A 115343-nucleotide genomic window follows, 5' to 3' on the forward strand; every position below is an offset into this window, starting at 1 on the left:
CCACAACACCAACCTGGACTTGACCAACAAGATCACCAATATCTCGGGTGGCAACTACGAGAAGACCGTGGCGGTTGGCGAGCCAGTGACCACCGTCACCGACAACCCGGCGACTCCGGACGTCACAACGCTTACGCTGACCGCGACGGACACCGTCGCCGAAGGCGGCAAGATCACCTACACCGCGACCTTGACCAACAAGGCCGGTACCGACCTGGTGATCAAGCTGAGCAACGGTGAAACCATCACCATCGCGGCCGGTTCGAAGGAAGCGTCGATCACCGTCGATGCCCCAGGCGACGACGTGTACCTCGATGCCGAAAACCTGAGCGTGACCGTTACCGGCACCACCGGTGGTGACTTCGAGAAGCTGGACGTCAGCAGTACTGCGGCCGTGACCAAGGTTACCGACACCATCGACACCACCACCGTCACTCTGACCGCGACCTCGACCGTTGCTGAAGGTGGCGTGGTGACCTACACCGCGTCGGTCAACCACAAGGTCACCGGCTCGGATCTGGTGGTGAAACTGGCCAACGGTCAGACCATCACCATCCCGGTGGGCGAGTCGTCTGCTTCGGTGCCGTTCACCGCCCCGAACAACGTCCACAACACCAACCTGGACTTGACCAACAAGATCACCAATATCTCGGGTGGCAACTACGAGAAGACCGTGGCGGTTGGCGAGCCAGTGACCACCGTCACCGACAACCCGGCGACTCCGGACGTCACAACGCTTACGCTGACCGCGACGGACACCGTCGCCGAAGGCGGCAAGATCACCTACACCGCGACCTTGACCAACAAGGCCGGTACCGACCTGGTGATCAAGCTGAGCAACGGTGAAACCATCACCATCGCCGCCGGTTCGAAGGAAGCGTCGATCACCGTCGATGCCCCAGGCGACGACGTGTACCTCGATGCCGAAAACCTGAGCGTGACCGTTACCGGCACCACCGGTGGTGACTTTGAGAAATTGGACGTCAGCAGCACTGCAGCTGTGACCAAGGTGACCGATACCATCGACACCACGACTGTCACTCTGACCGCGACCTCGACCGTTGCTGAAGGTGGCGTGGTGACCTACACCGCGTCGGTCAACCACAAGGTCACCGGCTCGGATCTGGTGGTGAAACTGGCCAACGGCCAGACCATCACCATTCCGGTAGGCGAGTCGTCTGCTTCGGTACCGTTCACCGCCCCGAACAACGTCCACAACACCAACCTGGACTTGACCAACAAGATCACCAATATCTCGGGTGGCAACTACGAGAAGACCGTGGCGGTTGGCGAGCCAGTGACCACCGTCACCGACAACCCGGCGACTCCGGACGTCACCACGCTCACCCTGACCGCGACGGACACCGTGGCAGAAGGCGGCAAGATCACCTACACCGCGACCTTGACCAACAAGGCCGGTACCGACCTGGTGATCAAGCTGAGCAACGGTGAAACCATCACCATCGCGGCCGGTTCGAAGGAAGCGTCGATCACCGTCGATGCCCCAGGCGACGACGTGTACCTCGATGCCGAAAACCTGAGCGTGACCGTTACCGGCACCACCGGTGGTGACTTCGAGAAGCTGGACGTCAGCAGTACTGCGGCCGTGACCAAGGTGACCGATACCATCGACACCACCACCGTCACTCTGACCGCGACCTCGACCGTTGCTGAAGGTGGCGTGGTGACCTACACCGCGTCGGTCAACCACAAGGTCACCGGCTCGGATCTGGTGGTGAAACTGGCCAACGGCCAGACCATCACCATTCCGGTAGGCGAGTCGTCTGCTTCGGTACCGTTCACCGCCCCGAACAACGTCCACAACACCAACCTGGACTTGACCAACAAGATCACCAATATCTCGGGTGGCAACTACGAGAAGACCGTGGCGGTTGGCGAGCCAGTGACCACCGTCACCGACAACCCGGCGACTCCGGACGTCACCACGCTCACCCTGACCGCGACGGACACCGTGGCAGAAGGCGGCAAGATCACCTACACCGCGACCTTGACCAACAAGGCCGGTACCGACCTGGTGATCAAGCTGAGCAACGGTGAAACCATCACCATCGCGGCCGGTTCGAAGGAAGCGTCGATCACCGTCGATGCCCCAGGCGACGACGTGTACCTCGATGCCGAAAACCTGAGCGTGACCGTTACCGGCACCACCGGTGGTGACTTCGAGAAGCTGGACGTCAGCAGTACTGCGGCCGTGACCAAGGTGACCGATACCATCGACACCACCACCGTCACTCTGACCGCGACCTCGACCGTTGCTGAAGGTGGCGTGGTGACCTACACCGCGTCGGTCAACCACAAGGTCACCGGCTCGGATCTGGTGGTGAAACTGGCCAACGGCCAGACCATCACCATTCCGGTAGGCGAGTCGTCTGCTTCGGTACCGTTCACCGCCCCGAACAACGTCCACAACACCAACCTGGACTTGACCAACAAGATCACCAATATCTCGGGTGGCAACTACGAGAAGACCGTGGCGGTTGGCGAGCCAGTGACCACCGTCACCGACAACCCGGCGACTCCGGACGTCACCACGCTCACCCTGACCGCGACGGACACCGTGGCAGAAGGCGGCAAGATCACCTACACCGCGACCTTGACCAACAAGGCCGGTACCGACCTGGTGATCAAGCTGAGCAACGGTGAAACCATCACCATCGCGGCCGGTTCGAAGGAAGCGTCGATCACCGTCGATGCCCCAGGCGACGACGTGTACCTCGATGCCGAAAACCTGAGCGTGACCGTTACCGGCACCACCGGTGGTGACTTCGAGAAGCTGAACGTCAGCAGCACTGCAGCTGTGACCAAAGTTACCGACACCCTCGATAGCACCGGTCTGACCCTGACTGCCACTCCTACCGTCCAGGAAGGTGGCCAGATAACCTACACCGCCGCCTTGACCAACAAGGCCGGCACCGACATGACCATCAAGCTCAGCAATGGTGCCGTCATCAGCATCGAAGCGGGCAAGCTCTCCGGTAGCGTTACCGTTCCGGCGCCGACCGATGACGTCTATATCGATGCAGGCAACGTTTCGGCGAAGATCACCGAAACCAGCGGTGGCAACTTCGAGAAACTGAACGTCAGCGATACGGCGGCGGTCACTGCGGTGACGGATACCATCCAGACCACCACCCTGAGCATCAGCGGCACCGCCGCGGTTGCTGAAGGTGGCGATGCCACGTACGTGCTGAACCTGACCAACAAGGCCGAGACCGACGTCACCGTCAAACTGACCTACACCGGCACCGCGGCCGATGGCACTGACTACACCGGCGTGGCCACCGTGGTAATCAAGGCCAACAGCACGCAGGCAACGTTCACCATCCCGACCTTCAAGGACAGCGCCACCGAGGGCACCGAGCACTTCACGGTCAAGATCGATTCGGCCACCGGTGGCAACTTCGAGAAGCTCGACATCAGCTCCAGCGCCGGCAGCGTGACCACCCAGATCTTCGAGCCGGCCCCGGTTCTGGACCTGGATGGCAACGACTCCAGCGGCAAGACCGGTGCCGACTACCAGACCACCTTCACCGAGAACCAGCCGGGCAGTGGTGTGTCGATCGGTGATGTGGACGTCACCATCACCGACTTCGACAGCTCGAAGCTGACTGGCGCGACGGTCACCCTGACCAACCGCCAGCCGGGTGACGCGCTGAACCTGGGTAACAGTGTCAACGGCATCACGATCAACGCCAACAGTACCGACGGCAAGGTAGTCCTGACTCTGAGCGGCGCTGCATCGCTGGCCGACTATATCCAGGCGATCAAGAACATCACCTTCATAAACAGCAGCGAGAACCCGAGCACCACGCCTCGCATCATCACCGTGACGGTGACCGACGGCGTGAATACCTCGAACACCGCCACGACCACGGTGAATGTGATCGCAGTCAACGACGCACCGGTTGCCGCCGGCGGCGTCGTCACTGGCGTCGAAGACACGCCGCTGGTGCTGACCTGGAAGGACTTCAACATTTCCGACGTCGACAGTGCCCTGTCGAGCCTGGGTGTGACCTTCACCCAGCTGCCAGCAGGTTCCCTGCAGCTGTTCAACGGCACCGCCTGGGTCAACGTCGCCCAGAACCAGACCGTCAGCCAGGCCGACATCGCTGCCGGCAACCTGCGGTTCGTGCCGAAACCCAACGAGTCGGGTATCGACGGATATGGCGGAACGGGCGTCGGCAACAAGCAGGCCGACTATGCCCAGATCAAGTACAAGCCTACCGACGGTACCGCTGCTGGTAACGAGGCCACGCTGAAGGTCGATATTACGCCTGTAGCCGACAAGCCTGGCCTGAACATCGGCAGCAATACCCCAGATTCGCTTGGCCTGACCAAGGAAACCTGGAACAGCCTCACGGGCCTGGGCACCAACGGCAACGGCATTAGCGGTACTGCGCTGAAGAACGTGTTCGCCAACTCTGGCAGTGCCAGCAAGACCGAGCAGGTTGCCAGCGCCGACTCGGGCGGCAGCGTTGCCGCCGGCACTGGCTCCAAGACCTCCGGCCTTATCTACCTGGAAGCCGGCCAGACCTACACCTTCAGCGGCACAGCCGATGACAGCCTGCAGGTCTACATCGGCAAAACCAGCGTGGTCGGCGCCACTTGGGGGGCGGGCGGTACGATCTCCGGCAGCTTCTCGCCGCCTGTCAGCGGCTACTACACCCTCGAGATCTACCATGCCAACCAGTCCGGCCCGGGCAGCCTGGATATCAACGTCAAGGTCGGCAACGGCCCGGTGACCGACCTGAGCAGCTCGGCCATCCCGATGTACCCGAACGTTGCGGCGATGGGTAACGCCGGGCTTTCCGTATCCGATTTCCATGGCAGTGACGGCCAAGGTTACTACGACGGCTACAAGCTCAACGAAGGGCCGGAGAACGGCACCGTCAAGCTGGTTGGCATTTCCACCAACCTGACCGACACCGATGGCTCCGAGAGCCTGAGCGTCAAGCTGGACGGCATTCCGGCAGGTTCGGTGATCAGCGATGGCGCCGGCCATACCGTAACCGTCGGCGCCACTTCGGTTGACGTCACCGGCTGGAACCTCAACGGCCTGAGCATCAAGCCACCGGCGTACTACCAGGGCAGTTTCGATGTGAAGGTCACCTCGACCGCTACCGAAAGCGTGGGTGGCAGCAAAGCCTCCACCGAAGGTACGATCAAGGTAACCGTTTATCCGGACACCTACACCGCCAGCAACCTGACCACCGACAGCGACAGTTTCACCGGCACCGCCACCAGTGACATCATCGTTGCAGACATCAGTGGCTTGCACGTGACGCCGGGCCAGGACTACAACATTGCGTTCATCGTCGATACCTCAGGCAGCATGGGCAGCGCTGTCGATGCCGCGCGCAACTCGCTGAAGTCGGTGTTCGATACCTTGGCCAACAGCGTCAAGGGCGCGCAGTCCGGCACAGTGAACATCCTGCTGGTGGACTTCTCCACCCAAGTGAACAGTACGGTTTCGGTCAACCTGGGCGACAAGAACGCGCTGAGCTCGCTCTACACTGCGCTCAATACGCTTTATTCCAGCGGCTCGACCAACTACGAGGATGCCTTCAAGACCACCGCCAACTGGTTCAAGCAATTGATGGACGCGGGTAACACCGGCAGCCGTCAGACGTTCTTCATCACCGACGGTCAGCCGAACGTGTACCAGGCTGGCGAACGTGAGGGCACCTTCAGGAACATCGGCACCACGGTGGATTCCGTGCTCAAGTCGATCGGCTACAAGTTGGGCGACGTGGTCACCAACAAGATGGTGGGCAGCGACAACCGCTTCAGCATCGATGCCAAAGGCAACATGACCGCTGAGTACTACAACAAAGGATGGCGTAACGACAGTGGTGCATCCGGGCAGCTGCACGCCCAAGGTGATGGCACCTTCGAGTTCTCTTACGCCGAAAGCGGTTACTACTCTGTGGACTACAACTCGCAACAGAGCTTCTTGTTGCTGTCCAACCTGTCTGGCGTGGAAGCCATCGGCCTGAACAGTGCAGTCAATGTCAACGACCTGAAGCCTTACGACACCGATAGCAAGCCGCAGACCAATATCGACCCGAGCAAACTGGCGGAAGCGATCCTGGGCCACACCGAAGCCACCGTGCCAGGCAATGACACCGTCAACGGTGGTGACGGCAACGACATCATCTTCGGTGACCTGGTGAGCTTCGGTTCGGTCGCCGGCAACGGTGTCGAAGCCATACAGGGATATGTCGCAGGCCAGCTGGGTGTGGCCCTGGGTGATGTCGACGGTCGCGTGCTGCACAAGTACATCGTCGAGCACGTAAGCGAATTCGATGTCTCGCGCAGTAACGATGGCAACGACATTCTCAACGGTGGCGCGGGCAATGATCTTCTGTTCGGCCAAGGCGGCGACGACACTCTCGACGGTGGCAAGGGCAATGACATCCTGATCGGTGGCTTGGGCAAGGACACTCTGCTCGGCGGTGAAGGCAATGACATCCTGCTTGGCGGCAAGGGCGATGACACCATGACCGGTGGCAGCGGTGCCGACACCTTCGTATGGAAGGCTGGCGATACCGGCAAAGACGTGATCAAAGACTTCAAGGTGGCCGAAGGCGACCGTATCGACCTGAAGGACCTGCTCCAGGGAGAGAAGGGCAGCACCATCGACAACTACCTGAAGCTCACCACGGTGGAAGGCACGACGACGCTGCAGGTCAGCAGCGAAGGCAAGCTCAACGCCGCCGGTGGTATCGCCAACGCCGACGTGACCATCAAGCTGGAAGGGGTGAACTGGTCCAACACCACAATCAACTCGTTGATCAGCGGTGCTGACCCGACCATCATCATCCACAACAAGGACAGCTGATTGCTGATGCGCTAGCGGGCTGCTCTGCAGCCCGATCGCCGGCAAGCCAGCGATTGGCCGCTCAGCGGCCATGGCACTTTCCTGACATCCTGCGACAGCGCATACTCTGGCGCCGGGCCTGCGTGCCCGGTGATCTTTGCCTATGCTGCTGTCTACCACCAAGGAACCAATGTGACGAGGGACACTGCCATGTTCTACGTGCAACGCGACGACGCTGGCCAGTTGCTGCGGGTAGAAGCAGCCGCTTTTGACGAGTTCACCGAAATACTCCCCGCCGACCATGCCGATATCCAGGAATGGTTTGCCAATGACGATGTGGAAAACAGCCTCAACCAGCTCAAGCAAAGCGACCTCGACATGATCCGCGTGCTCGAGGACCTGATCGATGTGCTGACCGCCAAGGGTGTGTTCAAGATCACCGACCTGCCCGCTGGTGCGCAGGCCAAGCTGCTCAACCGTTCTAAAGCGCGCAAGGCGCTCAGCAGCCTGAACAACCTCATCGATGAAGAAGAGCAGAGCGGGTTGATCTGATTCGTACTGCCCGTGACAGCAGTGCTATGGTTATTCTTTATCGGTATTTAAAATAATTTTCTTATGACTATATAGTCGCCTCCACTGCGTACCCGTCGACCAATCGATGCGCCGCACGACTTGAACCCACACGGGAAATCCCCGTGCGTTTCTGATCGTTGCGCGCCGTTGAAGTCGCGCACTGCGTGGGAGTGAATAATGTCAGCCGCCTCGAACGCCTTGTCGATCACCGACAGCGCCCAGCCGCAACACTTCGAAATCCGCCCCTTCTCCGGTGCCGTAGGCGCCGAGATCATCGGCCTGGACTTGGCCAGACCGGTCAACGCCGAGGATTTCGCCCGTATCCATCGCGCCCACCTCGATCACCATGTGCTGGTGTTCCGCGACCAGCGCATCAGCCCCGACCAGCAAATCGCCTTCAGCCGCCGTTTTGGCCCATTGCAGATCCATGTGCTCAAGCAGTTCCTGCTCGCCGGCCACCCCGAGATCCTGATCGTTTCCAACATCATTGAAAACGGCCAGAACATCGGCCTGGGTGATGCCGGCAAGTTCTGGCATTCGGACCTGTCATACAAGGAACTGCCCAGCCTCGGCTCCATGCTGCATGCCCAGGAACTGCCCGACCAGGGCGGCGATACTCTGTTTGCCGACATGCACAAGGCCTGGGACGCCGTACCCGCAGCCCTGCGCAAGGTGATCGAGGGCCGTGATGCTGCGCACTCCTACACCGCCCGCTATGCCGAGACCAAATTCGAAGGCAACTGGCGCCCGACTCTGACCGCCGAGCAGCTGGCGCAGGTACAGGAAGTCATCCACCCGGTGGTGCGTACCCACCCGGAGAACGGCCGCAAGGCGCTGTTCGTCAGCGAAGGCTTCACCACTCGTATCGTCGGCCTGCCAAGCGACGAAAGCCGCGATGTGCTGCAACAGCTGTATGCCCTGAGCGTGCTGGAGCAGAACATCTACCGCCACCAGTGGCAGCCCCACGACCTGGTGTTCTGGGACAACCGCTCGCTGATCCACCTGGCAACCGGCTGCCCCGCACATCTGCGACGCAAGCTGTATCGCACCACCATCCAGGGCGATGCCCCGTTCTGACGACTGAGGAAACCCACCATGCGTAAATCCATCAGCCGCCTGGCGGCAAGCATCGGCTTGGGCGCAAGCCTGGTCGTAGGCAGCCTGGCGGCCCCCGCCGCGGCGCAAGCAGAAGGCAAGATTCGCATCGCCGAACAGTTCGGCATCGTGTATCTGCTGCTGAACGTAGTGCGTGACCAGCATCTGATCGAAAAACATGGCAAGGAGCAGGGCATCGACATCGAAGTCGATTGGGCTCAGCTGTCGGGTGGCTCGGCCATCAACGATGCACTGCTGTCCGGTTCGGTGGACATTGCCGGTGCCGGTGTTGGCCCATTGTTGACCGTGTGGGACCGCACCAAGGGCCGACAGAACGTCAAGGCCGTGGCCTCGCTGGGCAACTTCCCGTACTACCTGGTCAGCAGCAACCCCAACGTGAAGACCATTGCCGACCTCTCCGACAAGGACCGCATCGCCGTGCCGGCGGTAGGCGTTTCGGTGCAGTCGCGCTTCCTGCAGTATGCCGCTGCCCAGCAATGGGGCGACAAGGAATACAACCGCCTCGACAAGTACACCTTGGCCGTGCCGCACCCGGATGCCACTGCCGCGCTGCTGGCCGGCGGCACCGAACTTAACGGGCACTTCTCCAACCCGCCGTTCCAGGACCAGGTATTGGCCAACAAGAACGTGCACGTGGTGCTCAACAGCTACGACCTGCTCGGCCCCAACTCGCCGACCTTGCTGTTTGCCACCGAGAAATTCCGCAAGGACAACCCCAAGACCTACAAGGCCTTCGTCGATGCGCTGTCCGAAGCCGCGGACTTCGCCCAGAAGGACAAGGCAGCCGCCGCCGACACCTACATCCGCGTGACCAAGGCGAAGATCGATCGCGACACGCTGATCAAGCTGATCGACAACCCGCAGTACGAATTCACGGTCACGCCAAAAAACACCTACAAGCTGGCCGACTTCCTCTATCGGGTAGGCGCCATCAAGCACAAGCCGGAGTCGTGGAAGGACTACTTCTTCCAGGATGAACGGCCGCTGCAGGGGAGCTGACCGATCATGACCGCCCCATTGCCAGGCCACACGGCCAGCAACCTGAGCCGTGTCGCAACGCCACCTTTGCTCAAGGTGGATAACCTCAGCCTCGAATACCGCACCGCGCAACGCGTGGTGCGGGCCACCCACCAGGTCAGCTTCGAAGTCGACCGTGCCGACCGCTTCGTGCTGCTCGGCCCTTCCGGCTGCGGCAAGTCCACCTTGCTCAAGGCCGTGGCCGGGTTCATCTCGCCCCAGGAGGGGCAGATACTGCTGCAAGGTCAGCCAGTCAGCGGCCCTGGCCCCGACCGCATCGTGGTGTTCCAGGAGTTCGACCAGCTGCCGCCATGGAAGACGGTGAAACAGAACGTCATGTTCCCTCTGCTGGTGTCGGGCCAGCTGAAACGCGCCGAGGCCGAGGAGCGGGCACTGCACTACCTGGACAAAGTCGGCCTGGCCGCCTTCGCCGATGCTTACCCGCACACCCTGTCGGGGGGTATGAAGGCGCGCGTGGCGATCGCCCGTGCCCTGGCCACGCAGCCGAAGATCCTGCTGATGGACGAACCGTTCGCAGCACTTGATGCGCTGACCCGGCGCAAGATGCAGGAAGAACTGCTGCTGCTGTGGGAGGAGGTGCGTTTTACCCTGCTGTTCGTTACCCACTCCATCGAAGAGGCTCTGGTGGTCGGCAACCGCATCTTGCTGTTGTCCCCCCACCCGGGGCGGGTGCGTGCCGAAGTGCACAGCCACCAGTACGACCTGGGCAGCCTGGGTGGTAGCGAATTCCAGGCCAGTGCCCGACGCATCCATCGTTTGCTGTTCGATGAGGTGGGTGCCCCCGAACAGCCCGACGATCTTGGTTTCAACGATATCCGTATCGCCTACTGACAGGAGCTTCAGCCATGACCACTACACCTGTACGCCAGGAATACGAGGTGCAGCTGGAGCCTTTGCTCAGTGTGCCTGTGGAGCGCAACCTGCCGCTGGCACAGCGCCTGTGGCAGCACGGCTGGTTGCGCAAGGCGGTCATCCTGCTGGTGATCGCCGTGCTGTGGGAGGCCATTGCCCGCTACCAGGGCAACGATCTGTTGCTACCGACCTTCCTGCAGACGGCCACGGCGCTGTGGGACGGCATGGTCAGCGGTGAGTTGCCGGCCAAGGTTGGCGTGTCGCTGGTGATTCTGCTCAAGGGTTACCTGCTGGGGATCATTCTGGCCTTTGGCCTCACCAGCCTGGCGGTGTCGACCCAGCTTGGGCGCGATCTGTTGGGCACCCTGACCTCGATGTTCAACCCGTTGCCGGCGATTGCCTTGTTGCCGCTAGCCCTGCTGTGGTTCGGGCTGGGCGACAACAGCCTGATCTTCGTGCTGGTGCACTCGGTGCTATGGGCGCTGGCGCTGAATACCTATGCGGGCTTTCTTGGGGTGTCGGAAACCTTGCGCATGGCCGGGCGCAATTACGGCCTGAAGGGGCTGCGGCTGGTGCTGCATATCCTTGTCCCTGCGGCGCTGCCGTCGATCCTGTCGGGGCTGAAGATCGGCTGGGCATTTGCCTGGCGAACCCTCATCGCTGCCGAGTTGGTGTTCGGGGCCAGCAGTGGCAAAGGCGGGTTGGGCTGGTACATCTTCCAGAACCGCAACGAGCTGTACACCGACAAGGTGTTTGCCGGGTTGGCGGTGGTGATCCTGATCGGCTTGCTGGTGGAAGGGCTGGTGTTCAATACCCTGGAGCGGCTGACGGTACGGCGCTGGGGAATGCAGCGTTGACCTGCACTGGCCTCATCGCCGGCAAGCCAGCTCCCGCAGGAAAGCCACAGCTTTCAAGGCTTGTGCATTACCTGTGGGAGATGGCTTGCCGGCGATAGGGCCGGTACAGGCTAAAAATTCTGGTACTGCGCCGCCGCATTGCTCAGGATCTTGCCGATCTCCTCCCGCAAGCCGCCCGGCTGCTCCACCACCACCCCATCGCCATGGCTCAACAGCCACCAGCGCAGTGGCCAGCCGTCACTTACCGTGGCCTGCAACCGATGCCCGTGCTCCAACGCCGTCAGCTGCATGTCGCTACTCAACGGCGCAACCCGCAACTGCCGCGCCAGCGTATCGCTGATCCGCGCCACCAACTCCACCCCCTCACCCCGAGCCGATTGCAGCGCATCGCCGCGCAGGTGCGTCAACAAGTCGAAATTGCCGCGCAAGTCGCCCACTGCGCTCGCCGACCAGTGCCAGCCAAACGGGATGCTCTTGTCATTGCGCTCCAGCGGAAATATCAGCGACAGCTCGTTGAGATCACGCTCGACAGTGCGTTTGCTGACAGTGAAGCCCACGTCACGCAGGCGCCAGAGCAGTTCGGCGCTGGTAATGCCTGGGGAACGGCTGGGCAGCTGGCGCAGCAGCGCCCACTGCCGACTGAGGGTGGCGCGAGTGGTGGCGAACGGCAAAAGATAACGTCCTTGTCTAGGCTTGCCGCAATAGGATGGCGGCAGGCGTGGGTCATGGCAATTGGCCACAGCCTGCTCAGATCAAGGAAGTCGCATTTGGTTGCCTGGTGCCGAATCGTTCGCGACAGGTTTTGACGTTACGTCACGCAGAATCACGCCTCATCACAGCCGAAGGTTGGGGTTGTGTGTCGTTCAATGAGGATGAACATGTCTGCTGCCAGCAATATCCATTCGCTGCTTGCCCGCCTTCTGCCCGAGCGGGTCATTGCCCCGCCGGCCGCTGTCGGGAGGCGACAGCGACTGTTTGCCGGGATAGGGTTGCCCAGCCAACGCTCGCTGCTTGTCACCCGTCTGGACGAAGCCAGCGACTTGCAGGCGGTGTACGTCGACCTGCGCCGCCAGGCCTTGCAAGGCAACGTGGCGGCGCTCAACGACCTTGGCTGGATCTGGCTCAACGGCAAATACTGGCGTGCTGACACCGTGTTGGCCGGCCACCTGTTGCGCATGGCGGCCCTGCAAGGCAATGCCGCGGCGTGGTTCAACCTAGGGCAGCAACATTACTTCGGCAAAGGTATCGACCCCTCCTATGTACAGGCGGCGGAGTGCTACCGGCAGGCATTCGAGCGGGGCATGTTGCATGCTGCTGCCGCGCTGGGTGACCTGTACGAGGAAGAGGTGTGTGATGGCGGCCTGCAATGGCAAGTCGACCTGATACAGGCTTACCAGTGGTTCCTGCGCGGGGCTGAGCAGGGCGAAGCACGCTGCCGTTTCGAGGTGGGTTACCGGTTGATGCACGGGCTGTACGTGGAGGCTGATTTAAAGGCCGCGCTGTACTGGCTTGAGCTGGCGGCAGCTGCGGGGGTGGTGCAGGCGGCAGAAGAGCTGGCGGTGCACTTCAGCAGCCGTGACGAGGGCCGCTACCAGGAGTGGCGTGACCGGGCGGTGCAGATGGGCAGCACACTGGCCTTGACCATGAAGCTGGAAGACCAGATACAGCCCTGAATGCGCTGCTGCTTGTCCGGGCCCTTCGCGGGCTCGCCCGCTCCCACAGGTACCGCGCATGGCTTGAATCGTATGCATCACCTGTGGGAGCGGGTTTACCCGCGAAGAAGCCGGCACAGGCGGACCAAAAGCCCCAGCATGAAAAACAATTCATCCATCCCCACGGTTGACGACAGGGGGAGGCACAGGCGTATATTGATAGTTAGCAAACTATGAATATCCTTGGTTCCTTTCATGTCCCTTGATCTCCTGCGCCTGCAAGTGAGCAGTGGCGTGGTGGTTGCCGCTCGCCATTGGCGGCGCATCTGCCATACCGCGCTGACCGGTTACGGTATTTCCGAGGCCTGCGCCACGCCGTTGCTGATGATCGTGCGCCTGGGTGACGGTGTGCATCAGGTGGCCGTGGCCCAGGCCTCCGGCTTGGAAAGCCCGTCGCTGGTGCGCCTGCTCGACCAACTGTGCAAGGCTGGCCTGGTATGCCGCAGCGAAGACCCGCTGGATCGCCGCGCCAAGGCCCTGAGCCTGACCGCCGAAGGCCGCACCCTGGCCGAATCCATCGAAGCCGAACTGGTGCGCCTGCGCCGTGAGGTGCTGCATGGCATCGACCAGGCCGACCTGGAAGCCGCCTTGCGCGTGCTGCGTGCCTTCGAAGCCGCCGGCCTGGGCAACACAGGCGGGGCAGCATGAACGGTTTCTTCAGCTCGGTGCCCCCGGCCCGCGACTGGTTCTATGGCGTGCGTACCTTTGCCGCCTCCATGATCGCCCTGTACATCGCCCTGCTCATGCAGTTGCCGCGCCCGTATTGGGCCATGGCCACGGTGTACATCGTCTCCAGCCCGTTCCTTGGCCCCACCAGCTCCAAGGCCCTGTACCGTGCCTTAGGCACACTGCTCGGCGCTGGCGGGGCGATTTTCCTTGTACCACCGCTGGTGCAGTCGCCGTTGCTGTTGAGCATCGCCATCGCCCTGTGGACCGGCACCTTGCTGTTTCTTTCGCTGAACCTGCGCACCGCCAACAACTATGTGCTGATGCTGGCTGGCTACACCTTGCCGATGATTGCCCTGGCGGTGGTCGACAACCCGCTTGCTGTGTTCGACGTGGCGTCTTCCCGCGCCCAGGAAATCTGCCTGGGGATCGTCTGTGCGGCGGTGGTCGGAGCGACCTTCTGGCCACGCCGGCTGGCGCCAGTTGTAGTCGGTGCCACTGGTAGCTGGTTCACCGAGGCGATCCGCTACAGCGACACCTACCTGGCCCGCCAGGCCAGCGCAGACCAGGTTGGCGGCATGCGCGGGGGGATGGTCGCCACCTTCAACTCGCTGGAGCTGATGATCGGCCAGCTCGGCCATGAAGGTGCCGGTCCGCACACTCTGAAAAACGCACGCGAGTTGCGTGGGCGGATGATCCACCTGCTGCCCGTGATCGATGCCCTCGACGACGCCTTGGTCGCCCTCGAAGGCCGCGCCCCGGCACAGTTTGCCCAGTTGCAACCTTTGCTCGATGCCGCCCGCGAATGGCTCAAGGGCACCGTCGAAAGCGCCTCCGTCGCCCGCTGGGCCGCCCTGCACGAACAGATCGAGCGCCTGCAGCCCGGCGCCGCTGCCCTCGACCAGCGTGCCGAACTGCTGCTGTCCAACGCCCTGTATCGCCTGACCGAATGGGCCGACCTGTGGCAGGACTGCTGCAGCCTGCAACATGCCCTGCGCAGCGACGACTCCAAACCCTGGCGCGCGGTGTACCGCCACTGGCGCCTGGGTCGTCTGACGGCGTTCTTCGACCGTGGCCTGATGCTGTATTCCGTGGCCTCCACCGTGCTGGCGATCATTGTCGCCTGCGGCCTGTGGATTGGTCTGGGCTGGAACGACGGCGCCAGCGCCGTGATCCTCGCCGCCGTGTCGTGCAGCTTCTTTGCCGCCATGGACGACCCGGCACCGCAGATCTACAAGTTCTTCTTCTGGACGCTGATGTCGGTCATTTTCTCCAGCCTGTACCTGTTCCTGGTGCTGCCCAACCTGCACGATTTCCCGATGCTGGTGCTGGCCTTCGCCGTGCCGTTCATCTGCGTCGGCACCCTGACCGTGCAGCCGCGCTTCTACCTGGGTACCTTGCTGACCATCGTCAACACTTCGACCTTCATCAGCATCCAGGGCGCCTACGATGCTGACTTCTTCACCTTCCTCAATTCCAACCTCGCCGGCCCCGTGGGGCTGCTGTTCGCCTTCATCTGGACCTTGGTGATGCGCCCGTTCGGCGTGGAGCTGGCAGCCAAGCGCATGACCCGCTTCGCCTGGCGCGACATCGTCGAAATGACCGAGCCGGCCACCTTGGCCGAGCACCGCCAGGTCGGCGTGCAGATGCTCGACCGCCTGATGCAGCATCTGCCGCGTCTGTCGCAAACCGGCCAGGACAGCGGCGTGGCACTGCGCGACCTGCGCGTGGGGTTGAACCTGCTCGACCTGCTGGCCTATATGCCGCGTGCCGGGCAGCAGGCTCGCGAGCGCCTGAACACGGTAGTCGAGGAAGTCGGCGCGCACTATGCCGCCTGCCTGCGCGCCGGCGAGCGCCTGCACGCCCCGGCCGCACTGCTGCGCAACATGGAGCGCGCGCGCCTGGCGCTGAACCTGGATGAGCTGTACGAGCGCGGCGATGCTCGCACCCACCTGCTGCACGCACTTAGCGGTCTGCGCCTGGCGCTGCTGCCGGGCGTGGAAGTGATGCTCGAACCAGCCGAACAACCGCAACTGCCTCCCGGCCTCGACGGAGCACCCCTGTGATTGGTGAACTGGATATCAGCGGGGTATTCCTGCCCACGCTGCTGGTGATGATGTTTGGCACCTACCTGCTGTTTCTCGGGGTGCACGCGGTGCTGGTGCGCCTGCATTTCTACCGCCTGGTCTGGCACCGGGCGTTGTTCAACGTTGCCCTGTATGCCGTGCTGCTTGGCGCGGTAGACCACTTTTGCCGAAACCTGATGCTGCCATGAAAAAACCTTTGCTGACCTTGGGCCGTGTGGTCCTGACCTTGCTGGTAGTGACCTTCGCCGCCGTGCTCGTGTGGCAGATGGTGGTGTATTACATGTTCGCCCCCTGGACTCGCGACGGCCACATCCGCGCCGACGTGATCCAGATCGCCCCGGACGTCTCCGGGCTGATCCAGAAGGTCGAGGTGCGTGACAACCAGACCGTCAAGCGCGGCGATGTGCTGTTCACCATCGATCAGGACCGTTTCACCCTGGCCCTGCGCCAGGCCAAGGCGACCCTCGGCGAACGCCAGGAAACCCTGGCCCAGGCCACCCGCGAAGCGCAGCGCAACCGCAAGCTGGGCAACCTGGTGGCCGCCGAGCAGCTGGAAGAAAGTCAGTCTCGCGAGGCCCGTGCCCGTTCCGCCGTCAGCGAAGCGCAGGTGGCCGTCGATACCGCCCAGCTCAACCTCGACCGCTCGGTGGTACGCAGCCCGGTGGACGGTTACCTGAACGACCGAGCACCGCGTAATCACGAATTTGTCACCGCCGGCCGCCCGGTGCTGTCGGTGGTCGACAGCGCCTCGTACCACGTCGACGGCTACTTCGAGGAAACCAAGCTTGGCGGTATCCACATCGGCGATGCCGTCGACATTCGTGTCATGGGCGACAACACCCGCCTGCGTGGTCATGTGCAAAGCTTCGCCGCCGGCATCGAAGACCGCGACCGCAGCAGTGGTGCCAACCTGTTGCCCAACGTCAACCCGGCATTCAGCTGGGTGCGCCTGGCCCAGCGTATTCCGGTGCGCATCGCCTTTGATGAGGTGCCGCAAGACTTCCGCATGATTGCCGGGCGAACCGCCACGGTGTCGATCATCGAGGGCCAGCGCCCATGAAACAGCTGATCCTGGCGGGGCTGTGCCTGTCGTTGGGGGCCTGCATGATGGTCGGCCCCGACTATGAACTGCCGAAGGACGCGGCGGCGCAACGCAGCGACCTCAACGGCCCGCTGCGCCAGGATGCCGACAGCGTGGTGTCGGCACCGGTGCCCGAGGGCTGGTGGCAGCTGTACCAGGATCAACGGCTGAACGAGCTGGTGCGCCAGGCGCTGAGTGCCAACACCGAACTGCGCGTGGCTGCCGCAAATATTGCCAAGGCACGCGCCCAGGTCGAAGTGGCTGAGTCGCAAGGTGGCTTCAACGGTGGCGTCAAACTTGGCGCCCAACGCCTGCAGGAGTCGGGCGAGGCGTTCCTGCTGCCAGAGAAAGTGCCGGTGGCCAACATCGGCGAGGCTATCATCAGTGCCTCGTACCAGTTCGACCTGTGGGGTACCTTCAAGCGTGGCACCGAGGCGGCCAAGGCGAATGCCGACGCAGTGCAGGCCGCCGCCGATACTGCCCGCATCACCCTGGTGGCGGATGTGGTCAAGGCTTACACCCAGGTGTGCTCGGCCAACGAGGAATACCACATTGCCCGCGAGTCGCTCGATCTGCAGGAGCAAAGCGTGAAGCTCAACCAGCGCCTGCGTGATGCCGGGCGCGGCGATGAAACCCAGGTCACCCGCTCGCAGACCCAGTTCAAATCCTTGCGCGCAGAGCTGCCACGCTTCAAGGCCGAGCGCGAGACCGGCCTGTACACCCTGGCCGCTTTGTTGGCCAAACCGGTTGGCCAGCTACCTGCCGGCACTGCCGATTGTGCCGAGCTGCCGCACCTGAACCAGCTGGTCCCTGTTGGCGATGGCGCGGCGCTGCTCAAGCGCCGTCCCGACGTGCGCCAGGCCGAACGGCAGCTGGCCGCCGCCACCGCCTACATTGGCGTGGCCACCGGCGCTCTGTACCCTGACATCAGCATCGGCGCCCAGGTTGGTACGATTGGTATCCTCGAGAACCTTGGTGAGCCGTCGACCAACCGCTGGGGCTTCGGCCCGCAGATCAGCTGGACCATCCCCACCAACGGCACCCGCGCCCGCATTCGCATGGCCGAAGCCTCGACTCAGGCAGCCCTGGCGAATTTTGATGGAGTGGTGCTGAACGCAATTCGCGAGACCCAGACCCGCCTGGCGCAGTACAGCGCCCTGTTGGACCGACGTGACGCGCTGGCCGAGGCTGAGAAATCGGCCAAGGAAGCAGCGGACCAGACGCACCGCTATTACCAGGCTGGGCGTGAATCGTTCCTGGCCGACCTGCAGGCGACGCGCACCTACACCGACATGCGCGCGCAGCTGGCAGCGGCCAATAGCCAAGTGGCTCAGGGGCAGATTGGTGTGTTCCTGGCGTTGGGTGGGGGGTGGAAGGACACCGCCAAGCCTTGAGGCCCAATCGCCGGCAAGCCAGCTCCCACAGGTACTCCACCGCTTTTGAGACCTGTGGTCCACCTGTGATAGCCGGCTTGTGCATGCCTTGAAATTGGTACGGACCATGTGGAAGCTGGCTTGCCGGCGATCGGGGGCAAAGCCCTCGCCTAGGTTCTAGAGCTGTAAGACATTTCCGAACCAGAAAGCAAATGCTTCAGTTCGGACGCCCTGTCGAATTATCCTACAGCACCTGTCGGAAGGTGCTGTCTTGGCTGGAAAGTGTTCCCGGAATACTGTCGCGGGGTCGCCTCGCAAGGCGATCGGGCGTGAGACACCCGGATTTCATTCGGTAGCACCGCTTTATGGCGGTCGTGTGCGGACAGGCTTCGGCCTGGCCGGGGTTACCGTATGTCCCGTGTCTCACACCGTACACGACTGCCACCCAACTTCGTGAGACAAGGAGGAGAGCAGTTCAATCCCCCATACGGAGTTCCGCCATGAACAAGCTCGTCCCCGATCCACCAGTTACCGATCTGCTTCTGCTCGATCCTCCCGCACTCTCACTAATCGATCCACTCAGCCCCAAAGACTGCGAAGAGCTGATCAGCGCCATCACCCTGACCATCGACCACACCACCACAGTCCTGCTCGACAACCCTCCCGGCGACATGCGCAATGCCATGGGCATGAATATTCGATTGCTCTGCCGCCTGATCAATGCCGTGTGCGACCGCACCCATGCAACCCGCCACGATCAAGGAGCGACCCGATGAGCGATGATCCAAGAGACTCTGCAACCGCAGGTGTGGAAACCTTCGACTTGTTCCGCCTGCAGCCAAATGTGCCGTTCAGCCATGCTTTCTCGCAGCTATCTGTGCTGCTGGGCTGTATTCGCCACCTGACCACCGAAGCGGAAATGGAAAACGACCGCATTGCCGGTAGCGCTGCGCGGATACTAAGCGAGATGGCCAAGGCCTTGATCGATGATATGGAGCGGGGGATGAACAAGGTTCTTCAATAACCCTAAAAACCCCGGGGCCGCTGTGCGGCCCATCGCCGGCAAGCCAGCTCCCACACTTGTACGCCACTGCTATCGAATCCTGTGACTTACCTGTGTGGCTTGCCGGCGATGAGGCCCAGACAGGTCAGCGCCTGCCACAGGCCTGATGAGTACTCTGTGGGAGCTGGCTTGCCGGCGATAGGGCCCTGACAGGCAAAGCCCCATCAAAGCCAAATTGCATCCCAATGCGGATAATCCCCCACCCTCGCGACCAATCCTGCCCGCTTCGGATTCATGACAATGTACCGCGCCACCGCCAGCACATTCTCCTCCCGGCGCAATGCTCGGTCATGAAATCCCTTCTGCCAGAGCTGGCCGCTTCGCCCTTGATACCTGTTGATCATCATGGTGCTGCGAGATTTCACCCTGCGCATCAAGCGCTTCAGGTTGCCCGGTCCAAGCTCGACCAGCCAATGAAAGTGATCAGGCATCACCACCCAGGCCAGCGATCTTACGGCACCTTCCTCTTCAGCCTGGCGCAACTCGGCAACCAGCAAGCGGGCCGAGTGAAAGTCATTGAATATTGGGGCCCGGTCAAGGGTTGTGCTGGTAAGCAGATACAATCGACTGGTTTCCGAAAAACGGCCAAGCCGTAACTGATCTGAGTGGGGGCGATCCATGTTCCCTGTCTCCTGATGGTTTGCTCCTCAGGCTAGTGGCTATGGATCTGCGAATAACCAATCAATTGGTACCCGGTGTTTCCAGTGACATCGGCGCAGCCTTCATCGCCGGCAAGCCAGCTCCCACCACGAGCGCATCTCCCTCAAGCCATGTGCAATACCTGTGGGCAGGCAACACAAGACAGAATCTCCCACAGGTTCAGCGCATTCCCCCTCTTCATCTGATTTGTAGCAAGATTTTTCATGAAATCCGCCCGGCACCCTTGAGCGAAGCTAAGTGGAAGTGAACAATGTTCTCTTTCGCATTCCCTTCGAGACTGGCCATGAAAACCCGTTCCCGTCTGCTTGCCTGGCTGCCGGTTATATTGCTCGGCCCGGTGCTGGCGCTGTGCAGCACCTTGGCGCAGGCCGAAGCCTCCGCCGAGGCCACCAAGGCCCTGCACCTGCTGGACTACATTGGCGCCGACTACCCGCCGACCGTACAAGACGGCAAGGTCATCGACGATGGCGAATACCGCGAGCAGCAAGAGTTCAGCGCGGTATTGGCCGAGCTGGTCAAAAGCTTGCCTGCAAACGCCGAGCAAGCTGCTCTGGAGCAAGGCATCCAGGCGTTGCGCCACGCCATCGACCAGCGTCAGGACGGCCCGGCTGTCGCCAAACAGGCCCGCCAATTGGGCGCTCGTCTGGCGGTGGCCTATGAGGTCAGCCAGGCTCCGGTGATTACCCCGGACCCGGCCCGCGGCGCTTCGTTGTACGCGCAAAACTGTTCGATCTGCCACGGCGACACCGGCGCTGGCGATGGCCCGGCCGGCGTGGGCCTTGAGCCTGCACCCGCCAACCTGCGCGATGTCTCCCGCCTCGACCAGTTGAGCCTGTTCGACCTCTACAACACCCTGGCCCTGGGCATCGATGGCACCGAGATGCCGTCCTTTGCCGACCAGTTGGACGACCGCCAGCGCTGGGACGTAGCCGCTTACATCGCCAGCTTCACCGCCAAGCCAGAAGCCGGCAAAGGCGACAAGACCTGGAACATTGGCGACTTGGCCCGCCAGACCCCGGCCGAAGTCGCCGCCAACGAAGGCCCTGCGGTCGTAGAAGCGTTTCGCGCCCAGCGCTCTCAACCGCCACAGGTCAAACGTGGCCCGGCGCAATTGCTCGAGTACACCGCGAGCACCTTGGACAAGAGCCTGGCGGCCTACCGCGCAGGTGATCACGACCAGGCTTATGACCTGTCAGTAGCGGCCTACCTGGAAGGCTTCGAACTGGTGGAAAGCTCGCTGGACAATATCGACACCCAGGCGCGCAAGGACACCGAAAAATCGCTGATGGCCTATCGTCAGTCGCTGCAGGACGGCATGCCCGTGGCCCAGGCCGAGCAACGCCTGAGCGAAGCCAAGGCCAAGCTCGAGCAGGCTTCCAAACTGCTCGGCAGCGATGGCCTGAGCTGGTCGTTGAGCTTTGTATCCGGCTTGCTGATCCTGCTGCGCGAAGGCCTGGAGGCGATTCTGGTGCTGGCGGCGATCCTGGCCTTCCTGCGCAATACCGGCCAGCAGTCGGCGGTGCGCAGCGTCAACATCGGATGGGGGTTGGCACTGGTGGCCGGTTTTGCAACCTGGGCCCTGGCAGCCTATGTGATCGACGTTGGTGGCGCTCAGCGCGAACTGCTGGAAGGTTGCACGGCGCTTTTCGCTGCGGTGATGGTGCTGTGGCTTGGCGTGTGGATGCACGACCGCCGCCATGCGGCCGCGTGGCAGGACTACATCAAGAGCAGCCTGGTCAGTGGTGGCGGACGTTTCGGTTTTGCCGTGCTGGCGTTCTTCTCGGTTTACCGCGAACTGTTCGAAGTGATCCTGTTCTACGAAACCCTGTGGCTGCAGGCCGGCCCAGCCGGGCACCAGGCGGTGCTGGCGGGCGGTGCCACGGCGCTTGTGCTGCTGGTGGGGTTGGCCTGGGTAATTCTGCGTGGTTCGGCCAAGCTGCCGCTGTCGCTGTTCTTCAGCATCAACGCAGCGCTGCTATGTGCCTTGTCGGTGGTGTTTGCCGGGCATGGCGTGAAGGCACTGCAAGAGGCGGGGGTACTTGGCACACGGCCGGTGGCGTTCTTCGAGTTCGACTGGCTGGGGATTCATGCTGACGCCTACTCGCTTTCGGCGCAGGCGCTGGCCTTGCTGGCCATCGTGTTCCTGTACGGGCGCTCGCGCCTGGTGGAAAAGCGCAGGGCAGCGGCTAACTGATCGCCTGACAGGCTAGCGCGGCCCCCTGTGGCAGCGGGTTTACCCGCGAAGCAAGCGGCGCGGTGTATGGCACCGGCTTCGCCGGTATTCGCGGCTAAAGCCGCTCCCACAGGGACCGCGCGAGTTTCAAAGTTTGAGCAAGACCGCCATTCAAGCCGGCTGTGGCGCCTTCAGGATGTTTTGCAGCAACTGGACACTTTCGACAGCGTCATGACCCAGGCTGGTCAGGTAGCCGCCATCAGGTTGATCGGTCAGCCCCTTTTCATACAGGCGCTGCGCGGCGGCTACCAGTGCGGGGGAAGCGTTCTTGTGAATCTTGATGCCTTCCTGGCTGCTGTCGTGCTTGAACAGCGAAAGTACTTCCAGTTCAGCGATCAGATCGGGGGTAAAAGGCATGGCGACTCCTGACTTCCAGACAAGGATGACGGCACCGTTCTACGGTGCCTGATCTTCGAGTGTAGCCGGGTTATTCGTCCTCGCCTTGATCCATCTCAGGCGGCAGCTCCGGCAGCGCGCGCAGGGCATTCTCGTACCATTCGCCATTGAACGCGCGGTCCTCCACAAGCATGTTATCGATCTCAAAGGCCAGCACGTGGGCCATCAGGTTGAGAATGTCTTCACGCTCATAGCCAACCAGGGTCAGCTTGTTGAAGGTGGCCTTGGCCGCTGGCGGCTCGCCGCTTTCTATCTGGTTTTCGATGGCCTGGGTCAGCGTTGCCTCGGCGAAGGCTTCGTCGTCGTCATTGTCGATGTCGGTGGGCTCGCTCATGGCGGTACTCCTGTGATGTGGAGGCACAGTGTGCCACGCCCGTGGCGGCAATGCCCGGGCATTGACGGGGCGCATGACGCTGGTCAGGGGGGGGCGGACGGTCTATAAATGCCGGGCCAACCCCTTACGGCCTGGAGGCTGTTACCTCATGCTCAAGCTTCATGGATTCTCGGTCAGCAACTACTACAACATGGTCAAGCTGGCCCTGCTGGAAAAAGGCCTGCCCTTCGAGGAAGTCACCTTCTATGGCGGCCAGGCGCCACAGGCGCTGGAAGTGAGCCCGCGAGGCAAGGTCCCGGTGCTGCAGACCGAACACGGCTTCCTCAGCGAAACAAGCGTGATCCTCGACTATATCGAGCAGACTCAAGGCGGCAAGGCGCTGCTGCCGGCCGACCCGTTCGGGCAAGCCAAGGTGCGCGAGCTGCTCAAGGAAATCGAGCTGTACATCGAGCTGCCGGCGCGTACCTGCTATGCCGAGTCTTTCTTTGGTATGCAGGTCGAGCCACTGATAAAGGAGAAAGCCCGTGCCGACCTGCTGGCCGGTTTTGCCACGCTCAAGCGCAACGGCCGCTTCACGCCCTATGTGGCGGGTGAGCAACTGACCCTGGCAGACCTGATGTTCTGCTTCTCGGTCGACCTGGCCTGCGCGGTGGGCAAGAAGGTGCTGAACATCGACTTCCTGGCAGACTTCCCGCAGGCCAAGGCGTTGCTGCAGCTGATGGGCGACAACCCGCACATGGCGCGGATCGTGGCGGACAAGGAGGCGGCGATGCCGGCCTTCATGGAGATGATTCGCAGCGGTAAACGCTAAAAGCTAGGGCTGCTTCGCAGCCCATCGCCGGCAAGCCAGCTCCCACAGTTACAGTGCTTACCTTGAGGGTCACGCTATACCTGTGGGAACTGGCTTGCCGGCGATCGAGGGCAAAGCCCTCGCCTTGAGGCCTTAACGCGAAGCCAGCAGCGCCTTGCCGCGGGCGACGGCCGCACGCACCTGCGCCGGCGCGGTACCACCAATGTGGTTACGGGCATTCACCGAGCCTTCCAGGGTCAGCACGGCAAACACGTCCTGCTCGATCTGGTCGCTGAACTGGCGCAGTTCGTCCAGGCTCATTTCGGCCAGGTCCTTGCCGGTGTCCACGCCATATTTCACCGCATGACCCACGATCTCGTGGCAGTCACGGAACGGCAGGCCACGGCGTACCAGGTAGTCGGCCAGGTCGGTGGCGGTGGAGAAACCGCGCAGGGCCGCTTCACGCATGATGGCGTGCTTGGGCTTGATTGCCGGGATCATGTCGGCAAAGGCACGCAGCGAGTCGCGCAGGGTGTCGGCGGCGTCGAACAGCGGTTCCTTGTCTTCCTGGTTGTCCTTGTTGTAGGCCAGCGGCTGGCCTTTCATCAGGGTCAGCAGGCCGGTCAGGGCACCAAACACGCGGCCGCTCTTGCCACGTACCAGTTCCGGCACGTCCGGGTTCTTTTTCTGCGGCATGATCGAGCTGCCAGTGCAGAAGCGGTCTGGCAGGTCGATGAACTGGAACTGCGCGCTGGTCCACAGCACCAGCTCCTCGGAGAAGCGCGACAGGTGCATCATCGCCACGCTGGCGGCGGCGCAGAATTCAATGGCGAAGTCGCGGTCCGACACGCCGTCCAGCGAGTTGCCGGCCACGGCTTCGAAGCCCAGCAGCTTGCAGGTGAGTTCGCGGTCGATCGGGTAGGTGGTGCCTGCCAGCGCGGCGCTGCCCAGGGGCATGCGGTTGGCACGCTTGCGGCAGTCGACCAGGCGCTCATAGTCGCGGCTGAGCATCTCGAACCAGGCCAGCAGGTGATGGCCGAAGGTGACCGGCTGGGCCGTCTGCAGGTGGGTGAAACCGGGCATGATGGTTTCGGCTTCACGCTCGGCCTGCTCCAGCAGGCCCTGTTGCAGGCGGGTGATTTCGGCCAGGATCAGGTCGATTTCATCGCGCAGCCAAAGGCGAATGTCGGTGGCCACCTGGTCGTTGCGGCTACGGCCGGTGTGCAGCTTCTTGCCGGTGATGCCGATACGGTCGGTCAGGCGTGCCTCGATGTTCATGTGCACATCTTCGAGGTCGACGCGCCAGTCGAAGGTGCCGGCCTCGATCTCGCCCTGGATGGTTTTCAGGCCATCGATGATGGTGTCGCGCTCGGCATCGCTGAGCACGCCGACCTGCGCCAGCATGGTGGCATGGGCGATCGAACCCATGATGTCGTGGCGGTACAGGCGCTTGTCGAAATCGACCGAGGCGGTGAAACGGGCGACGAAGGCGTCGACGGGCTCACTGAAGCGGCCGCCCCAGGACTGATTGGTCTTGTCGGTGCTCATGGATTCACTCATTGCAGGCGTGAACGAAAAAGTGCCGCCGATGATAGCAGGGTTGGACTGGCCGCCGCAGGGCGCTGGTCGATAGAAATGCTCGGAAAACGACAGAGAAGGATTTGCAGGAATGAACGGCAGTGTTCCACGGACCGTCTACAGTTGGACAGAGGACTGGCAGTGAATCTGCCGGCCGAGTGAATCTTTGGCCATCGCACCGGTCTAGAGCGTGACCTCAGTGTCGCTCGAACCATACCTGTCTACGCTATACCTGTGCGAGACTCATTCAGGAATCCAGCGCAATTATGAATGTCCTGATCGTTGATGACGAACCCCAAGGCCGTGAGCGCCTCAGCCGGCTGCTCGGCGAACTGGAGGGCTACACCGTGCTGGAGCCTAGCGCCACCAACGGCGAAGAAGCCTTGGCGCTGATCGAAAGCCTCAAGCCCGATGTGGTCTTGCTGGACATCGGCATGCCTGGCCTGGACGGCCTGCAGGTTGCTGCTCGCCTGTGCGAGCGCGAGGCGCCGCCGGCGGTGGTGTTTTGCACCGGGGACGATGAATACGGTGCCGAGGCTTTCAAGGACAGTACCCTCAGCCATGTGACCAAACCTTTCCAGGCCCAAGCCTTGCGCGATGCCTTGCGCAAGGCTGAAAAGCCCAACCGGGCCCAGTTGGCGGCGCTCACCAGGCCAGCCAATGAAGGTGGCGGCCCGCGTAGCCACATCAGTGCCCGCACGCGCAAAGGCATCGAGCTGATCCCTTTGCCACAGGTGATCTATTTCATTGCCGACCACAAGTACGTGACCTTGCGCCATGAGGCCGGGGAGGTCCTGCTCGACGAGCCGCTCAAGGCACTGGAAGACGAGTTTGGCGAACGCTTCGTGCGTATCCATCGCAATGCGCTGGTCGCTCGTGAGCGTATCGAACGCCTGCAGCGCACGCCGCTGGGGCATTTCCAGCTATACCTGAAAGGCTTGGACGGAGACGCCCTGACCGTCAGCCGGCGCCACGTGGCCGGTGTGCGCAAGATGATGCAGACCCTCTGAGCCTGGACCGGCCCAATCGCTGACAAGCTCCACAGGTATAGCGTCAGCGTTGAGCCTTGCACGGCTGCTGTGGGAGCTGGCTTGCCGGCGATTGGACGGTACAGGTGAGCACAGGATCCTGATCCACATCTGCTAGCGATACCGGCGATGCTGTTATCATCGGCAGCATTTCTCTGGATCGGGGCGTTCCATGTCCACTCGCGAAATCCGCATTGCCACCCGTAAAAGTGCCTTGGCCTTGTGGCAGGCCGAATACGTCAAAGCCCGCCTCGAGCAGGCCCACCCCGGTCTGCTGGTGACCCTTGTGCCCATGGTCAGCCGTGGCGACAAGCTCCTCGACGCGCCGCTGGCGAAGATCGGTGGCAAGGGTCTGTTCGTCAAGGAACTGGAAACCGCCCTGCTGGACAATGAAGCCGACATCGCCGTGCATTCAATGAAGGACGTGCCCATGGACTTTCCTGAAGGCCTGGGCCTGTACTGCATCTGTGAGCGCGAAGACCCGCGCGATGCCTTCGTTTCCAATACCTTCGACAACCTCGAAGCGCTGCCTGCCGGCAGCATCGTCGGTACCTCCAGCCTGCGCCGCCAGGCTCAGCTGCTGGCGCGTCGCCCGGACCTGGAAATCCGCTTCCTGCGTGGCAACGTCAACACCCGCCTGGCCAAGCTGGATGCCGGTGAGTACGACGCTATCATCCTTGCCGCTGCCGGCTTGATTCGCCTGGGTTTCGAGGACCGCATCACTTCCGCCATCAGCGTCGATGACAGCCTGCCGGCAGGCGGCCAGGGTGCGGTGGGTATCGAATGTCGCAGTGCCGACCACGAAATCCATGCACTGCTGGCGCCGCTGCACCATGCCGATACTGCCGACCGGGTGGTCGCCGAGCGTGCCCTGAACAAGCGCCTGAATGGTGGCTGCCAGGTACCGATTGCCTGCTATGCGGTGCTTGAAGGTGACCAGCTGTGGCTGCGTGGCCTGGTAGGCCAACCCAGCGGCGGTACCCTGTTGGTGGCCGATGCCCGCGCACCACGTACTGCCGCCGAAACCCTGGGCGTGCAGGTGGCCGAGGACCTGCTGGGGCAGGGCGCCGAGGCCATCCTCAAGGAAGTCTACGGCGAGGCCGGCCACCCGTGAGTTCGTGGCGCCTGTTGCTGACCCGGCCTGCCGAGGACTGTGCGGCACTGGCGCAAAGCCTGGCAGCGGAGGGGATAGCCAGCAGCTGCCTGCCGCTGCTGGCTATCGAGCCCGTCGTTGTGAATAACCAGCAACGCCTGTTGCTGGAAGGCCTGCAGGGCTTCCAGGCGATCATCGTGGTCAGCAAGCCGGCAGCCCGGTTGATGCTTGAGCAACTGGCCGATGCCGGCCTGCAGCCCCCGGTGCAAGGCTGGTTCACCGTGGGTGAAGCGACCGCCGCCGTGCTGCAGGGTGCGGGCCTGGCGGTGAGCTTCCCCCCACGTGGCGATGACAGCGAAGCGTTGCTGGCGCTGCCGGCCCTGCGCCAGGCAGTTGCCGTGCCGGCACCACGGATCTTGATCGTTCGTGGTGTCGGAGGTCGCGAACTGCTGGCAGAGCGTCTTGCAGAGCAAGGTGCTAGTGTCGATTATCTGGAACTGTATCGTCGCTGCCTTCCGGCTTACCCGGTGGGCACCCTGATGCGCCGCATCGAAGCGGAACGCCTCAATGGCCTGGTGGTCAGCAGTGGGCAGGGTTTTGAACACTTGCAGCAGATGGCCGGCGCCGATTGGCCGCAGCTCGCGCGTCTGCCGCTGTTCGTGCCCAGCCCTCGGGTTGCCGATCAGGCAAGGGCCGCCGGAGCCCAACAGGTTGTGGATTGCCGTGGCGCCAGTGCCACGGCCTTGCTGGCAGCCGTGCAGCGCAGCGCTGCACCTGCCTCTTAAGGCGCTAAGCTGAACGCGATGCGCCCCCATGCAAAGGATGGATACGTGAGCGAGACTGTCTTGTCCAATAACGATCAGCCGTCGGCACAGGCGCCGGCGGAACCCGTCACCGCTCCACCTGCCAAGCGCTCCGGCAGTGGTCTGGCAACGCTGGCCCTGCTGTTGGGCGCGGCCGGGGTAGCGGTAGGTGGCTGGGGTGTCTGGCAGGTACGTCAACTGCAAGGCAGCGAATTCAACCAAGGCCAGCACATCGAGGCGCTCAACCAGCGCGCCGAGGCGCTGCAGCAGCGTGAACAGCAGATCAGCGCGCAACTGGCCAGCCTGCCGGCGGCCAGCGAGCTGGAGGACCGCCGCCGCCTGGTGGCACAACTGCAAGGCGATCAGCAACGCCTCAGCCAGCGGTTGGAAACCATACTGGGCGAAAGCCGCAAGGAATGGCGCCTGGCCGAGGCCGAGCACCTGCTGCGCCTCGCCACCCTGCGCCTGTCGGCGCTGCAGGACATCACCAGTGCCAAGGCCTTGGTAGAGGGTGCCGACGAGATCCTGCGCGAGCAGAGTGATCCGGGTGCTTTCGCCGCCCGTGAGCAACTGGCGCGCAGCCTGGCCACGCTCAACAGCACCCAGCAACCGGACCGTACCGGCCTGTTCCTGAAACTGGCGGCTCAGCGCGAGCTGGTGCAGCAACTCAGCGCCCAGTCGCCGGAGTTCGACACCAATGCCGATGCCCTGGGCGCGCTAACCGCCGATGGTGATGGCGCCAGTCGCCTGTCCCAGTGGTGGGCCGAGATCTCCAAGTACTTCCAGATCGACTTCAACGCCGATGACAACGTGCGCCCGCTGCTGGCCGGGCAGCAACTGAACCAGCTGCGCCTGGCCCTGAGCCTGACCATCGAGCAGGCCCAGTGGGCAGCGCTCAATGGCGATAGCAAGGTCTACACCCAGGCGCTGGACGACGCTCGCAGCGTGCTGCTGGCCAACTTCAACGCTGACAACCCGCAAAGCAAGGCCATGCTTGACAGCCTCAATGCTCTGGCTGAGCAGCCGGTGTCGGTAGTAACCCCTGACCTCAGTGAAAGCCTGGCCGCAGTGCAGGCCTATATACAGCGCCGCCACCTGCCGGCCGAGGCTGAAGGGGGCAAGCCATGAAGCGTGTCTACCTGCTGGCCGTGCTGGCGATCGTGGTCGCCGCGGCGCTGGGTATCGCGGTCGCCAAGCACAGCGGCTACGTGCTGATCTCGTATGGCAGCTTCCGCTACCAGTCGGGGCTGTGGGCGGCATTGGCCGGCTTGCTGGCTGTGGTGCTGCTGCTGTGGCTGGTGCGCTATCTGGTCGGCCTGGTGCTGACCTCCAGCGGCGTGGTCAACCCGTGGTCCCGGCGTAATCGCAGCCGGCGCGTTCGTCTGGCCATCGAGCAGGGCCAACTGGACCTCGCCGAGGGCCGTTGGGCCAGTGCCCAGCGGCATCTGCATCGTGCCGCCGAGGCCGAGCGCCAGCCGTTGCTGTACTACCTCGGTGCCGCGCGTGCTGCCAACGAGCAAGGCCGAACCGAGGACAGCGACAACCTGCTTGAACGTGCCCTGGAGCGCCAGCCGCAAGCGGAACTGGCTATCGCCCTTACTCATGCACAGTTGCAGATGGACCGTGGCGAAAGCGACGGCGCCCTGGAAACCCTGCTGGCCATGCAGGAGCGCCACCCGCACAACGGTCAGGTGCTGCGCCTGCTGCAGCGCCTGTACCTGGAGCGCGGCGACTGGTCGGCACTGATTCGCCTGCTGCCCGACCTGCGCAAGGGCAAGGTGCTGCCTGCCGCCGAGCTGGCTGCCCTGGAGCAACGTGCCTGGGGCCAGAACCTGAGCCTGGCCACCACCCGTGGCGAGGACGCGCAAGGTGCCCGTCAGGCCCTGGAGCGCGCCTGGCAGCAGCTGACCGCAGCCCAGCGCCAGGAGCCACAGCTGGTGCTGGCCTATGCCGAGCAATTGCGCCAGGTGGGCGCCCAGAGCGAAGCCGAACAAGTGCTACGCACTGCCCTGAAGCGTGAATACGAAAGCCACTTGGCCCGCCTGTATGGCCTGGTGCGCGGCGATGACCCTGCGCGCCAGCTGCAAACTGCCGAAGGTTGGCTCAAGGCCCACCCGCAAGACGCCAGCCTGCTGCTTACCCTGGGCCGTCTGAGCCTGCAGAACCGCCTGTGGGGCAAAGCGCGCGACTACCTGGAAAGCAGCCTGCGCATGGAGCGCAACCCCGAGGCCTGTGCCGAGCTGGCGCGCCTGCTCGCCGGCCTTGGCGAAACAGAGCGCAGCAACCAGCTGTTCCAGGAGGGCCTCGGCCTGTTGGACGAGCGCCTGCTAGCCCTGCCTTTGCCCGAAGGCGTACGCGCCTGACCTACCCTGGGGCCCGCGCAAAGGTGCGGGCCCCGGGGGCGGGTAACTTTTCTTTCGATGTAAGTTAGATCTGCAGTCCATTTCTTCAGATATTTCCTACTTCATGATTGGAAATTTCCTTCGCGATTCAGCGACTTGTCGTTGCTGTCGCGCCTTGAAACAAAGCGCGTCTTTCCTCTACCGTTTCAAGCCACTTCATTATCCCGGGACCTTCACCGCCCATGTTGCCGGCCCGTTTACGCACCTTTTTCCTACCTGCCTGCCTTGCTGCATTGGCGGTACTGGCCGCGTCCTTTCACCTGGAAAACGTTCTGGGCCTGGTGCCCTGCCCGTTGTGTTTCAGCCAGCGGCTGCTGCTGGGCGTATACGCGCTGCTGTGCCTGGCGGCGGTGCTGCACGCACCGGGTACGGCGGGCATTCGCTGTTACGCGCGGGCAACGCTGGGGTGTTCCCTGGCTGGGGCGTTGCTGGCAGCGCGACATGTCTGGTTACAAGGGGATGACGGGGCCATCTCTGTCTGCCCTGTGCCGCTCGGGCGGCTGTTCGAGCAATCCTGGGGCGAGGCGGCTCGACAATTGTTGTTTGGTGGGCCGGATTGCAACTCGCTGACCTGGAGCTTTCTCGACCTGACCCTGCCCGAGTGGAGCCTGCTGGCCTTCCTGCTGCTGGCGGTACTGCCCTTGAGTTGCCTGCTGGCGTATCGTTTCCGCACACTGGCGAGAACATGACCTGGCGCAAAGTTGCACCATTGGCACGACCAATGGCCGTGTAACAGGGTATTAAACACTTGTATGAACTTTGTCCTCTGCGTACCTTGAAGGGCAGCACGCGCGGGAATAATCTCCCAGCACGCATACCGAAAACACAACTGCTCGATGCCGCCTGCTGATGTCACCTTTGTGCTGCACGGTCGTGGTGCGAGGTGCAGCGGCATCTACCCAGAAGGGAAGAGATCGCCATGCTCGATAGTTGTCAGAACGCTCAGGAACGCTGGGGTGGGGTTCACAAACTGATCGACCGCTGGCTGGAGGAGCGCCAGGAACTGGTGCAGGCTTTCCGCGCACTGCGCGATGCCAGGCCGGCCTTCGCCGACAAGGACACGAACGGGGAGTTTTGCGCGCTCCTTGTCGACTACGTTTCGGCGTGGCATTTCGAAGTCTGCGAGCAGCTGGTCAGTGAGGCCAAGGCCTTCGGCGACCAGAAGGCGCTGAAGCTGGCCGAAGAGATCAACCCACGGATCAACGACAGTACGCAGATCGCACTGGCCTTCAATGACCATTGCGCCAAGGGTGAGTGCAAGGACACCGAACGCTTTGCCGAAAAGCTGGGCAAGCTGGGTGGCCTGCTGCACGAGCGCTTCGAACTGGAAGACTGTCTGATCGAAGTGTTGCACAACGCGCACAAGGAAGAAGGCGCGGTCCAGGCCTGAGGGTTGGCGTCAGTCGCCAACCGCCAGCAGTTCGATCTCGAACACCAAGGGTGTATAGGGTTCTATAAGGTCGCCCGCGCCCTCGGCGCCATAAGCTTGCGCTGAGGGAATCACCAGGCGCCATTTGGCGCCGGTGCGCATCTTTGGCAAGGCCACCTGCCACCCATCGATTACCGAGTCCAGGCTGAACCACTGGGGCGTCTGGTTCTGGTCGAACACCGAACCGTCTGGCAGCCTGCCCACGTAGCGCACCTGCACCTTGCCACCGGCTTTGGGCTGCGCGCCCATACCTGCTTGCAGTTCGCTGTAGAGCACGCCCTCCGGTAGTTCATGTACGCCATGGCGACCACGCTCGTTGGCCATGAAGCGTGTTTCGGCAGCTTGAAGTTTCTGGATGGCGGCATCGCCTTCCTGCGCTTCCTGTTGCTGGAGCAAGGCATGCATGCGTGCCTTTTCGAGTTTCAGCGGTTGCCCACGGTAGGACTGGCGCAGGCCTTCTACCAGCGCATCCAGCTGCAGGCCCGGCATATCCTGGCGCAGCCGCTCACCCAGGCTGGCGCCGATGCTGTAGGCGAGGTCATGTTCTTCGCTGTCAGCCAGGGCGAGGGGTGCCAGCAGGCATAAACCTAAAACAAGATATCGAGGCATGGTCAGTTCCTGCGCCAATGAGCGGGGAAGTATGCCAGTGTTCGTTATTTGTATTTGCCTTTTACGCCCGCTGTAGGAGCGGCCTTGTGTCGCGAAAGGGCTGCGGAGCAGCCCCGGCGATATTTGCCCTGGCGCTGAAACCGGGGGCCGCTCCGCGCCCCATCGCGACACAAGGCCGCTCCTACAGGGGGGCAATACAGATAATTGCCAAATATCAGCAATGATTTATTCAGCAACTACACTTGCTCGGAGCTGCAAGATAACAACTTTGCCCAGGCATGCAACGCGGCGTAAACAATACTGTCAACATGCCCTAGCGGCGGTAGCAGCAGAAGCATAGTATGAGCCGCAATCTCGTCAGCCAGGAGGTAAACCATGTCGGCTAAAAAGAAGCCAGTAAGCACGCCGTTACACCTGCTCCAGCAACTTTCGGGCAGCTTGCTCGAACACTTGGAAGATGCCTGCTCGCAAGCGCTGGCTGATGCGGAAAAACTGCTGGCCAAGTTGGAAAAGCAGCGTGGCAAGGCCCAGGAAAAACTGCACAACGGTCGCCTGAAACTGCAAGACGCGGCCAAGGCAGGTAAAGCCAAGGCGCAGACCAAGGCGCAAAAAGCCATTGGCGAACTTGAAGAACTGCTCGACTCCCTCAAGGAACGTCAAACCCAGACCCGTTCTTATATCCAGCAACTCAAGCGCGATGCCCAGGACAGCCTCAAGCTGGCCCAAGGTGTAGGCAAGGTTCGCGAAGCTGCAGCCAAGGCGCTTGACCAGCGTGCTGCCAAGACCTCCAAACCGGCAGCCGCCAAACCCGTCACCAAGGCTGCTGCGGCCAAACCTGCAGCCAAGCCGGCCGCCAAGGCCACTGCTGCTGCCAAACCCGCGGCCAAGCCGGCCGCCAAGGCCACTGCTGGTGCCAAACCCGCGGCCAAGCCAGCCGCCAAGGCCACTGCTGCTGCCAAACCTGCGGCCAAGCCAGCCGCAAGGGCCACTGCTGCTGCCAAACTTGCGGCCAAGCCGGCTGCCAAGGCCACTGCTGCTGCCAAACCTGCAGCCAAGCCAGCCGCCAAGGCCACTGCTGCTGCCAAACCTGCGGCCAAGCCAGCCGCCAAGGGCACTGCTGCTGCCAAACCTGCGGCCAAGCCGGCTGCCAAGGCCACTGCTGCTGCCAAACCTGCGGCCAAGCCGGCTGCCAAGGCCACTGCTGCTGCCAAACCTGCGGCCAAAGCCACCGCAGCCGCTAAACCTGCAGCCAAGCCAGCGGCAGCCAAAACGCCAGCCAAAGCCGCTACTGCCAAGCCGGCCGCGAAACCAGCTGCCGCCAAGGCCCCAGCACGTACGGCCGCCAAACCCGCCGCCAAGCCAGCAGCTGCCAAGCCTGTTGCCAGCAAGCCAGCCGAAGCCAAACCGGCTACGCCAGCCGCCAGCACTCCGGCCGCCGCGACCAACTCGGCCACCCCGGCAGCTTCGGTAGCGCCATCGGCACCTGCCAGCACCCCGGCTCAGGCACCGTCTTCGGCGTCCTGAAGCGCTGCCGCCGCGACGCGCAACCAAACCAGCGCGTCGTGGTGGCGGGCCTGGGCCGGCGCCAGCCGGTCCAGCCAGTTTTCCATGGGCTCATGGGCGCCCACCGGCCACTGTCGCGAACGCTCCTGCAAGCGTTCCAGCAAGGCTTTCTCGGCCTGTAACTCCAACCCTTTCACCTGCTCACGCAACGTCGCCAGCTGCGCATCACTTTGCGCCGCTGCTCGCCACTGTTGGCGCAAGCTACGTAACGGGTTGACCACTTCGCGCTGCCAGGGCTCGGTAACCTCGCGCAATGCCTGCACGCGTTCGTCCCGCACGGCCACGCCACGCGCCTGCAACCAGGTTGCGCACAGCAGCAGACAGACATCGCCACCCAGCGCCTGCAGTTCTAGGCAGGCGGCTTCTACGCCGGGCCTGGCGTACAGGGCCAGGGCGTGATTCCACAGGTCGGTGTGCATGGTTCCACTCGCGCTATGGGCCGAGGAAGCTGGTAGACTCCGCGACCATCATGATCAGACTATCCAACCTCACTTTACAGCGTGGTCCGCAGCGCTTGCTAGAAGGCGCCGAGATGACCCTGCACACCGGTCACAAGGCCGGCCTGATCGGCGCCAACGGCGCCGGGAAATCCAGCCTGTTCGCCTTGCTGCGCGGTGAGCTGTCGCCCGATGCCGGCGACTGCCAGCTGCCCGGTGACTGGCGCATCGCCCACATGCGCCAGGAGGTCGATACCCTCGACCGCCTGGCCGTGGACTATGTGCTCGACGGTGATGTGCGCCTGCGCAAGGTCCAGTCCGAGCTGGCCGCGGCCGAGCAGGCCCATGATGGTACCGCCCTGGCACGCCTGCACATTGAGCTGGATAGCGCCGACGGTTATACCGCCGACGCCCGCGCCCGCAAGTTGCTGGCCGGCCTTGGTTTCACCAACGAACAGATGGACCGCCGCGTCGGCGACTTCTCCGGTGGCTGGCGGATGCGCCTGAACCTGGCCCAGGCCCTGATGTGCCCGTCCGACCTGCTGCTGCTCGACGAGCCCACCAACCACCTGGACCTGGACGCTATCCTGTGGCTGGAGGACTGGCTCAAGGGCTACCCCGGCACGTTGTTGCTGATCTCCCACGACCGCGACTTCCTCGATGCCGTGGTCGACCATGTGCTCCATGTCGAGCAGCGCAAGCTCAACCTGTACAAAGGCGGCTACACCGCCTTCGAGCGCACCCGGGCCGAGCGCCTGGCGCAACAGCAGCAGGCCTACGAGAAGCAGCAGGCCCAGCGTGCGCACATGGAAAAGTACATTGCCCGCTTCAAGGCCCAGGCCACCAAGGCCCGCCAGGCACAGAGCCGGATCAAGGCCCTGGAGCGCATGGAAGAACTGTCGGCGGCGCATGTCGATTCGCCGTTCGACTTCGTTTTCCGCGAGTCGCAGAAAATCTCCAGCCCGCTGCTCAGCCTGTCCGAAGGCCGCCTGGGCTACGGTAACAAGGCGATCCTCGACAAGGTCAAGCTGCAGCTCACCCCCGGTGCGCGCATTGGCCTGCTCGGCCCCAACGGCGCTGGCAAGTCGACCCTGATCAAGAACCTCGCTGGCGAGCTCGAGCCATTGTCGGGCCGCCTGGTGCGGGGTGAGAACCTGGCCGTGGGCTACTTCGCCCAGCACCAGCTGGATTCGCTGGATGACAAGGCCAGCCCGCTGTTGCACCTGCAGCGCATTGCCCCCACCGAGCGTGAGCAGACCCTGCGCGACTTCCTGGGCGGTTTCGACTTTCATGGCGACCGCGTCGACGAGCCGGTGGTGAACTTCTCCGGTGGTGAGAAGGCTCGCCTGGCGCTGGCCTTGATCGCCTGGGAGCGCCCGAACCTGCTGCTGCTCGACGAACCGACCAACCACCTCGACCTGGAAATGCGCCTGGCGCTGACCATGGCCCTGCAGGAGTTTGCCGGTGCCGTGGTGGTGGTATCGCACGACCGTCACCTGCTCAAGAGCACTACCGACGACTTCCTGTTGGTGGCTGACGGCAAGGTCGACATCTTCGATGGTGACCTGGACGACTACAGCCGCTGGCTGGTCGAGTACCGCCAGCGCAGCGCGCCGGCCAGTACAGCCCCGGTCAACCCGGACAAGACCGACAAGAAAGCCCAGCGCCAGGCTGCCGCGGCCTTGCGCCAGCAACTGGCCCCGCACAAGAAGGCCGCCGACAAGCTTGAAGCCGAGCTTAACCAGGTGCATGCGCAACTGGCCGAGATCGAGACCGCATTGGGTGATGGTGGCCTCTACGACGCGTCGCGAAAGGATGAGTTGCGTGACCTGCTGGCGCGCCAGACCAAGCTGAAGCAGCGCGAAGGTGAACTGGAAGAGGCCTGGATGGAAGCGCTGGAAACCCTCGAAAGCATGCAGGCCGAGCTTGAGGCGCTGTCCTGATGGAGGAACTGCGTTCGCTGCTGCCAGGGCAATGGATGGACACTTTCTGGTTGGGCTTGCAGATCCTGTTGATCCTGGTAGCGGCCTTCGTCCTGCAGCGCATCGTTGCACGCGGTCTGAGTCGCCTGAGCCAGCGTTACCCGTTGCCGCCGGAGCTGCTGGTACCGGTGCGTGGCGGCCTGCGCTGGCTGATCATGGGCAGCGCGTTGCTGTTCGTGCTGGAGCGCCTGGGTGTGTCGGCGACTGTGCTGTGGACAGCACTGTCCGGCTTCGTCGCGGTGGCGGCGGTGGCCTTCTTCGCCATGTGGAGCGTGCTGTCCAACCTGCTGTGCGCCGTGCTGATCTTCACCGTAGGGCCGTTTCGTATCGGTGACGTGGTCGAACTGGTCGACACCCTGGACAAGCCGGGCGTCAAGGGCCGGGTGATTGCCATCAACCTGCTGTTCACGACCCTGATGGAAATGCCCGAGGCGGGCGGGGCGCTGGTGCAGGTGCCCAATAGCCAGTTCTTCCAGAAGTCGGTACGGCGCTGGCGCGGGGCTGAGGTGCAGTCCATGCACAAAGAGTCGCCTGTCGAGGTTGACTGAATTTGCAACGGCCTCTTCGCGGGTACAGGCAGAACAAAACCTGCAAAATTTACTGGTTATTTTTTCACCAACACCTTAGCTTAACGTTTTGCAACATATGTTCGAGCGAGGTGTGTGATGTCGATGGAAGTGTGGTTGGGCTTCTTTGCCGCCTGTTGGGTGATCAGCCTTTCACCCGGTGCCGGGGCGATTGCCTCGATGTCCAGCGGCCTGCAATACGGCTTCTGGCGTGGTTACTGGAACGCCCTGGGCCTGCAACTGGGCCTGATCGTGCAGATCGCCATCATTGCCGCCGGCGTCGGCGCCATCCTGGCCGCCTCGGCCACGGCCTTCCAGATCATCAAATGGTTCGGCGTCGCCTATCTTGTCTACCTGGCCTACAAGCAATGGCGAGCCTTGCCGATGGACATGAGTGATGAATCCGCCGTGCGCCCGATCGGTAAACCGCTGAGCCTGGTGTTCCGTGGCTTCCTGGTCAACGTCAGCAACCCCAAGGCACTGGTGTTCATGCTGGCGGTGCTGCCGCAGTTCATCAACCCGCATGAACCGCTGCTGCCGCAGTATGTGGCGATCACCGTGACCATGGTCACCGTGGATATGCTGGTGATGGCGGGATATACCGGGTTGGCTGCGCGGGTGTTGCGCTTGCTGCGTACGCCCAAGCAGCAGAAGCGTTTGAACCGGACGTTCGCCGGGTTGTTCATTGGTGCCGCCACCTTCCTGGCGACCCTGCGCCGCGCGCCTGTCTGATAGGCCCGAGGTCTGCTTTGCAGCCCATCGCGATACAAGGCCGCTCCTGCAGGGATTGCGTAGCGGCCTGCCCTATTTCTGCTTGTCCACCAACCCCTTGAGCAAATCCACCGGCAGCGGAAAGACGATAGTCGAGCTCTTGTCCCCGGCAATCGTCCCCAACGTCTGCATGTAACGCAACTGCATCGCTCCCGGCTCCTTGCTCAGCATCTGCGCTGCCTGCATAAGCTTCTCCGACGCCTGTAACTCACCCTCGGCATGGATCACCTTGGCTCGCCGTTCACGCTCAGCCTCGGCCTGGCGGGCGATGGCACGCACCATCGATTCGTTGAGGTCGACGTGCTTGATCTCGACGTTGGCCACCTTGATACCCCAGGCATCGGTCTGTGCATCCAGCACCTGGCGAATGTCCGAGTTCAGCTGCTCGCGTTCGGCCAACAGTTCATCCAGTTCGTGCTTGCCGAGCACCGCGCGCAGTGTGGTCTGGGCCAGCTGGCTGGTCGCCACGAGGAAATCCTCGACCTGGATGATCGCCTTCTGCGGGTCGAGCACGCGAAAGTACAGCACGGCGTTGACCTTGACCGAGACGTTGTCGCGGGTGATCACATCCTGCGGTGGTACATCCAGCACCACGGTGCGCAGGTCGACCCGCACCATTTGCTGGATCACCGGGATCAACAGGATCAGCCCCGGTCCCTTCACCTGCCAGAAGCGCCCCAGTTGGAACACCACGCCGCGCTCGTATTCACGCAGGATGCGGAACGCCGACAGCAACAGCATCATCAGCACGATCAGCACCGCGCCGAAGCCCAATTGCATGAACATGGTCATTCTCCTTGCGCCGCGGGCGCGGCGGCGCTCACTTCCAGCATGACGCCATGGCGCGCGGTCACCCGCACGTTCTGGCCCGCTTGCAGTGGCGTTGCACACTGCGCCTGCCATTGCTCGCCCTGGGCCAGTACAAAGCCACAGAACGGGTTACCCGCCATCACTTGGGTGACGGTGACCAGGCTCCCGACCAGGCCGGCGTCACCGCTGACCAGCGCCCGTCGGCGGGCCTTGAGAGCCATGCTCAGCACACCACCGATCAGCAGCGCCGATAGCACCGCCAGTGTGCCGATCAGGGCCAGCGGGATGCCGAAACCAGGCGCATCAGTGTCGATGAGGATCAGCGCACCGACCACAAAGGCGACGATGCCGCCAAAGCCGACCACGCCGAAACTGGGCAGGAAGGCTTCGGCGATCATGAAGGCGATACCGAGCAATATCAGCGCCACCCCGGCGAAGCTCACCGGCAGTAGTTGCAGGGCATACAGCGCCAGCAGCAGGCAGATGCCGCCGACCACGCCGCCCACCGTAGAGCCGGGGTTCATGAATTCGAACAGCAGGCCGTACACGCCGATCATGATCAGGATCAGCGCCACGCTGGGGTTGGTGATGACCGCCAGTACCCGTGTGCGCCAGTCCGGTAGATGTTCGACCAGGCTGGCGCCGGCCGTCTGCAGTTGCAAGGGCTGGCCAGCGACAGTGAGATTCTTGCCATCGAGTTTGCGTAGCAGGTCGGGCAGGTCATCGGCCACCAGGTCGATAACGTCGAGCCGCAATGCCTCGCTGGCGGAGAGGCTGACCGCCTCGCGCACGGCCTTCTCCGCCCAGTCGGCATTTCGTCCACGCAGCTGCGCGAGGCCACGAATGTAGGCCGCCGCATCGTTGACCTGCTTGCGCGCGAGGGTTTGGTCACCACTGCCTTTGGCCTTGTCGTCCTTGGGGGTGCCTGGTGGGGCGCCAATCTGCACGGGCGTGGCGGCACCTAGGTTGGTACCGGGCGCCATGGCCGCGACATGGCTGGCATAGAGAATATAAGTACCGGCGCTGGCGGCGCGGGCCCCACTGGGGGCGACGAAAGTTGCGACTGGCACGGGGCTGGCGAGAATCGCCTTGATCATCTGGCGCATGGCGCTGTCGAGGCCGCCTGGAGTGTCCATGCGGACTACCACCAGCTGCGCGCCCTGCGCTTTGGCCTGGTCGAGGCTGCGCACCAGGTAGTCAGCGCTCGCCGGGCCGATGGCGTCATCGATGCCCAGCACCCAGACTGAGCCGGGCGCTCCCTGACCACCTGGCGTGATACCAAGCAGCAACAGCAGCAACAGCCAGCGCCAGCAGCGGGTGATCACCTGTCGTCACCTCGTTTGCCTCTATTGCACAAGTTTAGCCCTGCCTGCTGGTACCCGGCCTAAAATTGGAAATTGGGGGGCGAAACCGGAGGTGCATCATGCGTATGGCAAAGACCCTGCAGGATCGCCTGGACAAGGCCAACTGCGATTACGACATCATTCCCCATCCCCATTCAGCCACCAGCCTGGAGTCGGCCCGTACGGCCGGCGTACCCGCCGAGCGGGTCGCCAAGTCGGTGATGCTCGATGACCGTCATGGCAACTACATCATGGCCGTGCTACCGGCCAACCGGCATCTGGACATGACCAAGGTGCGCATGTCCGGGGCCTGGCAACTGACCCGTGAAAGCGGCCTGCCGAGCCTGTTCGGTGACTGCGAGCGCGGTGCCGTGCCGGCGCTCGGCGATGCCTACCAGATAAAGATGCTGCTTGATTCGAGTCTTACCCGCCAAGGCGATGTCTATCTGGAGGCAGGTGATCATGATCATCTGATTCACATGAGCATGGAGCAATATCTGAAGCTGGTGCCGCGCGCCGAAGTGCGTGAGCTCAGCTGATGCTCTCAACCCATGCCGGGCCGGCATCGTCGACGACCGGTCTGGCGACGAGGAGGAACCATGGAAAAGCCGATTCATCCTTTGTCCGAGATTTTCAAACAGCTGGGGCTGTCTGACGATCCGGTCGAAATCGACCGTTTCATCAGCACCCATTCGCCGCTCGACGATGATGTAAAGCTGGTTGATGCACCTTTCTGGAACGATTCCCAGCGCGCTTTCCTGAAAGAGAAGTACATCGCTGATGACGACTGGATTCCGATGATCGACCAACTGAACGAGGCGCTGCACCTGCGTAAAAAATAAAGCGCCGAGTGGTGCCTGACGAGTGATTGGCCGTTGCTATGCTCAGGAAAACAACAAGGGGATAGCGCGATGAAAGATCCCTACGCACCAGGTTTCTGGTGCTCCGTGACGATCCTGGGCACCTTGACGGCCAGTTATTTCTACGGCATCAGGCAAACGCAACAGATGAACCAGGCAGTGCACTTCCTGTACGCCGCTGCCGCTGTCACTGTGGCGGTTGCACTGGTCGCGCTGGCCTGGATCGCCTGGCAGCAACTGCACCTGAACAAGCGCGAGGTGGTGCAGGGGCGAACATTGCTGACCATCTGGAACACCAAGGTCGCGCTGCGCCGCGTCGAGACGGTGTTCGACCGCTACTTCTGGGGCAGCTACTGGCATTCGGGGCGCACCTTCGAAGAGGTCATGGGCGAGCTCAAGGGCACCCCGCTGGAGCAGAGCCTGGATGCCCTGAAACGCCAGTGCCGCTTGCTCGACCGCGAAGTTCACGACCACCATCACCACTGGCTGGCCAATGCCCGTGACCTGTCCAGCGTGGCCCAGGCCATGGCCCGTGAACGCTACCAATTGGATTTGGGCGAGCCAACCCGCAGCGGCCATGGCAACACCGCCGTACTCAACCGGGACCTGGAAGTGCTGGTGTACACCTGGTCGGCGCGCCTGCGCAGCTTCGACCATCAGCTGGACGAACTGGAGCGCGCCTACCATTGAGGTGCTTCATTCACCGCGGATGTATTGCTCCAGTTTCAGAATCAGGTTTGCTTGTTCAGCGATGGTTTCCTTTACCAGGTCACCGATCGACAGCAGGCCCAGCAGCTCGCCATTGCTGACCACCGGCAGGTGGCGCAGGTGGCGGTTGGTCATCAGGTTCATGCAGTACTCGAGGTTCTGCTTCGGTTCCACGGTGACCACCGGAGCACTCATGATCTCGCGCACGGGGGTAGCGGCAGACGAGCGGCCTTTGAGCACCAGCTTTCGCGCATAGTCCCGTTCACTGACGATACCCACCACCTGGTTGGCCTCGACCACCGGTAGCGCACCGACGTTTTTCTCCGCCAGCAGCTTCAGGGCGTCGAGTACCGAGTCATCCGGGCCGATGGTGTATACGGTCTGGTGCTGGGACTTGGTCTTGAGGATTTGTTCGACGGTCTTCATACGGGCCTCTGCTGGGGAAAAAGCGATGTCTCGGAGTAAATAAAGCATCCGGTACGGCGCTCTGCACGGCAATGCAGGAAACGGCATCGAGTCGATTGAAAAACGTCATTGGTGATCGCCTGTACCGGCCTCTTCGCGGGCATGCCCGCTCCCACAGGTATCGCACCTACTTCGATCGTTGCGTAATTCCTGCGGGAGCGGGCGTGCCCGCGAAGAGGCCGGTAACAGTCAATCAGAGCTTCGGCATCTGCCCGATCCGCGCCACCATCTCGCTCACCACCTGCAAGTCCAGCATGAACTGTTCCACGGTCTTGAACTCGTTGTCGTTGTGCCCGGTGTACTTCACATCCGGCATGGCCAGGCCGAACTGCACGCCGTTAGGCAGGTCATGTACCGAGGTGGCGCCCGCCGAGGTACCAAACTCGTGCTTCATGCCCAGGTTCTCGGTAGCCACGTCAAGCAAGGCCTTGACCCATTCGCCCTCGGGGTTGCGGTACATCGGCTCGTCCAGGCTGTAGTCGAAGGCCACCGAGGTATGGCTCTGCCGGGTCCATTTGCCCAGTTTGTCAGCCAGCTCGTCCTTGATCGTGGCAATTGGCTTGCCTTTCGGAATGCGCAGGTTCACCGCCAGTTTCAGGCCTTTTTCATCCACCCCGACAAAGGTCAGCGAGGCGGTAAGCGGGCCCATGAACGAATCCTTGAAGGCCACGCCGAGCTTGTTGCCCAGGTAGTCCAGGCCCCAGTTGTCGTCGGCATAGCGGGCGGCATCGGTGAAGTGGTTGTGCTTGAGTGGTACATCCTTGCCCAGGCCGTTGATGAAACCAAGCATGCGCGCCACCGGGTTGACCCCGGACTCCGGCTCCGAAGAGTGGGCGGAAACGCCGGTCACGGTGAGCAATACCTGCTTGCCATCGGCCTTGGCAGCGATGCTGAAGTCGCCGCCATTGCGCTTCACGTAATCGGCGCCGGCTTTTTCCAGCTGGCTGGCCAGCTTCGCCGGGTTGTCGGTGACCAGGGTCGCGACCGAGGTGGTCGGGATCTGGTTGGTGGCCAGGCCGCCGGTCAGGTTGACGATCTCGGCACCCTTGCCACTGGCCTGGCGCTTGCTGAAGCTGGCCATGATCGTGCCGTAGCCTTTCTCGGCGATGACCACCGGGTAGCCGCCATCGAGGGCCAGGTTGTAGTCGGGCGTGGGGTTGCGCTCGAAGTAGTAGGGGATGGCATCACCGCTGGTTTCTTCAGTGGTGTCTATCAGCAGCTTGAACTGGCGGGCCAGCGGCAGGTTTTCGTCCTTGGCCACTTTCAGCGCGTACATCGCAACGACAATGCCGTTCTTGTCGTCTTCGGTGCCGCGGCCGTACATGCGGTCACCGACCAGGGTGACCTTGAACGGGTCCAGGCGCGTGCCATCGGCCAGCTTCCAGTTGTCCGGGTTGACCGGCACCACGTCGGCGTGGGCATGGATGCCGACCACTTCCTTGCCGCTGCCCAGCGAAATCTCGTATACCCGATTGTCGATGTTGCGGAATGCCAGGCCGAAGCTCTCGGCAAGGGCCTTGATCTTGTCAGCGATCCTGAGGAATTCGGGGTTTTCGTGCTGAGGTGTGCCTTCGACGTTGAAGGTGGGGATGGCCACCAGTTCACGCAGGGTTTCGCTGGCGGCCTTGCCGTACTTGATGCGGGTGTACAGGCCGAGCAGGCGGTTGATTTCGTTCTGCTGCTCGGCGGCCAGTGGCTTGCCGGCCAGGTAGGCATCGAGCGTTGCCTCGAGGTTGTCGGCCTTGGCCAGGTCGCTGCCTTTGAGCTTGCCGAGGAACTGCTTGAAGTCGCTTGGGTCGCTGCCGTCGAAGGCTTTGACGATGGCCGCGGACTGCTGCTGGGTAAGGTTGGCCTGTGCCGGTTGGGTGAACAGGCCGATGCTGGCCAGCAGCAGGGTGGTGGCGGTAAGTTTTTTCAGGTGCATGGTTGTGCGCATTCCTTCGCCAATCATTGTTGTGGGTTACCCGTTGGGAAACGGGAAGACGCCCACGCTAACACCAATGACCCATGGCACGGGAGTGCCAGAAACGCGACATGTCGCACAAACGAAAAAGCCCCGGGCGAGTTGCCGGGGCCTTTCTGTGCTTTTGTCCCGTCCTGAGCAGGGTTCTTACCTGCAGCCCGGGGCGTAGCGCAGCGCGCGGGATTCGCGTGTAACCTGTGCCTGCGCTTTTTCACCAGTGACCCCGTGAGTATGGAAGCAGACAACAACACCAAGTCCCACTACACCTACCAGGCCGTGTACCGGTACCTGCTCGATTGGATCGAGGCCTCACCGTCGGACGTTGAACAGCGCCTGCCGTCGTTGCGTCAGCTGGCCCAGCGCCTGAACGTGTCGGTGTCCTCCACCAAGTACGCCTATTCGCTGCTCGAAGACGAGGGCCGGGTGTACGCAAGGCCCAGGCACGGTTATTTCACCCGAGCCAGCAAGACGCCGCTGCACGGCGAATGTTCACCCAGCCTGCTCGATACGGTGTTCTCCAGCGCCCGCCAGCCCGGCATGCTGGCCCTGAGCAGCGACGCGCCGGCCATGCTGCTGTCGCTGGAGAAACCGCTGCTGATGATCGAGCGTGAACTGGCGCGCCAGTACCCCCGCTCCCATGCGCCGCTGTACCAGCCGTTCGGCGAGCCGGAGCTGCGCGGTGTGCTGGCCGACCGCTATACTCGCTCGCCCCAGCGCTACTGGCATGCCGAGCATGTGTTCATCGGCTCGGACCTGCGCAGCATCCTCGAGCTGTCGCTGCGCGCCCTGGGTCTGGAAGGCCAGGTGGCGCTGGTCGAGTCGCCTTGTTCCTGGGCGGTGCTGCGGCAGTTGCTGGCTGCGCGCATGACCATCGTCGAGGTGCCTTTGCGCGCCGACGGCCGTTTCGACCTGGAGCAGTTCCGTGAGTTGCTGCATGCCCAGCCCGTGCGCCTGGCGGTGCTGTCGTCGGCCACCAATGTGCCCCAGGGCGGGTTGATGCCAGCCACGGACAAGCGGCAGATCTCCCGCTGGCTGGCCGAGCGGGATGTGTGGCTGTTCGAGAACGATGGCTACGGTGAGTTCTGCTTTGAGGCCTCGCCGGCCCGCTATCGTGACTTCGCCGACCCCAACCGCTTGCTGGTGTTTTCCACGCTCGACAAAGTCATTGGATCCGAGGCGCCCTATGGATACCTGCTGTGTCGGCGCCAAACCGAGCAGTTGCAGCAGCTGTTTCTGGAACGTGCCTTTCGCCTGTCGCCGATACGCCAGAAGGCCATCGCCAAGATGTACACCTCGCGCCGGGTTGACCAGCACTTGCAGTTGCTGCGCGCCATGCTGCGCGAACGCATGCAGCACATGCAGGGCCTGCTGGAGCTCCACGGCCAGGGTTACCTGCGCTGGGCCGCGCCCCAGGGCGGGGCCAGCCTGTGGCTGGAAGCGACCCGGCCGGTGGAAATGCGCCGGGTATTCCAGCGCCTGCTGAGCCAGCGCATCGTCATCGCGCCCGGGGAAATCTTCAGTCAGCGAGGCCTGTGGCGTAGCCATCTGCGCTTGTGCTACACGCTAGACTGGAGCAAGGACATTCCCCAGGCGCTGCAGCGCCTGGTCAAGGCGATCCAGGACGAGGCTCAGACGCCGTAGCAGTGCTCAAGCGTCGGGAAGGTGCCGTCACGCACCTCGTCTGCGAAGTGTGTGCACGCCTTGCGAATCACACCGGCGACGTCGGCATACTGCTTGACGAAGCGTGGCACATGCTCACCCCCCAGGCCCAGCAGGTCCTCGGTAACCAGCACCTGGCCGTCGCAGGCCGGGGAGGCGCCGATACCGATGGTTGGCTTGTCGCTGGCCTCGGTTATGGCCCGGGCCACCGGCTCGGCGACGCCTTCGAGCAGCAGCGCGAAGGCGCCCGCCCGCAGGTTGGCGCGTGCATCGGCCATCAGTGCCGCGCCGCTTTCCGAGCTCATGCCCTGGGCCTTGTAGCCGCCCATGACGTTGACGAACTGCGGCATCAGGCCGATGTGCGCCATCACCGGCACACCGCGCTCGACCAGAAATTCAACGGTGCCGGCCAGCACCTGGTTGACTTCCAGTTTCACCCCGGCGCAGCCGGTACGGGCAAGCACCTCGGCGCAGTTGCGAAACGCCTGCTCGGGGCTCTCCTGGTAGCTGCCGAACGGCATGTCGGCGATCACGCAGGCCAGGCGCGTGCTGTCGACCACCGCGCGGGTATGGGCGATGGTCTCGTCCAGGCGCATGCCCAGAGTAGAACTGCGGCCGTAGCCGACCATTGCGGTGGAGTCACCGACCAGGATGAAGTCGACCAAGGGGTCGATTACCTGGGCAATCGCGCTGGAGTATGCCGTCAGCGAGACGATCTTCTGACGGCCTTTCATGGCCACCAGTTGCGGGACAGTCATTCGTCCGTTACGGATATGCGTGCTCATCAGTGTCTCCTCAGTGGTGAAACGGCCCCGGTAATCGGGGCTCCCGGTTACAGCAAGTCTTGCTCCCACGTCCGCCAGGCGAGTTGGTCCTGGCGGATGCGGTCAGGTTGCGGATGGACCATGAACACGGCCCCCGGCGAACTGTTGAGGTCGACGGTCGGCGCCAGGGCGCGGCCGTCGCTGAAACGCCAGCGGGCGCTGTGGTAAGAGGCCAGCTGGTCGAGGTGCGAGGTTACCCGGCCCAGGTCGAAGCTACCCTGGCCACGGGCGATCAGGTTGAGGGTGCAGGCCGCCTGCAGCTGACGATAGCGCCGTGAGCGCTGCAGCAAGCGCGTTGGGTTCAGGCAGGCCTCGACAGTCAGGCTGACCTGGTCGGCGCCAGTGGCTGCCTGCAGCGCGGGTGGGTTGGCCAGGCCGGACAGGCGCGCGCCGGTTTCCAGCAGGCGTGGCCCGTCGGCGGTGAGGATCACCTCGGTGTGCGCCGGACCTTCACCGATGGCCAGGGCATCGAGCACGCCCTCGACATAGCCGACCAGGGCCTCCAGGCACGGGTCGTCGGGGGCCAGCAGGTATTCGCTGTCGTAGATCTTTCGCCCATCCTCGCTCAGGGTCTTGGTGCAGCGCCAGGCATCGCTGAGCCAGTGCCGGCCTTGGTGGCTGACGGTGTTGATCACGTACTCGTCCCCTTCGAGGTACTCCTGCACCAGCACTTCATGGTTGTCGCACATCATCAGGTTGGTGCCGCCGAGGATGGCGTCGGCGGCATCGCGGAGCTGGCTGGCGTTGCGGCAGATGAACACCTGGTCGGAGCCGGCGCTGTCCAGGGGCTTGACCACCACCGGCCGCGCACCCTGGGCCTGAAACCAGGCGCAGGCCTGCTCGGCGCTGCCGGTGCGCAATTGCGCTGCCACCGGCAAACCTGCGGCGGCCACCTGTTCGGCCATCAGCGCCTTGTCGCGGCGCGCTGCCGACAGCGCCGGGTCGTTGCCCGGCAGGCCAAGGGTGGCGGCCAGGCGGTCGGCCAGCTCAACGCCGAACTCGCTGCCGGTCAGCACGGCTTCGGGGTGCTGGGCCGCCAGCACCTGACACAGTGGCTCGAAGCCGACCTCGTGCAGTTGGTAGCGCTGGGCGAACAGGGCCTGCGGGCAGCTGGCGGCGAAGGCGGCCGGCATGTCCCGTCGCGAGCTCACGTGCAGCAGCGGGCGGTGCTCGGCCAGGGCACGAGCGAGAAAGGCCCCGGTGGAGTAGGCGTCCACCAGTACCAGTGGGCGCTGGCCCGGTTCAATGCAAGGGTTGGTCATAACGGTTCACCATGTAGTGCAGCATCTGGAACAGTTGGTCGGCGCGCACGCCGCGTTCGGCGTTGCCTGCCGCGTGGCTACGCGCAAGCGGCAGGCCGCCCAGGGTGGCCCAGCGCAGCGCACCGTGGTCGTCGATCAGGGTGGTGGCGCGGCCGGCGTTGTCGGAGTGCAGGCAGTAGGGAATATCCAGCAAGCCTCGGGCGAAGGCCTGCAGCAGCGCAATGCCCAGGTCGGCGTGCAGGTCGAGCACGGCGTCGACCAGTTGCCTGGTTTCCATCAGGATTTCCTCGTAATAGCCCTGGTTGGCAGGATCGAGCGCCGCTGGCGCCTGCGCCGCGCTGCTGCTGGCCATGTCCAGCGCCTGAAGGTTGTCGCGCACCGAAGGAATCTGTCGGGCTTCGGCCACGGTCTTGACGATCAGCCGTTCGCAGCCGGTGGCCTGGGCCAGGCGGGCGCTGTCGACGATCAACCGGCGGGCACCATGTTCGGTGCAGGGGAACACGCCCATGTAGGTGTACACCACCACGTGCCAGTGGATATCGCCCAGGTAGTGCGCCGCCAACTGGCGCAAGGCGCGCAGCGCGCCTTGGTCCTGGGCCATGCAGGTGCCCTGGGCATAGCTCAGCGACACGCTGCGGATGCCGTACTGGCGAAAGAACATGGCTTCGAGCAGGCCGACCGCCAGCAGCATCGAGGGTGGGCACAACTGGCCCAGCAGGCAGCCGCCGAAGCTCTCGATATGGCCATGCGCGGTGCCCTCGGCCAGTGCACGGCAACTTTGTCCCCAGGCGTCCACCGCACGCAGAAGCGGCAAGCGGCTGTAGGGCATGCAGTAGGACACAGGGCCGCCTTCGGTGGCATCCAGGCCAACTGCGGCCATGCGCTTGAAGATGTTCTGCGGCTGGGCCGTCCCATGGCGTACCTGGATCGGAAAGTGCTCGCCGTAGAGGCCGTCGAGCATGCCGCGCAGGGCTTCCAGAGGGTGGCTGACGATGGGAAAGCCATTGAGCGGGCTGCCGTCGTTGAGGCAGCGCAGGGCGCTCTGGTAATCGCCGACACGGGTGTAGCTGTCGAGGGTGATGGTGCCCAGGGCGCCCGGCTGACGAGCCACGGCCTCCAGGCCAGCACGCATGCTGGAGATGTCGGCGAAACCCATGCGCGGCTGCACCACGAGCTGCCCGCGCTCCCGGGCGCGTTCGATGAAGCGCTGGAAGTGGCTGGTACTGGTGCTGGCCATGGTCAACGCCCCGACACCAGTTCGACCACCTGTTCACCGGTGATCGGATCGTGACGCACGATCCGGCCCTTGTGTGGGTCGCCGGCGCGCACTCGGGCGATCAGCGAGGCATCGCTGTCGAAATCGATGGGCGCGTGCCGGTAAAGGCTGCGCAAAGCCGCCAGCGGCAGGCCGCTGACCTCTCCGAGCCATTGACCGAGCATCTCGTCCTCGGCCTGGCCGTCAAGCAGCGCGTGCAGGTCTTCCAGGCGCCCGACCATCTGAGGATGACGCAGGCTCAGGTATAGCGCAAGGTCACGGCCATGGCTGACGAAGGGCGAGAACTGCATGCAGACAAGCTGCTCTTCGTCGAGGTCAAAAGCCGAGCGGGCGAAGCTGTCGGCCAGGGCGCGCCGGTTGGCCATGCCGGCGGCGCCGGCGTAGGGCGCCAGGGCCAGCTCGATAAGACGATCGGGCATTTCCTTCTTGCGCATCAAGGCCTGGGCCAGTTCCAGGTATTCGGCCAGGCCATCGTCGTAGCTGCGTCCCTGCACCTGCTCGGCCTTGAGCCCGCGCAGGTGCGCCATGAGCATCGGGTTGGCGCAGTCCGACTCGGTGAAGCTGAACGCCAGCTCTTCGAAACGGAAGCCGAGAAACTCGGTGATCAGCTCCCAGTGGTCGTCGACCCGGTAGCTCACCAGGTCGTAGATGCTGATGAACGCAGGTTCCCCGCCGGCATTGCCGGTACTGACCCGACGCTCGTCAAGTGCGGCGTCGAAGCCTTCGCCGAGCAGTTCGATGAAGTAGGCCTGGGCGATACCGTCCAGCGCCTGCAGCAGCCCGCGAAAGCCTTGGCGGCGGCAGGCCTCGACGTTCAGCCCCAGGCGTTCGGCCAGGCGCATGATCCAGGTAAAGTAGTGCTTCTGTTCCTTGCGCGAGTCGCCGGTGACCACCGCGTCGACGCCACCCTGCCACCAGGCGGCGCGGCCGAAGAAGTCGGCCACCGCAAGGTTGCAGCTGTTGCAAAAGGTCGGGCGACCGTCGCCGGCGGTGCGGTGGCCGTTCATCAGCACGTCGAAGCGGTTCATCGCCTTCACCTGGCTGGGGAAGGGCAGGTGGCGTTCGAACGGGCGGATCTGCCGGTGGTCGACCACCAGCATCTCGACCCGCGCGTCGCCGTACAGCGCCAGGGCATGGTAGACCCGGTCGATGTTGGCCATCACCGCGTCGGCCACCCCTGCATGACGCATGTTGGCGATGCGCAGGTGGAAGGTGCGACCATGGGTGATGGCCAGGTGCAGCTGGGTCGCGCGCAGCAGCGACACGGTATAGGAGCTGTCCTTGCCTCCGCCGTAGGCGACCATCAGGCGGTAGTCGGCCAGGCCTGCCAGACCTCCGGCGGCCTCGATCAGGCGTTCGCCGAACACGCGCACGGCGTTCTGGTCGTTGGCGCTCAGGTAAGGGGTCAGCCGGGCCAGCAGCGCGGCGTCGTCGTGTTTGGTACGTGCGGCGTGGTTCATGCTGGTTGCGTCTCCAGGCGGTAGTGTTCGATGACGTGTCGGATGTCTCGCTCGATGCCGGCCTGGTCGCTACCGGTGAAAATGAAACGTCCGCCCTGCAGCGCGTCGTAGCCGCCGCCGGCCTCCAGCACCTCGCCGGGCTGGGGCAGCAACTCGCGCCAAAGCGAAGCGACCTGGGTACGCTGCGACGGTGCCTCTAGCACTGTGCACGGCAGTTGCCGCGGCTTGGGGATGATCAGCCAGCCGCCGCTGGGGTCGCTGTCCTGGCCGGGCAGGGTGGCAGGCTCGCCGAGCAGGTTCTTCAGCCAGTGCTCATAGAGATTGACGCCGAACACCCGGTTGATCAGGTGTGGCACCTCGCTGCCGCCAACCCTCGCACCCACTTCCAGGAATACCAGGCGACCGTCCTCGCACACGAACAGCTCCAGGTGGAACGCGGTGTCGCGCAGCCCCAGCGCCTGCAGGCACTGGCGACTGAAGTCGGCGATGCGCGTACGCAACGGCGATGCCTGCAGCAACACCGAGCCCAACGGCTGGTGCCGGGCGAAGTCCAGGCAACTGTTGAGGTAGCGCGACACGGCCTGGAACGGCACCTGACCGGTTGCGTCGGTGTAGCCGTCGACGTGGTATACCTGGCCCTCGACGAAGGCCTCCACTTCGTGGCGCGCCAGGTCGACGCCGTCGAGCGCGGCCAACAGCTGGCGCTCGTCATCGACCCGCACCACGCCGATGCTGGCGGCGCCGTCCACCGGCTTGACGATCAGTGGGTAGCCGGTTGCGTTGGCGAAGTCCAGGGTGTGTTCCAGGTTATGGCAGCGGGTGAAGGCCGGCACGGCCAGGCCATGCTCTTGCAGTACGTGTTTCATCCGAGCCTTGTCGCGGTACACGCCCACTTCGTCCGGCCCATGGCCGGGAATGTTCAGTGCCTGGCGCACCTGGGCGGCGATTTCGAGGGTGAATTCGGACAAGGCGATCAGCAGGTCGACCGGGCCGACCCGTTCGATCACTTCAGTCACTGCGGCCAGCAACTGTGGGTACTGGTTCACGTCCTCGACCTGCACCATGTGGGCGATCTGCTCGCGCGGCGTCAGCACGCCGAGCGCGCCGGGGCCGTCGACCACATAACTGATGCGGTGGGCATGGTGATCGAAGAAGGCTTCGTAGCGGGTCAGTTCGTTGTCCCAGCGCTGGCCGTCGTGGAAGCGCGGCCAGCGGTTGACGATCACGATATGCATGGGTTCGTTCCTTGTTCGGGCAACAGAAGGGGGCTCAGGTCCAGTGCGTCACGTCGCCGGTGCCGAGCACCAGCGAGTGACGGGCCTGGGCCAGGTGATCGAGGTGGCGCTGAAAGGCGTCGAGGGCGTCGGCCTCGGTGAACACCGCGTCGTACCCGGCAGCCAGCAGCTCCTCGCGGACCGCACGGGTCTGCGCCTCGGAGGTGGTCAGCTTGCCGCCAATCACGACGTGCAGGTGCGGGTGGTGCTGGCGCAGTGCGCGGATCAGTGCCAGTCCTTGGGAGTAGCCGTGGCCGTTGACACTGCTGATCACCAGCAGATGCGCGTGTCGGTGCTGGTCGACGGCGTCGAGCACGGCCTGGACCGGGGTGCAGCTGCCCAGGTTCTTCACCTCCAGGCCGCGCTCGCCCAGCCACAGTTGCAGGTACACCAGGTTCCACATGTGCGAGTCGGATTCGACCGTGGCCAGCAGGCACAGGTGTTGGCTTTTCATCGGGATGCCTCCATGGCTGGGTTGTCAGTGCCCAGTGCGGCGTTCAGGCGCCGCGTGGTCAGGTGGAACAGCAGGGCGCCCGGCACGCTCAGCAGCAGGCCCAGGGCGAGGATCAGGCCCTGGATGCCGTAGAGTTGGCCGATGCTGGCGCTGAGCAGGCCGCCCAGGGGGTAGGACGCCAGGTTGAGCAGGTAGAAAGGGCCCATTACCTTGCCCAGGTGCTTGCGCGGGATCACCTTGATCCGCTGGGTGCGGTTGAACACGTTGAACAGGGTGCAGCCGGCCATGGCCAGGACGAAGCTGGCACCGTAGGCGAGTACGCCGTTGGCCATGCCCATGGCCAGGATCCCGCCGCACAGCACGGCGAAACCCAGCGCGCCCACCTGGTGGATCGACAGTCTTGTCAGCAACCATGGCACCAGCAGGAAGTTCAGCAGGCCCAAAGCCCCGGCGGCGCTGTTGATCAGGCCGAAGGCACCGTCAGTGGCCTGGAACACGTCGCTGACGACGAAGGCATTGGCGCTGAGCACGCAGGCGAAGGCCAGGTTGATGCTGAAGTTCAGCAGCGCCAGGCTGATGATCGGCGGGTTACCCAGCAGCAACTGCCAGCCCTGGCGCAGGGCGGCGAGCACAGGTTGCCGAGCACTGTCGGCGTGGGCGTTGGGCAGACCGCGCCAGCACAGTGCTGCCAGCAGCAGCGCGGCGGCGGCCAGGCCCAGCAGCGCCAGCTTGCCGCTGTACAGCACCAGCGCGGCGGCGCAGGCCGGGCCCAGCACCTGCGCCAGCAGCTCCATGTTCTGCACCAGCGACTGGGTGTGGGCCAGGCGCTCGGCCGGCGCCACCTGCGGCACGGTGCGCTCCACGGCCATGCGCACCGGAGCCATCAGCAGCGACAGCAGTACGCCGTTGGCCGCCAGCGCCCAGACCGTCAGGGCCGGCGCCAGGCTGCAGCACAGCACGGTCAGCCCCAGGCTGGCGGCGCGCAGCACGTTGGCCCACTGCAACAGATTGCGCCCGCCGACACGGTCCGCCAGCACCCCGGCGAACGGGTAGGCGAGCAGCGCCGGCAGCCATTCCAGGGCGAACACCAGCCCGGAATAACGCAAGCTGCCGGTGAACTGGTAGACCATCAGCGGGACGGCGAACAGCACTGTCTGTTCGGCCATCAGGCCCAGCAGCAGGCCGGCGCCGAAGCGGCGCAGGGGCGGGTGCTCAGCCATGCTGGCGGTCCAGGTCGGCTTCAAGTTCACGCAAGCGTGGCAGCACATGCTGGCAGAAGCGGCGCATCTCGTCGCGGGTTGGCCAACCGGAGAAGATGAACTCGCTCACCCCGACCTTCTTGTACTCCAGCAGGTAGGCGGCCACTTCCTCATAGCTGCCCACCACGCACAGCGCCGGGCCGCCTCGGTAGGCCACAGCCCCCGACCAAAGCATCGGCGACAGCCAGTCGTGATGGGCACCCTCGGCCAGACGAAACGATGTCTTGACCGCCTCGGAGTCGCAGCGGGCGACAAACTGGCGCACCCATTCACGGTGCTGCTGATCGGGGTTTTCCATCATCGCGTCGACCTCGGCCAGTGCCTCGTCGCGGGTTTCACGCGCCAGCACGTGCATGCGTATGCCTACCGAACGTCCGGCCGCGAGTACTTCGCGCGCGGCCTCGGCGATGCCTTCGGGCGTGTCGCCGTAGCGCAGCCAGCAGTCGCTGTGGGATACCGCGACCTGCTGGGCGATGCCTGAGGCGCCGCTCAAATACAGGCGTGGCCGCTCGAGGTCCTTGAACGGGAGGCCCAGCTGGGCCTTGTCCAGCTGGTAGAAGTCGCCATGGTGGCTGAGTGGCGTTTCCCCGGCCCAGAAGCGCCTGAGAATCTCGATGAACTCGCAGGTGCGCGCATAGCGGCCATCGTGGGCAACGTAGTCACCGTAGTACGCCTGCTCGTCCGGCGAGATGCCGGCCACCAGGTTCAGGGCGATGCGCTTGTCGGACATCCAAGACAGCGTGTTGACCACCTGGGTGAACAGGGTCGGGTGCAGCAGCCCAGGGCGGTAGGCGAGGATGAACTTGACGTTGCGAGTTTCGCGCACCAGCGCGCCGATCATCGGCAGCGGGTCGGGCATGTGGTAGCTGATGCCCATCAGCAGCGAGTCGATGCCCAGTTCGTCGGCCTCCTGGGCGAAATCGACGATACCGGCGAAGTCCAGGCGCCCGGTGTCGTACTTGTCGGAGGCTTTCTGCTGGCCGCTGTCGAGCGGCGAGCACCAGTGAATGCGCAAGGGGGTCATGCGGGTGTCTCCGGAAAAGGCCCGCCGTCAGAGCGGGCCGGTGCGAGGGCGTGAAGGGCTCAGAACAGGAAGTCGCTGCCGACACTGCGGTCGAACAGGGCGACATCGCGGATATGGCGCTTGCCGCAGATGAAGCGCAGCAGTCGTTCAATGCCCAGCCCGCCGCCGGCGCTGGGGTGCAGCAGCCCCTGGCGGGCTGCTTCGAGGAAGTTGCCGAACGGGGTCAGGTCCATGTCCAGCTCGTTCATGCGGTAGAGGATCTGGCCGTGCTCGTACTCCCGTTCGGCGCCCGACAATGCCTCGCCATAGCCCTCGGGCCAGACCAGGTCATAGTTGTTGTAGTGGCCGCGTTGGCCGGGGGTCTCGCGGTCGTAGAACTCGCGGCGGTGGTTGGTGATGAAGAACGGCGTATGGGCCTTTTCCGACATCAGGCGCTCGAAGTCATCGCCCAGTTCGGCCTGCAGTTCGTCGGTGCTGTACACCGGGAAGGCGGTTTCGTAACGCGGCAGTTCACGGCCCAGCTGGGCCAGTTGCGCGGCGCAGTGTTGGCGCACCTCGTCCAGGGTGTGTTTGACCATCTGCTCGATCAACTGCATGGCCTGTTGCATGGTGCCGCCGCGAATCTCGAAGTCGAACTGGGAGAACTCCAGCAGGTGGCGCTGGGAGTCCTTGATCTCCGGCTTTTCCAGGCGGATGTTCGGCGCGACGATAAAGATGCGCTCGTGGCCGCGAGCGGTCAGGGCCAGCTGCTTGTGGAAGATCATGCTGGCGGTGAGTTTCAGGCGCCGCTGCTGGTACTGGATCTCTGCCGGGTACACCGCGTGGTTCAGAGGGTCGGTGATCGGCGACATCAGTATCGGCAACAACTGGCGGAAGTCACGGTCAAGCAAGAAGGTCTGTAGGGCGTGCAGCACACGGCCACGGATAATGGCCACTGCTTCGACGTCCGGGTGGTCAAATGCGGCGATCTGGCGCTGAATTTCTTCCATGTTGGGGCCATCTTGTGGGTCAAAGGTGGCCCGATTATTGGCTTTCGCTGTCAAAACTCAATGTACAGATTCAGGCGAAAAAGCGACCCAGACGCGCTTTTTATTGTCCTGTCCGCCTGCGACGGTGACCATGAGCCCGACCGGTTCTGCCGCGCCTTCGTTACCCGATTACAGGACACCCATGCCAATGACGGCCCATCCTCGACCCGTTTCCACGCGCTTCGGCCGCGCAGACTACAAGACCCTGGGCCTTGCCGCGCTGGGCGGGGCGTTGGAGATCTACGACTTCATCATCTTCGTGTTCTTCGCGCTGATCCTCAGCGAGCTGTTCTTCCCGCCGCACATGCCCGAATGGCTGCGCTTGCTGCAGAGCTTCGGCATATTCGTCACCGGCTACCTGGCGCGGCCGCTGGGGGGCATTCTGCTGGCGCACTTCGCCGACCGCCTGGGGCGCAAGCGTGTGTTCAGCCTGAGTATCCTGTTGATGGCGTTGCCGTGCCTGCTGATCGGCCTGATGCCGACCTACGCGCAGATGGGCTACTGGGCGCCGCTGCTGTTGCTGGCCCTGCGCATCCTGCAGGGCGCCGCCGTAGGCGGCGAGGTGCCCAGCGCCTGGGCGTTCGTCGCCGAGCACGCACCGGCCGGACACCGCGGCTTCGCCCTGGGCATGCTGCAGGCCGGGCTGACCTTCGGCTACCTGCTGGGCGCGGTTACCGCGGCGGTGCTGGCGCGGGTCTACACCCCACAGGAGATGCTCGATCACGGCTGGCGTCTGCCGTTCATCCTGGGCGGTGTGTTTGGCCTGGTCGGTGTCTGGTTGCGTCGCTGGCTCAGCGAAACGCCGGTATTCGTCGCCCTGCAGGCGCGCCGCGCAGCCGACCCGGAGCTGCCGTTGCGCACCGTGCTGCGCGGACACCGGCGAGCCATCGCCCCGGCACTGCTGCTGACCTGCCTGCTGACCTCGGCAGTGGTGGTGCTGGTGGTGATTACCCCGACGGTGATGCAGAAGCGCTTCGGACTGCCGGCGGACCAGACCTTCGCCCTGAGCAGCCTGGGCATCGTCTTCCTCAATATCGGTTGCATTCTCGCCGGGCGCATGGCCGACCGCCTAGGCCCCTGGCGCGCCCTGGCGATCCATAGCGCCCTGCTGCCCGTCGGGGTGGCGGCGCTGTACGCCAGCCTGATTTTCGAATTGCCGCTGATCGGCGTGGCCTACGCGCTGGCCGGCCTGTGCTGCGGCGTGGTCGGAGTGGTGCCGTCGATCATGGTCGGGCTGTTCCCGGCGGCCATTCGTGTGTCGGGGATATCCGTCACCTACAACATCGCCTACGCGTTGTGGGCGAGCGTTACACCGTTGCTGCTGATCGCCCTGATGCCCTGGAACCAGTGGGTTGCGGTGGGCTTCAGCGTGCTCATGGGCGCAGTGGGGCTCTGCTGCGTGCGCCTGTTCGCCCAGCGCGAACCGGACGTCGAAAATGCCAGTGTGCCGGTAGGTGCCAAATGAGCTGCGGCCCTTTGCAGTGGCTGTCGGTGGCCGAACTGACGGCGCTGTATGGTCGCCGCGAGCTGTCGCCACTGGAGTATCACCAGTACCTGATCGACCATGTACAGCGCCGCGAGCCGGCCTTGAATGCACTGTGCCAGTTCACCCCTGAGCTGGTGCTGGAGCAGGCCGCTGCGTCCACCCAACGTTGGGCCAGGGGCGCGCCGCTCGGGCCGCTGGATGGCGTGCCGGTGACCTTGAAATCGTTGATTGCCACCCGTGGGCAGCTGCTCGAGCAGGGGTGCGCGGGCCTGGAGCCGCGCTTGGCAGTAGCCGATGCGCCACCGGCGGCGCGCCTGCGCGAGGCGGGCGCGGTACTGCTGGGCAAGACCTGCGTGCCGGATTTCGGCATGTTGTCCTCTGGCCTGTCGAGCCAGCACGGCATCACCCGCAACCCATGGAACACGGCTCTCAACCCCGGTGGCTCCAGCGCCGGGGCAGCGGCCGCGGCAGCGGCGGGCTACGGCCCGCTTCACCTGGGCACCGACATCGGTGGTTCGGTGCGCCTGCCGGCCGGCTGGTGCGCGCTGGTGGGCTTCAAACCGACCCTCGGGCGCATACCCATCGACCCGTATTATACCGGCCGCTGCGCCGGGCCCATGACCCGCACGGTAGACGACTGCGCGGCGATGATGGCGGTGCTGGCGCGCCCGGACCCGCGTGATGCCACCAGCCTGCCGGCGGCCGAGCTCGACTGGGGCCTCCCCCCGGTGAGCGTGCGCGGCCTGCGGGTGGGGCTGCTGCTTGAACCCGGTTGCGGCCTGCAGCCCGACGCGCAGACCTGCGCCGCGGTGCGCGCCGCCGCCGGGCTGTTCGAGGCGCAGGGCGCCAGGCTGGTGGAGGTGGCGCCATTGATGGAGCGTCGTCTGCTCGACGGCCTCGACCGCTTCTGGCGCGCGCGGCAGTGGAGCGAGCTCCGCCAGCTGGCGCCCGAGCGCCTGGCCCAGGTGCTGCCGTACATCCGCCAGTGGGCCGAGCCGGCCCGCCACATGACGGCAGTGGAGGCGGTGGAAGGCTTCAACCAGACCTTCGAGATGCGCCGGCGCGCTGCGCGGCTGTTCGAGCAGTGCGACTTGCTGCTGTCACCGACCAATCAGGTGCAGGCCTATCCCGCCGAGCTGGCTTCCCCCGGCAACGACCCGCAACTGCCGTTCGAACACATCGTGTTCACCGTGCCCTGGAATATGGGCGAGCAGCCGGCGCTGTCGATCAACTGCGGCTTCAGCGACCAGGGTATGCCCATCGGCTTGCAGATGGTCGCCCCGCGTTTCGCCGACACTTGGCTGCTGCGCCTGGCCAAAGCCTTCGAAACCTGGCGCGGGCCGATCCGGCACTGGCCCGATTGACCCCATGCCGTGCCAGGCAGGCGCGGCACCGACCTTCGTTCACGGACAGGACACCCCTTGCACATGCAAAGACGCACACTTCTGTGCTGCGCCCTCATCACGCCCTGCGTGGCTGCTGGCCAGCCCGGCTTCATCGACGGCAGCCGTCTGGACCTCAACCTGCGGCACTACTACTCCAACCAGCATACGCAGGGCGACACCTACCTGGCGATCCGCAAGGACGGCCGCCTGACCCCCACGCGCCTGCGCGAGACCTGGGTGCAGGCGGCGATGCTCGACTATGCGTCAGGCTACACTCGCGGCGTGCTCGGCATTGGCGTGGATGCCTCGCTGTACAGCGCGATCAACCTGAATCGCGGCCATGGCCGGGTGGCCAACGGTGGCGACCGGGTACTGGTGGACAGCGACGGCGACGCCATCCCCACCTGGAGCCGCCTGGCTGTCGGCGCGCTGCGCCTGCGCCTGGCCGGCAGTACCTTGCGGGTTGGCCGACAGCGCCTGGACAATCCGATCCTGCGCTACAAGGATAACCGGGCGCTGCCGTCGAGCTTTCAGGGTGTGGCGCTGAGCGACCAGAGCATCGCTGGCCTGCAACTGGACGCCGGGCGCTTCGACCGGGCAATCCCGCGCACCGGCACCGGCAGCGAGCGGCTGACCAGCACCTTCGGCGATCGGGCGGTGAAGGCCGATTCGATCAGCTATGTCGGTGCCCGTTACAGCGGTGCGCTGTCTGCCAGCCTGTACGGCTCGCACCTGGCAGACACCTGGCAGCAGTTGTACGTGGGGCTGGGCGGCACGCTGGGCGATCGGGCCAGGCTGGCTGTGCGCCCGGCCTTTCACTACTACCGCACCCGCGACAGCGGCAAGCAGCAGCTGGGCTATATCGACAACCAGGCCTGGAGCCTGGCCACCACGCTGACGCACCAGGCCCATGGTCTGACGCTGGCCTGGCAGCAGGTCGAGGGCAACGAGTATTTCGACTATGTGTGGGAGTCGACCGGCAACTACATGGCCAACTCGCTGTATTCGGACTACAACGGCCCGAACGAACGCTCCTGGCAGTTGCGCTACGACTTCGATGCCAGCGCCTACGGCGTGCCGGGCCTGAGCCTGGGGTTGTGGCACGCCAAGGGCTGGGGCATCGATGGCAGCCACTACCAGGGCGACCGCAATGGCCGCCACGCCGGATACAACGTGCGTGGTCTGCGCGGCGCGCGGCACGAGGAGAATGGCCTGGTACTTGGCTACGTGCTGCAGGGCGGCGCCTGGCGCGACACCAGCGTGCGTACCATCGTCTACAACCATCGCGCCCATGGCGGGCAGATCGATGGCAGCTACGACGAAGTGCGGCTGGTAGTCAACATGCCGCTGCGATTGTTCTGAACTTCCTCAACCCAGCGCCTTGTGCAGCCGGTACCAGAGCGTGCCCAAGGCCAGCAGCCATGCGGCCCAGTGGGTCACGTTCAGGCTGTGCCTGGCATAGCGCTGGGAATGGAATACGTTGGGGGGCGTGCCGGCCGACTTGAGCGAAACGGTTGGCGGTGGTGCTGATCTCCGGCCCATTGATAGTCCAGGGCATATCGGCCATTTGCGCTGTGGCAAAGCGACTTTCAGGACCAGGGCAGGTTCTGCGCGGAAGCGCCAGTCCCTTGTGACACAAGGGAAAGAAGATGGCGCACTCGGCGGGATTCGAACCCACGACCCCTGCCTTCGGAGGGCAGTACTCTATCCAGCTGAGCTACGAGTGCAACGCGCACGCATGATACCCATCTGTGGTGGTGGCGTCCATCACCTTGATCTGTAGCCACTTTTCCCTTTAGCCGTGAAGCGGACGGCAAAGGCACTCACAAATGCCTCTATCCATATGCAATAACGATATTTCCATAGTCGCTGTTATGCCCTCTATTCTCTGGTCACAACTTGTTATAACAAGTAATCGATCAGCGAAGAGACCCCATGGCCGAACTGCTCCCCCTGTCCCCGGTACCGCTCTATACCCAGCTCAAGGAATTGCTGCGCGAGCGCATCCTCGATGGCACTTATCCGCCACATAGCCGCATGCCCTCGGAAAGCGAGCTGGGCAAGGCTTTCGACGTCAGCCGCATCACCGTGCGCCAGGCGCTGGGCGACCTGCAGAAGGAAGGGCTGATTTTCAAGATTCATGGCAAGGGCACCTTCGTCGCCAAGCCCAAGGCATTCCAGAACGTCAGTACCCTGCAAGGCTTGGGTGAGTCGATGTCGCAAATGGGTTATGAGGTGATCAACCGTCTGCGCAGCTTCCGACATGTGCCGGCCAACGTCTTGGTGGCCACGCGGCTACAGGTCGAGGAAGGTAGCCTGGTCACCGAGATCCGCCGGGTGCGGCTGATCAACCGCGAGCCGGTCTCGCTGGAGCTGACCTGGCTACCCAAGGCCGTCGGCGAAAAACTGGAAAAGGCCGACCTTGTCACCCGCGACATTTTCCTGCTCCTGGAAAACGACTGCGGCATTGCCCTGGGCCATGCCGACCTGGCCATCGATGCCGTGCTGGCCGACAGCGACCTGACCCAGGCCCTGGATGTTGAAGAAGGCTCGCCGATCATGCGCATCGAGCGCCTGACCCATGCCGCCGACGGTACGCCACTGGATTTCGAACACCTTTACTACCGCGGCGATGCTTTCCAGTACCGCCTGCGCATCGACCGCCAGAAGGGGAGCAAGGCATGAGCATCCAGACCCAGGACTACGACATCATCGTCATCGGTGGCGGCACTGCCGGGCCGATGGCGGCGATCAAGGCCAAGGAGCAGGACAAGAACCTGCGTGTGCTGCTGCTGGACAAGGCCAATGTCAAGCGCAGTGGTGCCATCAGCATGGGCATGGATGGCCTGAACAACGCGATCATCCCCGGACATGCCACCCCCGAGCAGTACACCAAGGAAATCACCGTGGCCAACGACGGCATCGTCAACCAGGCCACGGTGCATGCTTACGCTACCCACAGCTTTGAAACCATCGAGCAACTCGACCGCTGGGGGGTGAAGTTCGAGAAGGACGAGACCGGCGACTACGCGGTGAAAAAGGTTCACCACATGGGCGCCTACGTGCTGCCCATGCCTGAAGGACACGACATCAAAAAGGTGCTGTACCGTCAGCTCAAGCGTGCCCGGGTCGAAATCAGCAACCGGATGGTCTGCACCCGTGTGCTGCTCGATGGCGAAGGCGCGGCCGCTGGCGTGCTGGGCTTCGATTGCCGCAGCGGCGAGTTTCGCGTGGTGCGGGCCAAGGCGGTGATCCTTGCCTGCGGCGCAGCGGGGCGCCTGGGCTTGCCGTCATCGGGTTATCTGATGGGCACCTACGAGAACCCGACCAACGCCGGTGATGGCTACGCCATGGCCTACCATGCAGGTGCCGAACTGGCCAACCTCGAGTGCTTCCAGATCAACCCGCTGATCAAGGACTACAACGGTCCGGCCTGTGCCTACGTCACCGGCCCACTGGGTGGGTATACCGCCAACAGCAAGGGTGAGCGCTTTATCGAGTGCGACTACTGGAGCGGGCAGATGATGTGGGAGTTCCACCAGGAACTCGAGGGCGGCAATGGTCCGGTGTTCCTCAAGCTCGATCACCTGGCCGAGGAAACCATCCAGCACATCGAAGAGATCTTGCACAGCAACGAGCGCCCTAGTCGTGGCCAGTTCCACGCCGGGCGTGGTACCGATTATCGCCAGCACATGGTCGAGATGCATATCTCGGAGATCGGTTTCTGCTCGGGGCATTCGGCGTCTGGGGTGTGGGTCAATGAAAAGGCCGAGACCAGCGTCAAAGGGCTGTATGCCGCGGGCGATATGGCAGCGGTGCCGCACAACTACATGCTCGGGGCCTTCACCTATGGCTGGTTTGCCGGTGTGAACGCTGCGCATTACGTGATCGGGCGTGAGTTCGCCGAGGTCGATGCCGAGCAGGTCGAGCGCGAGCGCGCGCGGGTGTTCGCCCCGCTGCAGCGTGAGCATGGCCTGCCGCCTGCCCAGGTCGAGTACAAGCTCAGGCGCATGGTCAACGATTACCTGCAGCCGCCGAAGGTGACCCGGAAGATGGAAATCGGCCTGGAGCGCTTTGCCGAAATCGAACGTGACCTGGACCAGATGAAGGCCAGCAACCCTCATGAACTGATGCGTGCGATGGAAGTTTCGGTGATTCGCGATTGCGCCGAGATGGCGGCGCGGGCCTCGCTGTTCCGCGAGGAAAGCCGCTGGGGGCTGTACCACCATCGAGTGGACTTCCCCGAGCGCAACGATGGCGAGTGGTTCTGCCATTGCCATTTGAAAAAAGGCGAGAACGGTGAAATGACCAGCTTCAAGAAAGCGGTCGAGCCTTACCTGATTGCTTTGGATGCAGAAGAGCAGACCGCCTACGACCAGCTGCGGGTAAAGGCCGACGCAGCCTAGGCGACCCTGTGTCCTGTGAACACTTTGTAGAACGTGGGCCGCAGGCCCCGAGGACTTCGTGAAATGGCCTACCAGCCGCAAGAAATCTTCTTTCGCAGCAGCGCCCCGGTCACCATCGACGAAGACAAGTGCATCGCCGATAAAGGCTGCACCGTCTGCGTGGAGGTTTGCCCCATGGACCTGCTGGCGATCAACCCGGCCACGCAGAAGGCCTACATGGCCTTCGACGAATGCTGGTACTGCATGCCCTGCGAAAAGGACTGCCCCACGGGGGCGGTGAAAGTCGACATCCCGTACCTGCTGCGCTGATTCATCCTGCCATCCGGCGCACCACCGGACGCCCTCCCGCTGTGCCCCTCGTTTCCCACCACCCAAGCCGGGCGGCGGAGACGATCCAACTCTTATAACGACTCGAGGGGAAACACCCATGCGCCTTGTTGCAACCGTGGCCGGCCTCGCGCTGGCGCTCACTGGCCTGAATGCCAGCGCCGAAACCATCCGCATCGCCATTGGCACACAGGACACCACCATCAACTGCGCCACTGGTGGCTTGCTGATACGCGAGCTTGGCCTGCTGGAGAAGTACCTGCCGCATGACGGCAAATACAAGGATGCCAAGTATCAGGTGGAGTGGAAGAACTTCACCAGCGGTGCGCCACTGACCAATGAAATGGTCGCTGGGAAACTCGACTTCGGGGCAATGGCCGACTTCCCTGGGTCGTTCAACGGCGTTGCTCACCTGGACGCCGGCAAGCGCAGCCTGTTCTTAAGCGTGCTGTCGGGCAGCGTGCACGGCAGCGGCAATGGCATCGTCGTACCCGCAGCATCCAGCGTGCAGTCGTTGACTGAACTCAAGGGCAAGACCATTTCCGTGCCATTCGCTTCCACCGCCCACGGAATGCTGCTGCGTGCCGTAGCAGCCCAAGGCTGGGACCCGCAGAAGGATGTGCGAATCATCGCCCAGGCGCCGGAAATCGCCGGTTCCGCCCTGCGTAGCAACCGCATCGAGGCCCATGCCGACTTTGTGCCGTTCGCCGAACTGTTCCCCAACCGCGGCTTCGCCCGCAAGATCTATGACGGCGCCCAGGCCAACGCACCGACCTTCCATGGCGCTTTGGTCGATGCCGATTATGCGAAGAAATACCCCGAAGTGGTCACCGCCTACCTGCGCGCCAGCCTGGAAGCCGATCGGCTGATCGCTGCGGAACCTGAGAAGTACAGCGAGTTGATCGAGAAAGTCACCGGCATCGAAGCCGAGGTCAATTACCTGTTCCACGGCCCGCTCGGCCTGCAGACCCGCGACCTGACCTGGAAGCCTGAATACCGTCAGGCAGTCGCAACCTCCATCGATACGCTCAAGCTGCTCAAAAAGACCGACCGTGGCCTCGACACCGACAAGTTCATCGACGACCAATACATCCGTGCGGCCTTCAAGGAGGCTGGCCTGGACTACGACAAGGCGCTGAAAGACTACGATCCGCAGCCACTCAAGGCCAATGACGCGCTGACAGGCAAACCGATCACCGACTTCAGCCGCCTGGCACAGATCTGGGTGCGCGGTGAAGGCAAGGTCCGCCACTACGCTTCGCCGGAGGCCGCGCTTGGCGCCTTGGCCCAACTGGAGCAGGAGGGCAGGGACATCCGCGCCATCTACGCCCAGGCCGCCGACAGCGGAATCAAGTTGCTGGCCAACCAGGCCTGGTTCGTGCGCAACGCAAAGGGTGAGCTGGCGGCGTTCCTGCTCAAGGACCAAGCCGAGCAGTATGCCAAGGCCCATGGCGGTGAAGCGCTGGACTTCGTCAGCGCCAACCAGAAGCTTGTCGCTCAGCGCTGACCGGGAGGCACCGACATGACCTGCAACCTCAAGCGCTGGCCGGTGCGCCTCGCTTCGCTGCTGGCCTGCCTGCTGTTCTGGCAGATCGCGGCGAGCATGAAGCTGGACCTCGGGCTGCTGACGTTCACCTATGTCCCCACACCGAAGGCGGTGCTGGAAGCTGCCTGGCAGCTGCTGACATCCAGCACCCTGCTGGCGCACCTGGGCAGCAGCTTGTCACGGGTGTTTGCCGGTTATGCCGCCGCAGCGCTGATTGGCGTTGCCCTGGGGTTGTTGATCGGCCGCTCGAAATGGGCGGAGGACACCTTGCTGCCGCCACTCGAAGTGCTGCGGCCGATTCCGGCAGTGGCCTGGATCCCGCTGGCGATCCTGATGTTCCCCTCGTCGGAACTGTCGATGGTGTTCATAACCTTCACTGGTGCGTTGTTCCCGATCCTGCTGAACACCGTCCACGGCGTCGAGGCCATCGACCCGCGCCTGGTAGCATCGGCGCGCAGCCTCGGTGCAGAGCGTTGGTCGATCCTTCGCGAAGTGGTGTTGCCTGGAGCGTTGCCGAGCATCGTCACTGGCCTGGCCATCGGCATGGGGACTTCATGGTTCTGCCTGGTCACCGCCGAGATGATTTCCGGACAGTTCGGTATCGGCTACTACACCTGGGAGTCGTACACCTTGCAAAACTACCCGGACATCATCGTCGGCATGCTGCTGATCGGCGTGCTGGGCATGGGCAGCAGCGCCCTGGTCAAGCGACTTGGGGAGTTGGCCACGCCTTGGTACCGCACGCGGAGGGCCAGCTGATGAATAGTTATCAACCAGCGCCAGGGCGTATCGACGGGCGTGGCCTGTCGATACGCCTGGGGCACGGCAGCGAAACATTCGAGGCTGTGCAGCGTCTGGATTTTGCCGTAGAGCCTGGCGAATTCGTCTGCATCCTTGGCCCCTCCGGTTGTGGCAAGTCGACGTTGCTTGGCGCCTTGGCCGGGCACCTGGTGCCCAGCAGCGGCCAGTTGAGCGTGGATGGCCAGACCGTTTCCGGGCCGTCACCGCAGCGCGGCATGGTGTTTCAGCACCACACCTTGCTGCCTTGGCGTAGCGTGCTCGACAACGTGGCCTTCGGCCTGAAGATGCAAGGCCAGGGCCGCGCCGAACGTCGCCAGCAGGCTCGTGAAATGCTGCAACTGGTGGGGCTGGCCGACTTTGCCGGGCGCTGGCCCAGTCAGTTGTCCGGCGGTATGCAGCAACGGGCCGAGATTGCCCGGGTGCTGGTCAACCGCCCGCGCCTTTTGCTAATGGACGAACCCTTCGGTGCCCTGGATGCGCAAACCCGTGCACGCATGCAGGAGCTGTTGCTGGATATCTGGGCAAGCATCCGCACCACCGTGGTGTTCGTCACCCACGATATCGACGAGGCGCTGTTCCTGGCCGACCGTATCCTGGTGATGAGCCCGCGACCTGGCCGCTTTATCGAAGACCTGCACCTGGAATTTCCGCGCCCACGCCGCGCCAGCCTGCTGACCAGCCCTGAATTCACTCACCTCAAGCGTCACTGTCTGGCCTTGCTCCGTCACGAGGAAGGCCGCGAACTTCCGCGCCTGACCCCGCTGGGCCTGCCGGACACTGAGCACCCACCGCTACGGATCGCACTATGACTGAACGAACGACTGACAACCCCGACATCCTTGCTCTTCTGCCTCGCCTTGGTGCCGCTGATGCAGGCGTGCGCCGCATCGCCCTGATCGAACTGGCCGACCTGGAAGACCCGGATGGCTTGCCATGGCTCACCGATGCACTGCTGGTGGATGCCGCCGACGAGGTGCGAGCCGAGGCCGCGCGCCTGCTCGAGGCCTGGGAAGAACCCGAAGTCGTGCAGGCCCTGTGCGCTGCGCTGGCCGATGCTGCCGAGCCGGTACGGCTGGCTGCCGCGCAGAGCCTCAGCGAACTCAAGAGCCTTGAAACCGGTCAGCTGATCCTGCCATGGGTCAAGCATGCCGATGCCTTCGTCCGTGCCAGCGCCCTGCGTGCCTTGCGCGAGTTGCGCCTGGAAGATGCTGCAGAGCCCGCACTTCTGGCCCTGGCCGATGGCGACGCCGCGGTCCGGCGTGAGGCCGTTGGTATTCTTGGCTGGCTCAAGCACCAGCCGGCGTTGCCAGCATTGGCAAAGCTTGCCGCAGACGAGCCGGACACCGAGGTGCGCCGCGCGGCCATCGGTGCGCTGGGCCTCGCACGAGACAGCGCGGTGGTGCCAGCATTGGTGGCTGCATTGGCTGACAAGGCCTGGCAAGTGCGCGAAGAAGCCGCCACCACGCTAGGCAAGGTGGGCCTGGCCCCAGCAGGCCCGGCTCTGGTAAATGCTCTTGCCGATGACTTCTGGCAAGTACGTCTGCGTGCGGCGCGGTCCCTGGGGCGGCTGCGTCATGCTGCGGCCCTGGACGCGCTTGGCGAGTTGCTTGGCCACGGCATTGCCAACCTGCGCAAGGAGGCGGCTCTGGCCCTGGGTGAGCTGGGCCAGGCGCGTGCCTTGCCGGTGCTGCAGGCCGCCGAGACCGATAGCGACCCCGAGGTGCGCAAGGCTGTGCGGATCGCCATGGCGCAACTGCGCGGGGCCTCCTGATGAACGCCCCGCAAGCTATTCGCAACATGCGCGGGCCAGGGCAACTGGTGCTGCAATGGCAAGACGGCGAACACAGCCTCAGCCATGCCCGCCTGCGCGGTGCCTGCCCCTGTTCGCAATGCCGAGCGGCACGGTTGCAGGGGGGCATCAGCCTGGTTCGCGATGATGTGCGCGTGGTGCAGATCGAGCCGCAAGGGTATGGCGTGCAGCTGGTGTTCAGCGATGGGCATGAGCGGGGTATCTACCCTTGGGCTTACCTGCGTGACCTCAGTGCCCGGTGAGACCTGAATTCGCAAGCGGTCCGCGTACCCTGTGGGAGCGGCTTTAGCCGCGAAGAATCCAACTCGGTGCATGGCACCGGCTGCGCCGGTGTTCGCGGCTAAAGCCGCTCCCACAGGGGCCCTGCTAATTCAGTGAGTCATGGGCAGTTCTATGAGTACGGGCATGCCCGCTGTCACAGGCTCAAAGCGCAATCAGCTCCGGCCTGAGCCCTTCGACCCTTCGCACCGGCGGCGCCAGGTAGCCGCCATCCCCGGTAATCTGGTGCAGCACCTTCTCCCGCAGCTGGTGAAGTGCAACGCCCGTACGCAAGCGTGGGTGGGGCAGGTCGATCTCCACCACCGACTTGATCCGCCCCGGGCGCGGCTCCAGAACCACCACCCGGTCGGCCAGGTAGGTGGCCTCTTCAGCGTCATGGGTGACCAGCAGCGTGGTGATGCCGGCACGTTCGCGAATGGCCAGCAGCTCGTCCTGCAGTTGCTGGCGGGTCAGTGCATCCAGCGCGCCGAACGGCTCGTCGAGCAGCAGGATCCGCGGGCTGGCTACCAGACCTCGGGCGATCGCCACGCGCTGAGCCATGCCGCCGGACAGCTGGTGTGGGTAGGCCGACTCGAAGCCGACCAGCCCCACCAGTTGCACGAATTCGTGTACCCGCCGCGCGCGCTCACCCTGGGTGAGCGGTTCGTTGACCAGGCCCAGGGCAATGTTCTGTTCCACGCTCAGCCAGGGGAACAGCCGGTGTTCCTGAAACACGATGCCGCGTTCGCTATCAATGCCGCTGACAGTGTGGCCGTCCACACGGATGTTGCCGCTGTAGTCGGTATCCAGCCCTACCAGCAGGCGCAGCAGGGTGGACTTGCCACAGCCGGAAGCGCCGACGATGGCGATGAATTCGCCTTGGTTGATCGACAGGTTGAAGTTGCGGATGGCTTCCAGCGGCTGGCCATCGACGCTGAACACTTTGCCGACCCCTTCGAAACTGACCAGAGGCGGAGTGGCATCGGGCTGGTTGGCCGCGTGCAGGTGCGAGGTGTTGAAGGCGTTCATGCGGTTCTCCAGCGCGTGGCGCGTAATTCGAGGCGTTGTCCAAGGGTGCCGAGCAGGGCGCCGACCAGGCCGATCAACAGCATGGCGGCCATTACCTGGTCCATGCGGAACAATTGCTGGGCGCCGATCATCAGGCTGGCGATGCCTCCGTCCGAGGGCATGAAGTATTCGGCACCGATGGTGCCCAGCCAGGCGTAGATCAGCGACAGGCGCAGGCCGGCAAAAATGGCCGGGGCTGCGCCGGGCAGCACCAGCAGGCGCAGGCGTTGCCACAGGTTCAGGCGCAGGGTGCGCGCGGCTTCACCCAGCTGGGGCGAGAGGCTGGCGATACCGCGCTGGGTGGCGATCAGCAACGGGAAGAACGCAGCCATGCCGACGAATACCTGCTTGGCCCCTTCACCCAGGCCGAACCAGGCTGTAAGCAGCGGCACCCAGGCAAACAGCGCCACCTGACGCAATGCCGACAGGCTGGGCCCGAAGATACGTTCGGCATTGGCCGAAAGCCCCAACAGCAAACCGACCAGCAGGCCAGCGCTACCGCCCAGCAGCAAGCCGGCCAAGGCGCGCTGCAGGCTCAGCAGCAAGGCTTGCGGCAGCGAACCATCGGCCAGGCCGGTCAGCAGAGTGCGCAACACTTCTAGTGGCGAGGTCAGGATGTTGCTGTCGACCCAGCCAAAGCTGCTGCTGGCCTGCCACAGGGCCAACAGTGCAAGTGGCAGCAGCAGGCTTTGCCAACCCCGCGGCACGGGGCCACGGTGCTGCTCCCCTGTGGCCGCTTGCGGCCAGTACAGCAAGCGCTTTTCCAGAGCCGAGAAGCCGTGCTCCAGCAGTGCGCCGACCAGGCCGATCACCAGGATGCACAGCAACACCAGGTCGAGCATGAACAACTGCCGTCCCCACACCATCAGGTAGCCAATCCCTTCGCTGGAGGCCAGCAGTTCGACTGCCAGCAGCGAGGTCCAGCCGGTGGCCAGGGCCAGGCGTACACCGGTGAGGAAGGCGGGCAGGGCAGCCGGCAGCAGCAGGCGCAGGAACAGTAGATGGCGAGGCAGGCGCAGCACCGCAGCGGCCTCTCGCAGCTTGGGCTGGGCATCCCGTACACCGACCAGCGTGTGCAAGGTAACGGGGACCACCACGGCTTTCACCAGCACCACCAGCTTGAGCAACTCGCCGATCCCGAAGAACAGCATGAACAACGGGATCCAGGCCAGGGTAGGAATCTGTGCCAGTGCCACGAAGGTCGGCAGCACCAACGTCTGCGCCCGCCGCGAAGCACCCAGCCAGACCCCCAGCAGCAACCCGCTGCCGATGCCGACCGCCAGCCCCCAGAACAACCGCTGCAAGCTTATCCACAGGTGCCCCCACAGCTCGCCGGAACCAAACTCCACCGCGCTCTGCCATACCAATGCTGGCGCCGGCAGAATCTGCTCGCTCATCCAGTGCTCCCGGCTGGCCACTACCCACAGCAGCGCAACCAGCACAGGCAAGACCCAGGGCAACAAGCGGGCGCGATTCTTTTGGGAGCGGCCTTGCGTCGCGAAAGGGTCGCGTAGCGACCCTCGGAGCCATCCACGACTTCTGCTCAGAATTCCATTCATCGGCCATCTCTCGAAGCGTTGTTAGATTATTCATTTATGGAATTAAAAATTCTTAAAAATGACTTTCAAGAGATAAGAACATGCGCTTCATGCATACGGAAGCCCCTCGCCGTTGCGTTTTCCTCATATTTTCCATGCATTTTCCGCAAGCCGGCCGCAGACCCGCATGCCGCCTGATTTATGCCTTTCAGTTACTGAAGAATGAAGTTTTGATCTTTGTAGGTTCTAACCAGACCTGCCTAGCTTCTGGCCAAAGCGCCGGCCATCGCCGGTGGCAGCCTGCCAAGGAGCCTTGCCATGAAAACCCCGCTGCGCCACCTGATCACCGCCCTCGGGCTGGCCTTCACCCTCAGCGCCCACGCAGTTGAGCCGGCCAAGCCAGCAAGCATCCGCATCGCCGTGCCCGACCTCAGCGCGGGCAGCAAGCCCAGCGCCGGTGGAGTGGTCGACGTGCTGCGTGACCAGCAACTGCTGGAGAAGGAGTTCGCCAAGGACGGCATTCGCATCGACTGGCATTTCTTCAAGGGCGCCGGGCCGGTGGTGAACGAAGCGTTGGCCAACGGCCAGGCCGATTTCGCCTACCTCGGCGACCTGGCCGCCATCGTCGGCAAGGCCAACGGCCTGGACACCCGCGTGCTGTCGGCGGGCGTACGTGGGGTGAAGAGCTACCTGGGCGTGGTGCCCGGCTCTGGCATCAAGACCCTGCACGACCTCAAGGGCAAGCGCGTGGCGGTGTTCCGTGGCACCGCCAACCAGCTGTCGTTCGCCAGCGCCCTGGCCAGCCAAGGGCTGAGCGAGCGCGAGTTGAAGGTGATCAACCTGGACTTCAACGCCGCCAATGCCGCGCTGGCCGCCAAGCAGATCGACGCCACCTGGGGCCTGTCCAACCTGCTGTCGCTGCGCGAGCGCGGGCTGGTCGAGCTACCCGTCAACTCGCGTGACCTGGCAGGTGCCGGCAGCACCCAGGCAGTGCTGCTGGGCACTGGCGATTTCATCCGCAAATATCCCGAACTGGTGCAGCGCCTGGTCAATACCCAGCAACAGGCCAGCGCCTGGCTGCGTGACGAACACAACCGCGAGGCCTACGTCGAGCTGGTGGCCAGCAATGCCAACTGGCCGCGCAGCATCCTCAGCGACGACCTGGCCACGGAAGACCTGGCCCATTACTTCGATCCACGGCTGGACGCCGAATTCGTCGGCCAGCTGCAACAGGGCGTGGACCTTGCCGCCAAGGAGCGCCTGATCCGCCGTGGCTTCCAGGTGGCCGACTGGATCGAACCACGATTCCTCGATGCCGCCCTGCAACAGAAACAGGCTGTGCAGGCCTCCCGCTGAATCTCGAAAACCCGACAATGACCGCAAGGACACGACCATGAGCAACGCCGCCCAGGCTACCGCGCCACAAACCATTGAACTTGACATCCACCCGGTTGCCGGCCGCATCGGTGCCGAGATTCGCGGGGTGCAATTGTCCGCCGACCTTGATGCCGCCACCCTCGACGCCATTCAGGCCGCGCTGGTGAAGCACAAGGTGATCTTCTTCCGTGGCCAGACCCACATGGATGACCAAAGCCAGGAAGCCTTCGCCAAGTTGCTCGGCGAGCCGGTCGCCCACCCCACCGTGCCGGTGGTGGATGGCACCAGCTACCTGTTGCAGCTCGATGGCGCCGAGGGCCAGCGGGCCAACTCCTGGCACACCGACGTGACCTTCGTCGACGCCTACCCCAAGGCCTCGATCCTGCGCAGCGTGGTGGCACCGGCATCCGGTGGCGACACCGTGTGGGCCAATACCGCCGCGGCCTACCAGGAACTGCCTGAGCCGCTGCGCGAGCTGGCGGACAAACTTTGGGCGGTGCACAGCAACGAATACGACTACGCCAGCGTGAAGCCCGATGTGGACCCGGCCAAGCTGGAGCGCTATCGCAAAGTGTTCACCTCAACGGTGTACGAAACCGAGCACCCGGTGGTGCGCGTGCACCCGATCAGCGGCGAGCGGGTACTGCAGCTGGGGCATTTCGTGAAGCGCATCAAAGGTTATTCGCTGGCTGATTCACAACACCTGTTCGCGGTGCTGCAAGGGCATGTGACGCGTCTGGAGAACACCGTTCGCTGGCGCTGGCAGGCGGGGGACGTGGCGATCTGGGATAACCGCGCGACGCAGCATTATGCGGTGGATGATTACGGGACCCAGCCGCGGGTGGTGCGGCGGGTGACCCTGGCGGGTGAAGTGCCGGTCGGGGTGGATGGCCAGTTGAGCCGCACCACGCGTAAAGGCTGATATCGCTGGGGCCGCTTTGCGGCCCTTTCGCGACACAAGGCCGCTCCTACAGGCGATCGCATACCCTTGTAGGAGCGGCCTTGTGTCGCGAAACGGGGGCAAAGCCCCCGCCAGCTACACCTCGGTATCGCAGGCAATCAACTGCCTGACCAACCCCTGAGCCAACGGCGAAAGCCCATACCCCACCCGGCTCACCACCCCATAACGGGTATAGAACGCTTCTTCCTGCTCCACCGTCAGGTCGGCCAGCTGCAATGCCACCAATCCCCCGTCACGCTGATACGGCCGCAAGTTGGCATTGCAGGCAATGCCGATGGTGTCCGAATGCATCACCACATTCAGCAATGCATAGCCATGCTCGCACTCCACCGTCGGCAGAAAATCCTGCCGCCCGCTGAGGTCGCTGAGGATCTTGCGGATGTTCGGCGGGCGGAAGGTAGTGGCCAGAGGGTAGTCGAACAGATCACGCGCCCGCACGCTCTCGCGCTCGGTCAACGGGTGCCCGACGCGGCAGCAGAAATGCCAGCGCTGCGGCGCCAGCTTGTGCACCTGGTAGTCCGGGTCGGACTCGAACTGACGGGTGTCTGCGACGAAGAACTCGATCTCCTCGGCAACCAGCTTGCGGTTCAGCGCCTGCCAGTTATCCACCTGGAAGCAAGTACGCGCCGCAGGGTATTCGGCGACGAAGCGTGCCACCGCCCGCGGTACCAGCCCCCCGGCCGGCGCCGGCCCGGAACCGAAGCGCACCACGCCGGTGGTGGCACCGTTGAACTGGTGTATCTCGTTGACCAGGTTGTGCGCCCCATGCACCAGCCGCCGCGAATGCTCCAGCACCAGCAGGCCCTGGCGAGTCGGCGCCAGCTCCTTGCTGGCGCGGTCCACCAGGCGGCAGCCAATGTTGTGCTCGAGGGTCTGGATGCTGCGGCTGAACGCTGATTGCGACAGGTTCACCGCAGCCGCCGCAGCAACGAAGCTGCGGTGCTCGACAAGGGCAATGTAGTGGCGCAGCTGACGGAGATCGATATGCATTTTTTACATTGAAACTTTCGGTCGAATGCAATTGCTGACAAGGGTTAGCCCCCTTATAAAGGGAGTCACTTATTCCACAAAATATGAATTACAAATATTTATATCGCCTAAAAGAATATAAGCCCGACTGACCGCGATTCGGTTCCGCCAACGGAAATGCTCGCCAGGGCCCATGCCTCAAGGAGCATTTGCATGTCCGGAGTTTCCCGTTGGCCTGCGCGCGCGTCGCGTTTCACCTTGCAACCCTTGGCTGCCGGCGTACTGCTGGCGGCGTCCTCTGCCAGCTTCGCCGAAGAGCCAGTCAGTGCTACCCCTGCGGTGGAGCAGGAAGCCAAGCTCGGCACCGTCACGGTCAATGCCCGCCGCCGCGAAGAAACCGCGCAAAGCGTGCCCACGCCGATCAGCGTGCTCGACAGCGAAACCTTGGAAAGCCAACGCATCTACCGCGTGCAGGACCTGCAGCAACTGGTGCCTAGCACCAACGTCGCCTACGTTCACGCCCGCCAGTCGAGCATTTCGATCCGTGGCCTGGGCAACAACCCCGCCAGTGATGGCCTGGAAGGCAGCGTCGGCATCTACCTGGACAACGTTTACCTTGGCCGCCCCGGCATGGCGGTGTTCGACCTGCTGGATGTGGAGCATCTGGAGGTGCTGCGCGGCCCGCAAGGCACGCTGTTCGGCAAGAACACCACCGCCGGTGTGCTCAACATCACCACGCGCAAGCCCACCTTCCACCGCGAGGGCAGCATCCAGCAGTCGATCGGTGAAGACGGCTACCTGCAAACCCAAGGCAGCTTCTCGGGGCCGATCAGCGACACACTGGCCGGTCGCATCAGCGCCTATCGCACCGAAGACGACGGCTATGTGAAGAACATCCACAACGGTGACGATCTGAACGGCGGCAAGCGCCAAGGCTTTCGTACCCAACTGCTGTTCAAACCGAGCGAAACCTTCAACCTGCGCTGGATCGGCGAATACAACGAAGAAGACTCCGACAACGGCATCCTCAGCCTGTACAGCACCGGCCCGACCATCAATGGCGTCAACCGCTACAAAAGCCTGGCCGCCCAGGCCGGCGCAACGTTGGTGTCGGGCAAGCACCGCAAGGTCAACTTCGACGCCGACCAGCAGGTGACGGTGTTCCAGGGCGGTACCTCGGTGGAGGCCAACTGGACCCTGCCCAACGACTTCACCCTGACCTCGATTACCGCCTACCGCTGGTGGGACTTCACCCCGCGCAACGACGACGGCCTCAACGTACCGGTGTTCTACAGCGCCGGGGTATCGGTGCGCGACAAGCAGTACTCGCAGGAAATCCGCCTGGCTTCGCCCACCGGTGGTGCTTTCGACTACGTGCTGGGCGCCTACTACTTCAAGCAGGACCTGGACAACAAATCCTTCACCTACTACGGGCCGCAGGCGGATATCTGGAACCTCACCCCGGCCGGCGCCCTGGCCAACGTCGACACCGTTGGCAACGGGCACATCGACACGGACAGCTATGCGCTGTTCGCCCAGGGCACCTGGCACATCACCGACCGCCTGGATTTCACCGCCGGTATTCGCGGCACCTATGAAGAAAAGAGCGCCTGGGTGACCCGCGATGCACCAACCGGAGGTGCGGCAGTAGCCGGGGCAGCCGCAGCAGCGCGTCAGGCCCGGGTAGGGGCGTACGACTCAGGCGATCTCAACCAGTACAGTTTTAGCCCCTCTGGCCTGCTGGGCCTGAGCTATCGCTTCAACGAGCAGTTGCTGGGCTACGCCACCCTGACCCACGGCGAGAAGTCGGGCGGCATCAACCTTACCGTTGGCGCTGCGCCACGGCTGGGTACCGACTCGCTGCTGGTTGGAACCGAGCGGGTCAACAACGCCGAAGTCGGCTTGAAAAGCTCGCTGTTCGACGACCGTCTGCAACTCAATACCAACCTGTTCTGGGCCGAAGTGCATGGCTACCAGGCCAACGTCTACGACCAGATCAACCGCGTGCAGTACCTGGCCAACGCCGGCAGGGTGCGCTCGCGTGGCCTGGAATTCGAAGCCACGGCGCTGCCGCTGCGCGGCCTCACGGTCAACTTCAACGGCTCGTGGAACGACGTGCGCTACACCGAGTACAAGGATGCCCCATGCCCGCCTGAGGTGAGCCTGGCCAACGCCACCGCCACTTGCGACTTGTCCGGCCACCAGGTGGTCGGCGCCTCCAAGTACATCGCCAACCTCAACACCCAGTACAAATGGCAGGCCAGCGAGCACATCGAACCCTACGTCACCGCCAGCTACGCCTTCCGCTCGAAGGCGGTGGGCACCATCGACGATTCCGATTTCGGCCAGATCCCCAGCTATGCGCTGGTCAACCTTTCCGCCGGTGTGCGCCTTGACCAGGGCGACGGCGTGGTCGACCTGTCGCTGTGGGTGAAGAACGCCGGTGACAAGACCTACTTCACCAGCCTGTGGAACTCCGCCAACGGTGGCTATGCCGGCGTGCTCGGCACCCCGCGCACTTTCGGTGCCACCGCCCGTTACGACTTCTGAGCACAAGGAGCTATGCCATGAATGCCAAGACCGAAACCCCTGCATTGCCTGAAGGCGCCTGCCTGACCGCCAAGGTTCCCGAACGTGACGAGGCGCTGCTCGGCGACGTGGTGGTCAACCCGTATCGCCTGGCGCCGCTGACTGCGATCATTCGCGATGGAGGGCGCAGCCTGAGTGCCGCGCACGTGCGCGTGCTGGGGCGGGGCGAGCGCGGTGTGGACATTGCCTACGAGGTGTCCGACCGTTCGTTGTGGACCTATGGCGGCATCCCGGTATTCGGCCTGTACCCGGACCACGTCAACCATGTGGAGGTGACCTACAAGCTCGACGGCGAGCGCATCCGCGAGCAGTACCAGATCTACGCCCCGGCCGTGTGTCTGCCGGTGGTGGCCAGGCAGACCGCCGCCTTGCCTGAAGTGCAGCCGGTCAAGGTAGCGCCAGGTTTTGAAAAGCGCCTGTACCTGTTCAACCACCTGCAGGGGGACATCCCGGGCGGGCGCGCCTTCAAGTGGAATGCCCTGGGCGGTGCGGCGGAATGGGACCAGGTGGGCAACAACTGGATCGCCGACAGCAATGGCGACGTGCGCTGGTACCTGGACATCGAGCAGATCCACGACTCCAACCGCCGCGATGGCCTGGGCGGCACCATGGGCTTCCAACAAACCCGCGATGGCAAGCTGATCTGGGGCCAGGGCCAGACCTACTCCAAGTACGACCTGCTGGGCCGGCGTATCTGGCAGCGCAGCCTGCCCGACAAGTTCGCCGACTTTTCCCATGAAATCCGCGAGACCGCCAATGGCACCTACTTGCTACGTGTGGGCACCAGTGACTATCGCCGGCCCGACGGCAAGCGCGTGCGCTCGATCCGGGACCACATCATCGAGGTCAACGAGGCCGGTGATGTGCTGGACTTCTGGGACCTCAACCAGATCCTCGACCCGTACCGTGGCGACCTGCTCGAAACCCTGGGAAAGGCAGCCATCCAGTTGCCGGCCGGGGTACAGAAACAGGACGAGCGGCTGGCCAACGAACTGGCCGAGGGTGACCTGCCCTTTGGTGACACCCCGGGGGTGGGCACCGGGCGTAACTGGGCCCACGTCAATGCCATCGACTACGACGCCGATGACGACAGCATCATCGTTTCAGCGCGGCACCAGGGCGTGGTGAAGATCGGTCGCGACAAACAGGTCAAGTGGATTCTCGCCTCGCCTCAAGGCTGGCCTGAGCGTCTGCGGGCGAAAGTGCTGACGCCGGTGGCGAGCGAAGACTTCGACTGGTCGTGGACCCAGCACACCGCCTGGCTGACCGGCAAAGGCACGCTGACCGTGTTCGATAACGGCTGGGGCCGCGACTTTGCCCCGACCAGGCTGACCGGCAACTACAGCCGGGCGGTGGAGTACCGCATCGACGAGGCCAAGGGCACGGTCGAGCAGGTGTGGGAATATGGCAAGGAGCGCGGCGACGAGTGGTACAGCCCGGTGACTTCGGTGGTGGCCTACCGTCCGGAGACCGACACCCAGTTCATCTACTCGGCGTCGGTGAACTTCCTGACCCCGGAGAAACTGACCACCACTGTGCTCAACGAGGTGCGGCGCGGGACCCAGGAGGTGCTGGTGGAGCTGAAGGTGCACAGCCGACAGCCGGGCAGTGTGGGTTACCGCGCCTTGGTGATCGACCTGGCCAAGGCCTTCTGATCCGTCCCTTCCGGGAGGGCCGTCGGTCCTCCCATCTCATTTCCTTCAGCTCGTTCGTCTAACCTGTACTGGCCTCTTCGCGGGTACTACACAGATTCTGGATTCTGTGGACATCCTGTGGGAGCGGGTTTACCCGCGAAGAGGCCGGTTGCCATTATGCAAATAATGAAATTTCCGCCAGGGTGTTCAACCATTCGTTCTTTTTTTCGAACAGCCTATTGTCCAACACCCCAGCAGCCGCTTAGCATTCGTTTGAGATTTCAAACGCTCGATGCCCTGCCTTGGGCGCTTTTCAACAATCAACAATTCGGGAAGCCGACATGCAGCTCAAAGACGCTCAGTTGTTCCGCCAGCAAGCCTACATCAATGGTGAGTGGCTGGATGCGGACAACGGCCAGACCATCAAGGTCACCAACCCGGCCACTGGTGAAGTCATCGGTACCGTGCCGAAGATGGGCACTGCGGAAACCCGCCGCGCCATCGAAGCCGCCGACAAGGCCCTGCCGGCCTGGCGTGCCCTGACCGCCAAAGAGCGTTCGGCCAAGCTGCGTCGCTGGTTCGAACTGATGATCGAGAACCAGGACGATCTGGCTCGCCTGATGACCACCGAGCAAGGCAAGCCGCTGGCCGAAGCCAAGGGCGAGATCGCCTACGCTGCGTCGTTCATCGAGTGGTTCGCCGAAGAGGCCAAGCGCGTCTACGGCGACACCATCCCGGGTCACCAGCCAGACAAGCGTCTGATCGTCATCAAGCAGCCAATCGGCGTTACTGCGGCCATCACCCCGTGGAACTTCCCGGCTGCCATGATCACCCGTAAAGCCGGCCCGGCCCTGGCCGCTGGTTGCACCATGGTGCTCAAGCCTGCCTCGCAGACCCCGTACTCCGCCCTGGCCCTGGTCGAACTGGCCCACCGTGCCGGCATCCCGGCTGGCGTGCTGAGCGTGGTTACCGGTAGCGCTGGCGAAGTTGGCGGCGAACTGACCGGCAACTCCCTGGTCCGCAAGCTGTCCTTCACCGGCTCGACCGAAATCGGTCGCCAGCTGATGGAAGAATGCGCCAAGGACATCAAGAAGGTTTCCCTGGAGCTGGGTGGCAACGCCCCGTTCATCGTGTTCGACGACGCCGACCTGGACAAGGCAGTCGAGGGCGCGATCATCTCCAAGTACCGCAACAACGGCCAGACCTGCGTCTGCGCCAACCGTATTTACGTGCAGGACGGTGTCTACGACGCGTTCGCCCAGAAGCTGGCCGCCGCTGTTGCCAAGCTGAAGATCGGTAACGGCCTGGAAGAAGGCACCACCACTGGCCCGCTGATCGACGGCAAGGCTGTCGCCAAGGTCCAGGAACACATCGAAGACGCCGTTGGCAAAGGCGCCAAGGTGCTGTCCGGTGGCAAGATCATCGAAGGCAACTTCTTCGAGCCGACCATTCTGGTCGACGTACCGAAGACCGCTGCCGTCGCCAAGGAAGAGACCTTCGGCCCGCTGGCGCCGCTGTTCCGCTTCAAGGACGAGGCCGAAGTGATCGCCATGTCCAACGACACCGAGTTCGGCCTGGCCTCGTACTTCTACGCCCGCGACATGAGCCGTGTGTTCCGTGTTGCCGAAGCCCTGGAATACGGCATGGTAGGTATCAACACCGGCTTGATCTCCAACGAAGTGGCACCGTTCGGTGGCATCAAGGCTTCGGGCCTGGGCCGCGAAGGTTCCAAGTACGGTATCGAGGACTACCTCGAAATCAAATACCTGTGCATCAGCGTCTGATCGCAAGGTAACGGCTTTACCTCTGCCAGCGGGGCGCGAGAGCGACGTCTCGCTGGCCTTTTTTACATCGCAGTACCTGGTGGCCAGGGCGTTCACGGCAGTCGATCAACGAATACTGTTCGCGAGCACTCCCAGCCACCCCCGAATAAAAGCGCCACTCCAGACCGGCGCAATGAGGGCATTATGAGCAAGACCAACGAATCCTTGATGCAACGTCGTGTCGCCGCCGTCCCACGTGGCGTTGGCCAGATCCACCCGATCTTCGTCGATACCGCGAAGAACTCGACCGTGATCGACGTTGAAGGCCGCGAACTGATCGACTTCGCCGGCGGCATCGCAGTACTGAACACCGGCCACCTGCACCCGAAAGTGGTTGCGGCCGTGCAAGAGCAGCTGACCAAGGTCAGCCACACCTGCTTCCAGGTGCTGGCCTACGAACCCTATGTAGAGCTGTGCGAAAAGATCAACAAGCTGGTCCCAGGTGACTTCGACAAGAAGACCCTGCTGGTCACCACCGGCTCCGAAGCCGTTGAAAACGCCGTCAAGATCGCCCGTGCCGCCACTGGCCGCGCTGGCGTCATCGCCTTCACCGGCGGCTACCACGGCCGTACCATGATGACCCTGGGCCTGACCGGCAAGGTCGTGCCGTACTCCGCTGGCATGGGCCTGATGCCAGGTGGCATCTTCCGCGCCCTGTTCCCGAGCGAACTGCACGGCATCAGCGTTGACGACGCCATCGCCTCGGTCGAGCGCATCTTCAAGAACGACGCCGAGCCACGCGACATCGCCGCGATCATCCTCGAGCCGGTACAAGGCGAAGGCGGCTTCCTGCCAGCGCCGAAAGAGCTGATGAAGCGCCTGCGCGCCCTGTGCGACCAGCACGGCATCCTGCTGATCGCCGACGAAGTGCAGACCGGCGCTGGCCGTACTGGCACCTTCTTCGCGATGGAACAGATGGGCGTTGCGCCTGACCTGACCACCTTCGCCAAATCCATCGCTGGCGGCTTCCCGCTGGCCGGTGTGTGCGGCAAGGCGGAGTACATGGACGCCATCGCTCCGGGCGGCCTGGGCGGTACCTACGCCGGTTCGCCGATCGCTTGCGCCGCGGCCCTGGCCGTGATCGAAGTGTTCGAAGAAGAGAAACTGCTGGACCGCAGCAAATCTGTGGGTGAGCGCCTGACCACTGGCCTGCGCGAAATCCAGAAGAAGTACCCGATCATCGGCGACGTCCGTGGTCTGGGCTCGATGATCGCTGTCGAAGTCTTCGAGAAGGGCACTCACACCCCGAACGCTGCTGCCGTTGGCCAGGTTGTCGCCAAGGCTCGCGAGAAGGGCCTGATCCTGCTGTCCTGCGGTACCTACGGCAACGTCCTGCGTATCCTGGTTCCGCTGACCGCCGAAGACGCTCTGCTGGACAAAGGCCTGGCTATCATCGAAGAGTGCTTCGCTGAAATCGCCTGATGTGACGTGCTTCAGAAAAAACCCGCTTCGGCGGGTTTTTTTTTGTGCCCAGGAAAGCCATGGGGCGCTATCGTTGTCGGAGGATTTGCTCAGGAAGCTGCGACGGACTGTGTGTCAGGGCTATTCAGGAGTTGGCGATGAACGATGCAGACCCCACCCCACCAAGCGTACTGATTGTCGAGGGCGACCCCTGGGTACGCGACATGCTCAGCGAAATGCTCCTGAGCGTGCGCTGTGATGCCCGCCTTCAGGTCTGCGCCGACGGCTCGCAGGCGTTGAGTGCGCTGTCCAGCAAACCCGACCTGATCATTGCCGCGCGCGAACTGGCTGGCGTCGATGGCCTCGACCTGTTGCGCAAGGTGCGCGCCAAAGGTCCGGGGTTGCCATTCATCCTCATGAGCAACCGCAGCGACAGTGCCAGTGTGCGCGAGGCACTGCCCCTGCACCCCACGGCCTACTTGAGCAAGCCGCTGAACCTGGACACCCTGCGCAAGCGCCTGGAAGAGCTGCTGCTGGCGGTTGGCGAAGAGATCGCCTGCCCTGTGCCCGCCTTGCAAGCTGGTGCCAGCCTGCCGGCCTACCTCGAACAGCGTCGCGCTACCGCCGATGGCGGGCCGCTGCTGGCCGATGTGCAGGTGGCGATCAAGCGCGCGCTCAACCCTCAGGGCCTGAACCTGAAAGTGCTCGAAGAGGAAGTGCAGGGCGACCCGCAGATCACCGCCGTGCTGATCGCTGCGGCCAACAGCGCAGCGCTGCACCGCGAAGCACCGGTGCAGACGTTGCTGCAAGCCTTGAACAAGCTTGGCAGCACCCAGAGCATGAACCTGATCCTGGGCATGACCCTCAAGCGCAGTGCGCGCCTCAGCGACCCGCTGCTGGCGCAGCATGCGGCCCGTTACTGGGAGTTGTCGCTGCACGCTGCCGAATATGGCCGCACCTTGGCACGCATGCTCGAGCTGGACGAAGGGCGTTGTTATTGCGCGGGGTTGCTGCATTGCCTGGGCGACCTGGCGGTGCTGCGCTGCCTGCAGGAATGGCGGCTGGCCGGGGGCGAGCTGGATGAGGACCAGGTGCAGCTGTCGCTCAATGAGTTCGGGGCCGCATTCGGCTCGGCGCTACGTACACGCTGGCGGTTGCCGCTGGGGTTGCGCGAGTTGATCGCGGCGATCTACCAGCTGGGCGGCGGGGTGTATTCGCGCGAGATCCTGGCCATGAACCTGGCCGGGCAGTTGGCGCGGCTGCCGGCCGAGCAGGGGCTGGAAAAGGTGGTCAGCAGCAAGACCGCTCGACTGCTCAAGCTTGGCCTGCCGGAACTGAGGCGGTTGCTTAAGGTGGAGAACCTGGAGGTGAAGCCGCAGGAAGAGCCGCCGTTGGCTGAGGCCGAGGTTTCCAGCTGAGATTTTGGGGCCGCTTTGCGGCCCATCGCCGGCAAGCCAGCTCCCACAGGTAATGCTCAAGGCTAGAGGATTGCGCCGTACCTGTGGGAGCTGGCCTGCCGGCGATTGGGGTGCAGAGCACCCCAGGGCTCAACCGCGGACGATCTGGTTCTTGCCCTGCCGCTTGGCCTGGTACATCGCCGCATCGGCCCGGGCATACAGGCTGTCCAGCGCCGCGTCATCGTCCGTCAGCCCGGTCACCCCCTGGCTAACCGTCACCCCGTAGGTCTGCTCCCCATGGCTGAAGCTCAGCCGCTGGATCTGCCGCTGCAAGCGCTCGGCAATCTGCTCCGCGACCTGGGCACTGCAGCCCGGGAACACTGCCGCAAACTCCTCGCCACCAATGCGCCCGAACAGGTCACCTCGGCGTAGCACAGCCTTGCCGCTATCAGCGATCTGCTGCAACACCTGGTCGCCTTCCTGGTGGCCGTAGCTGTCGTTGATGCGCTTGAAGTCGTCGATGTCCAGCAGCAGGAAGGCCAGTGGTGTTCCGTCTTCGCGGGCGTTGTCGAAGGCTTGCTGGGCGCATTCGAAAAAGTGCCGACGGTTGCTGCTCTGGGTCAGCACGTCGGTGGTGGCCAGGCGCTGAAGTTCACCTTCGAGCTGCTTTTTCTCGGTGATGTCTTCGGCGATGCCGACGATGATCACCCGGTCGCCATCGCGTTGCTGGTTGATGTAGCACTTGTCGCTCAGCCAGCGCAGTTGACCTTCGGCATTGAGGATTCGGTATTCGCGGTCTTCCACCGAACCCTTGAGCAGGACCTGGGCCAGGCTGCGCTCAGCGAACTCCAGGTCGTCGGGGTAGATGCTGTCGCGCCACTCGTTGTAGTCGGCCAGCACCAGGCTGGCCGGGCGACCGAAGATGCGCTCGTAGGCGGGGCTGACATACAGCACCTGACGGGTTTCCCAGTCGAAGGCCCATAGCACCGCGTTGACGCTGTCGAGCAGCGAGCTGAACAGTTGCTCGCGCTCGCTCAGGCGGGCAACCTCGCCTTGGGCGTGGAGCAGCGCAAGCAGGGTCTGGGCGGCTTCGGGAGGCGGGGTGCCGGGCAGTGTCGTTGGAATGTTCTTGGCCATGTGCACGGAGCAGATCTCGGCGTGAAAGCGTGCGGCCAGCATCTGGCCCGCCACGCGGGCGATGTGCCAGATATGAGTGTGAACGAGAGGGCGAAGTTCCAGGCGGCACGCCCCGTCAACCGGGCGTGCCGATCAACGGCGGTCAGGCGCCGGTCGGGCGCAGGGAGTAGGTCTTGAGCTGTGCCGCGAAGTCTCGCAGGGCGTGGATGCCGCTGGTTTCCGCCTCGTGTACCCAGTCTTTCATGGCGGCCAGCATATCGTGGCCGTTGGCGCTGGTACGCGCCCAGATCTGCTGCAGGGCCAGGCGTTTTTCGTAGATGGTCTTCAGCGCCTGGCTGTGGGCGAGCATCGACTCGATGCGCACATGATGGCGGTCTTCCAGCAGGCTGGTCTCGCGCGACAACAGGCGCTTGGCGCGGCGGAAGTGGTGGCGCAGCGAGGCATCGACGCGGGCCAGTTCCTGCTTGACCAGCGGGCCGATCACCAGCTTGCGGTACTGGGCCATGATCTGGAAACGGTTGTTGAGGATGGCCATGGCGGTGTCCATGTCCAGGCTGGCCTTGCCGGCCACCCGGTGGGCGATGGGCGCGACGCGCTGCACCTTTGCCAGGCGCAGCAGGCAGAACAGGCGGATCCACGCCCAGCCCATGTCGAACTCCCAGCGCTTGACCGACAGCTTGGCCGAGTTGGGGTAGGTGTGATGGTTGTTGTGCAGCTCTTCGCCACCGATCACGATGCCCCACGGCACCAGGTTGGTGGCGGCGTCGCGGCACTCGAAGTTGCGGTAGCCGAGGGCATGCCCCAGGCCGTTGACCACGCCGGCGGCCCAGAACGGAATCCACATCATCTGCACTGCCCAGATGGTGATGCCGATGGTGCCGAACAGCAGCAGGTCGATCACCGCCATCAGCGCGATGCCGCCCAGCTTGTAGCGCGAGTAGAGGTTGCGCTCGATCCAGTCGTCCGGGCAGTTCTTGCCGTAAATGCGCAGGGTCTCGGGGTTGCGTGCCTCTTCACGATAGAGCTCGGCCCCTTTGCGCAGCACCGTACTCAGGCCCTTGTGCACAGGGCTGTGCGGGTCGTCGGGGGTTTCGCACTTGGCGTGATGCTTGCGGTGGACGGCAGTCCATTCGCGGGTGTTCTGCGCCGTGGTCAGCCATAGCCAGAAACGGAAGAAGTGCTTGAGCGCGCCATTGAGCTCCAGGGCCCGATGCGCGGAGTAGCGGTGCAGGTAGACCGTGACGCTGACAATGGTCACATGGGTCATCAGCAAAGTGATGCCGACCAGTTGCCAGGCCGACAAGTCGAGCAGGCCGTTGTACCACATAGGTGCAGATACCCTCGAAATGCAGGGGGAAGGGCCGATTATCCCTTGGCTGGGAAATAAAACCAGTCAACCGTTCAGATAGGAGGTCACGGCATGTTTCAGCCTTTATAATGCCCCATCCTTTTCTATGGGCAATTGCACCCGACATGTCTGTTTCCGTTCGCGACGCCTTGCGCATGGCTGCGCTGTATGTGGTGCTCTCGGTCCTCTGGCTGACGCTGGCCGAGGTGTTGTTGCACGGCATGACCGACGATCCTCTGGCACGGACCGTGGGCCGACAGATCAACTTGGTGGTCTGGGTGCTGCTCAGCGCTTTGCTTATCTATGTTTCGCGGGTGCGGCTGCTCAACTTCATCGGCGTTGGCGCGCGTATGCGTGGCGAAGACCGTGAACGCCTGCGCATGGCCGCAGCGGTGTTCGACAGCACTCTCGAAGGCGTGTTGGTGACTGATCGCGATGGCCTGATCGTGCACGTCAACCGTGCCTTCATGCGCATCACCGGCTACCAGAAGGACGAGGTCATCGGCCAGCGCCCGAACAAGTTCAAGTCGGGCCGCCATGGCTCGGCGTTCTACCAGCAGATCTTCGCCACCCTGGCGGAAAAGGGCGAGTGGAGTGGGGAAATCTGGAACCGGCGCAAGAGCGGCGAAATCTACCCGCAGTGGCAGACCATTTGCGCCATCCGCGACGATGAGGGCGAGCTCAGCCACTACGTGGCTGTGTTCAGCGACATCAGTGCAATAAAGCATTCGGAGCAGGAGCTGGCCTACCTGGCCCACCACGACCCTCTGACCGGCCTGCCCAACCGCCTGCTGTTCAACGACCGGGCCGAGCAGGCCCTGGCCGCAGCCCAGGCCAACAAGCGTGGTTGTGCCCTGCTGTTGCTGGACCTGGACCACTTTCAGAGCATCAACGATGGCCTCGGCCACACCATTGGCGATCAGTTGCTGAAACTGGTGGGCGAGCGCCTGGGTGAGGTGCTGGGCAGCGGCGTGACCCTGGCGCGCCTTGGGGGCGACGAATTTGGCGTGCTGGCGGAAAACTGCCATGAGGCCGGCCAGGCGGGCAAGCTGGCGCAGGGTATCATCGAGCGCATGCGCCAGCCGTTCCTGTTCGACGGTCACCGCCTGTTCATCAGTGTCAGCGTGGGCATCAGCCTGTTCCCCAGCGATGCCTTGAGTGCCGAGCAGTTGCTGCGCAATGCCGACTCGGCGTTGTACAAGGCCAAGAGCAACGGGCGGGCCTGCTATGCGCTGTACACCGAAGAGCTGACCGCCCACGCTCAGCACCGGGTCGAAACCGCCGGCGAGCTGCGCCGGGCCCTGGAGCAGGACGAGCTGCGGGTGTTCTACCAGCCGGTGCACGACCTGACGACCGGCCGCCAGGTCGGCGTCGAGGCGTTGGTGCGTTGGCAACACCCCCAGCGCGGGCTGGTGCCACCGGGCGAGTTTATCCCGATTGCCGAGCGCACTGGGTTGATTGCCGAGATCGACGCCTGGGTACTGCGCCAGGCGTGTCGGCAGATGGTGAGATGGCAGGGTGAAGGGCGGCAGCTGGCGTTCGTGGCGGTGAACATCTCCAGCCGCCTGTTTGGCCAGCACGAGCTGTACCAACAGGTAGCCGAGGTACTGCGCGACACCGGCCTGGCCCCGGCCTTGCTGGAGCTGGAGGTGACCGAGAGCGCGGTGATGGAGGACCCGGAGGTGGCCCTGGAGCAGTTGCATCGCCTGCGCGAGCTGGGGGTGACTCTGGCTATCGACGACTTCGGCACCGGTTATTCATCGCTGCTGCGGCTGAAGCGCTTGCCGGTGCAGAAGCTGAAGATCGATCAGGGTTTCGTTGCCGGGTTACCGCTGGATGAAGACGACATCGCGATTGTCCGGGTGATCATCGCCCTGGCCCGCAGCATGGGCATGCAGGTGCACGCCGAGGGCATCGAGCAGGCAGAACAGGCCAGCTTCCTGCTGCATGAGCTGTGTCAGCTGGGGCAAGGGTACTGGTTCGGGCGGCCGGTGCCTGCCGGGGATTTGCGCTGGGGTTGAAGGCCCCTTCGCGGGCATGCCTGCTCCCACAGGGATATCGTTGTATTCAAGCCCTGTGCAGTACCTGTGGGAGCGGGCGTGCCCGCGAAGAATTCAGCGCTTGTTCAAGCCTTTCGCCAACCGGTCTCCACCCAGCTGGATCAACGCCACCAACGCCACCAGCATGGCAATCACGGTCAGCATGATCTGGCTGTCGAAGCGCTGGTAGCCATAGCGGTAGGCGATGTCCCCCAGGCCCCCTGCACCGATCGCTCCGGCCATGGCCGAGGAGTTGATCAGGGTCACCAGGGTAATGGTGAAGCCCCCGACAATCCCCGGCAGCGCCTCTGGCAGCAGCACATGCCAGACAATGTGCCAGCGTCGGCAGCCCATGGCCTGTGCTGCCTCCACCAGGCCGTGGTCGACTTCGCGCAGGCTGACCTCGGCAATCCGCGCGAAGAACGGCGTGGCGGCAATGGTCAGCGGCACCACCGCCGCCCACACGCCATAGGTGGTACCCACTACCAGGCGGGTGAAGGGGATCAGCGCGACCATCAGGATCAGGAACGGGATCGAGCGGAACAGGTTGACGAAGGCTCCCAGTACGCGGTTCAGCAGCGGCGCCTCGAAGATCCCGCCCTTGTCGCTGGTAACCAGCAGCACTGCCATCGGTATTCCCACCAGCAGAGCGATCAGCGACGACACGCCGACCATCAGCAGGGTATCGAGCAAGCCTTCCAGCAAGCGATCAAGCCACATGGCCCAGTACCTCCACGTCCGCGGCCCAGCGGCGGGCGCGCTCCAGCAATTGATGAGTGTCGTGCGGCGAGTGCTGCACCGACAGGATCAGCTGCCCCAGGGCATGCTCGCCGATGGTTTCCACCCCGCCCTGCAGCAGGCGCACACGGCCGCCAAGGTCGTTGAACAGGGCAGACAGTTCGGGCTCGCCGAACAGGGTCAGCCTCAGCACCACAGCACTGTCGCGGCTTGCCGGGCTGGCCCGCAGGCTGGCTTGCAGCGCGGCTGGCAACCTGGCCTGCAACGGTGCCAGCAGGGTACGGGTGACTTCGTGGTGCGGTGAGCCAAACACCCGCCAGACCTCACCCTGCTCGACCACTTCTCCACGTTCCAGCACCACCACCCGGTGGCAGATATCGCGGATTACCGCCATCTCGTGGGTGATCAGCACGATGGTCAGGCCCAGGCGCTGGTTGATGTCACCCAGCAGTTCGAGAATGGACGCGGTGGTTTCAGGGTCCAGCGCCGAGGTGGCCTCGTCGCACAGCAGGATCTCGGGGTCATGCACCAGCGCCCGGGCAATGCCCACGCGCTGCTTCTGCCCGCCGGACAGCTGCGCCGGGTACACGTGGTGCTTTTCCTGCAGACCGACCAGCTCCAGCAGTTCGCGCACCTTGCGCTGGCGTTCGGCCTTGGCCACGCCGGCCACCTTCAGGGGCAGTTCGACGTTCTGCCACACGGTCTTGGCCGACATCAGGTTGAAGTGCTGGAAGATCATGCCGATGCGCCGACGCAGGGCTACCAGGTGGTCCTCGTCGAAGGGCGCGATGTCCACCTGGTCGATCAGCACCCGACCCTGGCTGGGTTGCTCCAGGCGGTTGATGGTGCGCAGCAGCGATGACTTGCCGGCGCCGCTGCGGCCGATGATGCCGAAGATCTCGCCATGGCGGATGTTCAGATCGATGCCTTGCAAGGCCGGTTGCGCCTGGCCCGGGTAGGTCTTGCCCAGGCCGATGAAACGCACATGGGCTTCATTGACCTCCGGGCGCAAGGCCTGCTCCCTGGCCGTTGGCGGCAGTGGTTGTGCGGTGGGCGCCCGGAGCGCGCTGGCCTGGCTCATGTCAGCCCTCCCAACCGGCCTGGTAGAGCTTGCCATGGGCCTTGTCCAAGGCTGCCCGCACCACTGGCGAGTGCTGGTAGATGTCGACGAACCTGGCAAGGCGCGGGTCGTCCTTGCTTTGCGGTCGAATGACGAACTGGATCACGTATTCCTTGTTCTCCAGCCCGTCGAATAGCAGTGCGGAGCCGGCGTCGAAGCTGTTGGCCAGGCGGATGTAGGCCGGATAGCCCTGAACCAGGTCGGCGTCGTCATAGGCGCGTACCAGCTGTACGGCCTCGACCTGAAGGATCTTCAGTTTCTTCGGGTTGGCGACGATGTCGTCCTCGGTGGCCTTGTAGCCGACCCCCGGCTTGAGGGTGATCAGCCCGGCCTTGGCCAGCAGCTGCAGGCCACGGCCGCTGTTGATCGGGTCGTTGGCGATGGCCACGCTGGCACCTTCGGGCAGGTCGGCGAAGGTTTTGTACTTTTTCGAGTACAGGCCGACGTTGTTGATGATGCCCGGGGCGTAGGGCACCAGGTTGAAGCCCGCGGCTGCCTTGGCGTTTTCCAGGAATGGGATGTGCTGGAAGTAGTTCACGTCGATGTCGCCGCTGTTGAGGCTGACATTAGGTGCGATCCAGTCGCTGAACTCGACCAGCTTCACTTCCAGGCCTTGCTTGTGCGCTTCTTCCACTGCGGCTTCCAGCGGGATGGCGAAGGCCGAGGTGGTGCCGATCTTCAGCGGTTCGGCAGCCAGCGCGCTGGCAGTCAGGCCGAGGGTGAGGGCAATGGCCGCGACGGGCCGGAACAGGTTATCAAGCATGGTGCAGGGCTCCAGTCGGGGCAGGGGTAGAGGTAAAGCGGTAAGCCGAGCCAGGGTGGTCGGCGGGCAAATGCGGGTGGTCGGCCTGGAACAGTTTTTCGCGCAGGGTGCCTTCGGCGTAGGCGGTCTTGTAGCGGCCACGTTGTTGCAACTGCGGGACGACCAGGTCGATGAAGTCCTCGAAGCTTTCCGGGGTTACGGTGCGGGTCAGGTTGAAACCGTCCAGGCCGGTTTCATCGATCCAGGCGATCAGCTGCTCGGCTACCTGCTCGGGAGCGCCGACCAGGGTCACGTAACGGCCACCCAGGGCGTGCTGCTGCAGCAGGCGCCGGCGGGTCCAGGCGTTGTCCTGCAACTGGCGCGTGGCTGACTGGATGGCGTTGCCCTGGCTGAAGACAATCGGCTCGTCCAGGGCGTAGGCGGCGAAGTCGATGCCGGTGGACGCTGCGAAGTGCGCGACCCCGGCCTCGGCGCTGGCATGGCGCAGGTACTCGGCATGCTTGGCCTGGGCCTGCTGCTCGGTGGCGGCGACGATCACCGTGATGCCCATGAACACCTTGACTGCTTGCGGGTCGCGGCCAGCGGCCTGGGCGGCGGCGCGCACCTTGTCGACCTGGGCGCGGGTGGCGGGCTTGTCCTGGCCACTGATGAACACGCATTCGGCATGGTTGCCGGCGAAGGCCAGGCCACGCTGCGAGCTGCCGGCCTGGAACAGTACCGGTGTACGTTGCGGCGAGGGTTCGCACAGGTGGTAGCCGTCGACCTTGTAGAATTCGCCCTGGTGGTTGACCTTGCGCACCTTGTCAGGCCTGGCATAGACGCGCTGCTGGCGGTCGGCGACCACGGCATCGTTGGCCCAGCTGCCTTCCAGCAGCTTGTACAGCACCTGCAGGTACTCGTCCGCCTGGTCGTAGCGGCGGTCATGCTCGGGTTGCTGCGTCAGGCCCATGGCCCGGGCGGCGCTGTCGAGGTAGCCGGTGACGATGTTCCAGCCCACCCGGCCATTGCTCAGGTGGTCCAGGGTGGAAAGGCGGCGGGCGAACAGGTACGGCGCTTCGTAGGTGAGATTGGCGGTAAGGCCGAAGCCCAGGTGGCGGGTGACGGCGGCCATGGCCAAGACCAGCAGCAACGGGTCGTTGACCGGTAGTTGGATCGACTCCTTGAGGGTGACGTCCAGCGACTGGCCGTAGATGTCGTAGGTGCCGACGATGTCGGCGATGAACAACCCGTCGAACAAGCCGCGCTCCAGCAGGCGCGCCAGGCTGGTCCAGTAATCCAGGGTCTTGTACTGGGTCGAGGTATCCCGTGGGTGGGTCCACAGGCCGTGGTTGATGTGCCCGATGCAGTTCATGTTGAAGGCATTGAGCAGTATCTGTTTGGCCATCAGATGGTCCCCCGGCGTGGTGGGTTGGCATCGTTGAGGTAGTAGTTGCCGATGGCGTGGTACTTCCAGCGCACCGGGTCGTGCAGGGTGTGCACGCGGGCGTTGCGCCAGTGGCGGTCGAGGTTGTGTTCGGCCAGGGTGGCCTGGCTACCGCCAAGTTCGAACAGGGTGGTGCCGGCCGTGAGGGAAATCTCGGTGCTGATGGCACGGGCCTCGGCCACTGCGATGGAGGCGGCGGCCACGTTGTCGGCAGTGCTGTCGTCGCGGGCGCGGTCCAGGTATTCGCCGGCGCGCTCGAGCAAGGCTTCTGCGGCGTGCAGGCGGATCGCCAGGTGGCCGAAACTCTTCAGCGTCAGCGGGTCATCGCTGGCCTTGTCCAGGCCGGAGTCGACCCAGGGGCGGCTGCGCGTGCGTACGAAGTGCAGGGCATCCTCGTATGCGGCGCGGGCGATGCCGGTGTCGATGGCGGCATGAAGGATCTGCGCCAGCGGGCCGACCGGGGTGGGGCGTTCGAAGGCGCTCTGGAAGGGCACCACGTCGGCGGCGCTGACATATACGTTGTCGAACACCACCGAGCCGCTGCCGGTGGTGCGCTGGCCGAAGCCGCTCCAGTCGTCGATCACCTGCAGGCCCTGGCTATTGGCCGGGACGAAGACCAGGTGCTGTACGCCCTGCTCATCGACCACCGAGGTGGGAATGCGCTGGGCGTAGATGGCGCCGGTGGAGTAGAACTTGCGGCCGTTGATGCGAAAGCCATCACCGTCGCGGGTCAGGCGAGTGGTGCGCTCGTTGGCGGTCTTGGTGCCCAGTTCGGCCAGGGCGTTGCCGAAGCGGCTGCCGGCCAGTACTTCGGCGTACAGGCGCTGTTGCTGTTCGGGTGTGCCGTTTACCCGCAGCACTTCCAGGCCGTAGAAATGGTTTTGCGGGATTTGCCCGAGCGAGCCGTCGGCCTGGGCGATGCGGGCAATGACCTTGGCCAGGGTGACGTTGGACACGCCGGCACCGCCGAAGGCTTTGGGCACGCTGATGGCCCACAGGCCGGAGCGGGTGAACAGCTCCAGTTCGGCATGCGGCAGGCGGCGCTCGCGGTCGCGCAGGGCGCTGTCGCGGCGCAGGTGTCGGGCGACTTCTTCGGCGACGTTCAGGGCTTCGCTGTCGCTGGTGATGATGTTTGTAGTCATGGTGTTCTCCGGGGCCTTGGGGCCGCTTTGCGGCCCATCGCGACACAAGGCCGCTCCTACAGGAGGTACGCAATCCCTTGTAGGAGCGGCCTTGTGTCGCGATGGGCTGCAAAGCAGCCCCAAGGCCCACAAATCAGATCCAGGAATGCCGTGCAGGCAAGGTGCCGTTGAGGTGATAAGCGCCAACCGCGTGGTACTTCCAGCGCACCGGGTCATGCAGGGTGTGCACCCGGGCATTGCGCCAATGGCGGTCAAGGTTGAACTCGGCGAGGGTGGCGCGGCTGCCGGCCAGCTCGAACAGCTTTTCGCTGGCCTGCAGGGCAATCTCGGTAGTCAGCACCTTGGCCTCGGCCACCGCGATCGAAGCTCGCGCCGCGCTTGCAGCATCGATCGGCGCGGCGTTGACTTCGTCGAGGACTCGCGCGGCCTTGCGCAGCAGCGCTTCGGCGGCGTGCAGCTCGAGCTTCAGGCGGCCAATGTCGGCGATCACATAGGGGTCGTCGCTGGCGCGGTCGACCTTGGCCTCGATCCATGGCCGAGCCTTTTCGCGCACGAAGCTGATGGCGTCTTCGATCGCCGCTTCGGCGATGCCAGCATCGATCGCCGCCTGGATCAGCTGCGAGGCAGCGCCCTGGATGTTGGGAATGTCGCGCTGGCGCCAGTTGTCAATCACCAGGTCGGCATCCACCGGTACCTGGTCGAGCAGCACAGTGCCGCTGGCAGTGGTGCGCTGGCCGAACCCGGACCAGTCATCGACGATGCGCAGCCCTGGGCTGCCTCGGCGCACGAATGCCAGGCGCTGGCGGCCTTCGTCGTCCAGTGCCTTGACCGCCACCCAGTGGGCGAACAGGGCACCGGTGGAATAGAACTTCTCGCCGCTGATGCGATAGCTGTCGCCGACGCGGGTGATCCTGGCCTTGAGGGTCAGGGTGTCCTTGGTGCCGCGTTCGGGGCCGGCATTGCCGATGCGCCAGCCATCGAGCACGCTGCGGAAGATCACCGCCTGCTGCGCCTCGGTGGCAGTCAGGCGCAGCAGTTGCAACATGCCGAACTGGTTCTGCGGGATCTGCCCCAGGGCCGGGTCTGCGGCGCTGATCAGACGGAACACTTCGGCCACGGTCTCGAATGACACATCGGGGCCGCCATGGGCCGTGGGAACGCTGATGCTGCCCAGGCCGCTACGGGTGAACAGTTCGATCTCGGCCCATGGCAGTTTGCGTTGCTGGTCGCGGCGGGCGGCCTGCTCGCGGGCGACCTCGGCCAGTTCGCGGGCCGCTTGCAGGGCTTCAGCGTCGTTGCGCAGTACCTTGGCCGGCAGCAGCAGGGGCGAGCTGTCGAGATCGCTGTGGAATTGGGTATTTGGTTGGCTGGACATCAGTGCCGCTCCTTGGCTGCACTCAATGCCCTGGCGTTACGCACTGGGGTGATTGTGATCCTGACCATTCCTGACCTCACAAAAAAGTAGTGCCGCTACAGCTGATCGCGACAGATATGTGCTGGTCCGGTGGTCCGGTGTATATACCCTAGTGCTTTATAAAAAGTTTATGAACTAACTCTTTGGAATATGTATAGATGGAAGGAGGAGAGTGTCTATTCCAGGCAGGCGCGATCGGTGTAGGAGCGGCCTTGTGTCGCGAAAGGGCTGCAAGGCAGCCCCGGCAATCTCGGCAGTAATGCTGAAAGCCTGGTGCCGCTGCGCGCCCCATCGCGACACAAGGCCGCTCCTACAGGGATCTGTGTATGTGCGTGCCTATTCGGAAGCAGCAGTCCCCAGGAACTTGCGCAAGAACTGCCGGGTACGTTCTTCCTTCGGCGCCGCAAACAGCGCCTTGGCCTCGCCCTGCTCCACGATCACGCCTTTGTCGAAGAAGATCACCCGGTTCGCCACGTCGCGGGCAAAGCTCATTTCGTGGGTAACGATGATCATGGTGCGCTTCTCCTCGGCCAGGCCGCGGATGGTCGCCAGCACTTCACCCACCAGTTCGGGATCCAGCGCCGAGGTCGGCTCGTCAAACAGGATCACCTCCGGTTCCATGGCCAGGGCGCGGGCGATGGCAACCCGTTGCTGCTGGCCACCGGACAGGCGCCGTGGGTAGGCGTCTTCCTTGCCCGCCAGGCCGACCTTGGCCAGCAGGCGCCGGCCCAGTTCGATGGCCTGCTCACGCGGCGTCTTCTTGACGATCACCGGCCCCTCGATCACGTTTTCCAGGGCGGTGCGATGAGGGAACAGGTTGAAGTTCTGGAACACGAACCCGGCCTGCTGGCGCAAGCGGCGAATCGCACTTTGCTGCCCACCTAACGGGCGGTTGGCGTCGATGCTGATGTCGCCAATCTGGATCTGCCCGGCATCGGGTGTTTCCAGCAGGTTGAGGCAACGCAGGAAGGTGGTCTTGCCCGAGCCGCTGGGGCCGATGATGGCCACCACTTCGCCGGGCTGCACGGTCAGGTCGATACCGTTGAGCACGGTCTGGCCCTTGAACCGCTTGGTCAGGCCTTTGACTTCAATCATGCTCAATGCTCCTGGTCATGCTGGTTGACTCGCGCTTCCATGCGGTTCTGGAAGTGCGCGAGGATGCTGCACAGCACCCAGTAGATGACCGCTACTGCCACGTACATCGTGAACACTTCGAAGGTGCGTGCGGTAATCAGCTGGGCCTGGCGGAACAGCTCGGGCACCTGGATGGTCGCCGCCAGGGCGGTGTCCTTGACCAGCGAGATGAAGCTGTTGCCCAACGGCGGCAGTGCGGTACGCAAGGCCTGGGGCAGGATCGCCCGGCGCATGGCCTGGACGCGGGTCATGCCGATACTGGCGGCGGCTTCCCACTGGCCGCGGTCGATCGAGGAGATCGCCGCGCGCAGGATTTCGCAGATGTAGGCAGCCATGTTCAGCGACAGGCCGATCAGCGATGCCGGGATCGGGTCGAGCTCGATGCCGATCTGCGGCATGCCGAAGTAGATGACGAACAGCTGCACCAGCAACGGCGTGCCGCGGAAGAACGACACGTAGACCCGCGCCAGCCAGTTCAGCGGCAAGATCTTCGACAACCGCATCAGTGCCAGGGCAAAGCCCAGCAGCAGGCCGAAGAACATGCCGCCAACACTGAGCAGCACTGTATAACCCGCGCCCTTCAGCAGGAAGGGCGCAGAGTCGACAACGAGTTGCAGGCTTTCAGCAATCATTTGGTGACATCGGCACCGAAGTATTTCTCGGACAGCTTGGCCAGCGTGCCGTCAGCCTTGAGCTTGTCCAGCGCCTTGTTGATCGCTGCCAGCAGTTCCGGCTCGCCCTTGCGCAGGGCCACGCCGCTTTCCAGGCGCGAGAATGCATCGCCGGCCAGTTCGGTGTCCTTGGCTTTTTGCGCGTATTCCAGCGCGGCCAGGCGGTCGATCAGGATGGCGTCGATACGGCCGTTGCGCAGGTCGGCGAACTTGCTGGGGTCGTCTTCATAGGTGCGCACATCGGCTTGCGGCACATCCTTCTTGACCCATTGCTCGTAGTTGGTGCCCAGGCCCACGCCGACCTTCTTGCCAGCCAGGTCTGCGGCCTTGTGAATGTTCAGCTGCTCGGCCTTCTTCTTCAGGATCAGCGCCTGGATACCGGAGATAGTGTAAGGCTCGGAGAAGTCATACTTCTTCTTGCGCTCTTCGGAAATGGTCACCTGGTTGATCACCACGTCCAGGCGCTTGGATTCCAGGGCGGCGAGGATGCCGTCCCACTTGGTCGGCTGCACCTTGGCCTTTACCCCCAGCTCCTTGGCCAGCAGTTCGGACAGCTCCACTTCGAAGCCGGTCAGCTTGCCGTTTTCGTCCTGGAAGCTGAACGGTGGGTAGGTGCCTTCGAGGCCGACGTTGATCACCCCTTTTTCCTGGATGGTCTTCAGCTGCTCGCCGGCGAAGGCCTGGCCGAGCAGGCCGGCACCCAGCAGGAGTGCCAGGCTGGCGTTGAGTAGCGGTTTGGCGAATTTCGACATTTCAGAGCCCCGCGCTTGTTGTGTAAGTAGTGGGTGGCGACTATAGGGTCGGCTGCTTAGGCCAGGAAATACTAAAAAATTATTTTGTTATTTCCTTTTTAGTTTTTGCCAGGTGCTGGCTGCTTTGAGGGTAGGCGAGGTTGCCTGCTCCGTCATCGCGGCTTATGCCTGACTTAGCGCAGGATGGAATAAAGCGTTGTTTTTTCCAAGGGAAGGATTTGCCGTAGAGTGAATTGCATGTAGGCAGGTTCGCCCCTTTCGCGGGTAAACCCGCTCCCACACAGAGACCGCACAGACATCGAAACCTGTGCAGTCCCTGTGGGAGCGGGTTTACCCGCGAGGAGGCCTAGCCTGCCGATAAAAATAGTTGGCCTACTCAGGCAGGAGAAAACCGTGAGCGAACAACCTTCACCCGGGCACTGGCAGTTGCAGAGCATCGTCACCGGCCTGCGCGGTGCCCGTGAACAATGGCGTACCCGCAATGGCCGCAGCATCGGCGAACAGGGCGGGCGTGAGCTGCCTTCGCGCGAAGCGATGCGGCACATCCTGGAGCAACTGTGCGGCGCACTGTTCCCCATGCGCCTTGGCCCGGTCGACCTGCGCGAAGAAAGCGAAGACTTCTACGTCGGCCATACCCTGGATGCCGCGCTGACCGCCTTGCTGGCCCAGGCCCGCCTGGAGTTGCGCTACGCCGCGCGGCAAAGCAAGGGCGAGCTGGCCGGCGTCGATGCCCATGCGCTGAGCCTGGTGCAGGGTTTCGCAGCCGCCCTGCCGGGCCTGCGCGTGCTGCTCGACACCGATGTGTTGGCCGCCTATCACGGCGACCCGGCGGCGCGCAGTGTCGATGAAGTGCTGCTGTGCTACCCGGGCATCCTGGCAATCATCCACCACCGCCTGGCGCACCACCTGTACCAGGCCGGCCTGCCGCTGCTGGCGCGGATCAGCTCGGAGCTGGCGCATTCGGCCACGGGGATCGACATTCACCCCGGGGCACAGATCGGCCCGAGCTTCTTCATCGACCACGGTACCGGCGTGGTGATCGGCGAAACCGCGATCATCGGCGAGCGTGTGCGCATCTACCAGGCAGTGACCTTGGGTGCCAAGCGCTTCCCCAGCGATGAATCGGGCACCCTGCACAAGGGCCTGCCACGCCACCCGATCGTCGAGGACGATGTGGTGATCTATGCCGGGGCCACGGTGCTGGGGCGGATCACCATCGGCAAAGGCTCGACTATTGGCGGCAATGTGTGGCTGACCCGCAGTGTGCCGGCCGAGAGCAACATTACCCAGGCCAACCTGCAGCTGGACTGCCAGGACAAGAACTGATCTGATATTTCCTTGGCCTGTACCGGCCTCTTCGCGTGTAAACCCGCTCCCACAGGACCCCACAGATTTTGAATCTTGTGCAGTACCTGTGGGAGCGGGCTACCCGCGAAAGGGCCGGAGCAGGAGGGCACCAATCAGCGCCCCAATTCGCATTGAAATCCGATCCATGTTTAACTTGAACGCTTGTTCAATGAAAAACGCTGGTCCGCTGCCGGTGTTCAACAGGAGGATTCCTTTGCTGAACCCGTTCATTCCGAGCCTTACGTCATTCGACGAGGTGCACCCCCAATGAGTGCACCGACCCCTTCCCTTGCCAACGGCAAGATCCGCATGAACCCCCCGGTGTTCTATTTCGCGGCAAGTTTCATCCTCATCTTCGGCCTGGTGGTCATTTCCTATCCGCAAGCAGCAGGCGCCTGGTTGTTGGCGGCGCAGAACTGGGCGGCCAACACGGTCGGCTGGTACTACATGCTGGCGATGACGCTGTACCTGGTCTTCGTGGTGGTCACCGCCTTGTCCGGCTACGGCAAGATCAAGCTCGGTGCCGACCACGACGAGCCCGAGTTCAGTTACCTGTCGTGGGCCGGCATGCTGTTTGCCGCTGGCATCAGCATCACCTTGTTCTTCTTCTGCGTGTCCGAACCCCTGACCCACCTGCTGCAGCCACCCCAGGGCGAAGCGGGCACGGCCGAGGCCGGACGCCAGGCGATGCAGATCCTGTTCCTGCACTGGGGCCTGCATGGCTGGGGTGTGTTCGCCTTCGTCGGGATGGCGCTGGCCTACTTCGCCTACCGGCACAACCTGCCGCTGGCCTTGCGTTCGGCGCTGTACCCGCTGATCGGCAAGCGCATCAACGGGCCGATCGGTTATGCAGTGGACGGCTTCGGCATCATCGCCACGGTGTTCGGCCTGGGTGCCGACATGGGGTTTGGCGTGCTGCACCTGAATGCCGGCCTCGACTACCTGTTCGGCATCGACCACAGCCAGTGGGTGCAGGTGCTGCTAATCACCCTGATGATGGGTGCGGCGGTGGCCGTGGCCGTCGCCGGGGTGGAGAAGGGGGTGCGGGTGATGAGCGACATCAACCTGTTCCTGGCCTGCACGCTGTTGCTGTTCGTGTTGTTTGCAGGGCCTACCCAGCACCTGTTCAACACGCTGATCCAGAACCTCGGCGATTACCTGGGTGCCTTGCCGCGCAAGAGCTTCGACGTCTATGCCTACGGCGAGAACCGTGACTGGCTGGGCGGCTGGACGGTGTTCTACTGGGCCTGGTGGATTGCCTGGGCGCCGTTCGTGGGCCTGTTCATCGCCCGCATCTCCCGTGGCCGCACAATCCGCGAATTCGTCTTTGGTGTGCTGTTGATTCCACTGGGCTTCACCCTGGCCTGGATGTCGATCTTCGGCAACAGCGCCCTGGACCAGGTCATCAACCATGGCATGACAGCACTGGGCCAGTCGGCGCTGGATAACCCGTCGATGAGCCTGTACCTGCTGCTGGAGACCTACCCCTGGAGCAAGACGGTGATCGCCATGACGGTGTTCATCAGTTTCGTGTTCTTCGTCACGTCGGCCGACTCGGGCACCGTGGTGCTCTCGACCTTGTCGGCCAAGGGTGGTGATGCCGACGAGGATGGGCCGAACTGGCTGCGCATCTTCTGGGGCGCGATGACGGCACTGATCACCAGTGCGCTGTTGTTCGCCGGCAGCATCGATTCGCTTAAATCGGCGGTGGTGCTGACCTCGTTGCCGTTCTCGCTGATCCTGCTGTGCATGATGTGGGGGCTGCACAAGGCGTTCTACCTGGAGTCGCAACGGCAGATCGCGCAGATGCATTCGCTGGCCCCGTTCGCCCAGTCACGCCGCGGCCGTGGTGGCTGGCGTCAGCGCCTGAGCCAGGCGGTGCACTTCCCGTCGCGTGATGAGGTGTACCGCTTCATGGACGATGTGGTGCGCCCGGCAATTGCCGATGTGCGTGAAGTGTTCGAGCAGAAGGGCCTGGTGCTGATTACCCAGGACGATCCGAGCCACGACAACGTCAGCTTGAAGATTGGCCATGGCGAAGAACAGCCGTTCATTTACCAGGTGCAGATGCGTGGCTACTTCACGCCATCGTTCGCCCTGGGTGGGCTGGGTACGCAGGAGTTGAAGAACCGCCGTTACTACCGGGCGGAAGTGCACCTGAGCGAAGGCAGCCAGAACTATGACCTGGTGGGCTACAGCAAGGAGCAGATCATCAACGACATCCTCGACCAGTACGAGCGGCACATGCAGTTTCTGCATCTGGTCCGCTAGATCGCTGGGGCCGCCTTGCGGCCCATCGCGACACAAGGCCGCTCCTACAGGAAATCGCGTACCCTGTAGGAGCGGCCTTGTGTCGCGAAAGGAGGCCGAAGGCCTCCCCAGGTCCCTGTCAGAAGGGCGCATCCCCGAGGATGGTCGCCCGATGCATCACCCGCCGGTTCGGTCGGTAGTCATCCACGGCAAAATGCTGGGTCACGCGGTTGTCCCAGAACGCCACGTCATTCTCCCGCCACCGCCAGCGAATGCTGAACTCCGGCCGCGTCGCATGGGCGAACAGCAGCTTCAGCAGTGCCTCGCTTTCCAGTTCGCTCAGCTCATTGATGCGCGTGGTGAACCCCTCGTTGACGAACAACGCCTTGCGCCCGCTCACCGGATGCGTGCGCACCACCGGGTGCGACAGCGGCGGGTTGTTGCGCCGGGTTGCTTCCCAGCGCGCCAGGTCTTGCGGTGTGGTACCGAAGCGCTCCAGCGGGAACGATTTGGTGAAGTCATGGGTGGCGGTCAGGCCGTCGAGCATCTCGCGCAGCGGTGCCGACAATGCTTCGAAGGCAGCGATGCCGCTGGCCCACAGGGTATCGCCGCCGTAGGCCGGCAACTGCTTGGCGCTGAGCACCGCGCCCAGGGCCGGGGTCGGCAGGAAGGTCACGTCGGTGTGCCACACGGCGTTGTCGCGCACATCGGTAACCGCCGTGTCGAGGATCAGCACCTGCGGGGTTTCCGGCACGTTGGGGTAGATCGGGTGGATGTGCAGGTCGCCAAAGCGGGCGGCAAAACGCGCCTGCTGCTGTGGGTTGATCGGCTGGTCGCGGAAGAACAGCACCTGGTGTTGCAGCAGCGCCTGCTCGATGGCGTCGCGTTCTTCTAAGGTGATATCGCGGCTGATGTCCACGCCGCTGATCTGGGCGCCAAGCGCCGGGCTGAGGGGGGTAATGGTCAGGCTCATGTCGGTCTCTTCAAACAGGCGCCAGGCTGCTGGCGTGGTCAACAGGATTCAGTGGCTCTGCCCGTGCCAAGGCACCAGTTTGCGTTGCAGGGCACGCAGGCTCATTTCCAGGGCGAAGGCGATCAGCGCGATCAGCAGGATCCCCAGCACCACTACATCGGTAACCAGGAACTGCGCCGCCGACTGCACCATGAAGCCCAGGCCGCTGGTGGCGGCGATCAGCTCGGCGGCCACCAGGGTCGACCAGCCAACGCCCAGGCCAATGCGGATGCCGGTGAGGATGTCGGGCAGGGCGCTGGGCAGGATCACGTGGCGGATCAGCTGGGCCTTGGTCGCGCCCAGCGATTGCGCGGCACGCAGCTTGGCCGGGTCGACCGTGCGTACGCCGGTGGCGGTGGCAATGGCAATAGGGGCGAAGATTGCCAGATAGATCAGCAGCACCTTGGACAGCTCGCCGATGCCGCACCAGATGACGATCAGCGGCAGGTAGGCCAGCGGCGGGATCGGCCGGTAGAACTCGATCAGCGGGTCGAGAATGCCGCGGGCCACGCGGTTGTAGCCGATGGCGATACCCACCGGGATGGCGGTAAGCGTGGCGGCAAGCAGGGCCACGCCGATGCGCCCCAGGCTGGCACCCAGATGCTGCCACAGGCTGGCATCCATGTAGCCTTGGATCAGCAGGGTTCCGGCCTTGGTCAGGATGTCGGCGGGCGAGGGCAGGAACAGCGGTTCGATCCAGCCGGCCGCTGTCACCAGCCACCAGGCAAACAACAGGCTGGCCAGGGTCAGGGTGCTTATCCAGCGGGTGGGCAGGGGGCGGCGCAGCTTGGTGGCTGGCCGGGGTCGGGTGTTGCGTTTGCCGGCGACCGGCAGGTCCAGGCTGCTCATGCGCGCTCCTGCAGGCTTTGACGTTGGGAGAACACCCGTGCCAGTACGTGCTCGCGGGTCTCGATGAAGGCCGGGTCGGACTTGATCGCCCGCGCGGGCTCTCCTGCTGCGTAGCGCTGGCCGAAGTCGAGTTGCAGGCGCTCCACCACGCGCCCCGGATTGGGCGCCAGCAGCACCAGCTCGCTGGCGAGGAACACTGCTTCTTCGATGTCGTGAGTAATCAGAAACACCGGTTTGGCAGTGCGTTGCCATACCTGCAGCAACAATTCCTGCATCTGCTCGCGGGTGAAGGCATCAAGAGCGCCGAACGGCTCGTCCATCAGCAACACCCGTGGATTGGCTGCCAACGCCCGGGCCAGGCCCACGCGCTGCTTCTGGCCACCGGACAATTGCCAGATGCGCCGCTCGCCAAAGCCATCGAGGTCGACCAGGGCCAACATTTCGCGGGCCTTGGCCTCACGCTCAGCACGTGACACGCCGGCCAGTTCCAGGCCGAATGCGACGTTGCCCAGCACGTTCTGCCAGGGCAGCAGCGCATCGTCCTGGAACACTACGCCGCGCTCGGCACCGGGCCCCTGAACTGGCACGCCGTCCAGGGTGATACGCCCGCCGCTGGGGGCGACGAAGCCGGCGATCAGGTTGAGCAGCGAGGTCTTTCCGCTGCCGGAAGGCCCCAGGGCCACCAGCAGTTGGCGCGGCCCCAGGCTCAGGTTGATGTCGGCCAGTACCGGGGTTTCGGCACCGGGGTACTGTGCGCTGATGCGCTCCAGTTCGAGCAAGGCCATGGCAGGCTCCGGTCGGTTTTCTACAGGCTTAGTTGGGCAGGTACTGGGCGCTGACGTACGGCGAGTAGTCCGGCAGCACCGCGTCGACCTTGCCTTGCTGCTTGAGGAAGGTGGCCGTGTCGGTCAGCGCCTGGGTGGTCGGCGCGCCCAGTGCATTGGCCTGGTCGGCAGCCAGCGGGTAGACGTTGCCCTGCAGCAGCACCGGGATGTCAGCAGGTTTGGCACCAGACAGTTTGGCCAGCTTGCTCACGTTGTCGGGGTTGGCCAGCCAGGCTTGCGGGTTCTTGCGGTAGTCGGCGTAGGCGTCGAGGGTGACCTTGGCGAAGGCCTTGACCACGTCGGGATGCTTGGCGGCGAAGTCCTTGCGCACGATCCATGCGTCGAAGGTCGGTGCGCCTTTCTCGGCCAGCTCGCCGGAGGTAATCAGCACCTTGCCGTTTTCCTTGGCTACGCCCAGGGCCGGGTCCCAGACGTAGGTGGCATCGATGTCGCCGCGCTTCCAGGCGGCAATGATCGCCGGCGGCGCCAGGTTGAGGATCTGCACCTTGGACGGGTCGATGTTCCAGCTCTTCAGCGCGGCCAGCAGGCTGTAGTGGCCGGTGGAGACGAACGGCACGGCGACTTTCTTACCGACCAGATCTTGTGGCGTCTTGATGCTGTCGCGAGCGACCAGCGCTTCACCGGCGCCAATCTGTGTGGCGATCAGGAAGGTCTCGACCGGCAGCTTGCGGGTGGCTGCGGCGGCCAGCGGGCTGGAGCCCAGGTAGCCGATCTGTACGTCGCCGCTGGCTACGGCGGTGATCACGTCGGCGCCGTTGTCGAATTTGCGCCAGTCGATGCTGGCGTTGCTGGCTTTTTCGTAGTTGCCATCGACCTGCGCCACTTTGGCTGGGTCGACGGTGGTCTGGTAGGCCACGGTCAGGTCGGCAGCCTGGGCCAACCAACTGGCGCTGGCGAGGGTCAGGGCGGCGAACAGGCGCAGCGGAGCGTGCGGGATCATGGTGGACCTCTCGTCAGGCAATCGGTGTGATGGATGGCGAGAAGGCTAAATGATCTAAGAAAATTAAAATAAATAACTTTTTTGCATTAGCTTAGGAGCCAATTGTTTGAAATCACCGCCTACCTTTACGCGCTTCCTGTAGGAGCGGCCTTGTGTCGCGATGGGCCGCAAGGCGGCCCCGGCAATTTACGCGGCGTTAGCTGAAATTTTGGGGCTGCTTCGCACCCCATCGCGACACAAGGCCGCTCCTACAGAGGGGCGCGTTAGCAGGGAAAGACTGGTGATTTCGCTCAATGGCGAAATCCGAGAGTGCTGCTAGCCTTTTTCGTCCCGATAGAACGATACGGAATTAGGTTATGAGCAAACGTTTGCAAATAACCAATGGTTATGAAAAATACGCTGCTGCTAACGAATGGCAGTAACAGTTCCTAACATATTCCTTAAAAATCTTACCAATTCATAAAACAGTCATTTTGGATTTATAGGATTGTCATTATCCTGTAGCGCAGGTGGCGTCTTAGACCAAAGTCGCGAAACGTTTAGAAACGATTGACTAAACGGTCACACTTTGGGACTAAATCGCCAATCCACGGTGAGCGGGGCAGCAGATCCCACCGCCAGAGATACACAAGAATTAGAACGTAGAGGAGCAAAACATGTACAAGTCCAGCCTGGCCCTGGCCGTGGCACTGGGGGTTCTCGCCCAACAAGCAGGCGCTGCCGGTTTCGTTGAAGACAGCAAACTGTCGCTCAGCTCGCGCACCATGTACTTCAACGACGACAACCGCGAAAGCGGTATCGACCAGAAAGAAAGCGGTCAAGGCTTCAAGCTCGACTACCTGTCTGGCTTCACCGAAGGCACCGTAGGTTTTGGTGTCGACGTTCAGGCACTGTGGGGCATTCACCTGGATGGTGGCCGTGGTAGCCGTCCAGATGCCAACAACACCTTCTTCCCAAGCGACTCCGATGGTTCGGCAGTCCACGACTGGGCACGCATTGGTGGTAACGCCAAGGCTCGCTTCTCCAAGACCGAGGTTCACTACGGTAGCGCCCTGGCGCCTATGCTGCCGATCCTGGTCTCCAACGATGGCCGTCTGCTGCCGCAGACCTTCGAGGGTGGCACCCTGCAGTCGAAGGAAATCGACAATCTGACCATCAATGCTGGTCAACTGACCCACGCCATGGGTCGTGCTTCGAGCAACCGTACCGGTCTTTCCGTTTCTGGCGCCTTCCGCGACAGCAACAAGTTCCAGTTTGCCGGTGGTGACTACAAGCTCACTCCAGACCTGACCCTGCAGTACTACTACTCGAACCTGGAAGACTTCTACAAGCAGCACTTCCTGGGTGCTACCCACGTCTTCAAGATCGCCGACAACCAGTCGTTCAAGACCGACCTGCGCTACTTCGATAGCCGCAGCGACGGCAAGAATGGCGAGACCGGTTACGCCTTCGACAACAACGGTGGCTACGCGAAGAACGGGGGCGAGGTCGACAACAAGACCTGGAGCGCCATGTTCACCTACACCCTGGGTGGCCACGCGCTGATGCTCGGTCACCAGCAAGTGGGTGACGATGGTGGTTTCGTCTGGCTGAACCAAGGTAGCGTCCGCAAGGACGGCGCCACTTCCTCGCTGGAAGGCAATGGCGGCGCAAGCTTCTACCTGTTCACCGATAGCATGATCAACCAGTTCGCTCGTGCCGGTGAGAACACCACCTTCGGTCAGTACTCCTATGACTTCGCGTCCCTGGGCGTTCCAGGCCTGAAGGCTTCGGTGGCCTACCTGCGTGGTGACGACATCCGCAACAAGTCGGGCGACGGCAGCTACAACGAATGGGAACGTGACGCACGCGTCGACTACACCATTCAGCAAGGCTCCCTCAAAGGCCTGGGCTTCAGCCTGCGTCAGGGTGTTTACCGTGGTAGCGGCGAAAGCATCGGGGACAAAGACCAGACTCGCTTCATCGTGAACTACACTTACAACTTCCTGTAAGCCGTAGCTGAACAAGAAGCCTCGCCTAGCGCGAGGCTTTTTTGTATCTGCAATCTCGTATGCATAATGGTTATAAATAAATCAGTATTTATTCTTTTTGTTTTTAATCAAATGCAGGCACATTCAACCCACACGGTACAGAACCCAGCACAAAGGAGCCGCAGCCCATGAGCCTAAAACTCGGCGATATCGCCCCCGATTTCGAACAGGATTCCAGCGAAGGCAAGATCCGCTTCCACGAGTGGCTGGGCAACAGCTGGGGGGTGTTGTTCTCCCACCCGGCCGACTTCACCCCGGTGTGCACCACCGAACTGGGCCTTACCGCCAAGCTGAAGGACGATTTCGCCAAACGCGGGGTCAAGGCCATCGCCCTGTCGGTGGACCCGGTCGATTCGCACCACCGCTGGATCGATGACATCAACGAAACCCAGAACACCGTGGTCAACTTCCCGATCATTGCCGACGCCGACCGCAAGGTGTCTGACCTGTACGACCTGATCCACCCGAACGCCAGCGACACCCTGACTGTGCGCTCGCTGTTCGTCATCGACCCAAACAAGAAGGTGCGCCTGACCATCACCTACCCGGCCAGTACCGGGCGCAACTTCAACGAAATCTTGCGGGTGATCGACTCGCTGCAGCTGACCGACAACCACAAGGTCGCCACGCCAGGTAACTGGCAGGACGGTGACGACGTGGTAATCGTGCCCTCGCTGAAGGACGAGGAAGAGATCAAACAGCGCTTCCCCAAAGGTTACCGGGCGGTCAAACCCTATCTGCGGCTGACCCCGCAGCCCAATCGTTAAAGGATTCCTCGTTGCATTGCTCTTAGCCAAAGCAGGGATATTCGGGCCGTTTCGACGGCCCTTTTTTATACCTGCTGAAAACTGCGATGGCTTCTTCGCGGGTATACCCGCGAAAAGGTCAAAACAGGAGCTTGATAAAAAATGGAATAAACAAATGAAAAAATATGATTTCTAGATATATGCGCCGACTGTTAATGTCACCTCCAACAGAACACAAGGAAGCGCTGCAATGCTGGTCGTCTCAATCGGTGGTACCCCCAGTACCCGTTCACGCTCCGGCGTGCTGCTGGAGCGTTCTCGCCAGTGGCTGCAGGACCGTGGGGTCGAGGTAGTGACGTTCCAGGTGCGTGACTTTCCCGCCGAAGACCTGCTGCACGCCCGTTTCGACAGCCCGCAGGTGCAGCACTTCCAGCAGCTGGTGGCCCAGGCCGATGGCCTGATAGTCGCCACACCCGTATACAAGGCCTCGTTCGCCGGTGCCCTGAAAACCTTGCTCGACCTGCTGCCCGAACGCGCCCTGGTACACAAGATCGTGTTGCCAATCGCCACCGGCGGCAGCATCGCTCACATGCTGGCGGTGGATTACGCACTGAAACCTGTGCTGTCGGCACTCAAGGCGCAAGAGACCCTGCAAGGGATCTTCGCCGACGACAGTCAGGTCGCCTACGGAGAAGGCAGCAGGCCTGCGCAGCTCGCAGCTGCGCTGGAAGAACGCCTGCAGGACGCGCTGGAAACCTTCCACGTTGCACTGGCCCGTCGGCCGCGCCCCGTGGCCCCCGGCGTATTGAACGAACGCCTGATCAGCGCTCGCTGGAGCATCTGACCGGCCCAACCCGCTTTACCACCTTACTCGCCCGACAACGAGGCAAGCAGGTGCAACCCGAACCCACTCGCACAGGAGAGCGCCATGCGCACAGTCTTCTTGCGTCGCGGTCTGGTCGCCCTGTTTGCGGCGGCTGTGTCCTTCGGCGCCATCACCCAAGCCCAGGCCGAGAGCCTGCGTATCGGTTACCAGAAATACGGCACCCTGGTGCTGCTCAAGGCCAAGGGCACGCTGGAAAAGCGCCTGGCCGAGCAGGGCGTGCAGGTGCAATGGACCGAGTTCCCCGGCGGCCCGCAGCTGCTTGAGGGGCTGAACGTCGGCTCCATCGACTTTGGCGTCACCGGCGAAACCCCACCGGTGTTTGCCCAGGCCGCCGGTGCCGACCTGCTGTACGTCGCCTACGAGCCGCCAGCGCCGCACAGCGAGGCAATCCTGGTGCCGAAGGGCTCACCGATCCAGTCGGTCAAAGACCTCAAGGGCAAGAAAGTCGCCCTCAACAAAGGCTCCAACGTTCACTACCTGCTGGTTCGCGCCCTGGAAGACGCAGGCCTGAAATACACCGACATCCAGCCGGTGTACCTGCCCCCGGCCGACGCCCGCGCCGCCTTCGAGCGCGGCAGCGTGGACGCCTGGGTGATCTGGGACCCGTACCAGGCTGCCGCCGAGAAACAGCTGCAGGCTCATACCCTGCGTGACGGCAAGGGCCTGGTCGACAACCATCAGTTCTACCTGGCCACCCGCAACTACGCGACCCAGCACCCGGCGGTGATCAACACCCTGATCGAAGAAGTGCGTGCCGTGGGTGAATGGTCCAAGGCCAACCCACAGGAAGTGACAGAACAGGTCGCGCCGCTGCTCGGCCTGCCTGGCGACATCACCCTGACCTCGGTCAAGCGCCAAGGCTACGGTGCCGCGCCGCTCACCCCGGAAGTGGTGGCCGCACAACAGAAGATCGCCGACACGTTCCAGGCACTGAAGCTGATTCCCAAGCCGCTGAGCATCAAGGACGTGATCTGGACACCCCCGGCCAAGGTCGCCAGTGCGCCTTGATTGATTCGCCTGCGCCGGGGCGCCGCCCTGGCTGAGCCCCCTTGAGGAGACAACTCCAATGAGCCTTAACATCTTCTGGTTCCTTCCTACCCACGGTGACGGCAAGTACCTGGGCACCTCCGATGGTGCACGCGCCGTCGACCATGGCTACCTGCAGCAGATCGCCCAGGCGGCTGACCGGCTCGGCTTCGGTGGCGTGCTGATCCCTACCGGGCGTTCCTGCGAGGACTCCTGGCTGGTCGCGGCATCGCTGATCCCTGTGACCCAGCGGCTGAAGTTCCTGGTCGCCCTGCGCCCCGGGATCATTTCGCCGACCGTGGCGGCACGCCAGGCAGCAACCCTTGATCGCCTGTCCAACGGCCGCGCGCTGTTCAACCTGGTGACCGGTGGCGACCCGGACGAGTTGGCCGGTGACGGCCTGCACCTGAACCATCAGGAACGTTATGAAGCCTCTGTGGAGTTCACCCGTATCTGGCGCAAGGTGCTGGAAGGCGAGGTGGTCGACTATGACGGCAAGCACATCCAGGTGAAGGGCGCCAAGCTGCTCTACCCGCCGATCCAGCAACCACGCCCACCTCTGTATTTCGGCGGTTCCTCCGAAGCCGCACAGGACCTGGCCGCCGAGCAGGTCGAGCTGTACCTGACCTGGGGCGAGCCGCCGAGTGCGGTCGCCGAAAAAATCGCCCAGGTGCGTGAGAAAGCCGCTGCCCAGGGCCGTGAAGTGCGCTTCGGCATCCGCCTGCACGTGATCGTGCGGGAGACCAATGAAGAAGCATGGGCCGCCGCCGACAAGCTGATCTCGCACCTGGACGACGACACCATCGCTCGTGCCCAGGCCTCGCTTGCGCGCTTCGACTCGGTCGGCCAGCAACGCATGGCCGCCCTGCACAACGGCAACCGTGACAAGCTGGAAGTCAGCCCCAACCTGTGGGCCGGTGTCGGCCTGGTACGTGGTGGTGCCGGTACCGCGCTGGTGGGGGATGGCCCGACCGTCGCGGCGCGGGTCAAGGAATATGCCGAGCTGGGCATCGATACCTTCATCTTCTCCGGCTACCCGCACCTGGAAGAGTCGTACCGGGTGGCCGAGCTGCTGTTCCCGCACCTGGATGTGCAACGCCCGGAGCAAGCCAAGACCGGTGGCTATGTGAGCCCGTTTGGCGAAATGGTGGCCAACGACATACTGCCCAAGTCCGTAGCGCAGAGCTGAGGGCCAGGCCATGAGTCGTGCAACTTCCAACAACCTTGGCCAGCGCCTGGCGCCATGGGCGCTGCCGGTACTGCTGCTGGCTGCCTGGCAACTGGCGGTCAGCGCCGGCTGGCTGTCTACGCGCATCTTGCCTGCGCCCAGCGCCGTGGTCAGCGCCGGCGTCGAGCTGGTGCGCAGCGGCGAGATCTGGACCCACCTTGCCATCAGTGGCTGGCGTGCCGGGTTGGGCTTCGTCATCGGTGGCAGCATCGGCCTGGTGCTGGGCTTTATCACCGGCCTGTCGAACTGGGGCGAACGCCTGCTCGACAGCTCGGTGCAGATGATCCGCAACGTGCCGCACCTGGCGCTGATCCCGCTGGTGATCCTGTGGTTCGGTATCGACGAGTCGGCAAAGATCTTCCTGGTCGCGCTGGGTACGCTGTTCCCGATCTACCTGAACACCTACCACGGTATCCGCAACGTCGACCCGGCGCTGGTGGAGATGGCGCGCAGCTATGGCTTGTCCGGCTTCAGCCTGTTCCGCCAGGTGATCCTGCCCGGGGCATTGCCTTCGATCCTGGTAGGCGTGCGCTTTGCCCTGGGCTTCATGTGGCTGACCCTGATCGTTGCCGAAACCATTTCGGCCAATGCCGGCATCGGTTACCTGGCGATGAACGCCCGTGAGTTCCTGCAGACCGACGTGGTGGTGCTGGCCATCGTCATGTATGCCGTGCTCGGCAAGCTTGCCGACCTCGCCGCCCGCGGCCTGGAGCGTGTGTGGCTGCGCTGGCACCCGGCCTATCAAGTGGCGAAGAAGGAGGGCGCATGACCGTGCTCAAGGAACAGCCGCCACGCCTGCTGCGTGGTATCCCGCTGGCATCCAGCGGCCTGCGCAAGACCTTTGGCCAGCGCGAGGTACTGAAGGGTATCGAGCTGCATATTCCTGCCGGCCAGTTCGTCGCCATCGTCGGCCGTAGTGGCTGCGGCAAGAGCACCTTGCTGCGCCTGCTGGCCGGTCTCGATCAGCCTAATGCAGGCCAGTTGCTGGCCGGTGCCGCGCCGCTGGAGCAGGCCCGCGAAGAAACCCGCCTGATGTTCCAGGACGCGCGCCTGCTGCCATGGAAGAAGGTGATCGACAACGTTGGCCTGGGCCTGTCTGGCGACTGGCGCCCGCGTGCGCTGGAAGCGTTGGAGTCGGTTGGCCTGGCCGACCGGGCCAATGAATGGCCGGCGGCACTCTCGGGTGGCCAGAAGCAGCGCGTGGCCCTGGCCCGGGCGCTGATTCACCAGCCGCGCCTGCTGCTGCTGGACGAGCCGCTCGGTGCGCTGGATGCATTGACCCGTATCGAGATGCAGCAACTGATCGAACGCCTGTGGCGTCAGCACGGCTTCACCGTGTTGCTGGTTACCCACGATGTCTGCGAGGCAGTCGCCGTGGCTGACCGGGTGATCCTGATCGAGGACGGCGAGGTCGGGCTCGACCTCACTGTCGACCTGGCACGGCCTCGGGCGCGTGGTTCGCACCGCCTGGCCGCGCTGGAAAGCGAAGTGCTCAACCGTGTTCTGTCGGCCCCGGGCGCTGCGCCCGAGCCGGATCCTGTAGCCCCTTTGCCCACGCAACTGCGTTGGGCGCACTGACTGACTCACTTACCAGACTGAAGCCATAGAGAAGGAATCAAATCATGACCATCAAAGCCATCAACGTTCGCAACCAGTTCAAAGGCACCGTGAAAGAAATCCTCGAAGGCCCGGTACTGTCGGAAATCGACGTGCAGACCGCCTCGGGCATCGTCACTTCGGTCATCACCACCCGCTCTGTGCGTGAGCTGGAGCTGCAGGTGGGCAGTGAAGTGATTGCCTTCGTGAAGTCGACTGAAGTGTCCATCGCCAAGCTGTGATGGGTGTTGGCCATGGGGCTGCTTTGCAGCCCAATCGCCGGCAAGCCAGCTCCCACAGGTAGTGCACAGGTTTCAGGCCTTGTGCTTTACCTGTGGGAGCTGGCTTGCCGGCGATGAGGCCATTGAATTTAACGCTTGGCCAGAAATGGCGGCAGATACAACCCCAGATACGCCTCGAACACTCGCTTGCCTTCCTCGGCCATGCGCGGGGTGATCGTTTCATGCAGCTGCACCGACCGCGCATACACTCGGTCGCTCAATTCCATGGCCAAGGCAAACACGTCCACATCCGCCGGCATCACCGGAAGATGAAAGTGCTGGTCGAACAACTTGTGCATCAAGTCGCCCAGTTCCATGTCGTGCTGCCGATCGGCCTGCACCACTTCGCTCAGGCCATGCTGGGCCAGGATCAGCTGCCGCGCCGCCGCGTCCTCGTTGTAGATATCCAGCATGCGCTGCTCTACCAGCCGTGACAGTTCGTGCCAGGTGTTGAACGCACTGCTGTCGATCGGCGCGCTCAACGCTTCACGAAAGGCCCGGTGTACATCGGCCGTCAATGCCTCCAGCAGCGCCGGCACACTGGCAAAGAAGTGATACACCGAAGACGGTGGAATCTGCGCGCGCTCGGCCACGCTGTAGATCGACAGGCCCGCCACCCCCAGCTCGGCCAGCAACTCGCGTGCAGCCGCCAGAATCGCCTCGATCCTGGCCTGGCTGCTGGCGCGCGGCCTGCGCGGGGTAGCAGTGCGGGTCATCAGTTGCTGATCGCCAGGATGCTGGCCTGGTAGGCACCGACGAACAGGTCGAAGTCGCCGACCTCCTGTTGTTCCAGGCGCGATTGCTCGGCCAGCGAGTCGCGGGCGAGGGTTTCGAAGGCCTGCTGGCGTTCGACCGGCAGTGGCTGCTCGCGGAAAGTTTCGGCGTGGATACGGCTCTGGCGCAGGGCGAACTTGACGAAGCTTTCGTCATGCTCGGTCATGCGCGCCAACACCTGGGCCGACGGGGTCAGCGAGGCGTCGTCGACCTTGGCCTGCTGGGCATCCAGGGCCTTGCCGTGTTCTGCGCCGCCTTGCGCCTGGTCGAGCAGCTCGGCCAGTGGCCGGATACGCTCGATCAGCTCACTGGCCCAGACCTTCAGGCCGATCGGCTGGCCATTGCGGTGAAGTTCCAGGCCCGGGCGCCGGCCTTCCTTGACCACGGTCAGGAAGTTGTTGGTGCACTGGCCGCATTCGCCATTGTCCAGTTGCGGGCTGTCTTCCAGCGCGCAGAACAGCAGGAATGCGTCGAGGAAGCGCGCCTCGGTCAGGTCGATACCAACCGGCAGGAACGGGTTGATGTCCAGGCAACGTACTTCCACATACTGAACACCGCGCGAGGTCAGGGCCTGGATCGGCCGCTCGCCGGTGTAGGTGACGCGCTTGGGGCGAATGTTCGAGTAGTACTCGTTTTCGATCTGCAGGATGTTGGTGTTCAGCTGTACCCATTCGCCATCCACGTGCGTGCCGACTTCGACGTAAGGCGGGTAGGGCGTGCCCACCGCCTTGCGCAGGCTGTCGGTGTAGCTGGCCAGGTTGTTGTAGCACGGGGTGAGGCCGGCCTGGGCATTGCTCTGGTAGCCCAGGTCGCTCATGCGCAGGCTGGTGGCGTAGGGCAGGTAGAGGGTTTCGGCATCCAGCTCTTCGAGCTGGTGCGGGCGGCCACGCAGGAAGCCTTTGTCCAGTGCCGGCGAGGCGCCGAACAGGTACATCAGCAGCCAGCTGTAGCGGCGGAAATTGCGGATCAGTGCGATATAGGCCGACGACTGGTAGTCGCGGTCGCTCTCGCTGCCGCCCTCTGCTGCGCGCAGCATAGGCCACAGCGCTTCGGGCAGCGAGAAGTTGTAATGGATACCGGCAATGCACTGCATGGTGCGGCCGTAGCGCAGGGCCAGGCCCTTGCGGTAGACGTGCTTGAGCTTGCCGATGTTCGAGCTGCCGTACTCGGCGATCGGGATATCCTCCTCGGCCGGCAGCGTGCAGGGCATCGACGGACTCCACAGGTATTCGTCGCCCAGCTTGCTGTAGACGAAACGGTGGGTCTCTTCGAGGCTTTCCAGCACCTTGGCCGGGTCGGGCAGGGCCGGGGTGATGAACTCCAGCAGCGACTCGGAATAATCGGTGGTGATCTGCTCGTTGGTCAGCGCCGATCCCAAGGCTTGCGGATGCGGGGTCTGGGCCAGGCGACCTTCTTCGGTCACGCGCAGGCATTCGCGCTCAATACCGTGCAGGCACTGCTTGAGCAGGGGGAGATTGGCGCCGAGCAGGCTCAGGCGGCGGTTGAGGAGGTCGCTCAAGATGTATTCCTTCACGCGTCAGTCGCCCCAATATGGGGGTAGAAAAGACGGTCTACAAGGGTAGTGGGAAAAGGAACTGGCGTTGTCGCCTGGTTTACGCGGTTCCGGCATTGCGCAGCGCCGACTTCGGGGGCCGCTTCGCAGCCCATCGCCGGCAAGCCGGGCTCCCACAGGTAAACCACGATATTCAGGCTTGTGGATTACCTGTGGGAGCCCGGCTTGCCGGCGATGGGGCGCGAAGCGGCCCCGGCTGTTGCCGAAAATACCGCAGATACTGCTTGGTGAGCTAGAGAACCGCGAAGGTTCCTTGCGCTTTCGCGACCAGCTTGTCGCCCTGAACTACGTCGGCGTCGACCACCAGGGTGCGCCGCCCGGCGTGCAGCACACGGGCGGTGCACAGCACCTCGCCGTCACTGACGGCGCGCATGTAGTTGATCTTGCACTCGATGGTGACGCTTTGCTGGTCGAAGCCATGGCTGGCCGAGCAGGCCAGGCCCATGGCGATGTCCACCAGGCTGAAGATCGCCCCGCCGTGCAGCTTCTGGCCACGGTTGCGCAAGTGTGGCTCGAGCGCCAGGGCTACCTCGGCAACACCTGTTTCCAGGCGTTGCAGATGGCAACCGAGGAGCTGGCTGAAGGCGCTTTCGACGTATTCGCGTGGAACGTCCATCACTTCTTCTTGAGCTGCTTGGCGTTGGCGAACAGTGCGGCCATGGCGTTGTTGGCCGGTGCTGCGGTGGCGGTTTCGCGCTGGCGCGGCACCTGCTGCTGGCGGTTGCCGCCATTGCCACGGTTACCGCCGCGGTTGCCATCGACCTTCTCGCCAGGGGTGTCGCTCATGCGCATGGACAGGCCGACACGCTTGCGCGGGATGTCCACTTCCATGACCTTGACCTTGACCACGTCGCCGGCCTTGACCGCTTCACGCGGGTCCTTGATGAACTTCTCCGACAGCGCCGAAATGTGCACCAGGCCGTCCTGGTGCACGCCGATGTCGACGAAGGCACCGAAGTTGGTGACGTTGGTCACCACGCCTTCGAGGATCATGCCCGGTTCCAGGTCCTTGAGGTCTTCGACGCCGTCCTGGAAAGTGGCGGTCTTGAACTCGGGGCGTGGGTCGCGGCCAGGCTTGTCCAGTTCCTGCAGGATGTCGGTGACGGTCGGCAGGCCGAAGGTTTCATCGGTAAATTTCTTCGGGTCCAGGCGCTTGAGGAAGCTGCTGTCACCGATCAGCGAGCGGATGTCACGGCCGGTATCGGCGGCAATCCGTTGCACCAGCGGGTAGGCCTCGGGGTGCACCGCGGAGGCATCCAGCGGGTTGTCGCCGTTCATCACGCGCAGGAAGCCGGCGGCCTGTTCGAAGGTTTTCTCACCCAGGCGGCTGACCTTTTTCAGTGCCGCGCGAGTGGCGAACGGGCCGTTGGCATCGCGGTGCGCGACGATGTTCTGCGCCAGGGTAGCGTTAAGGCCGGAGATGCGCGTCAGCAGGGCCACCGAGGCGGTGTTGACGTCCACGCCCACTGCGTTCACGCAATCCTCGACCACGGCGTCCAGGCCGCGCGCCAGTTTCAGCTGAGACACGTCATGCTGGTACTGGCCGACACCGATGGATTTCGGGTCAATCTTCACCAGCTCGGCCAGCGGGTCCTGCAGGCGGCGGGCAATCGACACGGCGCCACGGATCGACACGTCCAGGTCCGGGAATTCGCGGGCGGCCAGTTCCGATGCGGAGTACACCGAAGCGCCGGCCTCGGAAACCATGATCTTGGTGATCTTCAGTGCCGGGTACTTCTTGACCAGCTCCGCCACCAGCTTGTCGCTTTCGCGGCTGGCGGTGCCGTTGCCGATGGCGATCAGCTCCACCGAGTGCTTGGCGCACAGCGCAGCCATGATCGAAATGGTGCGGTCCCAGTCGTTCTTCGGTGCGTGCGGGTAGACCGTGGTGTGGTCCAGCA

102 protein-coding genes, 1 tRNA gene and 1 pseudogene (2 of these 104 only partly in view) are annotated in these 115343 nt (G+C 63.5%); 60 read left to right on the forward strand and 44 right to left on the reverse strand.

Annotated features, from left to right (window positions below; genetic code table 11):
- The 6 genes from V3314_RS04365 to V3314_RS04390 form a co-directional block, all read left to right on the forward strand.
- A protein-coding gene (locus V3314_RS04365; RefSeq protein ID WP_338459949.1) for a retention module-containing protein crosses the window boundary here: on the forward strand, positions 1–6862 show its final stretch. It extends 8942 nt beyond the left edge of the window; the window shows 6862 of its 15804 coding nt (coding positions 8943–15804); its start codon lies beyond the left edge, outside the window; its stop codon occupies positions 6860–6862.
- Between the two features lie 189 nt (positions 6863–7051).
- Complete coding sequence (locus V3314_RS04370) at positions 7052–7393, forward strand: hypothetical protein (protein ID WP_046616445.1); 342 nt, start codon at positions 7052–7054, stop codon at positions 7391–7393.
- A gap of 198 nt (positions 7394–7591) precedes the next feature.
- A complete protein-coding gene (locus tag V3314_RS04375) occupies positions 7592–8491 on the forward strand; it encodes a TauD/TfdA family dioxygenase (protein WP_046616444.1) in 900 nt (299 codons plus the stop codon).
- An 18-nt stretch (positions 8492–8509) separates the two neighbouring features.
- Positions 8510–9529 carry an ABC transporter substrate-binding protein gene (locus V3314_RS04380; protein ID WP_338459950.1) on the forward strand — a complete coding sequence of 340 codons (1020 nt, stop codon included), beginning with the start codon at positions 8510–8512 and terminating at the stop codon, positions 9527–9529.
- Between the two features lie 6 nt (positions 9530–9535).
- Positions 9536–10399: an ABC transporter ATP-binding protein gene (locus tag V3314_RS04385; protein WP_135002988.1), complete on the forward strand. Its 864-nt coding sequence runs from the start codon at positions 9536–9538 to the stop codon at positions 10397–10399.
- A 14-nt stretch (positions 10400–10413) separates the two neighbouring features.
- Positions 10414–11277: an ABC transporter permease gene (locus V3314_RS04390; protein ID WP_015268522.1), complete on the forward strand. Its 864-nt coding sequence runs from the start codon at positions 10414–10416 to the stop codon at positions 11275–11277.
- 110 nt (positions 11278–11387) lie between these two features.
- Here the strand turns inward: V3314_RS04390 and V3314_RS04395 are convergent, their stop codons facing one another.
- Positions 11388–11948 (reverse strand): WYL domain-containing protein, encoded by a 561-nt coding sequence (locus V3314_RS04395; RefSeq protein ID WP_338459951.1) that lies wholly within the window; start codon positions 11946–11948, stop codon positions 11388–11390.
- A gap of 207 nt (positions 11949–12155) precedes the next feature.
- Between V3314_RS04395 and V3314_RS04400 the strand changes: the two genes are divergently transcribed.
- The 8 genes from V3314_RS04400 to V3314_RS04435 all read left to right on the forward strand — a co-directional run bounded on the left by V3314_RS04400 (position 12156) and on the right by V3314_RS04435 (position 19220).
- Complete coding sequence (locus V3314_RS04400) at positions 12156–12950, forward strand: tetratricopeptide repeat protein (RefSeq protein ID WP_046616440.1); 795 nt, start codon at positions 12156–12158, stop codon at positions 12948–12950.
- A gap of 234 nt (positions 12951–13184) precedes the next feature.
- Positions 13185–13637 carry a MarR family transcriptional regulator gene (locus V3314_RS04405; protein ID WP_135002990.1) on the forward strand — a complete coding sequence of 151 codons (453 nt, stop codon included), beginning with the start codon at positions 13185–13187 and terminating at the stop codon, positions 13635–13637.
- Entirely contained in the window at positions 13634–15721 is a 2088-nt protein-coding gene (locus V3314_RS04410) for an FUSC family protein (RefSeq protein WP_338459952.1), read from the forward strand. The genes V3314_RS04405 and V3314_RS04410 overlap by 4 nt, the downstream gene beginning before the upstream one ends.
- Positions 15718–15930: a DUF1656 domain-containing protein gene (locus tag V3314_RS04415; RefSeq protein WP_003255905.1), complete on the forward strand. Its 213-nt coding sequence runs from the start codon at positions 15718–15720 to the stop codon at positions 15928–15930. Before V3314_RS04410 ends, V3314_RS04415 begins: the two co-directional genes overlap by 4 nt.
- Positions 15927–16802 carry an HlyD family secretion protein gene (locus V3314_RS04420; protein ID WP_039614279.1) on the forward strand — a complete coding sequence of 292 codons (876 nt, stop codon included), beginning with the start codon at positions 15927–15929 and terminating at the stop codon, positions 16800–16802. The genes V3314_RS04415 and V3314_RS04420 overlap by 4 nt, the downstream gene beginning before the upstream one ends.
- Positions 16799–18217 carry a TolC family protein gene (locus tag V3314_RS04425; protein ID WP_338459953.1) on the forward strand — a complete coding sequence of 473 codons (1419 nt, stop codon included), beginning with the start codon at positions 16799–16801 and terminating at the stop codon, positions 18215–18217. The genes V3314_RS04420 and V3314_RS04425 overlap by 4 nt, the downstream gene beginning before the upstream one ends.
- Before the next feature lie 479 nt (positions 18218–18696).
- Positions 18697–18972: a hypothetical protein gene (locus tag V3314_RS04430; protein ID WP_003260202.1), complete on the forward strand. Its 276-nt coding sequence runs from the start codon at positions 18697–18699 to the stop codon at positions 18970–18972.
- Positions 18969–19220 (forward strand): DUF3077 domain-containing protein, encoded by a 252-nt coding sequence (locus V3314_RS04435; protein WP_023662451.1) that lies wholly within the window; start codon positions 18969–18971, stop codon positions 19218–19220. The genes V3314_RS04430 and V3314_RS04435 overlap by 4 nt, the downstream gene beginning before the upstream one ends.
- Positions 19221–19423: 203 nt before the next feature.
- On the opposite strand, the gene V3314_RS04440 is transcribed toward V3314_RS04435, so the two are convergent.
- On the reverse strand, positions 19424–19879 hold the full coding sequence (locus V3314_RS04440) for a transposase (protein ID WP_135002995.1): 456 nt from the start codon (positions 19877–19879) through the stop codon (positions 19424–19426).
- 290 nt (positions 19880–20169) lie between these two features.
- Here V3314_RS04440 and V3314_RS04445 point away from each other — a divergent pair, with 290 nt between their 5' ends.
- Positions 20170–22113: an FTR1 family protein gene (locus tag V3314_RS04445; protein WP_338459954.1), complete on the forward strand. Its 1944-nt coding sequence runs from the start codon at positions 20170–20172 to the stop codon at positions 22111–22113.
- 150 nt (positions 22114–22263) lie between these two features.
- Here V3314_RS04445 and V3314_RS04450 read toward each other — a convergent pair whose 3' ends face one another.
- On the reverse strand, positions 22264–22509 hold the full coding sequence (locus tag V3314_RS04450) for a TIGR02647 family protein (protein ID WP_046616434.1): 246 nt from the start codon (positions 22507–22509) through the stop codon (positions 22264–22266).
- Between the two features lie 70 nt (positions 22510–22579).
- Complete coding sequence (locus V3314_RS04455) at positions 22580–22882, reverse strand: hypothetical protein (RefSeq protein WP_046616433.1); 303 nt, start codon at positions 22880–22882, stop codon at positions 22580–22582.
- A gap of 148 nt (positions 22883–23030) precedes the next feature.
- On the opposite strand from V3314_RS04455, the gene V3314_RS04460 reads away from it, so the two are divergent.
- Positions 23031–23693 (forward strand): glutathione S-transferase, encoded by a 663-nt coding sequence (locus V3314_RS04460; protein ID WP_046616432.1) that lies wholly within the window; start codon positions 23031–23033, stop codon positions 23691–23693.
- Positions 23694–23825: 132 nt separating this feature from the next.
- Here V3314_RS04460 and argH read toward each other — a convergent pair whose 3' ends face one another.
- Positions 23826–25220: an argininosuccinate lyase gene (gene argH, locus V3314_RS04465; RefSeq protein WP_025337274.1), complete on the reverse strand. Its 1395-nt coding sequence runs from the start codon at positions 25218–25220 to the stop codon at positions 23826–23828.
- 296 nt (positions 25221–25516) lie between these two features.
- Between argH and V3314_RS04470 the strand changes: the two genes are divergently transcribed.
- From V3314_RS04470 to V3314_RS04500, 7 genes are all read left to right on the forward strand, one after another.
- Positions 25517–26260 (forward strand): LytTR family DNA-binding domain-containing protein, encoded by a 744-nt coding sequence (locus V3314_RS04470; RefSeq protein WP_015268539.1) that lies wholly within the window; start codon positions 25517–25519, stop codon positions 26258–26260.
- A gap of 190 nt (positions 26261–26450) precedes the next feature.
- Positions 26451–27392, forward strand: coding sequence for a hydroxymethylbilane synthase (gene hemC / locus V3314_RS04475; RefSeq protein WP_046616430.1), 942 nt, complete (start codon positions 26451–26453; stop codon positions 27390–27392).
- On the forward strand, positions 27389–28156 hold the full coding sequence (locus tag V3314_RS04480) for a uroporphyrinogen-III synthase (RefSeq protein ID WP_085599886.1): 768 nt from the start codon (positions 27389–27391) through the stop codon (positions 28154–28156). Before hemC ends, V3314_RS04480 begins: the two co-directional genes overlap by 4 nt.
- Positions 28157–28201: 45 nt before the next feature.
- On the forward strand, positions 28202–29302 hold the full coding sequence (locus tag V3314_RS04485) for a uroporphyrinogen-III C-methyltransferase (protein ID WP_046616428.1): 1101 nt from the start codon (positions 28202–28204) through the stop codon (positions 29300–29302).
- Positions 29299–30537 carry a heme biosynthesis protein HemY gene (locus tag V3314_RS04490; RefSeq protein ID WP_046616427.1) on the forward strand — a complete coding sequence of 413 codons (1239 nt, stop codon included), beginning with the start codon at positions 29299–29301 and terminating at the stop codon, positions 30535–30537. Before V3314_RS04485 ends, V3314_RS04490 begins: the two co-directional genes overlap by 4 nt.
- 221 nt (positions 30538–30758) lie before the next feature.
- Positions 30759–31265, forward strand: a complete 507-nt coding sequence (locus V3314_RS04495) for a disulfide bond formation protein B (protein ID WP_135003044.1) — start codon at positions 30759–30761, stop codon at positions 31263–31265.
- 230 nt (positions 31266–31495) lie between these two features.
- Positions 31496–31966, forward strand: a complete 471-nt coding sequence (locus V3314_RS04500; RefSeq protein ID WP_046616425.1) for an Rsd/AlgQ family anti-sigma factor — start codon at positions 31496–31498, stop codon at positions 31964–31966.
- 9 nt (positions 31967–31975) lie between these two features.
- On the opposite strand, the gene V3314_RS04505 is transcribed toward V3314_RS04500, so the two are convergent.
- On the reverse strand, positions 31976–32614 hold the full coding sequence (locus V3314_RS04505; RefSeq protein ID WP_338459956.1) for an FKBP-type peptidyl-prolyl cis-trans isomerase: 639 nt from the start codon (positions 32612–32614) through the stop codon (positions 31976–31978).
- 375 nt (positions 32615–32989) lie between these two features.
- Between V3314_RS04505 and V3314_RS04510 the strand changes: the two genes are divergently transcribed.
- Entirely contained in the window at positions 32990–34138 is a 1149-nt protein-coding gene (locus V3314_RS04510) for an AlgP family protein (protein ID WP_338459957.1), read from the forward strand.
- On the opposite strand, the gene V3314_RS04515 is transcribed toward V3314_RS04510, so the two are convergent.
- A complete protein-coding gene (locus V3314_RS04515; protein WP_338459958.1) occupies positions 34114–34596 on the reverse strand; it encodes a TIGR02444 family protein in 483 nt (160 codons plus the stop codon). The genes V3314_RS04510 and V3314_RS04515 overlap by 25 nt on opposite strands.
- 50 nt (positions 34597–34646) lie before the next feature.
- On the opposite strand from V3314_RS04515, the gene V3314_RS04520 reads away from it, so the two are divergent.
- The 3 genes from V3314_RS04520 (at position 34647) to V3314_RS04530 (ending at position 37894) form a co-directional block, all read left to right on the forward strand.
- Positions 34647–36557 (forward strand): ATP-binding cassette domain-containing protein, encoded by a 1911-nt coding sequence (locus V3314_RS04520; RefSeq protein WP_085599896.1) that lies wholly within the window; start codon positions 34647–34649, stop codon positions 36555–36557.
- On the forward strand, positions 36557–37144 hold the full coding sequence (locus V3314_RS04525; RefSeq protein WP_046616419.1) for a mechanosensitive ion channel family protein: 588 nt from the start codon (positions 36557–36559) through the stop codon (positions 37142–37144). Before V3314_RS04520 ends, V3314_RS04525 begins: the two co-directional genes overlap by 1 nt.
- A gap of 117 nt (positions 37145–37261) precedes the next feature.
- The gene (locus V3314_RS04530; protein WP_046616418.1) at positions 37262–37894 is read left to right on the forward strand and encodes a LysE family transporter; all 633 of its coding nucleotides are present in this window, start codon (positions 37262–37264) and stop codon (positions 37892–37894) included.
- 72 nt (positions 37895–37966) lie between these two features.
- On the opposite strand, the gene V3314_RS04535 is transcribed toward V3314_RS04530, so the two are convergent.
- Complete coding sequence (locus V3314_RS04535) at positions 37967–38719, reverse strand: slipin family protein (RefSeq protein WP_046616417.1); 753 nt, start codon at positions 38717–38719, stop codon at positions 37967–37969.
- A 2-nt stretch (positions 38720–38721) separates the two neighbouring features.
- Positions 38722–40068, reverse strand: coding sequence for a nodulation protein NfeD (locus V3314_RS04540; RefSeq protein WP_085599901.1), 1347 nt, complete (start codon positions 40066–40068; stop codon positions 38722–38724).
- Positions 40069–40166: 98 nt separating this feature from the next.
- On the opposite strand from V3314_RS04540, the gene V3314_RS04545 reads away from it, so the two are divergent.
- The 3 genes from V3314_RS04545 to V3314_RS04555 all read left to right on the forward strand — a co-directional run bounded on the left by V3314_RS04545 (position 40167) and on the right by V3314_RS04555 (position 41636).
- Positions 40167–40625: a YbaK/EbsC family protein gene (locus V3314_RS04545; RefSeq protein ID WP_003260230.1), complete on the forward strand. Its 459-nt coding sequence runs from the start codon at positions 40167–40169 to the stop codon at positions 40623–40625.
- A 60-nt stretch (positions 40626–40685) separates the two neighbouring features.
- Positions 40686–40928: a DUF2789 domain-containing protein gene (locus V3314_RS04550; RefSeq protein ID WP_085599905.1), complete on the forward strand. Its 243-nt coding sequence runs from the start codon at positions 40686–40688 to the stop codon at positions 40926–40928.
- Positions 40929–40997: 69 nt separating this feature from the next.
- Positions 40998–41636 carry a hypothetical protein gene (locus V3314_RS04555; protein WP_046616414.1) on the forward strand — a complete coding sequence of 213 codons (639 nt, stop codon included), beginning with the start codon at positions 40998–41000 and terminating at the stop codon, positions 41634–41636.
- A 6-nt stretch (positions 41637–41642) separates the two neighbouring features.
- Here the strand turns inward: V3314_RS04555 and V3314_RS04560 are convergent, their stop codons facing one another.
- Complete coding sequence (locus tag V3314_RS04560) at positions 41643–42080, reverse strand: CBS domain-containing protein (protein ID WP_025337291.1); 438 nt, start codon at positions 42078–42080, stop codon at positions 41643–41645.
- Positions 42081–42312: 232 nt separating this feature from the next.
- Positions 42313–44043 carry a dipeptidase gene (locus V3314_RS04565; protein WP_085599909.1) on the reverse strand — a complete coding sequence of 577 codons (1731 nt, stop codon included), beginning with the start codon at positions 44041–44043 and terminating at the stop codon, positions 42313–42315.
- 270 nt (positions 44044–44313) lie between these two features.
- Between V3314_RS04565 and V3314_RS04570 the strand changes: the two genes are divergently transcribed.
- Positions 44314–45723 (forward strand): PLP-dependent aminotransferase family protein, encoded by a 1410-nt coding sequence (locus V3314_RS04570; RefSeq protein WP_046616412.1) that lies wholly within the window; start codon positions 44314–44316, stop codon positions 45721–45723.
- Here the strand turns inward: V3314_RS04570 and panB are convergent.
- The 9 genes from panB to V3314_RS04615 are packed head-to-tail and all read right to left on the reverse strand — an operon-like array spanning position 45711 to position 55563.
- Positions 45711–46526 carry a 3-methyl-2-oxobutanoate hydroxymethyltransferase gene (gene panB, locus V3314_RS04575; RefSeq protein WP_046616411.1) on the reverse strand — a complete coding sequence of 272 codons (816 nt, stop codon included), beginning with the start codon at positions 46524–46526 and terminating at the stop codon, positions 45711–45713. The genes V3314_RS04570 and panB overlap by 13 nt on opposite strands.
- A 47-nt stretch (positions 46527–46573) precedes the next feature.
- A complete protein-coding gene (locus V3314_RS04580) occupies positions 46574–47827 on the reverse strand; it encodes an ATP-grasp domain-containing protein (RefSeq protein WP_046616410.1) in 1254 nt (417 codons plus the stop codon).
- Complete coding sequence (locus V3314_RS04585) at positions 47808–49064, reverse strand: methylaspartate mutase (protein ID WP_338459959.1); 1257 nt, start codon at positions 49062–49064, stop codon at positions 47808–47810. The genes V3314_RS04580 and V3314_RS04585 overlap by 20 nt, the downstream gene beginning before the upstream one ends.
- Before the next feature lie 2 nt (positions 49065–49066).
- A complete protein-coding gene (locus V3314_RS04590; RefSeq protein WP_338459960.1) occupies positions 49067–50563 on the reverse strand; it encodes a hypothetical protein in 1497 nt (498 codons plus the stop codon).
- Entirely contained in the window at positions 50560–51798 is a 1239-nt protein-coding gene (locus V3314_RS04595) for an ATP-grasp domain-containing protein (protein WP_046616407.1), read from the reverse strand. The genes V3314_RS04590 and V3314_RS04595 overlap by 4 nt, the downstream gene beginning before the upstream one ends.
- 34 nt (positions 51799–51832) lie before the next feature.
- Positions 51833–52291 carry a cobalamin-dependent protein gene (locus V3314_RS04600; RefSeq protein WP_046616406.1) on the reverse strand — a complete coding sequence of 153 codons (459 nt, stop codon included), beginning with the start codon at positions 52289–52291 and terminating at the stop codon, positions 51833–51835.
- On the reverse strand, positions 52288–53511 hold the full coding sequence (locus V3314_RS04605; protein WP_338459961.1) for an MFS transporter: 1224 nt from the start codon (positions 53509–53511) through the stop codon (positions 52288–52290). The genes V3314_RS04600 and V3314_RS04605 overlap by 4 nt, the downstream gene beginning before the upstream one ends.
- The gene (locus V3314_RS04610) at positions 53504–54574 is read right to left on the reverse strand and encodes an LLM class flavin-dependent oxidoreductase (RefSeq protein ID WP_046616404.1); all 1071 of its coding nucleotides are present in this window, start codon (positions 54572–54574) and stop codon (positions 53504–53506) included. Before V3314_RS04610 ends, V3314_RS04605 begins: the two co-directional genes overlap by 8 nt.
- Before the next feature lie 59 nt (positions 54575–54633).
- Positions 54634–55563, reverse strand: coding sequence for an asparagine synthetase A (locus V3314_RS04615; protein ID WP_046616403.1), 930 nt, complete (start codon positions 55561–55563; stop codon positions 54634–54636).
- 187 nt (positions 55564–55750) lie between these two features.
- Here V3314_RS04615 and V3314_RS04620 point away from each other — a divergent pair, with 187 nt between their 5' ends.
- The 3 genes from V3314_RS04620 to V3314_RS04630 all read left to right on the forward strand — a co-directional run bounded on the left by V3314_RS04620 (position 55751) and on the right by V3314_RS04630 (position 59835).
- Positions 55751–57067, forward strand: coding sequence for an MFS transporter (locus V3314_RS04620; RefSeq protein ID WP_046616402.1), 1317 nt, complete (start codon positions 55751–55753; stop codon positions 57065–57067).
- A complete protein-coding gene (locus tag V3314_RS04625; RefSeq protein ID WP_046616401.1) occupies positions 57064–58452 on the forward strand; it encodes an amidase in 1389 nt (462 codons plus the stop codon). Before V3314_RS04620 ends, V3314_RS04625 begins: the two co-directional genes overlap by 4 nt.
- A gap of 63 nt (positions 58453–58515) precedes the next feature.
- Positions 58516–59835 (forward strand): OprD family outer membrane porin, encoded by a 1320-nt coding sequence (locus tag V3314_RS04630; protein WP_046616400.1) that lies wholly within the window; start codon positions 58516–58518, stop codon positions 59833–59835.
- Between the two features lie 6 nt (positions 59836–59841).
- On the opposite strand, the pseudogene V3314_RS04635 reads toward V3314_RS04630, so the two are convergent.
- Together V3314_RS04635 and V3314_RS04640 are read right to left on the reverse strand one after the other, a co-directional pair.
- Positions 59842–59995, reverse strand: a pseudogene (locus V3314_RS04635) (FAD-dependent oxidoreductase); the annotation flags it as partial.
- A 128-nt stretch (positions 59996–60123) separates the two neighbouring features.
- Positions 60124–60200: transfer RNA gene (locus V3314_RS04640), tRNA-Arg, on the reverse strand.
- A 208-nt stretch (positions 60201–60408) separates the two neighbouring features.
- On the opposite strand from V3314_RS04640, the gene V3314_RS04645 reads away from it, so the two are divergent.
- From V3314_RS04645 to V3314_RS04680, 8 genes are all read left to right on the forward strand, one after another.
- Positions 60409–61158 carry a GntR family transcriptional regulator gene (locus V3314_RS04645; protein WP_046616399.1) on the forward strand — a complete coding sequence of 250 codons (750 nt, stop codon included), beginning with the start codon at positions 60409–60411 and terminating at the stop codon, positions 61156–61158.
- The gene (locus V3314_RS04650; RefSeq protein WP_338459962.1) at positions 61155–62879 is read left to right on the forward strand and encodes a fumarate reductase/succinate dehydrogenase flavoprotein subunit; all 1725 of its coding nucleotides are present in this window, start codon (positions 61155–61157) and stop codon (positions 62877–62879) included. The genes V3314_RS04645 and V3314_RS04650 overlap by 4 nt, the downstream gene beginning before the upstream one ends.
- Positions 62880–62942: 63 nt before the next feature.
- Positions 62943–63188 carry a ferredoxin family protein gene (locus tag V3314_RS04655; protein ID WP_046616397.1) on the forward strand — a complete coding sequence of 82 codons (246 nt, stop codon included), beginning with the start codon at positions 62943–62945 and terminating at the stop codon, positions 63186–63188.
- Positions 63189–63306: 118 nt separating this feature from the next.
- Entirely contained in the window at positions 63307–64713 is a 1407-nt protein-coding gene (locus V3314_RS04660) for an ABC transporter substrate-binding protein (RefSeq protein WP_338459963.1), read from the forward strand.
- Between the two features lie 15 nt (positions 64714–64728).
- Positions 64729–65511, forward strand: a complete 783-nt coding sequence (locus V3314_RS04665; protein ID WP_338459964.1) for an ABC transporter permease — start codon at positions 64729–64731, stop codon at positions 65509–65511.
- Positions 65511–66362 (forward strand): ABC transporter ATP-binding protein, encoded by an 852-nt coding sequence (locus tag V3314_RS04670; protein WP_046616393.1) that lies wholly within the window; start codon positions 65511–65513, stop codon positions 66360–66362. The genes V3314_RS04665 and V3314_RS04670 overlap by 1 nt, the downstream gene beginning before the upstream one ends.
- On the forward strand, positions 66359–67324 hold the full coding sequence (locus V3314_RS04675; RefSeq protein WP_046616392.1) for a HEAT repeat domain-containing protein: 966 nt from the start codon (positions 66359–66361) through the stop codon (positions 67322–67324). Before V3314_RS04670 ends, V3314_RS04675 begins: the two co-directional genes overlap by 4 nt.
- Positions 67324–67605: a gamma-butyrobetaine hydroxylase-like domain-containing protein gene (locus tag V3314_RS04680; protein WP_046616391.1), complete on the forward strand. Its 282-nt coding sequence runs from the start codon at positions 67324–67326 to the stop codon at positions 67603–67605. The genes V3314_RS04675 and V3314_RS04680 overlap by 1 nt, the downstream gene beginning before the upstream one ends.
- A 181-nt stretch (positions 67606–67786) precedes the next feature.
- Here V3314_RS04680 and V3314_RS04685 read toward each other — a convergent pair whose 3' ends face one another.
- On the reverse strand, positions 67787–68650 hold the full coding sequence (locus V3314_RS04685) for an ABC transporter ATP-binding protein (RefSeq protein WP_338459965.1): 864 nt from the start codon (positions 68648–68650) through the stop codon (positions 67787–67789).
- Positions 68647–70248: an ABC transporter permease gene (locus V3314_RS04690; RefSeq protein WP_258229911.1), complete on the reverse strand. Its 1602-nt coding sequence runs from the start codon at positions 70246–70248 to the stop codon at positions 68647–68649. The genes V3314_RS04685 and V3314_RS04690 overlap by 4 nt, the downstream gene beginning before the upstream one ends.
- Before the next feature lie 297 nt (positions 70249–70545).
- On the opposite strand from V3314_RS04690, the gene V3314_RS04695 reads away from it, so the two are divergent.
- Positions 70546–71583: an ABC transporter substrate-binding protein gene (locus V3314_RS04695; RefSeq protein WP_338459966.1), complete on the forward strand. Its 1038-nt coding sequence runs from the start codon at positions 70546–70548 to the stop codon at positions 71581–71583.
- 37 nt (positions 71584–71620) lie between these two features.
- On the forward strand, positions 71621–72526 hold the full coding sequence (locus tag V3314_RS04700) for a TauD/TfdA family dioxygenase (RefSeq protein ID WP_338459967.1): 906 nt from the start codon (positions 71621–71623) through the stop codon (positions 72524–72526).
- Between the two features lie 114 nt (positions 72527–72640).
- Here the strand turns inward: V3314_RS04700 and V3314_RS04705 are convergent, their stop codons facing one another.
- On the reverse strand, positions 72641–73555 hold the full coding sequence (locus tag V3314_RS04705) for a LysR family transcriptional regulator (protein ID WP_196183392.1): 915 nt from the start codon (positions 73553–73555) through the stop codon (positions 72641–72643).
- A 192-nt stretch (positions 73556–73747) separates the two neighbouring features.
- Between V3314_RS04705 and V3314_RS04710 the strand changes: the two genes are divergently transcribed.
- The 5 genes from V3314_RS04710 to V3314_RS04730 all read left to right on the forward strand — a co-directional run bounded on the left by V3314_RS04710 (position 73748) and on the right by V3314_RS04730 (position 82399).
- Positions 73748–76084, forward strand: a complete 2337-nt coding sequence (locus V3314_RS04710; RefSeq protein WP_338459968.1) for a TonB-dependent receptor — start codon at positions 73748–73750, stop codon at positions 76082–76084.
- A 17-nt stretch (positions 76085–76101) separates the two neighbouring features.
- Positions 76102–77778 carry an aryl-sulfate sulfotransferase gene (locus V3314_RS04715; protein WP_338459969.1) on the forward strand — a complete coding sequence of 559 codons (1677 nt, stop codon included), beginning with the start codon at positions 76102–76104 and terminating at the stop codon, positions 77776–77778.
- A gap of 320 nt (positions 77779–78098) precedes the next feature.
- Positions 78099–79541 (forward strand): NADP-dependent succinate-semialdehyde dehydrogenase, encoded by a 1443-nt coding sequence (gabD, locus tag V3314_RS04720; protein ID WP_015268576.1) that lies wholly within the window; start codon positions 78099–78101, stop codon positions 79539–79541.
- Between the two features lie 183 nt (positions 79542–79724).
- On the forward strand, positions 79725–81002 hold the full coding sequence (gabT, locus tag V3314_RS04725) for a 4-aminobutyrate--2-oxoglutarate transaminase (RefSeq protein ID WP_338459970.1): 1278 nt from the start codon (positions 79725–79727) through the stop codon (positions 81000–81002).
- 137 nt (positions 81003–81139) lie between these two features.
- Entirely contained in the window at positions 81140–82399 is a 1260-nt protein-coding gene (locus V3314_RS04730; RefSeq protein ID WP_153671307.1) for a response regulator, read from the forward strand.
- 129 nt (positions 82400–82528) lie between these two features.
- Here V3314_RS04730 and V3314_RS04735 read toward each other — a convergent pair whose 3' ends face one another.
- On the reverse strand, positions 82529–83557 hold the full coding sequence (locus V3314_RS04735) for a sensor domain-containing diguanylate cyclase (protein ID WP_196173551.1): 1029 nt from the start codon (positions 83555–83557) through the stop codon (positions 82529–82531).
- A gap of 100 nt (positions 83558–83657) precedes the next feature.
- On the reverse strand, positions 83658–84842 hold the full coding sequence (gene desA, locus V3314_RS04740) for a delta-9 fatty acid desaturase DesA (RefSeq protein WP_046614549.1): 1185 nt from the start codon (positions 84840–84842) through the stop codon (positions 83658–83660).
- A 146-nt stretch (positions 84843–84988) separates the two neighbouring features.
- Here desA and dibA point away from each other — a divergent pair, with 146 nt between their 5' ends.
- Positions 84989–86884, forward strand: a complete 1896-nt coding sequence (gene dibA, locus V3314_RS04745; RefSeq protein ID WP_046614548.1) for a phosphodiesterase DibA — start codon at positions 84989–84991, stop codon at positions 86882–86884.
- A 93-nt stretch (positions 86885–86977) separates the two neighbouring features.
- On the opposite strand, the gene V3314_RS04750 is transcribed toward dibA, so the two are convergent.
- The 9 genes from V3314_RS04750 to tcyJ all read right to left on the reverse strand — a co-directional run bounded on the left by V3314_RS04750 (position 86978) and on the right by tcyJ (position 96059).
- Complete coding sequence (locus tag V3314_RS04750) at positions 86978–87622, reverse strand: methionine ABC transporter permease (protein WP_046614547.1); 645 nt, start codon at positions 87620–87622, stop codon at positions 86978–86980.
- Positions 87612–88721, reverse strand: coding sequence for an ATP-binding cassette domain-containing protein (locus V3314_RS04755; RefSeq protein WP_046614546.1), 1110 nt, complete (start codon positions 88719–88721; stop codon positions 87612–87614). The genes V3314_RS04750 and V3314_RS04755 overlap by 11 nt, the downstream gene beginning before the upstream one ends.
- 1 nt (position 88722) lies before the next feature.
- Positions 88723–89523 (reverse strand): MetQ/NlpA family ABC transporter substrate-binding protein, encoded by an 801-nt coding sequence (locus V3314_RS04760; RefSeq protein WP_046614545.1) that lies wholly within the window; start codon positions 89521–89523, stop codon positions 88723–88725.
- On the reverse strand, positions 89516–90907 hold the full coding sequence (locus V3314_RS04765) for an LLM class flavin-dependent oxidoreductase (RefSeq protein WP_046614544.1): 1392 nt from the start codon (positions 90905–90907) through the stop codon (positions 89516–89518). Before V3314_RS04765 ends, V3314_RS04760 begins: the two co-directional genes overlap by 8 nt.
- A complete protein-coding gene (locus V3314_RS04770; RefSeq protein ID WP_046614543.1) occupies positions 90907–92088 on the reverse strand; it encodes an SfnB family sulfur acquisition oxidoreductase in 1182 nt (393 codons plus the stop codon). Before V3314_RS04770 ends, V3314_RS04765 begins: the two co-directional genes overlap by 1 nt.
- A 133-nt stretch (positions 92089–92221) precedes the next feature.
- Positions 92222–93463 carry an SfnB family sulfur acquisition oxidoreductase gene (locus V3314_RS04775; protein WP_338459971.1) on the reverse strand — a complete coding sequence of 414 codons (1242 nt, stop codon included), beginning with the start codon at positions 93461–93463 and terminating at the stop codon, positions 92222–92224.
- Between the two features lie 375 nt (positions 93464–93838).
- On the reverse strand, positions 93839–94597 hold the full coding sequence (gene tcyN, locus V3314_RS04780; protein ID WP_013970435.1) for an L-cystine ABC transporter ATP-binding protein TcyN: 759 nt from the start codon (positions 94595–94597) through the stop codon (positions 93839–93841).
- 2 nt (positions 94598–94599) lie between these two features.
- Positions 94600–95268: a cystine ABC transporter permease gene (gene tcyL / locus V3314_RS04785; RefSeq protein ID WP_025337317.1), complete on the reverse strand. Its 669-nt coding sequence runs from the start codon at positions 95266–95268 to the stop codon at positions 94600–94602.
- Complete coding sequence (tcyJ, locus tag V3314_RS04790) at positions 95265–96059, reverse strand: cystine ABC transporter substrate-binding protein (RefSeq protein WP_003257420.1); 795 nt, start codon at positions 96057–96059, stop codon at positions 95265–95267. The genes tcyL and tcyJ overlap by 4 nt, the downstream gene beginning before the upstream one ends.
- 393 nt (positions 96060–96452) lie before the next feature.
- Here tcyJ and epsC point away from each other — a divergent pair, with 393 nt between their 5' ends.
- Together epsC and betT are read left to right on the forward strand one after the other, a co-directional pair.
- Entirely contained in the window at positions 96453–97385 is a 933-nt protein-coding gene (epsC, locus tag V3314_RS04795) for a serine O-acetyltransferase EpsC (protein WP_338459972.1), read from the forward strand.
- A 330-nt stretch (positions 97386–97715) separates the two neighbouring features.
- On the forward strand, positions 97716–99677 hold the full coding sequence (gene betT, locus V3314_RS04800) for a choline transporter BetT (protein ID WP_338460308.1): 1962 nt from the start codon (positions 97716–97718) through the stop codon (positions 99675–99677).
- Between the two features lie 118 nt (positions 99678–99795).
- On the opposite strand, the gene tauD is transcribed toward betT, so the two are convergent.
- Genes tauD through tauA form a run of 4 tightly spaced genes read right to left on the reverse strand, consistent with a single transcriptional unit; the run spans position 99796 to position 103302 of the window.
- A complete protein-coding gene (tauD, locus tag V3314_RS04805) occupies positions 99796–100629 on the reverse strand; it encodes a taurine dioxygenase (RefSeq protein WP_046614555.1) in 834 nt (277 codons plus the stop codon).
- 48 nt (positions 100630–100677) lie between these two features.
- On the reverse strand, positions 100678–101517 hold the full coding sequence (gene tauC / locus V3314_RS04810) for a taurine ABC transporter permease TauC (protein WP_338459973.1): 840 nt from the start codon (positions 101515–101517) through the stop codon (positions 100678–100680).
- On the reverse strand, positions 101514–102302 hold the full coding sequence (gene tauB, locus V3314_RS04815) for a taurine ABC transporter ATP-binding subunit (protein ID WP_085599947.1): 789 nt from the start codon (positions 102300–102302) through the stop codon (positions 101514–101516). Before tauB ends, tauC begins: the two co-directional genes overlap by 4 nt.
- Positions 102303–102330: 28 nt before the next feature.
- Positions 102331–103302, reverse strand: coding sequence for a taurine ABC transporter substrate-binding protein (gene tauA / locus V3314_RS04820; RefSeq protein WP_046614539.1), 972 nt, complete (start codon positions 103300–103302; stop codon positions 102331–102333).
- Between the two features lie 656 nt (positions 103303–103958).
- On the opposite strand from tauA, the gene V3314_RS04825 reads away from it, so the two are divergent.
- The 8 genes from V3314_RS04825 (at position 103959) to V3314_RS04860 (ending at position 111056) form a co-directional block, all read left to right on the forward strand.
- Complete coding sequence (locus V3314_RS04825) at positions 103959–105293, forward strand: OprD family porin (RefSeq protein ID WP_108480030.1); 1335 nt, start codon at positions 103959–103961, stop codon at positions 105291–105293.
- A 167-nt stretch (positions 105294–105460) separates the two neighbouring features.
- Positions 105461–106099, forward strand: coding sequence for a peroxiredoxin (locus V3314_RS04830; protein ID WP_013970445.1), 639 nt, complete (start codon positions 105461–105463; stop codon positions 106097–106099).
- 229 nt (positions 106100–106328) lie between these two features.
- A complete protein-coding gene (gene ssuE, locus V3314_RS04835) occupies positions 106329–106922 on the forward strand; it encodes an NADPH-dependent FMN reductase (protein WP_338459975.1) in 594 nt (197 codons plus the stop codon).
- Positions 106923–107006: 84 nt separating this feature from the next.
- The gene (locus V3314_RS04840) at positions 107007–107972 is read left to right on the forward strand and encodes a sulfonate ABC transporter substrate-binding protein (RefSeq protein WP_046614536.1); all 966 of its coding nucleotides are present in this window, start codon (positions 107007–107009) and stop codon (positions 107970–107972) included.
- 58 nt (positions 107973–108030) lie between these two features.
- A complete protein-coding gene (gene ssuD, locus V3314_RS04845; RefSeq protein ID WP_025337326.1) occupies positions 108031–109179 on the forward strand; it encodes an FMNH2-dependent alkanesulfonate monooxygenase in 1149 nt (382 codons plus the stop codon).
- A gap of 10 nt (positions 109180–109189) precedes the next feature.
- Positions 109190–109987, forward strand: a complete 798-nt coding sequence (ssuC, locus tag V3314_RS04850; RefSeq protein WP_046614535.1) for an aliphatic sulfonate ABC transporter permease SsuC — start codon at positions 109190–109192, stop codon at positions 109985–109987.
- A complete protein-coding gene (ssuB, locus tag V3314_RS04855) occupies positions 109984–110796 on the forward strand; it encodes an aliphatic sulfonates ABC transporter ATP-binding protein (RefSeq protein ID WP_046614534.1) in 813 nt (270 codons plus the stop codon). The genes ssuC and ssuB overlap by 4 nt, the downstream gene beginning before the upstream one ends.
- Positions 110797–110840: 44 nt before the next feature.
- The gene (locus V3314_RS04860) at positions 110841–111056 is read left to right on the forward strand and encodes a molybdopterin-binding protein (RefSeq protein ID WP_003255829.1); all 216 of its coding nucleotides are present in this window, start codon (positions 110841–110843) and stop codon (positions 111054–111056) included.
- A gap of 128 nt (positions 111057–111184) precedes the next feature.
- Here V3314_RS04860 and V3314_RS04865 read toward each other — a convergent pair whose 3' ends face one another.
- The 4 genes from V3314_RS04865 to V3314_RS04880 form a co-directional block, all read right to left on the reverse strand.
- Positions 111185–111811 (reverse strand): TetR/AcrR family transcriptional regulator, encoded by a 627-nt coding sequence (locus V3314_RS04865; protein ID WP_046614533.1) that lies wholly within the window; start codon positions 111809–111811, stop codon positions 111185–111187.
- Complete coding sequence (gshA, locus tag V3314_RS04870) at positions 111811–113388, reverse strand: glutamate--cysteine ligase (RefSeq protein ID WP_161797620.1); 1578 nt, start codon at positions 113386–113388, stop codon at positions 111811–111813. The genes V3314_RS04865 and gshA overlap by 1 nt, the downstream gene beginning before the upstream one ends.
- Before the next feature lie 286 nt (positions 113389–113674).
- Positions 113675–114058 (reverse strand): PaaI family thioesterase, encoded by a 384-nt coding sequence (locus V3314_RS04875; RefSeq protein ID WP_052970513.1) that lies wholly within the window; start codon positions 114056–114058, stop codon positions 113675–113677.
- On the reverse strand, positions 114058–115343 hold the 3' portion of the coding sequence (locus V3314_RS04880) for a Tex family protein (RefSeq protein ID WP_338459976.1). The gene runs 1039 nt beyond the window's last position; the window shows 1286 of its 2325 coding nt (coding positions 1040–2325); its start codon lies beyond the right edge, outside the window; its stop codon occupies positions 114058–114060. Before V3314_RS04880 ends, V3314_RS04875 begins: the two co-directional genes overlap by 1 nt.

It is taken from the genome of Pseudomonas sp. TE3-3-F2023 (assembly GCF_036784815.1).
Classification (GTDB): domain Bacteria; phylum Pseudomonadota; class Gammaproteobacteria; order Pseudomonadales; family Pseudomonadaceae; genus Aquipseudomonas; species Aquipseudomonas pudica.

Coding starts and splice junctions, on each gene's coding strand:
- V3314_RS04370 (WP_046616445.1), top strand. CDS start 7,052: ATGTTCTACGTGCAACGCGACGACGCTGGCCAGTTGCTGCGGGTAGAA.
- V3314_RS04375 (WP_046616444.1), top strand. CDS start 7,592: ATGTCAGCCGCCTCGAACGCCTTGTCGATCACCGACAGCGCCCAGCCG.
- V3314_RS04380 (WP_338459950.1), top strand. CDS start 8,510: ATGCGTAAATCCATCAGCCGCCTGGCGGCAAGCATCGGCTTGGGCGCA.
- V3314_RS04385 (WP_135002988.1), top strand. CDS start 9,536: ATGACCGCCCCATTGCCAGGCCACACGGCCAGCAACCTGAGCCGTGTC.
- V3314_RS04390 (WP_015268522.1), top strand. CDS start 10,414: ATGACCACTACACCTGTACGCCAGGAATACGAGGTGCAGCTGGAGCCT.
- V3314_RS04400 (WP_046616440.1), top strand. CDS start 12,156: ATGTCTGCTGCCAGCAATATCCATTCGCTGCTTGCCCGCCTTCTGCCC.
- V3314_RS04405 (WP_135002990.1), top strand. CDS start 13,185: ATGTCCCTTGATCTCCTGCGCCTGCAAGTGAGCAGTGGCGTGGTGGTT.
- V3314_RS04410 (WP_338459952.1), top strand. CDS start 13,634: ATGAACGGTTTCTTCAGCTCGGTGCCCCCGGCCCGCGACTGGTTCTAT.
- V3314_RS04420 (WP_039614279.1), top strand. CDS start 15,927: ATGAAAAAACCTTTGCTGACCTTGGGCCGTGTGGTCCTGACCTTGCTG.
- V3314_RS04425 (WP_338459953.1), top strand. CDS start 16,799: ATGAAACAGCTGATCCTGGCGGGGCTGTGCCTGTCGTTGGGGGCCTGC.
- V3314_RS04430 (WP_003260202.1), top strand. CDS start 18,697: ATGAACAAGCTCGTCCCCGATCCACCAGTTACCGATCTGCTTCTGCTC.
- V3314_RS04435 (WP_023662451.1), top strand. CDS start 18,969: ATGAGCGATGATCCAAGAGACTCTGCAACCGCAGGTGTGGAAACCTTC.
- V3314_RS04440 (WP_135002995.1), bottom strand. CDS start 19,879: ATGGATCGCCCCCACTCAGATCAGTTACGGCTTGGCCGTTTTTCGGAA.
- V3314_RS04445 (WP_338459954.1), top strand. CDS start 20,170: ATGTTCTCTTTCGCATTCCCTTCGAGACTGGCCATGAAAACCCGTTCC.
- V3314_RS04450 (WP_046616434.1), bottom strand. CDS start 22,509: ATGCCTTTTACCCCCGATCTGATCGCTGAACTGGAAGTACTTTCGCTG.
- V3314_RS04455 (WP_046616433.1), bottom strand. CDS start 22,882: ATGAGCGAGCCCACCGACATCGACAATGACGACGACGAAGCCTTCGCC.
- V3314_RS04460 (WP_046616432.1), top strand. CDS start 23,031: ATGCTCAAGCTTCATGGATTCTCGGTCAGCAACTACTACAACATGGTC.
- argH (WP_025337274.1), bottom strand. CDS start 25,220: ATGAGCACCGACAAGACCAATCAGTCCTGGGGCGGCCGCTTCAGTGAG.
- V3314_RS04470 (WP_015268539.1), top strand. CDS start 25,517: ATGAATGTCCTGATCGTTGATGACGAACCCCAAGGCCGTGAGCGCCTC.
- hemC (WP_046616430.1), top strand. CDS start 26,451: ATGTCCACTCGCGAAATCCGCATTGCCACCCGTAAAAGTGCCTTGGCC.
- V3314_RS04490 (WP_046616427.1), top strand. CDS start 29,299: ATGAAGCGTGTCTACCTGCTGGCCGTGCTGGCGATCGTGGTCGCCGCG.
- V3314_RS04495 (WP_135003044.1), top strand. CDS start 30,759: ATGTTGCCGGCCCGTTTACGCACCTTTTTCCTACCTGCCTGCCTTGCT.
- V3314_RS04500 (WP_046616425.1), top strand. CDS start 31,496: ATGCTCGATAGTTGTCAGAACGCTCAGGAACGCTGGGGTGGGGTTCAC.
- V3314_RS04505 (WP_338459956.1), bottom strand. CDS start 32,614: ATGCCTCGATATCTTGTTTTAGGTTTATGCCTGCTGGCACCCCTCGCC.
- V3314_RS04510 (WP_338459957.1), top strand. CDS start 32,990: ATGTCGGCTAAAAAGAAGCCAGTAAGCACGCCGTTACACCTGCTCCAG.
- V3314_RS04515 (WP_338459958.1), bottom strand. CDS start 34,596: ATGCACACCGACCTGTGGAATCACGCCCTGGCCCTGTACGCCAGGCCC.
- V3314_RS04520 (WP_085599896.1), top strand. CDS start 34,647: ATGATCAGACTATCCAACCTCACTTTACAGCGTGGTCCGCAGCGCTTG.
- V3314_RS04525 (WP_046616419.1), top strand. CDS start 36,557: ATGGAGGAACTGCGTTCGCTGCTGCCAGGGCAATGGATGGACACTTTC.
- V3314_RS04530 (WP_046616418.1), top strand. CDS start 37,262: ATGTCGATGGAAGTGTGGTTGGGCTTCTTTGCCGCCTGTTGGGTGATC.
- V3314_RS04535 (WP_046616417.1), bottom strand. CDS start 38,719: ATGTTCATGCAATTGGGCTTCGGCGCGGTGCTGATCGTGCTGATGATG.
- V3314_RS04545 (WP_003260230.1), top strand. CDS start 40,167: ATGCGTATGGCAAAGACCCTGCAGGATCGCCTGGACAAGGCCAACTGC.
- V3314_RS04550 (WP_085599905.1), top strand. CDS start 40,686: ATGGAAAAGCCGATTCATCCTTTGTCCGAGATTTTCAAACAGCTGGGG.
- V3314_RS04555 (WP_046616414.1), top strand. CDS start 40,998: ATGAAAGATCCCTACGCACCAGGTTTCTGGTGCTCCGTGACGATCCTG.
- V3314_RS04560 (WP_025337291.1), bottom strand. CDS start 42,080: ATGAAGACCGTCGAACAAATCCTCAAGACCAAGTCCCAGCACCAGACC.
- V3314_RS04565 (WP_085599909.1), bottom strand. CDS start 44,043: ATGCACCTGAAAAAACTTACCGCCACCACCCTGCTGCTGGCCAGCATC.
- V3314_RS04570 (WP_046616412.1), top strand. CDS start 44,314: ATGGAAGCAGACAACAACACCAAGTCCCACTACACCTACCAGGCCGTG.
- panB (WP_046616411.1), bottom strand. CDS start 46,526: ATGAGCACGCATATCCGTAACGGACGAATGACTGTCCCGCAACTGGTG.
- V3314_RS04580 (WP_046616410.1), bottom strand. CDS start 47,827: ATGACCAACCCTTGCATTGAACCGGGCCAGCGCCCACTGGTACTGGTG.
- V3314_RS04585 (WP_338459959.1), bottom strand. CDS start 49,064: ATGGCCAGCACCAGTACCAGCCACTTCCAGCGCTTCATCGAACGCGCC.
- V3314_RS04590 (WP_338459960.1), bottom strand. CDS start 50,563: ATGAACCACGCCGCACGTACCAAACACGACGACGCCGCGCTGCTGGCC.
- V3314_RS04595 (WP_046616407.1), bottom strand. CDS start 51,798: ATGCATATCGTGATCGTCAACCGCTGGCCGCGCTTCCACGACGGCCAG.
- V3314_RS04600 (WP_046616406.1), bottom strand. CDS start 52,291: ATGAAAAGCCAACACCTGTGCCTGCTGGCCACGGTCGAATCCGACTCG.
- V3314_RS04605 (WP_338459961.1), bottom strand. CDS start 53,511: ATGGCTGAGCACCCGCCCCTGCGCCGCTTCGGCGCCGGCCTGCTGCTG.
- V3314_RS04610 (WP_046616404.1), bottom strand. CDS start 54,574: ATGACCCCCTTGCGCATTCACTGGTGCTCGCCGCTCGACAGCGGCCAG.
- V3314_RS04615 (WP_046616403.1), bottom strand. CDS start 55,563: ATGGAAGAAATTCAGCGCCAGATCGCCGCATTTGACCACCCGGACGTC.
- V3314_RS04620 (WP_046616402.1), top strand. CDS start 55,751: ATGACGGCCCATCCTCGACCCGTTTCCACGCGCTTCGGCCGCGCAGAC.
- V3314_RS04625 (WP_046616401.1), top strand. CDS start 57,064: ATGAGCTGCGGCCCTTTGCAGTGGCTGTCGGTGGCCGAACTGACGGCG.
- V3314_RS04630 (WP_046616400.1), top strand. CDS start 58,516: ATGCAAAGACGCACACTTCTGTGCTGCGCCCTCATCACGCCCTGCGTG.
- V3314_RS04645 (WP_046616399.1), top strand. CDS start 60,409: ATGGCCGAACTGCTCCCCCTGTCCCCGGTACCGCTCTATACCCAGCTC.
- V3314_RS04650 (WP_338459962.1), top strand. CDS start 61,155: ATGAGCATCCAGACCCAGGACTACGACATCATCGTCATCGGTGGCGGC.
- V3314_RS04655 (WP_046616397.1), top strand. CDS start 62,943: ATGGCCTACCAGCCGCAAGAAATCTTCTTTCGCAGCAGCGCCCCGGTC.
- V3314_RS04660 (WP_338459963.1), top strand. CDS start 63,307: ATGCGCCTTGTTGCAACCGTGGCCGGCCTCGCGCTGGCGCTCACTGGC.
- V3314_RS04665 (WP_338459964.1), top strand. CDS start 64,729: ATGACCTGCAACCTCAAGCGCTGGCCGGTGCGCCTCGCTTCGCTGCTG.
- V3314_RS04670 (WP_046616393.1), top strand. CDS start 65,511: ATGAATAGTTATCAACCAGCGCCAGGGCGTATCGACGGGCGTGGCCTG.
- V3314_RS04675 (WP_046616392.1), top strand. CDS start 66,359: ATGACTGAACGAACGACTGACAACCCCGACATCCTTGCTCTTCTGCCT.
- V3314_RS04680 (WP_046616391.1), top strand. CDS start 67,324: ATGAACGCCCCGCAAGCTATTCGCAACATGCGCGGGCCAGGGCAACTG.
- V3314_RS04685 (WP_338459965.1), bottom strand. CDS start 68,650: ATGAACGCCTTCAACACCTCGCACCTGCACGCGGCCAACCAGCCCGAT.
- V3314_RS04690 (WP_258229911.1), bottom strand. CDS start 70,248: ATGAATGGAATTCTGAGCAGAAGTCGTGGATGGCTCCGAGGGTCGCTA.
- V3314_RS04695 (WP_338459966.1), top strand. CDS start 70,546: ATGAAAACCCCGCTGCGCCACCTGATCACCGCCCTCGGGCTGGCCTTC.
- V3314_RS04700 (WP_338459967.1), top strand. CDS start 71,621: ATGAGCAACGCCGCCCAGGCTACCGCGCCACAAACCATTGAACTTGAC.
- V3314_RS04705 (WP_196183392.1), bottom strand. CDS start 73,555: ATGCATATCGATCTCCGTCAGCTGCGCCACTACATTGCCCTTGTCGAG.
- V3314_RS04710 (WP_338459968.1), top strand. CDS start 73,748: ATGTCCGGAGTTTCCCGTTGGCCTGCGCGCGCGTCGCGTTTCACCTTG.
- V3314_RS04715 (WP_338459969.1), top strand. CDS start 76,102: ATGAATGCCAAGACCGAAACCCCTGCATTGCCTGAAGGCGCCTGCCTG.
- gabD (WP_015268576.1), top strand. CDS start 78,099: ATGCAGCTCAAAGACGCTCAGTTGTTCCGCCAGCAAGCCTACATCAAT.
- gabT (WP_338459970.1), top strand. CDS start 79,725: ATGAGCAAGACCAACGAATCCTTGATGCAACGTCGTGTCGCCGCCGTC.
- V3314_RS04730 (WP_153671307.1), top strand. CDS start 81,140: ATGAACGATGCAGACCCCACCCCACCAAGCGTACTGATTGTCGAGGGC.
- V3314_RS04735 (WP_196173551.1), bottom strand. CDS start 83,557: ATGCTGGCCGCACGCTTTCACGCCGAGATCTGCTCCGTGCACATGGCC.
- desA (WP_046614549.1), bottom strand. CDS start 84,842: ATGTGGTACAACGGCCTGCTCGACTTGTCGGCCTGGCAACTGGTCGGC.
- dibA (WP_046614548.1), top strand. CDS start 84,989: ATGTCTGTTTCCGTTCGCGACGCCTTGCGCATGGCTGCGCTGTATGTG.
- V3314_RS04750 (WP_046614547.1), bottom strand. CDS start 87,622: ATGTGGCTTGATCGCTTGCTGGAAGGCTTGCTCGATACCCTGCTGATG.
- V3314_RS04755 (WP_046614546.1), bottom strand. CDS start 88,721: ATGAGCCAGGCCAGCGCGCTCCGGGCGCCCACCGCACAACCACTGCCG.
- V3314_RS04760 (WP_046614545.1), bottom strand. CDS start 89,523: ATGCTTGATAACCTGTTCCGGCCCGTCGCGGCCATTGCCCTCACCCTC.
- V3314_RS04765 (WP_046614544.1), bottom strand. CDS start 90,907: ATGGCCAAACAGATACTGCTCAATGCCTTCAACATGAACTGCATCGGG.
- V3314_RS04770 (WP_046614543.1), bottom strand. CDS start 92,088: ATGACTACAAACATCATCACCAGCGACAGCGAAGCCCTGAACGTCGCC.
- V3314_RS04775 (WP_338459971.1), bottom strand. CDS start 93,463: ATGTCCAGCCAACCAAATACCCAATTCCACAGCGATCTCGACAGCTCG.
- tcyN (WP_013970435.1), bottom strand. CDS start 94,597: ATGATTGAAGTCAAAGGCCTGACCAAGCGGTTCAAGGGCCAGACCGTG.
- tcyL (WP_025337317.1), bottom strand. CDS start 95,268: ATGATTGCTGAAAGCCTGCAACTCGTTGTCGACTCTGCGCCCTTCCTG.
- tcyJ (WP_003257420.1), bottom strand. CDS start 96,059: ATGTCGAAATTCGCCAAACCGCTACTCAACGCCAGCCTGGCACTCCTG.
- betT (WP_338460308.1), top strand. CDS start 97,716: ATGAACCCCCCGGTGTTCTATTTCGCGGCAAGTTTCATCCTCATCTTC.
- tauD (WP_046614555.1), bottom strand. CDS start 100,629: ATGAGCCTGACCATTACCCCCCTCAGCCCGGCGCTTGGCGCCCAGATC.
- tauC (WP_338459973.1), bottom strand. CDS start 101,517: ATGAGCAGCCTGGACCTGCCGGTCGCCGGCAAACGCAACACCCGACCC.
- tauB (WP_085599947.1), bottom strand. CDS start 102,302: ATGGCCTTGCTCGAACTGGAGCGCATCAGCGCACAGTACCCCGGTGCC.
- tauA (WP_046614539.1), bottom strand. CDS start 103,302: ATGATCCCGCACGCTCCGCTGCGCCTGTTCGCCGCCCTGACCCTCGCC.
- V3314_RS04825 (WP_108480030.1), top strand. CDS start 103,959: ATGTACAAGTCCAGCCTGGCCCTGGCCGTGGCACTGGGGGTTCTCGCC.
- V3314_RS04830 (WP_013970445.1), top strand. CDS start 105,461: ATGAGCCTAAAACTCGGCGATATCGCCCCCGATTTCGAACAGGATTCC.
- ssuE (WP_338459975.1), top strand. CDS start 106,329: ATGCTGGTCGTCTCAATCGGTGGTACCCCCAGTACCCGTTCACGCTCC.
- V3314_RS04840 (WP_046614536.1), top strand. CDS start 107,007: ATGCGCACAGTCTTCTTGCGTCGCGGTCTGGTCGCCCTGTTTGCGGCG.
- ssuD (WP_025337326.1), top strand. CDS start 108,031: ATGAGCCTTAACATCTTCTGGTTCCTTCCTACCCACGGTGACGGCAAG.
- ssuC (WP_046614535.1), top strand. CDS start 109,190: ATGAGTCGTGCAACTTCCAACAACCTTGGCCAGCGCCTGGCGCCATGG.
- ssuB (WP_046614534.1), top strand. CDS start 109,984: ATGACCGTGCTCAAGGAACAGCCGCCACGCCTGCTGCGTGGTATCCCG.
- V3314_RS04860 (WP_003255829.1), top strand. CDS start 110,841: ATGACCATCAAAGCCATCAACGTTCGCAACCAGTTCAAAGGCACCGTG.
- V3314_RS04865 (WP_046614533.1), bottom strand. CDS start 111,811: ATGACCCGCACTGCTACCCCGCGCAGGCCGCGCGCCAGCAGCCAGGCC.
- V3314_RS04875 (WP_052970513.1), bottom strand. CDS start 114,058: ATGGACGTTCCACGCGAATACGTCGAAAGCGCCTTCAGCCAGCTCCTC.